Genomic DNA, 88,765 nt, shown 5'->3' with positions numbered 1-88,765 from the left:
CGGCACCACGAAATCCACATGATCCAACGCCACAAAATCGCCATAACGCTTATAAGCGTCCCGCACGATGATCGCGTGTTCGCGGCGCTCGGTCGGGTTGTCTGTCATCTGCGAGTCTCCTTGTCCGGCTTACTTGGTCGCTCGTGCCCGGCGGACGTCGAGCACCAGCTGGAAGATCAGGACCAGCACGGCCACACCCATCAGCAGCGTCGACAGCGCATAGGCGCCGTATTCGGCCCCCCGGTTGTACCGGTCCGCGACCAGCAACGTCAGTGTTTGTGACTTGCCCGGCAGGTTGGACGACACGATGATCACCGCGCCGAATTCGCCAAGGGTGCGCGCAACGGTCAGCACGATGCCGTAGGTCAATCCCCACCGGATGGACGGCAACGTGATCCGCCAAAACGTCTGCCACCAACTCGAACCCAGCGTGGCCGCCGCCTCCTCCTGGTCGGTTCCCAACTCGTGCAGCACCGGCTCCACTTCGCGCACCACGAACGGCAGCGTGACGAAGATGCTGGCCAGCACGATCCCCGGCAGCCCGAAAATGATCTTGAGGCCGAGGTTGTTTTCGACGAACCCGAAGGCGCCGCCCGCCCCCCACAGCAGGATCAACGCCACACCGACGATGACGGGCGAGACGGCGAACGGCAGGTCGATCACCGCCTGCAGCACGCCCTTACCGCGAAATCGGTTGCGCGCCAGCACCAGTGCGGTCGGAATTCCGAAAACGACGTTGAGCGGCACCACGATCGCCACCACCAGCAGCGTCAAATTCAGCGCCGATACCGCGGCCGGGGTGCTCACCCAGTCGAAGAACTGACCGATCCCGGGCCGGAAGGTCCGCCACAGGATCAGCGACACCGGAACGACGAGCAACACGAAGACGTAGGCGAGCCCAAGGAATCGGATGACGTAGCGGGAACTCGTCGACGGCGCCGCCATCAGTCCAACTCCTCGCGTTTGGCCGCGCGCCCGCCCACGAGCCGCAGGACGAACAACACGACGAAAGAAATGGCCAGCAGGACAATGGATATCGCCGCGGCGCCGGTGCGGTCGTCGTTCTCGATCAGCGTCCGTATCCACTGGGAGGACACTTCGGTCTTGCCGGGCACCGCGCCGCCGATCAGCACCACCGAACCGAATTCGCCGATCGCCCGCGAAAACGCCAGGCCCGCACCGGATAACAGGGCCGGCGTCAGCGACGGCAACACGACCGAGGTGAAGATCTTCGGACCGCTGGCGCCCAGCGACGCGGCCGCCTCCTCGGTCTCGCGATCGATCTCCAGCAGCACCGGCTGGACGGCGCGGACCACGAAGGGCAGCGTGACGAAGGCCAGCGCCACCGCCACACCCCACGCGGTGTGCTGCAGGTGCAGGCCCACCGGGCTGTTGTTCCCGTACAGGGCCAGCATCACCAGGCTCGCGACGATGGTCGGCAACGCGAACGGCAGGTCGATGATCGCGTCGACCAGCCGCTTGCCGAAGAAGTCGTCGCGCACCAGCATCCAGGCGATCAACAGCCCGAAGACCAGGTTCACCGCCGTCACCCCGGCGGAGATGGTCAGCGTCACCCGGAACGATTCCAGCGCGGCGTTCGACGTGACGGCGAGCCAGAACGCGTGCCATCCGCCGCCGGCGGCCTGCCACGCGATCGCCGCCAGCGGCAGCAACACGATCACCGACAGCCACAACGTCGCGACGCCGACCCGTAGCGATGTGGCGCCCGCTCCGCGCGGGCCCCGGGTGACCCGGGTCGCGTCGGGGACGGGTGTAACGGTGGCCGTCATCCCGTTGCCTTCGTGTAGATCTTGGTGATGCTTCCGGTGTTCTTGTCGAACAGCTGCGGGTCCACCGCGCCCCAGCCGCCGAGCTGGGCGATCGTCCACAGCTTCGCCGGCGCCGGGAACTGGTCCCGGAAATCGGCGGCCACGGCCGGGTCGACCGGCCGGAAGCCGGCCTGGGCCCACACCTTTTGCGCCGCCGCGGTGTATTGGAAGTTCTTGAACGCGACGGCGGCGTCCAGGTGCGCGCTGGTGGTCACCACCGCCAGCGGGTTCTCGATCTTGAAGGTCTGCGGCGGGTTCACGTGCTCGACCGGCTTGCCCGCACGCTCGGTCGCGATGGCCTCGTTCTCGTAGCTGATCAAGACGTCACCGCTGCCCTGGACGAAGACGTCGGTGGCTTCCCGTCCCGAGCCGGGACGCAGTTTGACGTGTTCGCTCACCAATTTGTGGATGAAGTCGATGCCGGCCTGACCGTTGGCGCCGCCTTCGCTCTTGACGGCGTACGGGGCGAGCAGATTCCACTTGGCCGATCCCGAACTCAGCGGGCTGGGCGTGATGACCTCGATGCCGGGGCGCAGCAGGTCATCCCAGTCCTTGATGTTCTTCGGATTGCCCTTGCGCACCACCAGCGTCACCACCGACCCGAAGGGGATTCCCTTGGTGGCGTCGGTGTTCCAGTCCTTGGAGACCTTGCCCGCCTTGACCAACCGGGTGACGTCGGGCTCGACCGAGAAGTTGACGAGATCGGCCGGCTTGCCCTCGGCTACGCCGCGCGACTGGTCGCCGGAGGCGCCGTACGAGGTGATCACCTGGATGCCCTTGCCCACGTCGGAGGCGTTGAACGCGGGAATCACCTTGCTCCACCCGGGTTCTGGCGCGGAATAGGCGACAAGGGTGAGACTCGTATGCGCGTTGCTGGGGCCGCTCCCGCCGACGACATCGCTGGGGCCGCCCTGACACGCGGCGACCACACCGACGATCAGGGCGAGGATGACGACAGGCCGCCAGCGCACATTGCTGCCGATGTCGGTGAGCATTCGGAGCCTTTCATTGCTGTTTCAAGCGGGAAACTATCTGGATCCCGTTGTAGCGGAAAGGCGATATGACGTCAGGAGAGTCGACGACTCCTACCAAACCGCGCACGGGTGGAAGTCAGCGACAACAGTGCACACGGACAGCGCAATCCACAACGCCGATTGCCATGTGCATGTCGCGAAGCCTAACAGGAATTCGCCGGGCCGCCACCGGACGCCCGCTCGCGCGTCAGTGCGTCGCTAGCCATGTGACGATCACCAGCACCACGAGCGTGACCAGAATCAACGTCACGTGCGACCGAGGCATGCGCGCTACCCGGGCGCCCCATCGGCGTGCCGAATGCGGCGCATCAATTTGATGCCCCTGCCGAGCAGGCGATCCAGCAGGCCCGCCGTGACGTAGGCCACCGCCAAAACGACGGGCATCACGATCATGGCTTGCAGCACGAACGCGAGGCCCGAGAGCCACAGCTCGTTGCCGTCCCACCAATTCAGGAACCCGCTCACCCGGCTCACCCTATTCGCCCCGGCACCCGAAACCAATTGCCCGGGCACGCCACGCGCGCCGCACTGACCCCGACACCTAATGGAAACATTGGACGCCGGGCAGGTTGACAGTCGATGATGTCGGGATGGTCCTGCACGCCCAACCCGCCGACCAGCCGGCCGACGGTGCTCCCGCGGAGGCACCCCTGGAAGCGTTCGAAGCGCCTCCCGAAACGGCGCTGGCTTCGCCCATCGATTTCAGCGCGCCCGCGCCGCTCGCGCCCAGCGCGTCGCTGCGGAACCCGTTCCCGCCGATCGCCGACTACGCCTTCCTCTCCGACTGGGAAACGACGTGCCTGATCTCCCCCGCCGGGTCGGTGGAATGGCTGTGCGTGCCCCGACCCGACTCCCCGAGCGTCTTCGGCGCGATCCTGGACCGTAGCGCCGGCCACTTCCGGCTCGGCCCCTACGGCGTCTCGGTGCCGTCGGCGCGCCGCTACCTGCCGGGCAGCCTGATCATGGAGACCACCTGGCAGACCCACACCGGGTGGCTGATCGTGCGTGACGCGCTGGTGATGGGCCCATGGCACGACATCGAACGCCGCTCGCGGACCCACCGCCGCACCCCGATGGACTGGGACGCCGAGCACATCCTGCTGCGCACGGTGCGCTGTGTCAGCGGCACGGTCGAGCTGATGATGAGCTGCGAGCCCGCCTTCGACTACCACCGCATCGGCGTCACCTGGGAGTACTCGGCGAATGCCTACGGCGAGGCCATCGCGCGCGCCAGCAAACAGCCCGACGCGCACCCGACGCTGCGGCTGACCACCAACCTGCGCATCGGGCTCGAGGGCCGGGAAGCGCGGGCGCGCACCCGGATGAAGGAGGGCGACGACGTGTTCGTCGCCCTGAGCTGGACGAAGCACCCGGCGCCGCAGACCTACGAAGAGGCCGCCGACAAGATGTGGCAGACCACCGAGTGCTGGCGGCAGTGGATCAACATCGGCAACTTCCCCGACCACCCGTGGCGCGCCTACCTGCAGCGCAGCGCGCTCACGCTGAAGGGTCTGACGTATTCGCCGACGGGCGCGCTGCTGGCCGCCAGCACCACATCGCTGCCCGAGACGCCGCACGGCGAGCGCAACTGGGACTACCGGTATGCCTGGGTCCGCGACTCGACGTTCGCGCTGTGGGGCCTCTACACCCTGGGGCTCGACCGCGAGGCCGACGACTTCTTCGCCTTCATCGCCGACGTTTCCGGCGCCAACAGCAACGAGCGCCACCCGCTGCAGGTGATGTACGGCGTCGGCGGCGAGCGCAGCCTGGTCGAAGACGAGCTGCACCACCTCTCCGGCTATGACCACGCCCGGCCGGTGCGGATCGGCAACGGCGCCTACGACCAGGTTCAGCACGACATCTGGGGCTCGATCCTGGACTCGTTCTACCTGCACGCCAAGTCGCGCGAGCAGATCCCGGAGACCCTGTGGCCGGTGCTGAAGAAGCAGGTGGAAGAGGCCATTAAGCATTGGCGCGAGCCCGACCGCGGAATCTGGGAGGTGCGCGGGGAGCCGCAGCATTTCACGTCGTCGAAGGTGATGTGCTGGGTGGCGCTAGACCGCGGCTCCAAGCTCGCCGAGCGGCAGGGCGAGAAGAGCTACGCCCAGCAGTGGCGGGCCATCGCCGAGGAGATCAAGAACGACATCCTCGAGCACGGGGTGGACTCGCGCGGCGTGTTCACCCAGCGCTACGGCAGCGACGCGCTGGACGCCTCGCTGCTGCTGGTGGTGCTGACCCGGTTCTTGCCGCCGGACGACCCGCGGGTGCGCAACACCGTCCTGGCGATCGCCAACGAACTCACCGAGGAAGGCCTGGTGCTTCGCTACCGGGTCGAGGAGACCGACGACGGGCTGTCCGGCGAGGAGGGCACGTTCACGATCTGCTCGTTCTGGCTGGTGTCCGCGCTGGTCGAGATCGGCGAGGTGAGCCGCGCCAAGCGGCTGTGCGAGCGGCTGCTGTCCTACGCCAGCCCGCTGCACCTCTACGCCGAGGAGATCGAGCCGCGCACCGGACGGCACCTGGGCAACTTCCCGCAGGCGTTCACCCACCTGGCCCTGATCAACGCCGTGGTCCACGTCATCCGGGCCGAGGAGGAGGCCGACGGTTCGGGGACGTTCCAGCCGGCCAACGCGCCGGTGTAGGACGCGTCAGGTCAGCGCGCCGACGTTATCCAAGATGGCGTGCGCGATGTCGACGGCACTGGCCCGGGGATCGGCGCCGCGCTCCGACGGCTGCGTGTTCCCGAAGAAGGAGACCTCGACCTCGACCAGGCAGTTGCCGCGGACGCCAAGGGCGCGCCCCGACGGGAGCGACGCCGAATCCGTGCTACGCGAGGCAAACCCCATCGAAATGTCCGCCGCGGCAACCGAATCCGCGACCTGAACGTTAGCGATCGTGGCCTTGAGCCGGAACACCGTGCCGGACAAGGGCATGGTCGTGCCATCGCACTGCTGCCACTGCCGGGAGAACTTGTCGAACAGGGCCTGGGCCTCCGCGGGGCTCGGCAGGCTGACCACGCCCTCCTGAACGCTGGTCACCTCGACGGACTGCGGCGCATGCCGCCACGTTTGGAGCGCGACGTGGCGCACCTTGCTGGATTGATAGACGACTCGCTGCAGCATCGAGGCCACGCCCAGGCAGTCCCCCGGCGAGAGCCACCCGTCGTCCAGCAACGCGTCGGGGCCGCCGAACCGCGGCCGAAACCGAGGGTCGATCTTGAAGGACTGGTTGAGGATTCGCGACAACGCCCGGTGACCGAGCAGTACCTGCTTGATGGTCTGCCCTGTCAGCGATCGCGGCGCCATGCCCGTCGCCGGCCGCGCCGTGCCGTCGACAACGACGGCGCAGCCGGCGGTCGACATCACGAGCAGCAGCGCGGCCACGATGCACCAGCGGCGCCCCAGGCGCGCGCGACATCGCGGCCGTGATTTACCACTCATACGCACGCGATTCATCTATTGGCTCCTTTTCGTTCATCGAAAGTTTACTTTCGAGGGAGCCGGCTCGCAGTAAGACACACCGAAGACGTGGTGTCAGCTCAGGGCGCTGATCTTGTCCATCATCGCGTGGGCGATATCGACCGCGCTGGTGTTGATGTCGGCGGACCCCTGGTCCGACGGATAGCTGTTACCGAAGAAGACGACGTCGACCTCGACCAAGCAGTTCCCCTGGATGCCGACCGCCCGCGCTTTCGGGGCCGACAGCAGGATCGATCCCGCCCCCGGCGCCTGCGAAACGGTCGCCGCGAGGACCGAATTCGTGACACGCACGTCCGTGATGCCGTATCGCCCATACACGTCCGAGGGAACGGTCAGGGTCGTGCCGTCACATCGCTTCCACTGCTCGGAGAACCGCGCGAACAGGGCGGCCGCCCCCGCCGCGGTGCGCAACGAGACGACGCCCTGGACGACGAGGTCCACCTTCACGGAATGGCCGTCGTGCGCCCACGCCTCGGTCGCGACGTTGCCGACGTCGGCGGATCGGTAGGCGCCCGCCGACGTCATGAACGCAACGCCCGCGCAATCGGCGGGCGATCCGGACCTGTCCCCCAGTTGTTCGCTGCCACCGAAATGCGCCGGAAACGGCGGGACGGTCTTGAACGGCTGGTCGAGAAGCTGGGAGAGCGCCGCGCTGTCCAACAGCGCCTGCTTGATGGTCGGACCCGTCAGGGGCCGGGCCACCGTGCTGGGCGCCGGACGTGCCGCACCGCCCGTCGTCGCCGTGCACCCGCTGGCCACCAAGGCGGCCAACAGTGCGGCCACGAAGCGCTGGCGACGTCTCACCTTGATCCCCTCGCCTCCACACCAGATCGCGCCGGCGTCAGCCCAGGGCGCTGACCCTGTCCATCATGGCGCGGGCGACGTCGATGCCGCTGGTGTCCAGGTTGCCCGATCCCGGGTCCGAAGGGCGGCGGTCGCCGAAAAAGACCACCTCCACCTCGACGAGGCAGTTCAACCGCACCCCGATGGCCCGCGCCTGCGGCGTGGGTCGAAGCGGTGGCATGTTGGGCAGCACCGACGTCGCGGTATTGGTCGCCGCGACAATGGTTTTGGAGGCATCCGGCACGCGGACGTCGCTGATGACGTTCGTGGTGCTGATCGGGCCGTTTTGCTCCGTCGTCGAGGCGCCGTTGCACTGCTGCCACTGCTGCGAGAATTGCGCGAACAGGGCCTCGGCCTGCGCGGCCGAGGGTAGGGCGACCACACCCTCGATAACGCTGATCACTTGCGCCGGATCGCCGTTGTTCCACCACGACTGCGACGCAACGTCTTTGACGTCCGCGGATTGGTAGACGCTTTTCTGCAGCATCGCCGTCACGCCCAGGCAATTGGCCGGCGACACCGTTTCGTCCTTTTGGCTGAGGACGTCGGGACCGCCGAACTCGGCCGGCTTGCGGGTGGCGAAGGGCTGGCCGAGCATCCGGGACAGGGCGTCACCGTCGAGCAGCACGCGCCTGACGGTGTCGCCGGAAAGCGGTCGCGGCTTCAGATTCGGCGCCGGCTTCGCCGTGCCGTCCACCACTCCACCACAGCCCGCCGCCAACGCGGCGACCAACATCAAGGCCGTCACCGGCCCAACGATTCGCACGGCTACTTCTTACCCTTGTCGCCGGCCGCGTCGGTGGACAGCGCGGCGACGAACGCCTCCTGCGGCACCTCGACCCGGCCGATCGTCTTCATCCGCTTCTTGCCTTCCTTCTGCTTTTCCAGAAGTTTGCGTTTGCGGGTGATGTCACCGCCGTAGCACTTGGACAGCACGTCCTTGCGGATCGCCCGAATGTTCTCGCGGGCAATGATTTTCGATCCGATTGCCGCCTGCACCGGCACCTCGAACTGCTGGCGCGGGATCAGCTCCTTGAGCTTGGTGGTCATCTTGTTGCCGTAGGCGTACGCCGAATCCTTGTGCACGATCGCGCTGAACGCGTCGACGGCCTCGCCCTGCAGCAGGATGTCGACCTTGACCAGCTCGGCCTCCTGCTCGCCCGCCTCCTCGTAGTCGAGGCTGGCATAGCCGCGGGTGCGCGACTTCAGGGAATCGAAGAAGTCGAAGATGATCTCGCCGAGCGGCATGGTGTAGCGCAATTCCACGCGCTCGGGCGACAGATAGTCCATGCCGCCCAGCTCGCCGCGCCGCGACTGGCACAGCTCCATGATGGTGCCGATGAACTCGCTGGGCGCGATGATGGTGGTCTTCACCACGGGTTCGTAGACGATGCGGATCTTGCCCTCCGGCCAGTCCGACGGGTTGGTCACCACGATCTCGGTGTCATCCTCTTTGACGACCCGGTAGACGACGTTCGGCGATGTCGAAATCAGGTCCAGGTCGAATTCGCGCTCCAGGCGCTCGCGGGTGATCTCCATGTGCAGCAGGCCCAGGAAGCCGCAGCGGAAACCGAATCCCAGCGCCACCGACGTCTCCGGCTCGTAGGTCAGGGCGGCGTCGTTGAGCTGCAGCCTGTCCAGGGCGTCGCGCAGGTCCGGGTAGTCCGACCCGTCGACGGGATACAGCCCCGAGTACACCATCGGCTTGGGTTCGCGGTAGCCCGTCAGCGCCTCGGTGGCGCCGTGCCGCGCCGTCGTCACCGTGTCGCCGACTTTGGACTGGCGCACGTCCTTCACCCCGGTGATCAGGTAGCCCACCTCCCCCACGCCCAGGCCCTCGCTGGCCTTCGGTTCGGGCGAGACGATGCCGACCTCGAGCAGTTCGTGGGTGGCGCCGGTGGACATCATCGCGATGCGCTCACGCGGGGTGATCTTGCCGTCCACCACGCGCACGTAGGTCACCACGCCGCGATAGATGTCGTAGACGGAGTCGAAGATCATCGCGCGGGTGGGCGCGTTGGCGTCGCCCCGCGGCGGCGGCACCTCACGCACCACGTGGTCGAGCAGGTCGGCGACTCCCTCCCCGGTCTTGCCGGACACCCGCAACACATCCTCGGGCTCGCAGCCGATGATGTGGGCGATCTCGCCGGCGTAGCGTTCGGGGTCGGCGGCCGGCAGGTCGATCTTGTTGAGCACCGGGATGATGTGCAGGTCGCGGTCCAGCGCCAGGTACAGGTTGGCCAGCGTCTGGGCCTCGATGCCCTGGGCGGCGTCCACCAGCAGGACCGCGCCCTCGCAGGCCTCCAGCGCGCGCGACACCTCGTAGGTGAAGTCGACGTGTCCCGGGGTGTCGATGAGGTGCAGGACGTAGTCTTCGTCCCCGACCTTCCAGGGCAGCCGCACGTTCTGCGCCTTGATGGTGATGCCGCGCTCCCGCTCGATGTCCATCCGGTCGAGGTACTGGGCGCGCATCGACCGCTCATCGACGACGCCGGTGAGCTGAAGCATCCGGTCCGCCAGCGTCGACTTGCCGTGGTCGATGTGAGCGATGATGCAGAAATTCCTGATCTGCGCCGGCGGGGTGAAGGTCTTGTCGGCGAAACTGCTGATGGGAATCTCCTGGTCTGGGCCCGCTGGAGGCCGCTTGAGCGGTGTGTCCAGGGTATCTGTGCGGGGCCGCCGGGACCTACTTGGACACATTCGCACCCGGCCGCGCGCGGTTATGCTGCGAATATGGCGTCTCCCCGGAAATCCCAGTGGAAGACGTTCCAGCGGTTCGCCCGCAACGCGGTGATCTACGCACAGACCGCCCAGGTCGTCGCGCGGGAGCTTCAGCAGGCCGTGAAGATCACCGCGAACGTCATCGCCGCGGCCGCGCCCCAACAATCGGCCGCGATCACCGCGGGCCGGCCGGTGACCAGCGCCAGCTTTCCCACCGCGCAGCGGGCGCGAAAACTGGTCTACGCCCCGAACCTCGACGGCCGGGCCGATCCCGGCGAGATCGTGTGGACGTGGGTGGCCTACGAGGACGACCCCACCCGCGGCAAGGACCGGCCGGTCCTGGTCGTCGGCCGCGACCGCCGCGTGCTGCTGGGGCTGATGGTGTCCAGTCAGGAGCGCCACTCCGGTGATCGCGACTGGGTCGGGATCGGCGCCGGCGCTTGGGATTACGAGGGCCGGGAAAGCTGGGTCCGCCTGGACCGGGTGCTCGACGTGCCCGAGGAGGGCATTCGCCGGGAGGGCGCGATCCTCGATCGCGAAATCTTCGACGTCATCGCCGCCCGGCTACGGGCGGACTACGCCTGGAGCTAGTCCTCGCCGAACGTGTAACCAGGGCGAAAAAACGGCCAAATCTTCGCCGTGAGTGCACGTTCGGCGAGACGAGGGGGTCAGCCCTGCGTGATGTAGGACTGCAGCTGCTGCTGCTCGGCCTCGAGCTCCTCCATGCGGGTCTTCACGACGTCACCGATGCTGACGATGCCGATCAGCTTCTTGCCGTCCAGCACCGGCACGTGGCGCACCCGGTTCTTGGTCATCAGCACGCTCAACGAGTCCACCGTGTCGGATTTCGTGCAGCTGGCGATGTTGGCGGTCATGATTTTCGACACCGGCCGCGACAGCACGCTCGCGCCGTGGGTGTGCAGCTGGCGCACGACGTCGCGCTCCGAGACTATGCCGACGACGCCCTCGTCGCCGACCACGACCATGGCGCCGATGTTTTGGTCGGCGAGGCCGGCGAGCAGCTCCTTGACGGTCGCATCGGGGTTGATCGTCACCACCGCCGCGCCCTTGTTCCGCAAGACGTCCGCAATCCGCATCAAGGCCTCCAGCCGGTTGTGATCCGCTTCACATCAGGCTACGGCTAACTCGCCCGGCGGGAAAGCCAACACGATTAGCGGCAACCGCGGCCTCCCATACCCTCGGATTCGCGGCCCAAACTCGGATCGGCAAATGCCCCTGCGGGCCCCGGGCGGCTTGCGAGGATAGGGCCCATGATCGAGATCACCCTGCTGGGCACCGGAAGCCCCATCCCCGACCCCAACCGCGCCGGGCCGTCGACCCTGGTGCGTGCGGGCGGCCAGGTGTTCTTGGTGGATTGTGGGCGTGGGGTGCTGCAGCGCGCGGCGGCGGTCGGCGTCGGCGCCGCCGGGCTGTCGGCACTGCTGCTCACCCACCTGCACAGTGACCACATCGGCGACCTCGGCGACCTCCTGATCACCCGCTGGATCACCACCTTTGCGCCCGAGCCCGCGCCGCTGCCGATCATCGGGCCGCCCGGCACCGCCGAGACCGTGGAGGCGACGCTGAAGGCGTTCGGCCACGACATCGGTTACCGCATCGCCCATCACGCCGACCTGAACGCGCCGCCGGCGGTCGAGGTTCACGAGTGCACCGAGGGCCCGGTGTGGGACCGCGACGGGGTGTCGATCCGGGTCGCGCCGACGGACCACCGGCCGGTGACACCGACCATCGGCTTCCGCATCGAATCCGGGGCCACGTCGGTGGTGCTGGCGGGAGACACGGTCCCATGCGCGAGCCTGGACGAACTGGCCAGCGGCGCAGACGCATTGGTGCACACCGTGATCCGCAAGGACATCGTCGTCAACATCCCGCAGCAGCGGCTGCAAGACATCTGCGATTACCACTCCTCGGTGGAGGAGGCGGCGACGACCGCGGACCGCGCGGGAGTCGGCACCCTGGTGATGACGCATTACGTGCCGGCGCTGGTGCCCGGGCAGGAGGAACAGTGGCGCGCGCTGGCCGCCACCAAATTCGGCGGGCGGATCGAGCTGGGCGACGACCTACTTCGCGTCGAGGTCACCGCGCGGCAGTAGCGCGCCAACGACCACCAGCCAGACCAGGGCCGAGACCCGCGCGATCGGCAGGATCGGCCCGCACTGCGGCCACACCAGCACCAACGCCGCCGATTCGGCGAGGGCCGCGATCGCCAGGCCGGCCCAGGCCACCGGCCGCGGTGTCAGGCCCATCGCGAGGCTGGGCACCGCCATGCCCGCAACCAGCAGCCCCAGCGCCACGATGTGGCCCGGCCCGCCGACCAGGAACACCAGGAAGTAGATGGCGCGGACCAACGCGGCGTCGGCGCTGACGTCCGGCCTCGACAGCGTCCAGGCCAGCAACCCGGTCAGGCCCAGGGCACCCGCGGCCAGGGTGCCGCCCGCAAGCGCGATCGTGGCCCCCGGCGCGGTGACGCCGAGTTGCCGCAACCGGGAGCCGGCCGTCGCCGCGTAGATCGCCAGCGGCACCGACGACGCGAACACCGCGGTGGCGATCACTTGAATGGCGACCGGCTGGGCGCGGACGTAGGCGACAACCGCGGTGGGCGGTCCGTACGGCAACGGCATCACGCCGCCCAGCGCGACTCCGATCGCAATCCCGCCGAAGAGCAGTCCCACACAAACGGCGGATAGCAGCACCAACGGCGGCCCGCCCGGCCGGCGGCGACCGGCAACCCGCTGTGCATCGTTCATGAGTGAACGATATGCCGCCGTTTTGCCCGATTGCGGCCGCACCCGGCGACCACCTGGGAAAAACGGAGTCAGATTGCCCGGGATGGTTTGCTGCCCCCCCGGATAGCGATAGGATCCGCTTCGGCGGTGCGCCCACGACGGTGTGAGGTGGCGGATGTCGTTTGTAGTTGCGGGGCCACAAGCAGTGCTGGCGAGCGCGGCCGATGCGGCCGGCGTCGGTTCGGCGATCAGGGAAGCCAACGCGCTCGCGGCGGCGCAGACGACCGCGGTGGAGGCCGCCGCCGCCGACCAGGTATCGGCGGCCGTCGCGGCCCTGTTGGGATCGCACGGCCAGAGCTACCAGACGGTGAGCGCGCAGCTGGCGGCGTTTCACGACCAGTTCGTAGAAAACCTGACCGCGGCCGGCGGGGCCTACACCAGCGCCGAGGCCGCAAACGTGCAGCAAACCCTGCTGGGCCTGATCAATGCGCCCACCGAAGCATTGCTGGGCCAGCCGCTGATCGGCAACGGCGCCGACGGGGGAACGGTCGGCGGGATCGGGCAACCCGGCGGGGCCGGCGGCGCGGGCGGCAAGCTGTTGGGTCTGCCGGGCGCGCACGGCTAGTAGCACCCGACTCGGGCTTAGGCCAGCCGGGTGACCTCCACGATCACGTCGAGATCGGTCGCCCCTTCCCCGGAATAGATGCCCTTGAGCGGGGAGACGTCCGTGTAGTCGCGCCCGGCGCCGACGCTGACGTACTGCTCGGTGATCTCACTGTCATTCGTCGGGTCGAAGTTCCACCAGCCACCGGTCCAGGCCTGAATCCACGCGTGGCTTCGCCCGTCGACGGTGTCACCCACGACGGCGTGGCGCTTGGGGTGCAGATAGCCGGACACGTAGCGTCCGGGAATTCCCATGGCGCGCAACAACATCAGCGTCAGGTGCACGAAGTCCTGGCAGACGCCCTTGCCCTCGTTCAGGGCGTCCAGCCCGGAAGAGTGCACGCTGGTGGTCCCCGGCAGGTAGTCCAGCTCGCCGCGCACCCACTTGCCCGCGGCGACGACGGCCTCGGCGGGGTCGCAGGACTTGGCTATCTTCTTGGCCACCGACGCGACGCGCTTGCCTATCGGGGTGTGCGCTGTGGGCCGCAGCAGCTCGTCGAAACGATCGATCACGGCCTCGGAGCGCAAATCGCTCCAGCTGACCTCCGCCACCGCCGGGTCCCCCCGTTCCGTCTCGACGACCGAGGACGAGGTCACCGTGAGATCGGTGTGCGGCGCGTGCAGGTCGAACGCGGTGACGGCGGTGCCCCAATAGTCGATGTAGCGATGCGACCTCGTCGCCGGGATGGTTTCGACGCGATTGAGGATGACGTTTTGCCTGGTGTCCGACCGCGGGGTCAGGCGGGCCTCGTTGTAGGACGCGGTCACCGGCGACTGGTAGGCGTAACCGGTGGTGTGGACCACGCGCAGGCGCCACATCAGTTTTCGCCCTGCCTGCCGACGAATCGCGCGCCCTGGCCCGCGTCCGACCAGGCCACCCACGGCGTCACGTGGAAGTACTGCAGCGACAACGCTTCTCCGACGTCACGACAGGTTCGCTGCAGGCCCGCCAAGCGGCTCTCCAGCGACTCGAGCAACACGCCGGGCTGCACGAACTCCAGTTCGCTGCGGGCCTTGCCGAGCAGGCGCTGCGCCTCGGCGGTGGACCCGATCCGGCTCTGCGGATTGTGCAGCAGCTCTTCGAGATTGTGCTCGGCCAGCCTCAGCGAGTAGAACACCGAGCGGGGAAACAGGCGGTCCAGCAACATGAATTGGACCACCCGGCTCGCGTCCAACACCCCGCGGTAGGTCCGCAGGTAGGTGTCGTGCGCGCCGGCCGAACGCAGCAGGGTCACCCACGCCGGCGACGACGCGCTGTCCCCGACCCGCGACAGCAGCAGCCGCACCGTCATGTCGACCCGCTCGATCGCGCGGCCCAGCAACATGAACCGATAGCCGTCGTCGCGCGACAGCGTCGAGTCGGCCAAGCCGGCGAACATCGCCGCACGGCCCTCGATGAACGCCAGAAACTCATGCGGCCCAAGGCGTTTCGCGGCACGCTCGCGTTCGGCCAGGGCGTGGTAGGTGGTGTTGAGGCACTCCCAGATCTCGCTGGACGTCACCTCGCGGGCCGACTTCGCGTTTTCCCGCGCCGCGGTGATGGCATCGACGATCGAACAGCCGCCCGACGCGTTGGTGCTGAAGGCCACCAGGTCGGTCAACGACCAGACGTCCAGGTCGTGATCCGGTGGGTCGATGCCGAGGACCCGCAGCAGCAACCGGGATGCCTGGTCGGGGTCGACGCTGGAATCCTCGAGCAGCTGGTGCAGCGCGACGTCCAGGATTCGTGCGGTGTCGTCGGCGCGCTCGACGTAGCGACCGATCCAGTAGAGCGCCTCGGCGTTGCGGGCCAGCATCAGCGCATCCTCTGCTGTTGCTGTTGCTGTTGCTGTTGCTGCTGCTGCGGCTGCTCGTCGGGCACCCCGGTCGGCTGCGCTTGCTGCTGCGAGAGCCGCGGCGCACCGTCGAGCGCCGGATCGGGGATGGACTTCGGCAGCGACCGCACCACCTCCGCGGCGCCCAGCTCGCGGGCGCCGGCCGCGGCGCGCGGCGCCAGCACCCAGGTGTCCTTCGAGCCGCCGCCCTGGCTGGAGTTGACCACCCGCGAGCCCTCGACCAGGGCCACCCGCGTCAATCCGCCGGGCAACACCCACACGTCGTCGCCGTCGTTGACCGCGAACGGCCGCAGATCGACGTAGCGGGGGGCCAGCGCGCTGCCGATCTGCGTCGGCACGGTCGACAGCTCCATCATCGGCTGCGCGATCCAGCTGCGCGGATCGTCGCGGATCTTCTTCGCGACGGCGGCCAGCTCCTTGTCGGACGCCTCCGGGCCGAACACGATCCCGTAGCCGCCGGACCCTTCGACCGGCTTGAGCACCAATTCGTCGATGCGGTCCAGGACCTCTTCGCGCTCGTCGTCCAGCCAGCATCGGTACGTCTCGACGTTGGCCAGCAGGGGTTTCTCGCCCAGGTAGTACTCGATCATGGTCGGCACATAGGTGTAGACCAGCTTGTCGTCGCCCACGCCGTTGCCGATCGCGCTGGAGATGACGACGTTGCCGGCGCGGGCGGCGTTGACCAGGCCGGCCACCCCGAGCACCGAGTCGGCGCGGAACTGCAGCGGGTCGAGGAAGGCGTCGTCGATGCGCCGGTAGATGACGTCGACCTGGCGCTCGCCCTCGGTGGTGCGCATGTACACCTGGTTGTCGCGGCAGAACAGGTCCCGGCCTTCGACGAGCTCGACGCCCATCTGCCGGGCCAGCAGCGAATGCTCGAAATAGGCCGAGTTCGCCACGCCGGGAGTCAGGACGACGACCGTGGGATCGGCCTCGTTGGTGGCCGCGGAATTGCGCAGCGCCCGCAGCAGGTGCGACGAGTAGTCGTCGACGGCGCGCACCCGGTGGGTCGCGAACAGGTTGGGGAAGACCCGCGCCATGGTGCGCCGGTTCTCCATCACGTACGACACCCCCGAGGGCGAGCGCAGGTTGTCCTCCAGGACGCGGAAGTTGCCTTTTTCGTCGCGGATCAGGTCGATGCCGGCCACGTGGATCCGCACCCCGTTCGGCGGGACGATGCCGAAGGCCTCGCGGTGAAAGTGCTCGCAGGAGGTGATCAGGCGGCGCGGGATGATGTCGTCGTTCAGGATTTCCTGGTCGCCGTAGATGTCGTCGAGGTACATCTCGAGCGCCTTGACCCGCTGGGTGATGCCGCGCTCCAACCGGCTCCACTCGGCGGCCGAGATGACGCGCGGCACCAGGTCGAGCGGGAACGGCCGCTCCTGGCCCGACAACGAGAACGTGATGCCCTGGTCGATGAACGCGCGGCCCAGCGCCTCGGCGCGGGCCTTCAGCTCGGACGCGTCGGACGGCGCCAGCTCGGCGTAGATGCCCTTGTACGGGCCGCGGACGGTGCCCTGGGCGTCGAACATCTCGTCGAAGGCCTTGGAGTAAACGCCGGCGTAGGAGTCCGACGCGGTGTACCCGCCGAAGATGCGCTCGGAGCGCGCGTCCGGACGCGCCACGGCGCCGCGCGATCCCCGCCTGGTGTCCTCAAGCTGGCTCGGAAGGCTCACTTTAGAGATGCTGCCTCACATCGGCGTTCTAGCAGGCCACGGGTTCCCGTTTTGGGAGAAAACGTAACCGACTGATAACCTGGGCAGTCGCTATTGGGTGTGGGGCGCCCCCCGAAAAGCACCGCAAACAACCAATTCGAAGAAGGAACTCACGCGTGGCCAACATCAAGTCGCAGCAGAAGCGCATCAAGACCAACGAGCGCGCCCGGCTTCGCAACAAGTCGGTGAAGTCCTCGCTGCGTACCGCCGTCCGCGCGTTCCGGGAGGCCGCCGACGGCGGCGACAAAGAGAAGGCCGCCGAGCTGCTGGTCTCGACCAACCGCAAGCTGGACAAGGCGGCCAGCAAGGGCGTGATCCACAAGAACCAGGCCGCGAACAAGAAGTCGGCGCTGGCGCGGGCCCTCAACAAGATCTGAGCACCCGGCGCCTTACCGGCGCCGGTCGGCCACCAATTCGGCCACCTGCCTGACCGCCGATTCCAGCGCGTAGTCCGCGTCGGCGACGGCCCCCTTCACGTTGGCGTTGAGTTCCGCCACCACCTTCATCGCGACCGCAACCGTCTCGCGCGTCCAGCGCCGGGCCTGCTTCTGGGCTTTCTGCACGCGCCAGGGCGGCATGCCCAGCTGCGACGCCAGGCGGTACGGGTCGCCGGACAGCGGCCCCACGCGGCCGATGGTGTGCACGGCCTCGGCCAGCGCGTCGGCCAGCACCACCAGCGGCTCGCCGCGCATCATCGCCCACCGCAGGGCCTCGGTGGCTCCCGCGACGTCTCCGGCGACCGCCTTGTCGGCGATGTCGAAGCCCTTCACCTCCGCCTTTCCGCTGTGGTAGCGGCGCACCGCGGCGGCATCGACGGCACCGGCGGTGTCGGCGACCAGCTGCGAACAGGCGGCGGCCAGTTCGCGCACGTCCGAGCCCACGGCGTCCAGCAGCGCCGTCACAGTCTCCTCGTCGACCTTGACCCGCAGCGCGCGGAACTCCTTGCGGATGAAGTCGACGCGCTCGCTCAGCTTGGCGATCCGGGCGCACGGATGCACCTCGGCGCCCAGCGACTGCAGTTCGGTGGCCAGCGCCTTGGCCCGCCCGCCGCCCGAGTGCACCACCACCAGCACCGTGCCCGCCGGCACGTCGGCGGCGGCCGCGGCGATGACCGAGGCCGCGTCCTTGCCCGCTTCGGCGGCCGCCTCCAGCACGACGATGCGCTCGTCGGCGAACAGCGACGGGCTCAGCAGCTCGGCGAGCTCGTAGGTGCCGACGTCGCCGGCGCGCATCCGGCTCACCGGGACGTCATCGGTGCCGGCGCGCTCGCGGGCCGACCGCAGCACGTCGGCCACGGCCCGCTCGACCAGTAGCTCCTCGTCCCCCAACACCAGGTGCAGGTGCGCAACCTCGCTCACCCCACGATGGTGTCACGCGGCCCCGACGACCCCCGACAGCGACCACGCCAGCGCGCAGATGGCGACCGCTCCCCCGGTCCACCCGAGGGCCCGGCGACACCGGCGCCACCGCCACAGCAGCCGGGCCACCAGAAGCAGCGATACCGTGCCCGCGGCGACCAGCACCACACCGGGCACACCGGCCGGCACGGGCAGGGTCGCCGCGGGCAGGCCGGCCGACCACCTCGCCACGTGCAGGACCCACCACAGTTCGGGGCCGGTGAAACGGATCAGCAGCTGCGCGCCGGCGTGCCACGCGACGCCCAGCAGGGCCGCCGCGCTGCCGAGCACGGTGATCGGCGCGATCATGGGCGCGACCGCGAGGTTGGCCGCGACGGCGACCAGGCTGACCCGGCCCGAGATGCCGGCGACCAGCGGGGCGGTCACCACGTGCGCGGCGCACGCGACGGCCAGCGCATCCGCCAGCGGCTTGGGCCAGCCCCTGCCGACCAGGCGCAGCGACCACGCCGGCGCGATGACGATCAGCGCGGCCGTCGCCAGCACGGACAACCCGAAGCCCACGTCGACGGCGAGGTGCGGGGCGAACGCCAGCAATATCAGCACCGCGGCCGACAGGGCCGGAATCGCCTGCCGCCGACGCGACGACAGCACACCCGTCAGCGCGATGGCCGCCATCACGGCGGCCCGCAGCACGCTTGCCGTCGGCTGCACGACGATGACGAAAGCCACCAGCGCCACCGCGGCGAGGACGACGGCGGCGCGCGGGCCGATCAACCGCGCCGAGAACAGCACCGCCCCGCACACGATCGTGACGTTGGCCCCCGACACCGCGGTCAGGTGCGTCATGCCGGCCGCCCGAAAGTCGCGGCCGGTCGCGCCGGTGACGGCCGAGGTGTCGCCGAGAACCAGGGCGGGCAACATCGCGGCCTGATCGGCGGTCAGGGTCTCGCGGGCGGCGGCGGCGAACCGGGTGCGCACGGCGTGGGCGGCGCGCTGCGCCATGCCGGCGGTGCCCATCGTCGGACGGCCCGACGCGTTGAGCACGGCGACCGTCACGTCACGGCGGCCCGGGCGGCTGATCCGCGCGGTGAACCGCACCGGCCGGCCCACCGTGAGGTCGCCGAAGTCCGATGCCCGGGCGAAGACGACCACGCGGCCCGACATCCTGTCGTCGCGCAGGCGCTGCAGGGTGGCGCGAAACATCAGCCGGCCCGGGCTCAGGGGCAGCGCGCTCTCGGTCGGGCTGACCGTCACCGGGGCGGCCGTGCCGAACGCCGCGGCGATCGGGTGGCGAGCGACCGCGTCGGTGCGCAGCGCGATCGCCAGCCCGAACCCCGCGCCCACCACGCCGACCGCCACCAGGCCGGCGCCGACCGTCCGCAGCGGCCGGGCCAGGGCCGGCCTGCGCGCCGCGTAGCAGGCCAGCGCGGCCGCCACGCCGAGCAGCACGACACAGCACGACGCGACCGCCCGCCCGAGCGGCCACCAGATCCCGGCGGCGGTGACCGCCCAGGCGGTGAGCGCGGCCGGGACGAGGCGCACATCGAGGCGCGCCGGGGCCGGGTCGGCGTGGGCCGCGTCGCGCACCGCCGTCAGACACGGACCAGCGGGCGCAGTTTTTCCAGCCGCGCCGGGCCGATGCCGTCGACGTCGGCGAGCTGGTCGACGCTGGTGAACTTCCCGTTGGCCTGCCGCCATGCCACGATCGCGGCGGCGGTGACCGGACCCACCCCGGGCAGCGCGTCCAGCTGCTCCTGCGTCGCGGTGTTGAGGTCGAGCACCTCGCCGGCCTTCGGCTTCACCGTGCCCGAAACCGGCCCCGGCGCCCCCGGCGCCGGGGACGTCCCCGCGGACACCGAGCTGCCGAGCGCCGTCCGCTGCCCCGCAACAGGGGCGAGCCCGACCACGATCTGCTCGCCGTCGCCGACCGGGCGGGCCATGTTCAATCCGATGGTGTCGGCGCCGTTCACCGGTCCCCCGGCGGCCTGCAGCGCGTCGGCGATGCGGGCCCCGGGCGCCAGCGTGACCAGCCCGGGGGTGTGCACCAGCCCGACCACGCTGACCACCACCGGCCGGTCGGGACCGGCGGGCTGGCCGGCACCCGGGCTGGCCGACGACCTGGGGCTTGCGGTGGCGGCCTTCTGCACCGGTGGCAGCTTGGCCGACGTCACCGGCGCGGGCCGGTCGCGCAGCAGGGTGAACACCGTCACCAGCACCGCGAGGGCGGCCACCACCGCCAAGGCGATGGCGCCGGCGCGGCCCGGGTCGGCCCGCATCTTCGCCACCCAGCCCCGGTGATCGGCGGCGTCGGGAAGCCAGCGCGGCAGCAGCGAATTCGGGTCGTCGTCCGGGGCTTCCTGGCCCGAGTCCGATTCGTCGGCGGGCTCGGCCGCCGGATCGGTGTCCGGGTCGGCGCCCAGGCGCCGCTGCAGTCGCTCGGCGGGCAGTTCTGTTCGCATGCGCCGACCGTAGGCGCGCGGGCTGCCGGAACGGCGCCCCACGGCGGCGTCGCGATGCCGGGGTGTGGACCAATTCGAGGCTGTGCACAAGCACCGGACGGGATGGGTAAAGATGGGAAGGGTCGCGACGTTCACCTCAACCAAAGGAGGCTGCCATGCAACTGGCGCTCACACCGGAGGAAGCCGCGTTCCGCGACGAGCTTCGCACCTTCTACACCACCCAGATACCCGAAGAGCTGAGGGACCGGGTGCGCCAGGGCTCGGCGTCGGTGCGCCGCGACGACATCGTCACCAGCCACAAGATCCTGCACGAGCACGGTCTGGCGGTACCGAGTTGGCCCGTCGAATGGGGCGGCAAGGACTGGACGCCCACCCAGCACCAGATCTGGGCCGACGAAATGCAGCTGGCGTGCGTGCCCGAGCCGCTGAACTTCAACACCAAGATGGTCGGCCCGGTGATCGCCGAATTCGGTTCCGAGGAGATCAAACAACGCTTCCTGCCGCCGACGGCCAGCCTGGACATCTGGTGGTGCCAGGGCTTCTCCGAGCCCGAGGCCGGCTCCGACCTGGCGTCGCTGCGCACCACCGCGGTCCGCGACGGCGACCACTACATCGTCAACGGCCAGAAGACCTGGACCACCCTCGGCCAGTACGCGGACTGGATCTTCTGCCTGGTGCGCACCGACCCGCAGGCGCCCAAGCGCCAGGCCGGAATCTCGTTTCTGCTCTTCGACATGAAGACGCCGGGCATCACGCTGCGCCCGATCAAGACGATCGACGGCGGCCAGGAAATCAACGAGTTGTTCTTCTCCGACGTCCGGGTGCCCGCCGATCAGCTTGTGGGACAAGAGAATCAGGGCTGGTCGTACGCGAAATTCCTGCTCGGCAACGAACGCACCGGCATCGCCGGCGTGGGGCGCACCAAGGTGCGCCTCGCCGAGGTGAAAAAACACGCCGCGCAAACCGGGGTGCTCGACGATCCCCTGTTCGCGGCGCGACTCGCCGAGGCCGAAAACGAGGTCCTGGCATTGGAACTCACGCAGTCGCGGGTGGTTTCGGACTCCGCGGACGGCCAGCCCAACCCGGCGTCGTCGGTGCTCAAGCTGCGCGGAAGTCAGTTGCAGCAGATCGCGACCGAGCTGCTGGTCGAGGTCGCCGGCCCGGACGCGCTGCCCGCCGACGGGGAAGACATCTCCTCGCCCTCCTGGGCGCAACACAGCGCGCCGCACTACCTCAACTACCGCAAGACGTCGATCTACGGCGGCAGCAGCGAGGTGCAGCGCAACATCATCGCGTCCACCATTCTCGGATTGTGAGGCAGCAATGGACTTTCAGTTGACCGACGAGCAGGCCCTGCTTCGCGACACCACCCGCGACCTGCTGTCCCGCACCTACGACCCGGAGAGCCGCAACAAGGTCATCGGATCCGACCTCGGCTGGAGCCGGGATGTCTGGAGTCAGCTCGCCGACACCGGGATCCTTGGCCTTGGGTTCGAGCCGGAGGAGGCCGGCCAGATCGAGATCATGGTGGTGCTCACCGAGGTCGGGCGCCGGTTGGCCCCCGAACCCATCCTGCACGCCGCTCTCGCACCGGGCGCGCTGATCGCCGAGCTGGGCAGCGACGCCCAGAAGCAACAGCTCGACGAGGTCGCGGCCGGCCAACGCCTGCTGGCCTTCGCCCACCTGGAGCCGGGTCACCGCACCCCGACCCCCACGGCCACCACTGCCGCTGTGCGGCAAGGTGATTCATGGACATTGAGCGGACGCAAGAACCCGGTGCTCGCCGGTGACTGCGCCGACGCGTTGGTGGTCAGCGCCGCATTACCCGACGGCGGCACCGGCCTGTTCCTGGTCGACGCCGGGGCAACTTCCCGGCAGTCCTACCGGACCTTCGACGGGCAGCGCGGCGCGCAGGTCGATCTCGACGGCGTCGCCGCCGAACCGCTTGGCGAAGGCGGGGACGCCTCGCTCGCCATTCGCGACGCCATCATCCGCATCCAGTCGGCGTTGTGCTCCGAAGCCGTCGGCGCAATGGAGGAAGCGCTGCGCCTGACCACCGACTACCTCAAGACGCGCAAGCAGTTCGGCGTCACGCTGAACAAGTTCCAGGCGCTCACCCAGCGGGCCGCCGACATGTACGTGTCGCTGGAAGTGGCGCGCAGCATGAGCTTCTATGCGGCGATGTCGATCGCCGACGGCACCCTCGACCCGCTGATCGCGTCGCGCGCCAAGGTGCAGATCGGCCGGTCGGGGCGACACATCGCGCAGGAGTCGATCCAGATGCACGGCGGAATCGGCGTGACCGCGGAATACCCCGTCAGCCACTACGCGGCCCGGCTCACCGCGATCGAGCACACGCTGGGCACCTCGAACGATCACCTGCACAACCTGATCGACCACCTCGGCGACTACGACCTGGCCCGGCTCTAACGCATGGCTGAACTTTCCGCTCGGGTCGTCGAGTTCCTGTCCGCCGGCACCCGCACCGGGATGCTCGGGTACGTCGCCGCCGACGGGCGGCCGCTGGTCGCACCGGTCTGGTTTGTCGTCGACGACGGCCAGCTGGTGTTCACCACCGGCCGCGACACCTCGAAAGGCCGTGCGCTGGTCAGGGATTCGCGCGTGGTGGTCTGCGCCGACGATCCGCACCCGCCGTACTCGTTCGTCCAGGTGCAGGGCGTGGCCTCGGTGAGCGACGACCCGGACGACGTGCTGGACGTCGCGACGCGGACCGGCGCCCGCTACATGGGCGCCGAGCGCGCCGACGAGTTCGGCCGCCGCAACGCCGTGCCCGGCGAACTCGTGGTGCGGGTGCGCCCGACCAAGGTCATCGCCGGATTCGATATCGCCGACTGACGCGCCCGGGCATCACTCCGGTTCCGGCGCCGCAGCCGATTCCGGGCTCGGCTCCGCGGCAGGCGATTCCGCCACGGGCGCCTCCGCGGCCGGTCTCGGCTCCGGCTCCGCATCCGGCAGCTGACCGGCGAGGTACTCGGCGAGCCCCCCGATCGTCGGATAGTCGAACACCGCGGTGGCGTTGATGGTGAACGCCCCACCGAACTGGCTGTACAGCCGGTTGCGCAGCTCGACCGCCATCAGTGAGTCCGTGCCGAGGTCCAGGAACCGGCTGGTCGCGGCCGGCGGTTGCGCGAGCCTCAGGAAGCCCTGCACCTCGCGCTGCAGGAACTCGGTGATGAAGCCGGCACGCTGGGCCACCGGTATTTCCTGTAATTGCCGGAGCAATTCGCTGTCGCCGGCCGCCTCCGTGACGGCGCTCGGCAACACCAGGTCGAGAATCGGCGGACGAGAATTGCCCAGCAACTTGGCGGCGCGCTGCCAGTTGGCCTTGATCACCGTTGCCTGCCCGGTCCCGCTGGCGACGGCCTCGGCGAGGGCGTTGAGGGCGGTGGCGGGTTCCAACGGAATCAGGCCTTGCGCACCGAGATTGGCGCGCGCGGCCTCCGAAGACGCCATACCCCCCTTGCCCCAGGGACCGAGGTTTACGCCGGTCGCCGGCAGGCCGTGCGCCTTTCGATCCGCGACCAGCCCGTCGAGCAGCGCGTTGGCGGTGGAGTAATTGGCCTGCCCCGGTGAGCCGAGCAGGCTGGCCACCGACGAGGACACGATGAAGAAGTCGAGGTCGTCGGCTCTGGTCAACCTGTCCAAGTAGCGGGCGCCGAAAGCCTTGGGCGCCAACGTCGTCCGGAAACGTTCCAGGTTCTGCTGGGACAGCAGCGCGTCGTCGAGGACGCCCGCCAGATGCGCCACCCCCGCCAGCGGCGGCAACTCCGCCCGGATCCGCTCCAGCAGGCTTTCGACCCCTGACTCCTCGCCGACGTCGGCCGCGAAGACGTGGATGCGGCTCCGGTAGCGCTCGGTGATGTCGTCGATCGCCCGTTGCGCGTCCGCGTCGGGTGGGCGCCGGCTGGTCAACACGATGTCACCGGCGCCGAGCTGGGCCAGATAACCCGCCATGTGCAATCCGATCGCGCCGAGCCCACCGGTGATCAGGTAGCTCCGATCGTCGCGCGGCTGAAGCGGTTTGGGCATCTGCAGCACGATCTTGCCGATGTGCCGCGCCTGCTGCATGCGGCGAAACGCCGTCTTCGCCTCCGTCAGCGGGTAGATCTCGGCGGGCAGCGGTGTCCACTCGCCGCGGGCCAACCCCTGGGACACCTCGCCCAGCAGGCCGCGGATGCGTTCGGGCTCCTGGAAGGTGACCGTGTCCAGCGCGACGATCTCGTAGGCGATGTCGGGTCGGGCCGCCGCCATCTGCTCCGGGGTCCAGATGTCGCGCTTGGCGATTTCGGCGAACCGGCCATTCTGTGCGGTGGCCCGCACGGTCGCTTCGACGAACCCCTCGTTGGTCAGGCTGTTGAGCACCACGTCGACCCCGGCGCCGTCGGTGTCGGCGAGGATCTGGTCGGCGAAATCCGTGCTGCGCGAGTCGTAGACGTGTTCCACACCCAGCTTGCGCAGCGTCGCGCGCTTGTAGGTGCTGGCGGTGGCGAACACGGTCGCGCCGTGCTGCTGCGCCATCTGGATGGCGGCCAATCCGACACCGCCGCTGGCGGCGTGGATGAGCACACGGTCGCCGGGCTTCAGCTGCGCCCAGTCGAACGCGAGCCGGGCCGTCAGCGCCGCGGCGGGAATGGTCGCCGCATCAACCGCGCTCAGGCCGTCGGGAATCGGCGCCAGCAGCTGGGCCGGCACGTTGAACCGGCTGGCGAACGCGCCCTGCATGAACCCGAAGACGCGTTGGCCGACCTCGAGTCCGGTGACGCCGCCGCCCAATTGGGTGACGACGCCGGCGAAGTCGCCGCCGATCGGGCCGGGATCGCCCGGGTAGAGGCCGAGCACGTTGAGCACGTCCCGGAAGTTCAACCCGGCGGCCTCCACGCGGACCTGCACGTAGCCGTCGTCCGGCGCCAGCACTTCCGCCTCGGTCAGGCGCAGGTTGTCGATGGCGCCGCGTTCGGTGGGTGCCAGGACGTAATCGGCCGCCCGCGGCACCGCGAGATGACCGCTGCGCGACCATTGCAGCAACCGAGACGCCAAGAACTTGCCCTGCCGCACGGCGAGTTCGGGCTCCTCGATCGGTGTGCCGAGAAGACCGGCCAGCGCGTGCACGGCCTGCGCCGACCCGTCGCAATCGACCAGCCTGCAGCGCAGGGCCGGTTCCTCGTTGACGATGGTGCGCCCGAGGCCCCACAGCGCGGCCTGCACCGGGTCGACCGGCTCGCCGGATTCGGTCGCCACGCCGCGTTCGGTGATGATCCACAGCCCGTTGGGAAGTTTGACCGCCCCGTCGGCCTGCGCGGCGTGCACGACGCTGAGCAGCTGGGCGATCTGGGCCTCCAGGCGCGCGGCGGACTGCGCTGCCGACTCGTCCGCGCCCGGACCCGCGCTGCGCCAGACGATCCCGGAGAACGGCAGACCGCGCTCCTTGGCCTGGGCCAACAGCTGGCCCACCGGCTCCGGATCCGTGCTCGGGTCGAATGCGATGCAGCCCGGCAGTTCGGCCGCCAGTTCGTCGAAGCCGGCGACCAGCCAGGTGCCGGTCACGTTTCCGGCGCCCTCGGTGTCACCGTTCGACGGCGGGGCCGGCACCTCGTGCCAGCCCAGGGTGTACAGCAGCCGGGTGGCGTCGCCGCCGAGCCCGCGCAACAGCGCCTCCCGGGGCGCGCGCTTGACCGTGAACTCGCGAATCCCGCCGAGGCGGCGGCCGTCCCGATCGACGAAGTCGAGATCGAAGACCTGGGTTTCGCTGTCGAGGCCACTGGTGTGCCATTTCGCTCGGCAGTAGAACCGCCGAGGCATCTTCTCCCGCAGCTCCACCGCGCCGTATCGCAGCGGCAGGAACAGATCGCTCACGCCCTGTTCGGCCGCGAGGAGCGCCGGGAACGCCGGGAAGGCGACGCCGGTGCACAGGTCCATCAGCACCGGATGCATCGGCTCGGTTCCGAGGTGTTCGGTGAGTTCTTCGCCGACGCTGATATCGCCGATCGCCTCGCCCTCACCGAGCCACAGCGACTTCAGCGAACCGGACCAGTTGGGCCCCCAGGCCAGCTCCATGTCGGCGAACGTCTCGAACAGCTGCTGCGGACGCATCCGGCTCATCCGCTCGATCGCCGCCTCGACGGATTCCGCCGCGGGCTCCGCCGAGTCCGCGGGCTCCGCCTCGACGTCGGCGACACCGCTGACGACGGTTCCGTCGGCGTTCAGCGACCATTCGGCGTCGCTGACACCGTAGGGGCGGCTGTGCACGCGGAAGCTCCAGCCGCCTGCGTCCAGCGGATGCAGGGTCAGCTGCACCTCGCGAGAAGCTTTCTCGGGCAGGATGATCGGCTCATAGAAGAAGACGTCCTGTACCCGCGCCGGCGGCCCGACGGCGGTGAGGGCCATCGCCGCGTACGTCGCGCCGGGAACGACGACGGTGCCGTAGATGACGTGGTCGGAAAGCCATGGCTGCGACTTGACCGACAGCCGACTCGTGTAGACCGAGTCACCGGAGGCGAGATCCTTTGCGCTACCGAGGATTCCGGACGCGCCGGCGCCCGTGCCGTCGAGGCCGGCGATCCCGGAGGTCTTGGGCCAGAAGTGACGGCGCTGGAACGGATAGGTGGGCAGTTCGAGCCTGCGGCGGGGTTGACGGTGCAGCGCGGCGAACCTGGGCCGGTGGCCGCTGACGTAGGCCGCGGCCACCGCTTCGGCGATCTGGCGCCGGTCGCCGATGCCCTTGCGCAGCGAGACGATCGCGCGCGGCGCGGCCAGATGTTCCGGCCAAACCTGCACCGCGGCCCCGGTCAGCACCGGCTGCGGGCCGATCTCCATCAACACCAAGCAGCCCAGCGCCGCGACGGTGCGCACGCTTTCGGCGAACTGCACCGGCTGTCGGGAGTGCCGCCGCCAATATTGCGCGTCCAGCGGGGTTTCCGCCGTGAGCACGGCTCCGGTGCGGTTGCACACGAGCGGCAACGTCGGCACGCCGAACTCCAACCGCGCCGCGTACGACTCGAATTCGTCGAGCACCGGCTCCAGCAGCTCCGAGTGGAACGCGTGGCTGGTTTCCAGCCAGCTGCACCGGATCCCGTCACCGCCGCACCGGTCGAAGATCTGTTCCAGGTCCTCGCCGGGTCCGGAGAGCACCGTGTTCGGGCCGTTGTAGGCGGCGACCGACACTCGGGCGAAGTCGTTGGCGATCTCCTCGACGTACTTGGCGTCGGCGAACACCGCCACCATCCGGCCACCGTCGGGCAGGCTGCCGAACAGCCGGCCGCGCTCGGCGATCAGCCGGGCCCCGTCCTCAAGGCTGAAAACGCCGGCCACACACGCCGCCGCGTACTGGCCCACACTGTGCCCCAGCACCACGTCGGGCTCGACGCCCCACGACTGCCACAGCCGGGCCAGGCCCATCTCGACGGCGAAAAGCGCGGGCTGCGCAAAAGAGGTGTGCCGCAGCATCTTTCCGGCCTCACCGCCGGTTTCCCGGTCCGTGGCGAAAAGCACCTCGAGCAGCGGGCGCGGCAGCATCCCGTCGACCGCGTCCGCGCAGCGGGTCACCGTCTCCGCGAAAACCGGCTCCGCGTCGAACAACTCGCGCGCCATCCCCGGGTACTGGCTGCCCTGCCCGGTGAACAACCACGCCGTCGTCGGCCGGTCGGTGCACTCGCCTCGCGCCACTCCGGGTCGCATCCGGTTCTCGGCCAACTCGGCCAGCACCTCGCGGGCGCCCTGGACCGAGTCCACGACCAGCGCGGCCCGGTGCTCGAAATGCGAACGCCCGGCCCCGGCCGTGAAGCACACGTCGGCGATGTCGACCTTCGGGTGGGCGTTGAGCCATTCCCCGTACCGCTGCACCAACGCCACCAGCGCCTCCGGTGACCGCGCGGACAGCGGCAACACCTCGACCGGCTCCTCCTCGGCCTCCGACTCCGGTGCCCCTGTGTCGTCGTGAAAGACGTCGCTTGTCGAGTATTCGTCGGCGGTCGCCGAGAGCGGTGGCGCCTCCTCGATCAGCACGTGCGCGTTGGTGCCGGTGAACCCGAAGGAGCTGACGCCGGCGCGTCGCGGTTTTCCGTTGGCCTGCCACGGAATTGCCCGGTCCACGACCCGCACCGGCAGCGAATCCCATGGGATGTGCGGCGACGGCGTCTCGAAGTGCAGGCTCTGCGGCAGCATCTCGTGCTGCAGCGACAGCACGACCTTGATCAGGCCGGCGACCCCGGACGCCGACTCGAGGTGGCCGATGTTGGTCTTGACCGATCCCATCAGCAATGGCCGGTCGGCGTCGCGGGCCGCCCCGAAGACGGCCCCCGCCGCCTGTACCTCGATCGGATCACCCAGCGCGGTGCCCGTCCCATGCGCCTCCAGGTAGTCGACGTCCCCGCCGCTGAGGCCGGCGCGGGCCAGCGCCGAACTGATAAGCCGTTGCTGCGCACCACCATTGGGCACCGTCAAGCCGCTGGACGCGCCGTCCTGATTGACCGCGCTGCTCGGGATGACCGCGCAAACACGATCGCCGTCGCGCACCGCGTCGCTCAGCCTCTTTAGCACCAGGATCCCGCAGCCTTCGCTGCGCACATAGCCGTCGGCGGAGGCGTCGAAGGTCTTGCACCGCCCGACGGGGGAAAGCATCCGGGCGCGTGACGCGGCGATGATGGTCACCGGGCTCAGCAACACGTTCACCCCGCCGGCCAACGCCAGGTCGCAGTCACCGGAGTGCAGCGCCTGGCAGGCCTGATGGACGGCCACCAGCGACGAGCTGCACGCGGTGTCGACCGCGACCGCCGGCCCCTCCAGTCCGAGCGCGAACGCGACCCGGCCCGAAATGGCGTTCAGCGCGTTGCCGGTGATGAAGTGGGGCTCGATCTTCTCGACCGACTCCGCGGACAGCAGATGCGAATACTCGTTGGCGCCCACGCCAACGAAGATGCCGCTTCGGCTGCCGCGCAAGGAGGACGGCGCGTACCCCGCCCGTTCGAGGCCCTCCCAGACCGTTTCCAGCATCAGCCGCTGCTGCGGATCGATCCACACGGCCTCGCGCGGGGAAATGCCGAAGAATTCCGGATCGAATCCATCGATTTCGTCGAGGAATCCGCCGAAGCGGCTGTAGATCTTCCCCGGGGTCTCCGGGTCGGGGTCGTAGAACTCGTCGATGTCGAATCGGTCCTCCGGAATTTCCCGGATCGCATCGACACCGCCGGACAACAGCTCCCAGAACGCTTCGGGATTCTGCGCGCCGGGGAAATGGCACGCCACCGCGACGATCGCGATCGGCTCGTCCGTGCGCGTCGTCACCGCCGCCGCCGGCCGGGGCTTGCTCTCCGTCTGCTCGCCGATCCCGAGCACGTCGGCGAGCAGATAGTCCGCCACGTCCACCAGGCGTGGGTGGTCCATCGCCAGGGTCGCCGGTATCTCCTTGCCCACTCCGTGCTCGAGACGCTGCCGCAATTCGATGGCCATCAGCGAATCCATGCCGAGATCGAAGAATCCGGCGTCTTCGCGGATCTCCGACGCGTCGACCCGCGTCACCTCCGCCACCGCCTCACGCAGGTAGTCGACGAGAAGCTTCTTGCGCTGTTGCGCCGGCGCGTTGGTGAGCTGCTCGACCAGTCGAGTCGGCCCGGACGGCCGGGACAAGAGCGGCGCGGCAACGGAATCCGGCACCTCGCGCTCCAGCTCGGCGAGCAATGAACGCCGTCCCGCCTGCTGGTAGAGCGGCAGGAAGCGGGCCCAGTCGACCCGGGCCACCACCCCGTTGGCTGCGCCCTGCGCGGAGGAAGCCGCCATGAGCTCGGCCATCCCCGCCAGCGCGTCCGAGGGCGCCAGCGTGCGGACCCCGCGCCGATCCAGTTGGGCACGGGCCTCGGCGTCGGCCATGCCCGCCGACCACGGCCCGAAGTTGACGCTGATCGCGGGGACGCCGTGCTCGCGCAGTCGCCAGGCCTGCCCGTCGAGGAAGGCGTTGGCCGCGCCATAGGCGGTCTGACCGAACCCGCCCCACACCGAGGCGATCGAGGAGGTGCTCACGAAGAAGTCCAGCTGCATGCCGAAGGTGTCCAGGGCGGCCTCGCTCAAATTCCAAGCGCCCCAAACCTTCCCGGCGAACACCCGATCGACCTCGGCGTCGTCCAGGGTGCGCAGCGGGGTGGTGCCGATCTCGCCCGCGGCGTGCACGATGCCCGCCACCGGCGGTAGCTCGGCCTGCACGGTGGCCAACAGGCGCGCGACGTCGTGCGCGTCGGCGACGTCGGCCGCGATGACCCGGACTTCGCAGCCGTGCTGTTCGCCGATGGCGTCGACGCGGTGTTGGGCGGCCTCGCTGGGCGCGCGCCGGCCGGTCAGCACCAGGTGCCGGGCGCCGTGCGCGGCCAGATATCCGGCGATTTCCAGTCCGACCGAACCGAGTCCGCCGGTCACCAGATAGGTTGCGTCGTCGCGCAGCGCCAGCGGTGCGGCGGCCGGCCGGCCCGCCCGCCGAACCAGGCGGGGAACGTAGACCGCGCGGTCACGCAGCGCGACTTGGTCTTCCCGGAGGGCCGCGTCGCGCGGTGCCGCCGTCAGCCGGTCGATCAGCCGCGACCACTCGTCGGCCTCGTTTTCCCCGCCAAGCGGCAAGTCCGCGAGCCCGCCCCACACCTGCGGGTGCTCCAGCGCGGCGGCCCGACCGAATCCCCATAGGCAGCTCTGATCCGGCGACACGGTGTCCGCGTCGGTGACTCGTTGGCCGCCGCGGGTCACCACCCAGATGGGCGTGCGCAGTTCGGCGGAAACCGCGGCGCGGAAGAGCCGCCGTGTCCCGGCCAGGATTCGGTGTTGCATCCGCAACAGCGACCGCGCAGACGGCGCGGTGTCGGAGTCCAGCGCCGCGACGTGCAGGATGCGCAGCGTCGATTCGTCCGCCTCGGCGGCGCGCAACGCGGCCTCGAGCTGTTCCTCGTCGGCGTCGGACACCGGCAACCCGAGAATCCGGTGCTGATGCCCACGCGCGGTCAGCACGTCGACCAACGGGCGAACCGCCTCGGCATCGTTGCAGATGAGCAGCCACGCCGATCGCGCGCCGCCTTCCGCGTCCGAGGCCCGTGCGACCTCGGCGGCTAACGTCTCCCAGCGGATCTCGTAGCGGTCGTCCGCGATGGACCGGGTGTCCCGCTGCTGGTTGTGTTGTGCGGCAAGCTTTGTCAGCACATTCACCGTCTGCCGGTCGCCGTTCGCACCGTCGAGCAGCGCGGCGAGTTCCTCGATCCGGCCGTCCTCGAGCAGCCGGATGGTTTCGGTGCTCGCGGCGGTGTTCTGTTGTTGGTTGGGACGCTCCCGGTTGTCGCGATACCAGTACTCGCGATGCTGGAACGGGTACGGCGGCAGGTCGACCTTGCGCGCCGGCCCGATGACGGCGCCGAAGTCGGGTAGGTGTCCCAGGACGTACGCGCCCGCGAGGGCTTCGCCGATCTGGCGGTGGTCCGCGGCGTTTCGGCGCAACGAGGCGATCGCCCGCGGCGCCGTGCCCGGGTCGGGCCACGCCCGCAGGGCCGCGGCGGTGAGCACCGGCTGCGGGCCGATCTCCAGCAACACCTTGCAATTCAGCTCGGCGAGGGTGCGCACGCTCTTGGCGAATTCCACCGGTTGGCGCGCGTGACGACGCCAATAGGCGCCATCGAGTTTCACGCTCCGGCCGAGAGCGGCGCCGGTGCGGTTGCACACCAACATCCGTTGCGGCGGGCCGAAATCGAACCGGTTCGCGTACGCCTCGAAGTCGTCGAGGATCGGATCCAGCAGCGCCGAGTGGAAGGCGTGGCTGGTGTCCAGCCAGTCGCAGCGGACCCCGTCGGCCGTCAGCCCGGCCACCGCCTGGTCCAGATCTTGCGCGGGTCCAGAAAGCACGGTGTTGGCGCCGTTGTAGGCGGCCACCGACAGGCTGGGGAACTCGTCGGTGAGGCCCTCCACCCGCTCGGCGGCGGCGAACACCGCGACCATGCGACCGCCCGCGGGCAGACTGCCGAACAGGCGGCCGCGCTCGGCCATCAGCAGCATTCCGTCCTCGAGGCTGAACACGCCCGCGACGCAGGCCGCCGCGTACTGGCCCACGCTGTGGCCCAGCACCACATCGGGTTCGAAGCCCCACGACTGCCAGAGGCGGGCCAGGCCCATCTCGACCGCGAACAAGGCCGGCTGCGCGTAGGAGGTCTGCCGCAGCGTCTCTTCGCTGTCGGGGCCATCCACATCGAAAATCACGTCCAGCAACGGTTTTTCGAGGACGTCGGCGACCACCGCCGCGCAGCGGGTCAGCGTCTCGGCGAACACCGGCTCGGTGTCGAACAGCTCGCGGGCCATGCCCGGGTACTGGCTGCCTTGGCCGGTGAACAGCCACGCGGTCTTCGGCGTGTCGTCGGATATCCCGCGCAGCAGGCCGGGTGCGGGGCGGTCGTCCGCGAGCGCACCGAGCAGCTCGGTGGCGGATTCCTTCGAGTCGACCACCAACGCGGCCCGGTGCTCGAAGTGCGCGCGACCCACCCCGGCGGTGAAGCACACGTCGGTCAGCGAGGCTTCCGGGTGCGCGCTCAACCAGGTGCGGTATTGATCGGCGGTCTGTACCAGCGCGGCGGGCGTGCGCGCCGAGAGCGCAAGCACGCTGAACCGCCGATCGCCCGGAACCGGCGTCGCCGTGACGTCAGCGGGCGCCACCGGAGCCTCTTCGATGACGACGTGCGCGTTGGTCCCGGCGAAGCCGAACGAGCTGACTCCCGCGATGCGGGGCCGGCCGTCGCGCTCCCAGGCGGTGGCCTCCTGCACGACCTGCACCGCAAGCCGTTCCCACGGAATGTGCGGCGACGGAGTGCGAAAGTGCAGGTGCTGCGGCAGCAACTCGTGCTCGAGCGACAGGATGACCTTGATCACGCCCGCGATCCCCGCGGCGGCCTCCAGATGGCCGATATTCGTTTTGACCGAACCGATCAACAGCGGCCGGCTGGGGTCGCGTCCCTCGCCGAACACCGCGCCCGCGGCCTGCGCCTCGATCGGATCGCCCAGCGACGTCCCCGTCCCGTGCGCCTCCAGGTAGCCGACGTCGCCCGGGGCGATGCCGGCGCGCTTCAGCGCCTCGGCAATAACCCTTTGCTGCGCAATGCCGTTCGGCACGGTCAGGCCACCCGACGCGCCGTCCTGGTTGATCGCGCTGCCCCGAATCACGGCCCTGATGCGGTCACCGTCGCGGATCGCGTCCTCGAGCCGCTTGACGACGATGACACCGCAACCCTCGCCGCGCACGTAGCCGTCGGCGGCCGCGTCGAAGGTCTTGCACCTGCCGTCGGGCGCGAGCATGTGCGCGTGGGAGAAGGTGATCATGGTCGCCGGGGTGAGCATGACGTTCGCGCCGCCGGCCAGCGCGAGATCGCATTCCCCCAAGCGCAGCGCCTGGCACGCCTGATGGATCGCCACCAACGACGAACTGCAGGCCGTGTCGACGGCGACCGAGGGGCCCTGCAGCCCCATCCGATAGCTGATCCGGCCCGCTGCCGCGGCGTTCGACGTCCCGATTGCCATATAGGCTTCGATCTCGGGGTAAGCCAGCTCGCCGGAAGCCATCCCAAGGTAGTCATGGGTGGCCAAACCGACGAACACGCCGGTGTTGGAGTTCGCCAAAGCCGTTGGCGCGGTGCCCGAATGCTCAACCGCCCGCCACGCCGTCTCCAGCAGCAGCCGATGCTGCGGGTCCATCAACCTGACCTCGCGCGCCGACATGCCGAAGAACGGCGCGTCGAATCCCGTGACGTCATCGACGAAGCCCGCCCGACGGGTCACGACCTTCCCGGGCACATCGGGATCCGGATCGAAGAATTCGTCGGCATCCCACCGGTCCTGGGGCACGTCCGATATCGCATCCCGGCCTTCGGCCAGCACCCGCCAGAATTCGTCCGCATCCGCCGCACCCGGAAAACGCGCCGCGTAACCGACGATCGCGAAACCCGAGGAAGCCAACGCCCGCTCCATCGGGTCTTCGACGGATTTCATGCGGTTGTCCTCCCCGTTTCGACCGGAAAATTTGATGCCCGCGGGCCCTCGCGGCGCCGGAGCCGTGGTTTCTTCGAACCACGTCCTAGGCCGCTCACTGCACACACCCAGGACCAGAGCTGGCAGAACCCCCCCGGGTACTGCCTTACAGCGACCGTCATCGCGAATCTACACATCCAGGCCGGGTTGCCGCAGCCGAATCACCGCCGCAGACCAGTATTACAAGCACCGGTGGATTCGCGGCGCCGCGACGCGCACGTGTTGTCGCGGCGGGGGCCGGCCGCGCCCGGATCGACGGTCCCGAAAAGGCGTTCGGTCACACCGCCGCGGGCCGGGCCGGCGAGCTGTTGCGCCCGGATCTGCGCATGTGGGGGACGGTCGCTGCGCGAGGGGCTATCTTGGGTCTCGCTACCGGCGGGGCCCGAAGTGCCGCCGTGAAACTGGGGAGAACAGATTGCGCATCGGGAAAATCAGGATCGGCTCACTCGGGGATTGGACGCCAACCGCGGGACAGGTCATCTCCTGGCATCCGACCGCCGCGGCCCTGGAGAAGGCCCGCCAAGCGCCGGTCAGTTCGGTGCCGGTCAGCTACATGCAGGGCCAGCATCTGCGCAACTATCACGAAAGGACCGCCGCCGGACTCGACTTCTCGCGGCAGATCATCGCGACCTGCGAAGTTCCCGGCCAGTGCGACATTTCGGCCATGGATCAGGCGCTCAACGCCTACCTGCGCCGCCATGACACGTTCCGCAGCTGGTTCGAACCCACCGAGGATGGACAGTTCGTCAGGCACACCCTCACCGACCCCGCCGATATCGAATTCACGCCGATCGATCACGGCCCGATGACGGTTGAAGAAATACGCGCCCATCTCGTGGCCATTCCCAATCCGCTGGAGTGGGGCTGCTTCACCTTCGGAATCGTCCGAAACGACGGTCACTTTACTTTCTTTGTCGCCATGGACCATGTCCACGGCGACGCCACGTTGATTGGCACCACGATGCTCGAGGCCAACGGGATGTATGCGGCGTTGAGCGGCGGCGGTGAACCCCTTGCGCTTCCCGAGGCCGGCAGCTTCAACGATTTCTGCTCGCGCGAGCGCCAGTACACGTCGGCGTTGACCCTGGATTCGCCGCAGGTGCGCGCCTGGATCGACTTCGCCGAGAACAACAACGGCGGCTTTCCCGAATTTCCGCTCCCGCTGGGTGATCCGACGGAGCCGAGCAACAGCGAGTTGCTCTCCGAATTCCTGATGGACCCGGGACAGACCGAGCGCTTTGAATCGGCCTGCACGGCGGTCGGCGCGCGCTTCATCGGCGGCCTGTTCGCCTGCTTTGCCCTGGTAGAGCACGAGTTCACGGGGGCCCTCACGTACTACGGCCTGACCCCCAGGGACACCCGCCGGACCACGGATAACTTCATGACGCAGGGTTGGTTCACCGGCCTGGTCCCGATCACCGTGCCGATCGCCGCGGCCTCGTTCGCCGATGCCGCGTGGGCGGCGCAGGCCTCTTTCGATTCGGGTCTGGACCTGGCGAGGGTGCCGTATTACCGCGTGCTGGAATTGGCGCCGTGGCTGAACTGGCCGGAGCCGAATTTTCCGGTCTCGAACTTCTTGCATGGCGGGGCCGCACCGCTCAACGCCGTCCTCGCCGCGGCCGACCTGGGTTATGCGAACAATTTGGGAATCTATTCCGACGGCCGCTTTTCGTATCAACTGACCATCTATGTGTTCCGGTACGGGGAGGGCACCGCGATGGCGATCATGTACCCCGACAATCCGGTCGCCCAGAAATCGGTCACCCGCTACATGGAAGCAATGAAGTCGGTATGCGCGCGGGTCGCCGACAGCGGGCATTGGGGACGGGTTGCCTAGTTCCGAGTGCGAAATTGTGGTTTGAGGTGAGGCCAATATGCGTCGGCTAGCCGATTTTGTGGTGCGGTGGCCCTGGGCGGTGATCGGGCTGTGGGTCGCGATTGCGGTCGCCCTGCCGCTGACCCTCCCCTCCCTCAACGAAATGGCCCAGAAGCATCCGCTGGCGATCCTGCCCAGCGATGCGCCGTCGAGCGTCACCGCGCGGAAGATGACCGAGGCGTTTCACGAGTCGGCCTCGGAAGACCTCCTGTTGGTGGTCCTGACCGACGACAAAGGGCTCGGCCCCGCCGACGAGGCCGGGTACCGCAAGCTGGTCGACGCTTTGCGCGCGGACCCGCGCGACGTCGTGATGCTGCAGGATTTCGTCAGCACGCCGCCCCTGCGTTCGGTCGTGACCAGCCAGGATCACAAGGCGTGGGTGCTGCCGGTCGGCGTCGCGGGCGAGTTGGGCACTCCGCAGTCCTACGCGGCCTTCAACCGGATCGGCGACATCGTCAAACGCTCCTTGGAGCAGGCCCCGACCGGGGCGCACCTCACCGCGAACATCACCGGCCCCGCGGCTACCGTCGCCGACCTCACGGTGGCGGGCAATCGGGATCGGCTGCCGATCGAGCTGGCGATCTCCGTGCTGGTGCTGATCGTTCTGCTGGTGGTGTACCGCAGCGCGGTCACCATGCTGCTGCCGTTGATCACGATCGGGCTGTCGCTGGTGATCGCCCAGGCGCTGGTGGCGGGCTACTCCCAGCTGACCGGCTCGGGTGTCTCGAACCAGTCCATCGTGTTTCTCAGCGCGATCATGGCCGGCGCTGGAACGGATTACGCGGTCTTTCTCACCAGCCGCTATCACGACTATCTGCGGACCGGCGCGGATTACGACCAGGCGGTCAAGAGGGCGATGATCTCGATCGGGAAAGTGATCACCGCATCCGCCACCACCGTGGGACTCACCTTCCTGCTGATCAGCTTCGCCCGGATGGGCGTGTTCGAAACGGTGGGCGTGTCGTCGGCGATCGGGATCGGCGTGGCATTCCTCGCAGCGATGACGCTGCTGCCGGCGATCCTGGTGCTCGCCGGGCCGCGCGGCTGGGTCAAGCCGCGGCGCGAACTGACCGCCCGGTTCTGGCGGCGTTCGGGCATCCGCATCGTGCGCCGGCCGAAGGCCCACCTGGTTGCCAGCGTGTTGGTGCTGATCATCCTGGCCAGTTGCGCAGGCCTGGTGCGCTACAACTACGACGACCGCAAAGCCCTGCGGCCTTCGGCCCCGAGCTCCATCGGGTATGCCGCGCTGGATCGTCACTTCCCCGTGAACCAATCGATTCCGGAGTACATCCTCGTCCAATCGCCGCATGACCTTCGCACGCCGCAGGCCCTCGCCGACCTGGAACAGATGGCAGACCGCGTCAGCCAACTGCCGAATATCGCCGCGATCAGCGGCATCACCCGCCCGACCGGAAACGTGCCGGAACAATTCCGAGCCACCTATCAGGCGGGCGCCATCGGCAGCTTTCTGGCGGGCGGGTCCACCCTGATCAACGAGCACACAAACGACCTCAACCGGCTGGTCGAAGGCGCCGGCACGCTGGCCGACAGCCTCGGCGACGTCCGCGGCCAGGTCAGCCAGCTCGCCGCCAGCGTGCAGGAACTGGAAAACGCGTTTTCCTCGACGAAGAACCAATACAGCGGCGACACGCTGGTCAAAGAGGTCGACATCGCGGCCCAGCTCGTCGACCACGTCAACTCGTTGACCAATGCCATGGGCTGGAACTTCTCGGCCGCCAAGAACATGTTCGCCTGGATCGGCCCGGTGCTGGCGGCGCTGCAGGGCAACCCCGTCTGCGACGCCGATCCGTCGTGCAGCGCCACCCGCGGGACGTTTGAGCAGCTGGTCGGCTCGCGTGACCAGGCGGACCTCGACGCGATCAACGACCTGTCCCACCAACTGCAGGCTTATCCGGACAAACAGACCCTGAAGGCGTCGACGGACCGCCTGCGGAGTGCGGTCGGCAAGCTCACCAACGTGCTGCGCACCATGGGGATGGACCAGCCCGGCGGCCTGCAGTCGAACCTCAACACCCTGCAAAACGGCGCCGACCGGTTCGCGGGCGGGAGCCGGCAGGTGGCCGACGCGGTGGCCCAACTCGTCGAACAGGTCAAGAAGCTGGGTGCCGGGCTCAGTGAGTCAGCCGCGTTTTTGCTGTCGCTCAAACACGACGCGGCACAACCGGCGATGGCCGGGTTCAATATCCCGTCCCAACTGCTGCATCTCAAGGAGTTCCAGGAGGCCGCCAAGGTCTTCATCTCGCCGGACGGCCACTCGGTGCGGTATTTGGTTCAGACCAAGCTCAACCCGTTCAGCACCGAGGCCATGGATCAGGTCAACGCGATCACCGCGACCGCTCGGGGAGCCCAACCCAACACCACCCTGTCGGACGCCAAGGTTTCGATGGCGGGATACACCGTCGGGCTGAAGGACACCCGCGACTACTACCAGCACGACATCCGCTTCATCATCGCCGTGACCCTGCTCGTCGTGCTCCTGACCCTGATCGCGCTGCTACGCGCGATCGTCGCGCCGCTCTATCTGGTTGCGTCCGTGGTCGTTTCGTATCTGTCGGCCGTGGGCATCGGCGTGGTGTTCTTCCAGTTCGTGCTGGGCCAGCACTTGCATTGGAGCGTGCCCCCACTGGCATTCGTGGTGCTCGTCGCCGTCGGCGCGGACTACAACATGCTGCTCGTCTCGCGAATGCGTGACGAGTCCCCGAACAGCGTGCGTTACGGCATCATCCGCACTCTGAGTTCGACGGGCGGCGTGATCACCGCGGCGGGTCTGATCTTCGCGGCCTCGATGGCCGGTCTGTTGTTCTCCAGCATCGGCACCGTGGTGCAGGGCGGTTTCGTGATCGGGGTGGGAATTTTGCTGGACACCTTCCTGGTGCGCACCATCACGGTGCCGGCCATCGCGGCGCTGTTCGGGCGGGCGAACTGGTGGCCGTCGCGGGTGCCGGCGCGGCGATCGGCGGTCGCGCGCGCGGAGCCCCAAATCGGTTAGCAGGCGCACGTGATGTATGTGAAACTAGACAAGCAGAGCGGTCGGGGGCAGGGATGAACAAAACACTCGCAAGGGCTACCGCGCTGGTAACTGTCGGCGCCACAGTGTATTTCGGCGTCGGGGCGGCGTCGGCCGACGACACGCCCATCGGCGGACCGCCGACGCCGGGGGCGCCGGGCGACCAGACGGCGTACGCCCTCGGCGGCGCCCACGTTCTCGGCATCCCTTACGACGAGTACATCCGCCAGGAAGGCGCCCAATGGTTCCCCGGCCAGCAGCGCAAGATCGTCGACTACCCGGCGGGGCAGGTGCAGGGCCACGTGCTCGGGCGGCTCTTCCCGGGAATCGGCAAGGCCGGCGACGAGATCATCCCGGGTCTGGGTCTGGACGGCCCCAGCGTCGGCGAGTCGGTCGACGCGGGAGTGGACAACCTTGTCGCCGCGATCAAAAGCGGTCGCCCGGGGACGGCGATCGGCCTGTCCGAGGGCGGGTTCGTGGTCGACGGCGCGCAGGCGCGGCTGGCGACTGACCCGACCGCTCCCCCGCCGGACACGCTGAACTTCGCCACGTTCGGCGACCCGATCGGACATCACGCCTTCGGCCAGAGTTTCCTGACCGCCGTGTTCCCGGTCGGCAGCACCGTTCCCGCGCTCGACTACACCATGCCGCCGCCCTACGAGAGCCAGTACGACACCAACAGGTTCGTGGCCGCGTACGACTCGATCGCGGACTTCCCCGACCGGCCGGACAACCTGTTCGCCTTCGCCAACACGCTGATGGGCCTGGCCACCGGCCACACCGCGGTGGCCTTCACGAACCGGAGCATGGTGCCACCGCAGAACATCAGGACGACGATCAACTCCCGGGGCGCTAAAGACACCACGATCATGGTGCCGGAGAAGCACCTGCCGCTGGTCATGCCGCTGAAATACATCGGGATCCCGGAGGACACGCTGAACAAACTCGACGCGATCCTCATCCCCAGGGTGAACGCGGGCTATTCGCGAAACGACGACCCGTCGACCGCTCCGGTTCAGGTGGACCCGGTGCACGGCTTCGATCCGGCGGAGGTCACCGCGCCGGCCAACCAGGCGACGTTCGGCGGCGGCGCGGACCCGTTCTCGCAGATCCTCGCCGGAGCCATGTCCGTGTTGTCGCACAGCGCATTACAGGCCGATCACTGACTCCATCGGAGTCGACGAACTAGTACGGACGTGATGTAACCCCCATGTCTCAATCAACGATCCTGTCGATGTTGCACGGACGCGCCAGCCTGCGCCCCCACGATGTGGCGTACACGTTTACCGATTACGCCGACGATTGGGCCGGAGTTCCCCAGAGCCTGACGTGGTCGCAGCTGTCCCGCCGAACGCTCAATGCGGCACGCGAGCTCAGCCTGCACGGGTCGGTCGGAGACAGGGCGGTGATCCTGGCTCCCCAATCCCTCGACTACGTCGAGGCATTCCTGGGATCCATGCAGGCCGGGCTGATCGCCGTCCCGCTGCTCTTGCCGCACAGGGGCTCGAGCCATGAGCGGGTGAGCGCGGTCCTTTCCGATACGGCGCCCTCGGTGGTTCTCACGACGTCCGCGGTGGCGGAAGACATCGTCAAATACGTCGACGAAGCGCGCCTGGACACCATTCCCAAAATCATCGAAATGGATTCCATCAACCTCGACGCGGATCGCGGAACGAGCGTTCGGACAGCCGACTTGCCCAGCATCGCGTATCTGCAGTACAGCTCGGGTTCGACCCGGGCGCCGACCGGAGTCATCGTCTCGCATCGCAATCTCCAGGTGAATTTCGAGCAGCTGATGCGCAGCTTCTTCGCGGATTCCAACGTCAAAGCACCCTCGGATACCACGATCGTGTCGTGGTTGCCCTTCTACCACGACATGGGCTTGGTGCTGGGAATTTGCGCGCCGATCCTGGGCGGCTATCGCGGCGAGCTGACAAGTCCGGTTTCGTTCCTGGAGCGGCCGGCGCGGTGGGTGCGATCTCTGGCAGAGAATCCTCATGCCTGGTCGGCGGCGCCCAACTTCGCCTTCGATCTGGCCGCCCGCAAGACAACCGACGCCGACCTGGCCGGGCTCGACCTCGGCGAGGTGCTGGGCATCATCAGCGGTGCCGAACGCGTCGAGCCGGCCACACTGCACCGTTTCGTTGACCGGTTCGCCCACTTCAACTTTCGCGACCATATGATGCGTCCCTCGTATGGTTTGGCCGAGGCGACCGTCTTTGTGACGGCGGGCACCTGGAATGAGTCATCGAGCGCGGTTGCATTCGACATTGACGAGCTGTCCGCCGGCCGCGCGCGGCGATGCGCGGAAGGGACCGGCACCGCGCTGGTCAAATACAAAGCGCCGCAATCGCCCACGCTGCGGATCGTCGACTCCGACACCAACCGCGAATGCGCGCAGGGCCTGGTGGGCGAGATCTGGGTGCATGGCCCCAATGTCGCCGACGGCTACTGGGGCAAACCGCCGGAGGAGCAGCGCTGCTTCGGCGCCACGCTCGCCGACCCGTCGCCGGGCACGCCCGAAGGACCTTGGCTGAAGACCGGCGACCTGGGTTTCATCTTCGAGGGTGACCTGTTCATCGTCGGCCGCATCAAGGATCTGCTGATCATCCGTGGACGCAACCACTACCCCGAGGACATCGAGGCGACCGTCCAAGAGATCACGGGCGGTCGGGTCGCCGCGTTATCGGTTCCGGTCAGCAGCACCGAGGAGCTGGTCGCCGTCGTCGAGCTCAAGAAGCGAGGCCATTCCCAAGAGGACGCCCAGGACATTAGGCACTGGCTCACCTGCATCAAACGCGACGTCACCTCCGCGATCTCCAACGCGCACGGCGTGAATGTCGGGGACCTCGTCCTGGTGCCGCCCGGGTCGATTCCCACCACGACGAGCGGCAAGATCCGGCGCGCGGCCTGTGCCGAGCAGTACCGGCGGGACCAATTCACCCGGTTGGACGCCTACACCGAATCCGCGTGAGAACCGGGCCGGCCTCCCGTCGACCGGGACGCCCGGCCGCCGTGCGCGTGGGCCTGGTTGAACATAATGAGTCCACTCGCACCGGCAAAGGAGCCCCTCGATGAGCACGACCAGCGCAGACCGTCCCTTCCGGGTGATCCAGTGGACGACCGGCAACATCGGGCGGCGGTCGCTGCACGCCATCATCGGCCGGCCGGACATGGAACTGGTCGGGGTGTACGCGCACGGCGCCGAAAAGGTCGGCGTGGACGCCGCCGAGCTGTCCGGGTGGCCCGAGCCGACCGGGATCAAGGCCACCAATGACGTCGATGCGTTGCTGGCGCTTCGACCCGACGCCTGTTGCTACAACCCGTTGTGGCCGAACGTCGACGAACTGGTGCGCCTCCTGGAGTCGGGCGTCAACGTGTGCACCAGCGCCGCGTGGATCACGGGCGGCAAGCAGACTCAGGAGGATCGCAAGCGCATCCAGGACGCCTGCGAACGCGGCGGTTCGACGATCTTCGGCAGCGGAGCGCACCCCGGGATGACGAACATGGTCGGGATGGTGCTGTCCGCGTCGTGCGAGCGCGTCGACGAGATCCGCATCACCGAGTCGGTGGACTGCTCGACCTACGAGTCGGCGGAAACGCAAACGGCGATGGGGTTCTCGCAAGACCCCGCTACCCCGGGACTGGCGGACAGCGTGCGCCGGGAAAGCGAGGTCTTCGCGGAATCGGCCGCGATGATGGCCGACGCGATCGGCGCCCAACTGGACAAGATGACGTTCGACGTTACGTTCACCGCCGCCACCGCCGACTCGGATCTGGGCTTCATGAAGATCCCCGAGGGAACGGTCGGCAGCGTCTACGGCTACCACCGCGGCTGGGAAGGCGAGCGCAACGTCGTCAGCGTCGGGTTCAACTGGACCATGGGCAGCCACGTGGTCCCGCCCAAACCGCTCGAGCACGGCCACGTCATCCAGGTTTTCGGCTTACCCAACATGCGCACCGTCCTGCACTGCCTGCCGCCGAAGGATTGGACGGAGCCCGGGTTCATGGGACTGGGGATGATCTACACCGCCATGCCGGTGACCAATGCGGTCCCGGCCGTCGTCGCCGCCAGGCCGGGGATAGTCACGCTCGCCGATCTGCCGCCGGTCACGGGACGGGTGGCGCACTGACGCCGTGCTGGCCGCCCCAAGGGCACATACCCGGAGGAACGGTTCCGTGCACTAGGTCTACGATGCTTAGCTGAGCAATGTATCGGCAACCGGCGTTGTCGGCGGCGGTGGTCCGCGGGGGCGAGCGGAAGGCGGTCAAGGTATGAAGGCCCTAGCCCGGACGCTCAGGCGAGCGTGGATTCCTGTGGTGTTGGTGGTCGTGCTCGGCGTCTCGGCCTTGGTGGTGTCGCGGCTGCACAAAATTTTCGGGTCCGAGGACCTCAACGCGAACGCGGGCAAGGGAATCGAGATCGTGCAGTTCAATCCGAAGGTCGTCGTCTACGACATCTCCGGCCCGCCCGGGTCCACCGCGAACATCAACTACTGGGACGAGAACGCCAACACCCACCAGATCAACAACGCCCCGCTGCCCTGGTCGACGACCATCTCCACCACGCTTCCCTCGGTGAGCGCCAACGTCATGGCGCAAAGCGACGGCAGCCGAATCAGCTGCAAGATCACCGTGGACGGCGTCGTCCGCGATAGCCAGAATTCCGACGGCCACAACGCCCAGACCTTCTGCCTGGTGAAGTCCGCATGACCGACATCGACAAGGCCGACCGCGACGCGAGCGCGGCGGACACAGGCCCGATCACGACCAAGCCCAGCATGGCGGATCGCGGCCACCGGCCCTATCTCTCCCACGCGATCCGCATCTTCGCGATACCGATCATTTTGGGCTGGGTGGCCGTCACCGTGTTGGTGAACGTCATCGTTCCCACGCTGGAAAAGGTCGGCGAGGCGCACTCGGCGCCGATGGCACCGCTGGACGCGCCGTCGATGAAGGCGATGATGCGGATGGGCCACAACTTCCGCGAATTCGATTCCAACAGCACGGTGATGATCGTGCTGGAGGGCCAGCAACCCCTCGGCCCCGATGCACACCACTACTACGACAACCTGATTCGACAGCTCCGCCAAGACCCCAAGCACATCGAGCACATCCAGGACTTCTGGGGTGACCGGCTGACGGCGGCCGGCGCTCAGAGCGCCGACGCCAAGTCCGCCTATGTGCAGATCAACCTTGCCGGTAATCAGGGCACAACGCAGGCCAACGAGTCCGTGGACGCCGTCCGCAAGGTGATCGACGAGAACAAGGCGCCCCCCGGCGTGAAGGCCTACGTCACCGGACCCGCCGCGCTGTCTGACGACATGCACATCATCGGCAACGCCAGCCTGGCGAAGATCACGCTGTTCACGCTGGGCGCCATCGCGATCATGCTGCTGCTGGTCTACCGGTCCGTCGTCACCACGCTCGTGCAGCTGTTCATGACCCTTGTCGCGCTGGCGTGTTCGCGCGGGGTCGTCGCGGTCCTGGCTTATCACAACGCATTCGGGCTCACGACCTTCGCCGCGAACATCCTCACCATGCTTGCGATCGCCGCCGGGACCGACTACGGCATCTTCCTCGTCGGGCGCTATCAAGAGGCATTGGCCTCCGGCGAGGACCGGGAAAGCGCGTACTACACCACATTCAAGGGTGTCGCTCCCGTCGTCCTGGGGTCGGGCCTGACGATCGCCGGGGCGACGTATTGCCTGAGTTTTTCGCGGCTGCCCTGGTTCAACACCATGGGCGCACCCGTGGCGATCGGCATGCTGGTGGTGGTCGCGGCCGGGCTCACGCTGGGCCCCGCGGTCGTCTTCGTCGGCAGTCGCTTTCACCTCTTCGAAAGGCAGACCAAGCGCGGTCGGCTGTGGCGGCGGGTGGGCACCGCCGTAGTGCGTTGGCCCGCACCGATTTTGGCCGTGAGCGGCGCGATCGTGCTGGTCGGCATGATCGCCCTGCCGAGCTACCACACGAGCTACAACGACCGGCATTACCTGCCGTTGTCAGCCCCGTCCAACCAAGGCCAAGAGGCGGCGAATCGGCATTTCTCCGAGGCGCGGATGAACCCCGACCTGTTGATGGTCGAGTCCGACCACGACATGCGAAACCCGGCCGACATGCTGGTGTTGGACCGGGTGGCGAAGAACGAGATGCGCACGCAGGGCATCGCCATGGTCCAGGACATCACCCGGCCGCTGGGAATCCCGATTCAGCACAGCTCGATTCCGTTCCAGAACAGCATCCAGAGTCAGACGACGATGCAGAACATGAGTTTCCTCAAGGACCGCATCGCCGACATCCTCAGGATGGCCGACGACCTGCAGACTCAGATCGACACCACGCAACGCCAGTACGAGGTGTCGCTGGACCTGGCCAACGCCGCCGACGACAGCGCGAAGACCACCGAGGTGACCTCACAGATCACCGACAAGTTGCGCGACCACATCGCGGATTTCGACGACACCTTCCGGCCGGTACGTAGCTACTTCTACTGGGAGCGGCACTGCTACGACATCCCGTTGTGCATCGGCATACGGTCCCTCTTCGACACCTTCGACGGCTTCGACCAGCTCGCCGAGCAGTTCCACTACCTCACCGCCGATATCGCACACACCGCCAAGGCCACCCACGACCTGAATGCACTGTTCCCCGTACTGATCTCGACGCTGAAGAACACCAGGGGCATCACGCTGACGCTCTACCAGACGTTCAAGGCGATGATCGACCAGATGGAGGCGATGAGCAACACCGCCATCGTGATGGGGCAAAGCTTCGATCAGTCCAAGAACGACGACTTCTTCTACCTGCCACCGGAGGCCTTCGACAACCCGGATTTCCAGACGGGCCTGCGCATGTTCCTGTCGCCGGACGGCAAGTCGGCCCGGTTCTTCATCACCCATCAGGGCGATCCGATGACGCCGGACGGCATCGCGCGGGTCGACGCCGAACGCACCGCCGCCCAGGAGGCGTTGAAACAGTCCTCGCTGTCGGATGCCCGGGTGTATCTCGGCGGAACCGCCGCGACGTTCAGGGACATGGCCGACGGCGAGAAATACGACCTGATGATCGCCGTGGTGTCGGCCCTGACGCTGATCTTCATGATCATGCTGCTGCTCACCCGCAGCGTGGTCGCCGCGCTGGTGATCGTCGGCACCGCGGCCAGTTCGATCGCCGCCTCGTTCGGGCTGTCGGTGCTGATTTGGCAGGACCTGTTCGGCATCAGGATCCACTGGATCGTGATGGCGCTGTCGGTCATCATCCTGCTGGCCGTCGGGTCGGACTACAACCTGCTGCTGGTCTCACGGTTCAAAGAGGAAATCCATCACGGGCTCAAGACGGGCATCATCCGGTCGATGGCCGGCACCGGCGGGGTGGTGACGGCCGCGGGCCTGGTGTTCGCCTTCACCATGGCGTCGATGCTCGGCAGCGACCTACGGGTGCTGGGGCAGTTCGGGTCCACCGTGTGCATCGGCCTGCTGCTCGACACCCTGATCGTGCGCACCCTGCTGATGCCGTCGATCGCCACCCTGCTCGGACGCTGGTTCTGGTGGCCGCTCGTCGTCCACCCGCGCGGCGACTACGGCCGCCCCGCCGTCGCGGCGCCGGTGGCGTCAGCCGCCAGGAGCTAGGTCCAGGCACACCGCGACGGCCCCCGGGCCGACGTGCAGCCCGAGCACCGGCCCCAGCGGGCTGACGATCGCCGGCTCGCACGCCGGCAGCCGCCGCGCCAGCTCCGCCGCCACGTCGTTCGCGCCCTCCGGGTTGGCCACGTGTTGCACGGCCAGCGCCGCGGAGCCCTCGCCGACGACCTCGCAGACCCGGTCGATCATCGCCGCGGTCGCGTGGGTCACGGTCCGCACCCGTTGGGCGAGAACGAGTTTGCCGTCATCGATGCGCAACAGCGGCTTGAGCGCCAGCGCGGTCCCCAGCCACGCCTTGGCCCCGCCGATCCGGCCGCTGCGGCGCAGGTTGTCCAGCCGGTGCACCACCACGAACGCGTGGCCGCGCGACACCGCCGACGTCGCCGCTCCCGCGACGGCGCCCAGGTCGGCGCCGTCGGCGGCGGCGCGCGCGGCGGCCAGCGCCACGAACCCCGTGCCCATCGCGGCCGACCGCGAGTCGACGACGCGCACGTTCGCGTCGAGGTCGGCCGCGGTCCGTTGGGCGGCACCGTAGGTTCCGGACAGCGCCGAGGAAAGGTGCACCGCCACCACGCCGTCGCCGCCGCTGTCCGCCAGCGCCTGCTGATACGCGTTGGCCAGTTCGGCCGGGGTGGCCGCGGCGGTGGTCGCGTGCTGTTGGTAGATGTCGTCGGGAATGTCGTCGAAGCCGTCGCGCAGGTCGCGGCCGTCGAGCAAGATGTGCAACGGAACCACGCGAATGTCCCACTTTTCGAGCAGATCGGCGGGCAGGCGCGACGACGCATCGGTCACCACCACGACAGGCATTGCCGCTACCCGCGCGGTTTCTCTTGGGGTACGCCGGCTTCGGCCAGGGCCTTGAGCATCAGCTCGGCGACCGCCTGGTGGGCTTCGAAATTCCAGTGGATGCCGTCGGGGTTGCCGCGCCCACTCATGACCTGTTCTGCCACAGCGGCTTTGAGATCCACCAGCGGGACATCGTGTTGCTGCGCCCATTCGGTGATGGCGGCCACCGTTCCCGCGCGGCCGTGGTGAGCCTTGCCGTATGTCTCGGCGATGTGCACCGACGGCAGCGACGCGACGATGGGAATGCCAGGGCGGTTGAAATCGATTGCGCCGCGGGTCTGTTCGAGGTATTCGGCGCTCAGGTGCGGCGGCAGCGCCGACCGGGCCACCGGCGAGAGCCGGGGCTGCAGCCACGCGTAGCCGTCGCGGACCCAGCGCCGCAGCCACGGTGGGCGCACATAGCGGATCAGCTCGCGCACCGCGGTCGGCAGCACCGACGGCAGCGAATCCATCCCACCGGTCGCGAAGATCACCGCGCCCGCCCGGGGCAGCGCCGCCCACGCCCGCGGGTCCTGCGTCGCCGCCCACCAGACGTCGCGACAGGTCCAGCCGATGCGGCCGATCAGCTCGACATCCCAACCTAGTTGCGTGGCAACGATATTGGGCCAGATGCGGGGATCGTCGGCGGGCAAGCCGCCGGTGGGCCCGTAGTAGGAAAGGGAGTCGGCGAACACCAGCAGGGTGGGCCTCGCGCGCGCGTCAGAGGACATCGTTGGCAACCTGCGCGGAAGCGTTCCACACGTCGAGGCGCCACCGGATGCTGCCGAAATCGACATCCGAGTCACCGGCATGCCCACTCAGTTGAGCCCAACTGGCGTTGCCCATGCCGCCCAGAATCGGCCAGTTGTCGACCGGCAGCTTGAGCAACGCCGCGGACAGGGCGGCGATCAGCCCCCCGTGCGCCACCAGCACCACGGGTCGGTCCGGCCCGGCGGGGTCACCCCATTCCGGCTCGCCGGCCACCAGCTCGGCGACCACCGGCACGCTTCGCGCGGCCACATCGACCCTGCTTTCCCCGCCGTGCGGCGCCCACCTGGCGTCGTCGCGCCAGGCCAGTCGCGCGCCGGGGGCCTGCGCGTCGACCTCGGTGTGCGTCAGTCCCTGCCAGTCGCCCAGATGGGTCTCGCGCAACCGCGGGTCCACCCGCACCGTCAACCCGGTCCGCTCCCCCAGCGTGACCGCGGTGTCGTAGGCGCGATGCAGGTCCGACGAAACGATCAGCAACGGCGGCAGCTTGCCCAGCACCTCGGCGGCGGCGACCGCCTGGGCGCGACCGAGTTCGGTGAGCGCGGAGTCCAGCTGTCCCTGCATGCGGCTGCCGGCGTTGAAGTCGGTTTGGCCGTGCCGGAGCATCACCAGGCGGCGGATCCTCATCGCGCGCTCGCCGAGTCTGCGGGACCTTCCGGGTCGTCCAGGTCCACCGAGATCACCGGGCAGTCGCCCCACAGCCGGTCCAGCGCGTAGAAGTTGCGGTCGTCCTGGTGCTGGATGTGCACGACGATGTCGCGGTAGTCGAGCAGCGTCCAGCGCCCTTCGCGGGCGCCCTCGCGCCGCGCCGGGCGGTAGCCCGCCTTGCGCATCTTCTCCTCGACCTCGTCGACGATCGCGTTGACCTGCCGCTCGTTGGACGCCGAGGCGATGACGAAGCAGTCCGTGATCACCAGCTGGCCCGAGACGTCGATGACGAGCACGTCGTCGGCCAGTTTCGAGGCGGCCGCGGCGGCCGCCACGGTGGCCATGTCGATGGCTTCCCTGGTGGCGCTCATGCGTTGTTTCCCGCCGCGAAAGTCGTTGGGCGCCCGGTTCCTTCGGTCGCGCGGTACAGCCGGCGCTTCGAAACGTATTGCACGACACCGTCGGGCATCAGGTACCACAGCGGGCGGCCCTCCTCGGCACGCCGGCGGCAGTCGGTCGACGAGATCGCCAGCGCCGGGACCTCGACGAGGGTCAGCGCGTCCTCGGTCAGCTCGCCCAGCACGCCGGTGACGTGTTCGCGGCGCAGCTCGTATCCGGGCCGGCTGACGCCGATGAAGCGCGCCAACCCGAACAGCTCCTCCCAGCCCTGCCACGACAGGATCGACTCGAGCGCGTCGGCGCCCGTGATGAAGTACAGCTGCGCTTCGGGGTTGAGCGCGTGCAGGTCGGCAAGGGTGTCCCGGGTGTAGGTGGGCCCGGCGCGGTCGATGTCGACGCGGCTCACCGAAAACCGCGGATTGGACGCGGTGGCGATCACCGTCATCAGGTAACGGTCCTCGGCCGCGGAAACGTTGCGGCTCTTCTGCCACGGCTGACCGCTGGGCACGAAGACCACCTGGTCCAAGTCGAACAGGTCGGCGACCTCGCTGGCGGCCACCAGGTGGCCGTAATGGATGGGATCGAACGTCCCGCCCATCACCCCGAGCCGGCGCAGCTGCTTTTGCACGATTTGCCAGCTTACTTGAGGTCAGACCGGGCGCTGATTCCCCAGCTCAGCGGGCCGACGCGCTGTCAGACCGGCAGCAGCTGGTCGATCACCGCCGCCAGCTGCTTGGCCGACCGGCATTCGTGCATCGTGATGACCTCTTGGTAGCGCGGCACGGCCGAGTCGCCGCTGCCCCACAGGTGCTTGGGCTCGGGGTTCAGCCAGTGCGCGTGGCGGCTGGCGGTCACCATGTCCACCAGCACATCGATGGCCGGGTCGCGGTAGTTGGTGCGCCCGTCCCCGAGCACCAGCAGCGAGCTGCGCGGCGACAGCGCGTTCGGGTGGGCCTGCAGGAACGAGACGAACGCATTGCCGTAGTCGGAGTGCCCGTCACGGCTGTACACGCCGGCCTCCCGGGTGATCCGCTGGATCGCCACGGCCAGGTCGGCTTCCGGGCCGAACATGTGGGTGACCTCGTCGGTCGTGTCGATGAACGCGAAGACCCGAACTCGCGAGAACTGCTGCCGCAGGGCGTGCACCAGCAGCAGGGTGAAGTGGCTGAACCCGGCGACCGAGCCCGAAACATCGCACAGCACAACGAGTTCCGGCCGGGCCGGGCGGGGCTTGGCCAGCACCACGTCGATCGGCACCCCGCCGGTGGACATGGACTTGCGCAGCGTCTTGCGCAGGTCGATGGTCCCGGCCCGGGAGCGCCGCCGGCGGGCCGCCAGCCGGGTCGCCAGGGTGCGGGCCAGCGGCGCCACCACCCGTTGCATCTGGCGCAGCTGTTCGCCGGAGGCGCGCAGGAACTCGACGTTCTCCGAAAGCTGTGGGATGCCGTACATCTGGACGTGGTCGCGGCCGAGCTGCTCGGCGGTGCGCCGCTTGGTCTCGGCGTCGACCATCTTGCGCAGCTGCGTGATCCGCTGGGCCGCCAGCGCTTTGGCGATCTGCTCCTGGGTGGGCGTGGGCTCGTCACCGTACGGCGCGAGCAGCCCGGCCAGCAGCTTGCCCTCCAGTTCGTCCAGCGCCATCGCCTTGAGCGCCTGGTACGACGAGAACGACGGCCCCCGGCTGGAACTGTATTTGCCGTAGGCCTCCACGATCCGCGCGATCATCGCGACCAGGCGCTCGTCCATGTCCGCCAGCTCGGGATTTTCGGTGAGCAGGTCCAGCAGCATCTGGCGCATCGCCTCGACGTCGTCGGGCGGAAGCGAGCCGTCTTGCGCCTCGCCGGGCTCCGCGTCGGTGACCACGGCCCGTGCGCCCAGCGCGGCGGGGAACCACAGGTCGAACATGGCGTCGTAGGTCTCGCGGTGATCGGGGCGGCGCAGCACCGCGCACGCGATGCCCTCCCGCAGCACCTCACGATCGGCCAGGCCCAGCGTCGCCATCACCCGGCCGGCGTCCACCGTCTCCGACGGCCCCACCGAAATCCCGCTTGCGCGAAGCGCTTCCACGAAGCCGACCAAATGCCCCGGCAACCCGTGCGGGGCGAGCGGGCGGCTGGGGCGGATGCGGCGGGCGGCCATCGGTGCGTGCCTAGTTCAGCCGGAGCTCGCCGGCGGCGCGCTGCTGATCGGATTGATGCTTGAGCACCACGCCGAGTGTCTGGGCGACCACCGCGTCGTCGATGGTGTCCAGGCCCAGCGCGAGCAGGGTGCGGCCCCAGTCGATGGTCTCGGCGATGGACGGCACCTTCTTCAGCTGCATCCCGCGCAGCACGCCGATGATGCGCACCAGCTCCTCGGCCAGGTGCGCGGGCAGCTCGGGGACCCGGGACAACAGGATGCGGCGCTCCAGATCGGGGGTCGGGAAGTCGATGTGCAGGAACAGGCAACGACGCTTGAGCGCCTCGGACAGTTCCCGGGTCGCGTTGGAGGTCAGCACCACCAGCGGTGTCCGCTCGGCGGTGATGGTGCCCAGTTCCGGGACCGTCACCGCGAAGTCGGACAGCACCTCCAGCAGCAGGCCCTCGATCTCGATGTCGGCCTTGTCGGTCTCGTCGATCAGCAGCACCGTCGGGTCCGTGCGGCGGATGGCCGTCAGCAGCGGGCGCTGCAGCAGGAACTCCTCGCTGAACACGTCGTCCTTGGTCTGGTCCCAGTCGCCCGAGCCGGCCTGGATGCGCAGGATCTGCTTGGCGTGGTTCCACTCGTACAGCGCGCGGGCCTCGTCGACGCCCTCGTAGCACTGCAGGCGCACCAGTCCCGAGCCGGTGGCCTGGGCGATGGCGCGGGCCAGCTCGGTCTTGCCGACGCCGGCCGGTCCCTCCACCAGCAGCGGCTTGCCGAGCCGGTCGGCCAGGAACACCGCCGTCGCGGTGGCGGTGTCGGGCAGGTAGCCGGTCTCGGCCAACCGCCGCGAGACGTCGTCGATGTCGGCGAACAGCGGCGCCGGCCGGGCGGGCACACTCACGATCTCGGTTCTCCTAAGGCGTTGGGCGGGGCGTCAGGCCGGGCGGGTCTGCCCGTCTCCCCACGCGATCCACTTGGTCGAGGTCAGTTCGGGCAACCCCATCGGGCCGCGGGCATGCAACTTCTGCGTGGAAATGCCGATCTCGGCGCCAAAACCGAACTGCTCGCCGTCGGTGAAGGCCGTGGACGCGTTCACCATCACCGCGGCCGCGTCGACTCCGTCGCTGAACCGTTGAGCCGCAGCCATATTCGTCGTCACGATGGCCTCGGTGTGCCCGGTGCCGTACTCGTTGATGTGGGCGATCGCCGCGTCGACGCCGTCGACGACGGCCACCGCGATGTCCATCGACAGGTACTCGCGGCGCAGGTCGGCCTCGTCCGCGTCGAGATGAACCGTCACCCCGGCGTCCTCCAAGGCGGCCACCAGCCTGGGCATGGCCGTCCCCGCGATCGCGGCATCGACCAGCAGTGTCTCGGCGGCGTTACAGACGCTGGGCCGACGGGTCTTGGAGTTCAGCAGGATCCGTTGCGCCACGTCCAGGTCGGCGGACTCGTGCACGTACACGTGGCAGTTGCCGACACCGGTCTCGATGGTGGGCACCCGCGCGTCGCGCACCACCGCGTCGATCAGGCTGGCACCGCCGCGCGGGATGACCACGTCGACCAGGCCGCGCGCCTGGATTAGGTGGGTCACCGTGGACCGATCGGCGGCCGAGAGGAGCTGAACCGCGTCGGCGGGCAAGTCCTCGCTGATCAGCGACCCGCGCAAGACGTCGACGAGCGTCTGATTGGACTTCGCCGCCGACGAGCTGCCGCGCAGCAGCACCGCGTTGCCGGACTTGAGCGCCAACCCGAACGCGTCGACGGTGACGTTGGGCCGGCCCTCGTAGATCATGCCGACCACCCCGAGCGGAACCCGCTGCTGGCGCAGGTGCAGCCCGTTGGGCAGGGTGTAGCCCCGCAGCACCTCGCCGACCGGGTCCGGCAGCCCCGCGACCTGACGCAGGCCGGCGGCGATTCCGTCGACGCGCTTGTGGTCCAGCGCCAACCGGTCGAGCATCGCGGTCGGTGTGCCGGCGGCCCGGGCGGCGTCGAGGTCTTCGGCGTTGGCCGCCAGGATCCGCTCGGTGTGGGCGCCTATCGCGTCGGCCGCCGACTGCAGCGCCGCGTCCTTGGCGACGGTCGGCAACAACGCCAGCGCGCGGGCGGCGACCCGGGCGCGGCGCGCGGCGTCGTGGACCTCCCGGCGCAAGTCAGGGCGCGTTGGAGCTTGCAGACTCATTTATCCAGGGTAACGGTACTTAGCGGGCCAGTTCAGAGCGGGCGGCTCACGCGACCCGCTCGCCGCGCCGCGCCTGCCGCACTTTGCTCTGCCGCTCTTCGAGGATGTGGCCGAAGTTCTGCAGCAGCAACGGTTCACGCGTCACCAGGTGCTCGATGTGTTCGCGATCGATCTCCAGCGCGGTCACCTCATCGAGCGCGTACGCGCTCGCCATGTTCGGCTGGCGGGTCAGCGCGGTCAGCCCCAGGAACGAGCCCTCGAGCAGCGTGCTGATCGGCACGATCGACCCGTCGTCGGCCGTGGCGGTCAGCTGCACGCGGCCCTCGACCAGAAACGTCATTCCGCTCGGAATCTGACCGGCGTACTCCACGGTTTCGTCGGCGCCGTATCGCACGAGTTTCGCGCACGAATGCAGCGACCGCTGTTCGTCGGCGTTCAGCCGCAACGCCGGCGCCACCACCGTGCGCAGCGCCTTCTCCACCCGTTCGGGGCTCGAGTAGTCGTCGTCGCTGTTGTCCAGGTGCAGGTCTTCCCGCCGCGCGGCGTACCAGACCCAGCGCAGGAAGGTGGCTTTGGCGGCACCATCGTCGGCGGGTGAGGCCAGCCCGATGGAGGTGCGGTATTCGCCGCCGCCGAGGGGCACCGAACGCGGCACCGCGTCGGCCTTGAGCTGGGGCAGACCGAGGGCGACGCGCGACAGCATGGCGCACACCCGGTCGGGCGGGTCGGCGGGCGAAAACGTGGTCGTCATCGCCAGTTTGTGGGAGCCCGCCGGACGGCTCAGGTTGGTGAAGGCCGTCGTGGCCAGCACCGAGTTCGGTGTGACCCGCATTCCGCTGCCGGTGTCGATGTGCACGGCGCGCCAGTTCACCTCGATGACGCGCCCCCGCGCCGTGCCGGTGTCCAGCCAATCGTTGATCCGGAACGGCTGCTCGAAAAGCATGAACAAGCCCGACACGATCTGGCCGACGGAGTTCTGCAGCATCAGGCCGATGACGACCGACGTGACGCCCAGCGCGGTGAACAGGCCGCCGACCCGGACCCCCCAGATATACGACAGGATCAGAACCAGCCCGACGCCGATCAGCGCGAACCGCGCGACGTCGAGGAAGATGGCCGGCATGCGCGCCCGCCAACTCTCTTCGGGCGCGCCTTCGAACACGGTGGCGTTGAGCCCGGACAGCATCAGCACCAGCACCAAAAAGCCGAACACCGTGGTGAGGAGCCGCACCGGCACCTCTCCGGCCGGAATCTGTGACGCCTTGACGAGCAGCAGCAAGAGCGCGACGAGGGGCAGCAGGTAGTTGCGCAGCAGGCCGACCTGCCTGGCCACGCGGCTGTTCCGGCGGACCAGCGTGTGGTGCAGCTCAGTCAGAAATATCAGCCCGACCGGGAAGCCGATCGCGATGCCGATCGCCCAGTAGAACCACGAGGAGTTCCAGGCGTTCATCATCGCTCCGACAACCGGTACATGGCCTGCTCGGTTCCGCCCACCGAGATGGTGCCCGCGGGCGTGAACTGCCGCACATCGCGCATCGCTTCGTACACCGGTGTGCTGACGTAGATGCCGGGTTGCGGTGCGCCCCTGTGCATCTGGGAGGCCAGGCTCACCGCGGCGCCCCACATGTCGTAGACGAGGCTCGATCGGCCCACCAGCCCGCTGATGACGTTGCCGGTGTTGATGCCGACCCGAAGGCCCAACTCGTGGCCGGTCTGGCTGTTGAACCGCTCGATGATGCGGCGCATCTCGACGGCGAAATCAACGGTTCGGTGAATGCTGTCCAACCGCGGCGTGATCACCCCGCAGGTGGCGAGGTAACCGTTGTGGAATGTCCGGATCCGTTCGACGCCAAGGGTTTCCGCGGCCGAATCGAATTGCCTGAACAGCTCGTCGACGATCCCTACCAGTTCGTCGCCGGAAAGATCGTTGGAAAGCTCGTCCAGCCCAGCGATGTCGGCAAAGATGATCGCGACGTCCTGGTGCTTCTGGGCGATGGTCGCCTCGCCCTCGCGATACCGCTGGACGATCGACTCCGGCATCAACGCCAGCAGGAGGCGGTTGTTTTCGTTGCGCTGCTCGTTGAGCAGCTCTTCCTTGATCGCGAGGTTACGGCTCATCTCGTTGAAAGCCGCGGTGAGATCGCCGATTTCGTCGCGGGCCAGCACCGGAATGTTGACGTCGTAGTCGCCGGAGCTGATCTTGCGGGTGCCCTCCTCCAGCCGCCGGACCGGCCGCATCGCCGTCCCCGCGATCAGCATCGAGGCGACGCTGATCACGAACACCAGCGCGGTGACCGCGATCACGAGTGTCTTGCTGAACCTGCCCAGCCGCGCAAATGCGTCCGAGTCGTCCCGCGTGGCCAGGATCGACCAGTGCAGGTCGGAATTGGGAATGTCCAGGGGGGCATAGGCTTCCAATTCCTTGTTGCCGGTGTAATCGACGGAGCTCACGGTGCCGGACTCCCCGCGCTTGGCGGCGCGAAGACCCGCGGTGTCGACGGGCTGCACCAGCGTCGTGCCGCCCAGCCGGATCGCCTTTTCCACGACGTCGGGTGCCGTGCCGGCGGCGATGGCGTCCCGCTTGTATTCCTGTGGGTTCTCCAGGAATTCCCGTGAGTCCGAACGCATCAGGCCGTCGGCGCCGGCGAGATAGGTCTCGGTCGCGGTGCCCATGCCGGCGGCTTGCCAGTGCTTGTTGGCGGTCATGATGTCGTTGATCTTGCCGATCGGTACCGGAAGGGCCATGACCCCGTCCATCTTGCCGTTCATGCCGACCGGCGAGACCACCCACGCCGTGGGCGCGTCGAGCGCCGGCTGATACGGCTGAAAGTCGGTGATCCAGACGAAATCCACGTCGTTGGAGCGCAGCGCCTTGTCGTACGCGTCGTGCAGCTTCGATTCGCGGTAGGGCCCGGTGAGGATGTTGGTCCCGAGGTCGGGGCCCTTCCGGACCGAGTAGACGACGTTGCCCTGCATGTCGAGCAGCAGCGCGTCGCGATAATCGAAGCGGGTGACGATGGAGCGCATGTAGAAATCGAAGCGCGCGTTGGCCGCCGACCATGCGCTGCCGTCGCCGGCGTCCTCGACGGGCAACGAGTCGGCGGTCGGCCTCGGGGGCGCGGTGTAATACGCCTGCACGTATTTCTGCGACGGGGACGTCGGCAGCACCGCGTTGAGGTCGATGTCGTTGCCGTTGATCCGTTTGATCGGCGCGATCATCTGATTCTGGTAGTAGTTGACCAGCTCCTGCTGCTGGGCGGGGGTGATCGTGGAACTTCCCAATTGGTTGAAGCCCGCCGTCAACGCCGCGGTGGCCTCGTTGATGCTGAATCCGCTGCTGTAGACGATCAGGGAATTCGTCACCTCCCGGAACAGCGCTTGGACCTGCCTCTTCTGCGACTCGCGCAACTCGATCAGCCGCTCGGACTCGACCTGTCGCAGCGCGTTGCGGCCGGATATGGCTCCGATGAGCCCGATCACCGACACGCCGAGGATGCCCGACAGGAGCATCGCGATGAGGATCTTGGACTGGATGCCGAAGCGGAAGCGGTGCCACACCAGCGGCCGGCGCGCACCCCGGCGCGGCCTTTCGGGCGACCCGGATTCAGGGGCGGTTTCCGGCGTGTTTTCCGACGCCGGTTCGGCCATTTTCGGCTCGGTCAACGTCATTCGCCTTTCCCCCTCCTTCCGACCGGATTAAGCACCGATCACGCAGCAGACTAACGCGCGGAGATCACGATATTGGCGAATGCCGCGAAGGATCAGCGGCAAAATGCCCAACCCGGCTTGGGGTTCGGCCAGAAATGGTCGTATTGCGGTTCCCGGCGGGCGTCGCCCGTCCGAATTGCGGCCCGACTAACGTCGGCATCATGGCGCGGGTCTGTGTTGTCGGCAGCGTGAACATGGACCTGACGTTCGACGTCGACGCCCTGCCGCGGCCGGGTCAGACGGTGTTGGCCTCGTCGCTGACCTCCTCGCCCGGCGGCAAGGGCGCCAACCAGGCCGTGGCGGCGGCGCGCGCGGGCGCGCGCGTGCAGTTCGTGGGCGCGCTCGGCGACGACGCGGCCGCGGCGGCGTTGCGGGCCCACCTGCGGGCCAACGGCGTTGGGCTGGACGGGGCGATCGAGGTTACGGGGCCGAGCGGCACGGCCGTCATCGTGGTCGACTCCCGCGCCGAGAACACCATCGTCGTCGCGCCGGGCGCCAACGGGCGGTTGACCCCGGCCGCCGTCCACGCGTGCCGGGCGATCGCCACCTGCGACGTGCTTTTGACGCAGTTGGAGATTCCGGTGCCGACGGCGGTGGCGGCGGCGCGCGAAGCCCGCTCGGCGGGGGCGGCGGTCATCGTCAACGCCTCACCCGCGGGCCGGGACCCAAGCCGATTGGCCGAGCTCGCGGCTACTGCGGACGTGGTGATCGCCAACGAAGCCGAGGCCCAATCCTGGCCGTGGCGGGCGGCCCACTTGGCGATCACCCTGGGTGCGCGCGGCGCGCGCTATGTCGGGGAAGACGGCGATTTCGTCGTACCGGCGCCGGCGGTCGAAGCCGTTGACACCACCGGCGCGGGCGACGTGTTCGCCGGGGTGCTGGCCGCGAGCTGGCCGCGCGGCGACGGTGCCAACCCGGCTTCCGGGGCCGAGCGGCTGGCCGCGCTGCGGCGTGCCTGCGCCGCGGGCGCGCTGGCGACCGTGGTTGCCGGCGCCGGCGACTGCGCCCCGGGCGCGGACGCGATCGACACCGCGGTGCGGGACGCTTTTCCCGACCAAAGCGATTGAGGTACCCTCGCTGCGATGCCTGCGGTCATGGGAGCCTGCATGCCGGCGACAGCCGCCGCCGACATGGCCTTGGTGCTCTTCGCGATATTCGGACTGCTCGGATTCGGCTGGCGCAGTTGGCTGCAGTATCGGCGGACCGGCTCGACCGGCTTTCGCGGCATCCGTACCGGTGGCGCACTGGAACGCCTGGCCGGGGTCGGCTTCGTGGTCGCGCTCGCGGTGGCGCTCTGCGCCCCAATCCTGCAGGAGGCCAGGGTCGTTGAGCCCGTCGGCGTGCTGGACGAGGCGTGGATCCAGGCCGTGGGCATCGTGGTGGCAACGGCCGGCATCGCCGCGACGGTGTACGCGCAACTCGAGATGGGTGATTCCTGGCGGATCGGGGTGGACCCGAGGGAGACCACGACGCTGGTGCACACCGGCGTGTTCGGCCGCATCCGCAACCCGATCTATACCGCGATGTTCACCTTCGGCTTCGGAATCGCGCTGGTGACGCCCAATGTCGTTGCGTTGGCGGGTCTTATCCTGCTGATCGCCACGATCGAGGTCCAGGTCCGGCGCGTCGAGGAGCCGTACCTGCTGCGGACGCACGGCGACGCCTATCGCGCCTACGCCGCCAGGGTGGGTCGATTCGTGCCGGGGGTCGGGCTCGTTCGTTAACGCGGCGCGGAGCAGGGCGGCGCCGATCGGGGTGTCCAGCAGCTGCGCGTTACGACTTTGTCGGCACATCCCACCCGGCGCTGACCTGCGGTTGGCAGTAGCTGGCAGCGCGTGACGTCGATTTGGCAGTGGTTTCCGAGCAGCCTGACCGGTGTCAACCTTCGAGAAAGGAAACCAATGTCCGCCACCACCATTGACCGCACAGCAACTCGCGACGGGTTGCTTCGCTTCACCATGCGTGCCGACGCCGCCATCAGCGGACTGGTCGGCGTGGCCGGCATCCCGGTGGCCGGCTGGCTCGCCGAACTCTCGGGCACCACGAAGGCGTTCGAGTACGGCATGGCCGCGTTCTTGATCGCCTACGGGGTGGTCGTGTTCGGGCTGGCCGCCTTGCCGGCGGTACGCCGCGCCGGCATGGGAGTCATCATCGCCAATCTGTTGTACACGGTGGCCGCCGTCGTACTCGTGCTCGCGGATGTCTTCCCGTTGACCTCGGCCGGCATCGTGTTGAACCTGGCGGCCGGCGCCTACACGCTGCTGTTCGCGGAACTGCAATACCAAGGCTGGCGCCGCGCGAAGGCGTAACCGCGTCCGGCCCTGCCTAGTCCTCCGGCACCTCGCGCTCGATCTCGTCGAGCCAGATCCGCGCCGACATGTCCGAGGGGGCGCGCCAGTCGCCGCGCGGCGACAGCGCGCCGCCATGTGACACCTTGGGGCCGTTGGGCAGGGCCGAGCGCTTGAACTGGCTGAACGAGTAGAACCGCTGCACGAACACTCCCAGCCAGTGCCGGATCTCCTTGAGCGAGTACGACGGTCGCTTGTCCTCGGGGAATCCCGTCGGCCAGTTGCCCTGCTCGGGGTCGCTCCACGCGTGCCACGCCAGGAACGCGATCTTCGACGGCCGGAACCCGAACCGCAGCACATGGAACAGCGAGAAGTCCTGCAGGGCAAAGGGGCCGACCTTGGCCTCGCTGCTCTGCAGCTCTTCCTCCTCGCCGCTCGGAACGAGCTCCGGCGTGATCTCGGTGTCCAACACCGACTGCAGCACCTCGCACACGTCGGATTCGAACTGGCCCGACGAAATCACCCACCGGATCAGGTGCTGGATCAGCGTCTTGGGGACCCCGCCGTTGACGTTGTAGTGCGACATCTGGTCGCCGACCCCGTACGTCGACCAGCCCAACCCCAGCTCCGAGAGGTCACCGGTGCCCAGCACGATCCCGCCGCGCTGGTTGGCCAGCCGGAACAGGTAATCGGTGCGCAGTCCGGCCTGGACGTTCTCGAAGGTGACGTCGTAGACCTTCTCGCCGCGCGAGAACGGGTGGTCGATCTCCTTGAGCATCAGCTGCGCGGTCTCGGTGATGTCGATCTCGGAGAAGGTGACACCCAGCGCGCGGCACAGCTCGATCGCGTTGCGCTTGGTGCGATCTCCGGTCGCGAAGCCGGGCAGCGTGAACGCCAGGATGTCGCTGCGCGGCCGTTCCTCGCGGTCCATCGCGCGGGCGGCCACGATCAGCGCGTGGGTCGAATCCAGTCCACCGGAAATCCCGATGACCACCTTCGGATAGTCCAGCGCGCGCAGCCGCTGCTCGAGCCCCGAGACCTGAATGTTGTAGGCCTCGTAGCAATCCTGTTCCAGCCGTTGCGGATCGGCCGGCACGAACGGGAAGCGCTCGATCTCGCGGCGCAGTCCGATGTCACCCGCGGGAGGATCGAGCCGGAACTCGATGCGCCGGAACGACTCCGCCGTCGTCCGGTGGTGGCGCCGGTTGTCGTCGAAGGTGCCCATCCGCAGCCGTTCCGAGCGGAGCAGCTCGAGGTCGACGTCGGCGACGCTGCGGCGCTCCCCCTTGGGGAAGCGCTCGGAGGAGGCGAGCAGCACGCCGTTCTCCCAGACCATGGTCTGGCCGTCCCAGGCCAGGTCGGTCGTCGATTCGCCCTCCCCCGCGGCGGCGTACACGTAGGCGGCCAGGCACCGCGACGACGCCGAGCGCGCCAGCAGGCACCGGTCCTCGGCGCGCCCGATCGTGATCGGGCTCCCGGAGAGATTGGCCAGCACCGTCGCCCCCGCCAGCGCCGCCTCGGCGCTGGGTGGGATCGGGACGAACATGTCCTCGCAGATTTCGACGTGCAACACCAAGCCCGGCAGATCGGACGCGGCGAACAGCAGATCGGGACCGAACGGGGCATCGAGGTCGCCGATGCGGATGGTGCCGCGCTCGTCGTTGCCGGGCGCGATCTGGCGGCGCTCGTAGAACTCGCGATAGGTGGGCAGGTACGACTTGGGCGCGACGCCGAGCACCTCGCCGCGGTGGATGACCACCGCGGTGTTGTAGATGCGATGCCGGTAGCGCAGCGGGGCGCCGACGACCAACACGGGCAGCAGGTCGGCCGACCCGGTGACGACGTCCTTGACGGCGGCTTCGACGTCGTCGAGCAGGAGGTCCTGCAGGACGATGTCCTCGATGGAGTACCCCGACAGGGTCAGCTCCGGGAAGACGGCCACGGCGACGCCGTCGTCATGGCATTGGCCGGCCAACCGCAGCACCGACTCGGCGTTGGCCGCCGGATCGCCGAGCTCGGTGTGCTGCGTGCAGGCCGCGACGCGGACAAAGCCCTGATGGTAGGCGTTGTAAAAGTCCATGACCCTCCCATTGTCCTCCGACGGTTGTCGACTCGTCGCCGCCGGGTATCCCCAACGGCATGAGCGATACCGCTGTCGTAGTGGTCGACATGATGAACACGTATCAGCATCCCGACGCTGAGGATCTGATACCCAATGTCGAGAAAATCATGGACCCGCTCGCCGACCTGATCCGCCGCGCGCGGAAGGCCGACGGCGTTGACGTGGTGTACGTCAACGACAACTACGGCGATTTCACCGCGCAGTTCTCCGACATCGTCGGATCCGCGCTGGATGGGGCGCGGCCCGACCTGATCAAGCCGATCGTGCCGGGCGAAGGCTGCCGGGTGATGACGAAGGTCCGGCACAGCGCCTTCTACGCGACGGCGCTGGCCTATCTGCTCGGTCGTCTGGAGACCAAGCGGTTGATCCTCACCGGCCAGGTCACCGAGCAGTGCATCCTCTACACCGCGCTCGACGCCTACGTGCGCCACTTCCCCGTCGTGATCCCGACCGACGCCATCGCCCACATCGACGCCGATCTGGGCAAGGCGGCCCTGAAGATGATGCAGCAGAACATGTCCGCCGAGCTCACGACGGCGGCCGACTGCCTGGGTTAGCTCGGTACCCTCGAACGGGTGACCCCCAGCCGCGCGGAATCGCCGGAACTCGTCGTGCTGCTCGCCGGCCGCCGGGTCGCGGTCCTGACCGGTGCCGGGATGTCCACCGACTCGGGCATCCCCGACTACCGCGGCCCCGATTCGCCGCCGAGCAACCCCATGACCATCGGCCAGTTCACCTCGGATCCGCTGTTCCGGCAGCGGTACTGGGCGCGCAACCACGTCGGGTGGCGGCACATGGACGACACCGCACCCAACGCCGGGCACCGCGCGCTGGCCGCGCTCGAGCGCGCCGCGGTGGTGACCGGGGTGATCACCCAGAACGTCGACCTGCTGCACACCAAGGCCGGCAGCCGAAACGTCGTCAACCTGCACGGCACCTACGCGCGGGTGGTCTGCCTGAGTTGCCGGTACGGGATGAGCCGCGCCGCGCTCGCCGAACAACTCGAGGCGCTCAACCCGGGGTTCGTCGAGCGCGCCGAGGCGGTGGGCGGGCTGGCGGTGGCCCCCGACGCCGACGCCGTCGTCGCCGACACCGCGTCGTTCCGCTACCTCGACTGCCCGCGCTGCGGCGGCATGCTCAAGCCCGACATCGTCTACTTCGGCGAGAGCGTCCCCAAAGACGTTGTCACTAAGGCATATTCGTTGATCGACGAGGCGGACGCGCTACTGGTCGCCGGCTCGTCGCTGACGGTGTTCTCCGGCTACCGGTTCGTGCGCCACGCCGCCGCGCTGGGCATCCCGATCGCCATCGTCAACCGCGGCCCAACCCGCGGCGACGACCTGGCCACCGTGAAGGTCGACGGCGGGTGCTCCGAGCTGTTGACGTTGCTAGTCGACGAGTTGTCCCCGACGGCGGCGCGCTAGAACGTGCACGGCATGCTGCGGACGGCGTGGACAAAGTTGCCCGCCACGTAGGTCGGCTCGCCCGCCTGGATGTCCGGCAACTGGCGCAGCAACTCACCGAACACTGCCCGCAGTTGCGCCCGGGCCACGTGGGCACCGAGGCAGAAGTGCAGCCCGCCCCCGCCAAAGCCGACGTGAGGGTTGGGGTTCCGGCTCAGATCGAAACGCTCCGGATGGTCGAACGCCTCTTCGTCCCGGTTGCCGGACGCGTAAAACATCACCACCTTCTCCCCCGCCGCGATCTTCTGGCCGCCGAGTTCGAAATCCGTTGCCGCCGTGCGGCGGAACGTCATGACCGGAGTGGCCCACCGGACGAACTCCTCGACGGCGGTGCCGATGCGGTTGTCGAAGTCCTCGCGCAGCCAGGCCCGCTGCTCGGGAAAGTCGGTGAGGGCCTTCATCGCGTGGCTGATGGTCTGGCGGGTGGTGTCGTTGCCCGCCACCGAGAGCAACACGAAGAACGCCGCCACGTCGGCGTCGGTCAGCCGGTCCCCGTCCACCTCGGCATTCACCAGGCTGCTGAACAGGTCGTCGCCGGGATGCTCGCGGCGCTCGGCGGCCAGCGTGCCGGCGACCTGATGCACATACGTCTGGTTCTCGAACAGCACCCCCATGGGGTGCCGACCCTCGAGGTAGGCGGGGTCGGCCCAGGACACCATGGCGTCGGTGGCGTGTGCCATGCGCTGCCGCTCGGATTCCGGGATCCCGACCATGTCCGACAGCGTGCGGATGGGCAGCTCCTTGGCGCAGAGGTCGACGAAATCGGCGCCGCTGCCCGCGGCCCGGAGCTCTTCGACGATGGTTTTTGCGTTCGCCTGGATCGATTCCTCGATGCGGCGGACCTGCCTGGGGGTGAAGGCGGCGTGGGCGAGCTTGCGCAGCTTGGTGTGCCGCGGCGGATCCATCGCCAGGAAGGACTGCGACGCCTCGAGCAACTCCACCGGGATGTTCTCGAACATCACGCCGTTGCCGGACAGGAACACCTCGTTGCTGCGGCTCACCGTGACGATGTCCGCGCGACGGGTGACCGCCCAGTAGCCCGGATCCGCCGGATCGGGCATGAGCGCGTCCTCGACCGGGGGATGCCAGCTCACCGGGCGCTCGGCCCGCAGCACCGCGAAGGAGCGCTCCCGGTCCGCCGCGGTGGTGGACCAGAACGCGCGCGACGACAGGTCGATCGGGTCGTACGCACGGCTGCTAGAGACCCCGCTCGCCACTGTCATCGTCGGCCCTCCGTCGCCTATGACCCCCATCACACGTTGGGAACGACAATATGCCTAGACACTATGTCTAGTCAACCTGTTGAGCCCCGGGTTATGCTGGGCGAATGCCGTCGGTCACCCGAAAACCGCAGGCCAACCGCGAGCGCGGGCGGCAGCAGCGACGCGAGGACATGGAACGCCGGTTGCTGGACGCCACCGAGCGGCTGATGCGCGACGGCGCCAGTTTCACCGAGCTCAGCGTGGACCGGCTGTCGAGCGAGGCCGGCATCTCGCGCGCGAGCTTCTACATCTACTTCGAGGACAAGGGCCACCTGCTGCGCCGGCTGGCCGGCCAGGTGTTCGCCGACCTCGCCGACAGCGCGGACCGCTGGTGGAGCATGGCCTGGCGGCACGACCCCGACGACGTCCGCGCGGCCATGGCCGGAATCATCGGAAACTACCGGCGCCACCAACCGGTGCTCGTCGCGCTGAACGAAATGGCCGGCTACGACGCCGTGGTCGGGGCGACCTACCGAAATCTGCTGACCGCGATCACCGGCCGGGTGACCCGCGTCATCGAGGACGGCCAGGCCGACGGCTCGATCCGCCCCGAGCTGCCCCCCACCGCCACGGCCAGCGCATTGACCTGGATGGTCGAGCGCGCCTGCCAGCAGAACCTTCCGACGGCTCCCGGGAGCTTCGACGCCGAACTGGCCGGGTCCCTGGCTCAAATCATCTGGGGCGCGCTGTATCTCGAGCCGATACCGCCGCGCTGACCCGCGACTGTGACGAAAGCAATATCGTTAGTGGCCGCATCCCGAATCGGCCGCATGGCAGGACAACAGCAGCCCGCTCAGTTAGCCCGCTACACCGCGACCAGGTCGTCGGCGTGCACCGCCGGCCGGCGCAGCTCACCGGGCAACTCGGAGGTCGACCGGCCCATCATGGTGGCCAGTTCCGTCGCGTCGTAGGCGACCACGCCACGCGCCACCATGGTCGCGTCCGGCCCGCGCAGTTCGACGACGTCCCCGGCATAGAACCGGCCCGAGACCATGGTGATGCCGGCGGCCAGCAGCGAGCGGCGTTGCCCCACCACCGCGCGCACCGCGCCCTCGTCCAGCGTCAGCGAACCGGCCGCCTCGGCGGCGTAACGCACCCAGAAGCGGCGGGCCGACATCCGAATCGGCCGGGGCGCGAACACCGTTCCGCCCGACGCGTCGCTGAGCGCGGTCGCGGCGTCGGTCGCCGCGGCCAGCAGCACCGGGACGCCGGCGTCGGCCGCCAGCAGCGCCGATGACATCTTCGACGCCATCCCGCCGGTGCCCAGGTCGCTGCCCGGCCCGGCGACCACGCCGTCCAGGTCCGCCGCGCCGGACACCTCGGGGATGAACCTGGCGCCCTTGGTCTTCCGCGGATCCGAGTCGTAGAGTCCGTCGATGTCGGAGAGCAGCACCAGCGCCTCGGCGCCGACCAGGTGGGCCACCAGCGCCGAGAGCCGGTCGTTGTCGCCGAACCGGATCTCGTTGGTGGCCACCGTGTCGTTTTCGTTGACGATCGCCACGGCATGCAGCGCGCGCAGCCGATCCAGCGTGCGCTGGGCGTTGGTGTGTGAGGCGCGCACCGAAATGTCGTGCGCCGTCAGCAGCACCTGCCCGACCGTGCGGCCATAGCGGGCGAACGCCGCGCTCCACGAGTTGACCAGCGCGACCTGGCCGACGCTGGCCGCGGCCTGCTTGGTCGCCAAATCCTTTGGGCGACGGGACAGTCCGAGCGGCTCGATGCCCGCGGCGATGGCGCCCGACGACACGATGACGACGTCGGTGCCGGCCTTCATCCGCGCCTCGATGGCGTCGGCCAGTCCGGCCAGCCGGCCGGCGTCGAACACCCCGGACGGCGTGGTCAGCGCGTTGGTCCCGACCTTGACCACGAGACTGCGCGCGGTTCGGATGGTTTCGCGAGGCCTAGTCAATGGCGCCGCTCCTCCTCATCGCTTCGCTCTGCATCGTCGCCGGCGCTCATTCTTCGTCACCGTGTTGGCGGCGCTGGCGCCGGGCGGCCTTGCGCTCGGCGGCCCCGATTCGTTCGGTGCGTTCCAGCCGCGCGTCGGTGCCGCGGCCGGACAACGCAACATGTTCTCCCGCAGGCGTTTGCGGCTCCCAGTCGAACGTCATCTCCCCGATGGTCACGGCGCAGCCCGGTTTCGCGCCGAGCTTCAGCAGCTCCTCCTCGACACCGAGGCGCGCGAGGCGGTCGGCGAGATAACCCACCGCTTCGTCGTTGTCGAAGTTGGTCTGGCCGACCCACCGCTCGGGCCGCGCGCCGGTGACGACGAACCCACCCTGCCCGTCCGGCTCGACCGTGAAGCCGCTGTCGTCGACGGGCAGCGGACGGATCACCGGGCGGCGCGGCACGATCTGGGGCCGCGCGGCGTTGTACTCCGAGATCATCTGCCAGAGCCCAAAGACCAAGGGCTGCAGCCCAACATGGCTCACCGTCGACACCAGGAACACCGGCCAGCCACGCTCGGCGATCTCGTCGCGGACGAACTCGGCAAGCTCGCGCGCCTCGGGCACGTCGATCTTGTTGAGCACCACCGCCCGTGGCCGCTCAGCCAGATCGCCCAGTGCCGCGTCGCCCTGCAGCGTCGGGGTGTACGCGGCGAGTTCCGCTTCCAGCGCGTCGATGTCCGAGATCGGGTCGCGACCCGGTTCCGCGGTGGCGCAGTCCACCACGTGTACCAGCACCGCGCATCGCTCGATGTGGCGGAGGAATTCCAGGCCCAGGCCGCGCCCCTCGGACGCGCCGGGGATCAGCCCGGGAACGTCGGCGACGGTGAAGGTGTGCTCGCCCGCCGAGACGACACCGAGGTTGGGCACCAGCGTGGTGAACGGGTAGTCGGCGATCTTCGGTTTGGCCGCGGAAATCGCGGACACCAGCGAGGATTTCCCCGCCGAGGGAAACCCGATCAGGCCGACGTCGGCGACCGTCTTGAGCTCCAGCGTCAGGTCGCGGGCCTGGCCCGGCTCGCCGAGCAGGGCAAAGCCGGGGGCCTTGCGGGCGCGCGATGCCAAGGCGGCGTTGCCGAGGCCGCCGCGGCCACCGGCGGCTGCCTCGAAGCGGGTGCCGGCTCCCACCAGGTCGGCGAGCAGGCGGCCGCGTTCGTCCAGGACGACGGTGCCGTCGGGGACCTTGACTTCCAGGTCCGCGCCGGCGGCGCCGTCGCGGTTGTTGCCCATGCCCTGTTTGCCCGAGGGCGCGGTGACGTGCGGATGAAAGTGGAAGTCCAGCAGGGTGTGCACCTGCGGATCGACGACCAGGACGATGCTGCCGCCGCGGCCCCCGTTGCCACCGTCGGGCCCGCCGAGCGGCTTGAACTTTTCGCGGTGGACCGACGCGCAGCCGTTACCGCCGGAACCCGCGCGCGCGTGGATGACGACGCGATCGACAAACCGGGGCATCGAGGGTCCTCTCAACTACCGCGGGCGCCGATGCGGGCCGGAGCCCGGGCGTAGCCGCCTAGTCGGCGGTCTGCCCGGCCGCGACGATGCTGACGGTCTTGCGTCCGCGCTTGGTCCCGAACTCGACGGCCCCGGATTCCTTGGCGAACAACGTGTCGTCGCCGCCGCGCCCGACGTTGACGCCGGGATGAAATTTGGTGCCGCGCTGGCGGACGATGATCTCGCCGGCCTTGACGACCTGGCCGCCGAACCGCTTCACGCCCAGCCGCTGCGCGGCGGAGTCGCGGCCGTTGCGCGAGCTGGAAGCGCCCTTCTTGTGTGCCATGTGGTCCTCGCTACTTGATCCCGGTGACCTTCAGGACCGTCAGCTGCTGACGGTGGCCCTGACGCTTGTGGTAGCCGGTCTTGTTCTTGAACTTGTGGATGCGGATCTTGGGGCCCTTGGTGTGCTCGAGCACCTCGCCGGTCACCGCGACCTTGGCCAGCGCGGCGGCGTCGCTGGTGACCTTGGCGCCGTCGACCACCAGGGCGACGGGCAGCGTCACGTTCGAACCCGGCTCGGAGTCGAGCTTCTCGACCTTGACGACGTCTCCGACGGCGACTTTGTACTGCTTGCCGCCGGTCTTGACGATTGCGTACGTCGCCATCGTTGCTCCTGCCTCTTTCTCGCTTCGCGCGCGTAGCCACCTGCGGTGCGCGTGGTGGGTGCTTGGCGCGGGCCCATATGTCCCGCTCGCCGGCCGAACCCTCGTCGCTCGGCCTGACGACAACTGTCCAAGGGTACGTGACCAGCGGCTACAGGGTCAAACCGGCCCGCGTAACCGCTCGCGGTGGCCCAGGTCAGTCCACGTGGATCGGCGGGCCGGCCGGCCTGCCAGCCGCGCGGCGACGGCGCGGACGGCCGAACGCCGGTCCGGCGTCGCCGGCCGTCCGGGCGTCCTCGCCGTCCTCGGAGTCGTCGTCGAGGTCGTCGTCGTCCTCGTCATCCTCGTCGTCATCGTCGTCGTCCAGGTCGAGGTCCTCGTCATCGAGGTCGTCGTCATCGTCGTCGAGGTCGTCCTCGTCCTCGTCGTCGCTGTCGTCCCCGTTGTCCTCGAAGTCCTCCGGCTCGGTGTCCGCCGGGACCGCGGTAGCGGGCTCCTCGGTTTCGGTTTCGACCTGGGCGGTGAGTTCCTCGCCGGACTCTTCGGGTTCCTCGTCACCCTGGCCGGCCGATTCCGACGGCCCGGACGCGCCCGCCGCCATCGCCTTGAACATGGGGTGTTCCCCGGGGGCGTGGGCCGGCAGCACCTTGGCCACGGTGGGCTCCTCGGTCCCCTTCTTCTTCGACCGCCTGCCCCGACGGCCACCGGATTCGGACTTGCGCCCGTTCGACGGGGCGGAATCCACGGGATCGCTGTGCAGCAGCAGGCCGCGCCCGCCGCAGTTGGGGCACGACGACGAGAAGGCCTCGATGAGCCCGGTTCCCAGCCGCTTGCGGGTCAGCTGGACCAGGCCCAGGGACGTCACCTCGGAAACCTGGTGGCGCGTGCGGTCGCGGGCGAGCGACTCGGTCAGCCGGCGCAACACCAGGTCTCGGTTGGACTCCAGCACCATGTCGATGAAGTCGATGACCACGATGCCGCCGATGTCGCGCAGCCGCAGCTGGCGCACGATCTCCTCGGCGGCCTCCAGGTTGTTCTTGGTGACGGTCTGCTCGAGGTTGCCCCCGGATCCGGTGAACTTGCCGGTGTTGACGTCGACGACCGTCATCGCCTCGGTCCGGTCGATCACCAGCGTGCCGCCCGACGGCAGCCACACCTTGCGTTCCATCGCCTTGGCGAGCTGCTCGTCGATGCGGTGCACCGCGAACACGTCCGGCCCGCTCCCGTCGTCCGGCCCGGTGGCCGGCTCGTACTTGGTGAGCTTCGAAACCAGTTCCGGCGCAACGGAATTCACGTACTCGTTGATTGTGTTCCAGGCCTCGTCGCCGGAGACGATCAGGCCGGCGAAGTCCTCGTTGAACAGGTCGCGGATGACCTTGACCAACACGTCGGGCTCTTCGTAGAGCGACACCGCCGCGCCGGCCGCCTTCTGTTTGGTCTCGACGGCCTTGGCCTCGATCTGTTCCCAACGTTCCTGTAGGCGGGTGACGTCCTTGCGGATGTCCTCCTCTTTGACGCCCTCGGACGCGGTGCGGATGATCACCCCGGCATCGGACGGCACCACCTCGCGCAGGATCTCCTTGAGCCGCTGGCGTTCGGTGTCGGGCAGCTTGCGGCTGATCCCGGTCGACGACGCGCCCGGCACGTAGACCAGGTAGCGGCCGGCCAGTGAGACCTGGGTGGTCAGCCGGGCGCCCTTGTGGCCGACCGGGTCCTTGCTGACCTGCACGACGACGTAATCGCCGGGTTTGAGGGCCTGTTCGATCTTGCGGTCGGACCCGCCCAGCCCCGCGGCCTCCCAGTTGACCTCCCCGGCGTAGAGCACGCCGTTGCGGCCGCGGCCGATGTCGACGAAGGCCGCCTCCATCGAAGGCAGCACGTTCTGCACGATCCCGAGGTAGATGTTGCCGACCAACGAGGCGGAGGCGGCGGAGGTCACGAAGTGCTCGACGACGATGCCGTCTTCCAGCACCGCGATCTGGGTGTAGCGCGCGCCGGGGTGCGGCGGCTCGGTGCGGACCCGGTCGCGCACCACCATCATCCGTTCGACGGCCTCGCGGCGCGCCAGGAACTCGGCCTCGCTCAGCACCGGCGGGCGGCGCCGGCCGGCGTCCCGCCCGTCGCGGCGGCGTTGCCGCTTGGCCTCCAGCCGGGTGGAGCCGTCGATGCCCTTGATCTCGGCGTTCGAGCTGCCGTTGTCGCTGCCGTTCTTGCCGCTGCGCGGCGGGCGCTCGTGCACCACGGTGTTCGGCGGGTCGTCGGGCGACGGACCCTCGTCGCCGTCGTCACCGGCCCCCGACTTACGCCGCCGCCGCCTGCGGCGGCGCCGGCTGGCGGCCTCCGCGGACTCGTTCTCGTCGTCGCCGGCGTCGGAGTCGTCCTCGTCGGTGTCGTCGGAGTCGTCCTCGTCGGCGTCCTGGCCGTCGGGGCCGCCCTGTTCGCCGCGGCCGCGGCCACGCCCCCGGCGGCCGCGCCGCCGCCGTCGGTTGGCGGGCCGGTCGGCCTGATCGTCGTCATCGGTGTCGGAGTCGTCGGAGTCGGCGGCCGAATCATCCGCGTCGGTGTCGCGGTCGCCGCCGGTCTCGACCGGCTGCGGCGCCACGAACAGCGGCATGTAATCCCTTCCCGCGCTTGCGGTTCCGAGCAGCAGCGGTTGTTGCGCGGCGGGCGCGCTGCTGAACCCCGGGATGTTCGGCAGGGGTTGGGCGAAGAGCAGTTCACGCACTTTGAGTGCATCCTCACGGTCCACGCCGGAGTGCACGTTGCGGTCCCGCCCGTCGATCGCGTTGAGCGCCGCCAGCACTTCTTTGTTGGTGCTGCCCAGCGCGCGTGCCAGCTGGTGGACTCTCAGGCGGTCCGGCAGGTCCTCATTCGGGGCCGGCTCTCGTGACGAGTCTGTGGGTGGTGCGCTGTCTACCACGTATTCTCCTTTAGCCCCCGGGCGCGTCGTTTCGACGCGGCCACGCGAGGGCTTCGCTATAGGCCCGGGTCGCTTCTCCCAGGCTTGTGATGGTCTCGCCCCGAGCGGCTCAGGGAGAACTCACTCGGCGCCGTACTGAATGTAGGCCTGACATGCGGCGCAACATCGCGGGATCGCGATGGTCGCGCTTGTCTAAGTCTTCATTCGGGTGTCCGACACCGGTCCGGCGACGTTCACCCGCTGTCAGTATCCCACATCACTTCCAGTGCCCCGTCGCGCCTGATCCGCGCGGGTCAGCAAACGCTAGATTCCGGGAAACCAGAGCGCGATCTCGCGCTTGGCCGAATCGGCCGAATCGGACCCGTGCACCAGGTTGAACTGCGTCTCCAGCCCGAAATCCCCCCGAATCGTGCCGGGCGTGGCCTTGCCCACCGGGTCGGTACCGCCCGCGACCTGCCGAAACGCCGCAATCGCGCGCGGCCCCTCCACGATCGCCGCCACCACCGGACCCGAGGTGATGAACTCCAGCAACGATCCGAAGAACGGCTTGCCTTCGTGCTCGGCGTAATGCTGGCCGGCCAGCTCCTCGCTGACGTGCCGGAGCTCCAGCGCCGCGATGGCGAGGCCTTTCCGCTCGATGCGGCCGATGATCTCGCCGATCAGATGCCGCTCGACGGCGTCCGGCTTGATCAGTACCAGGGTCCGTTCGGTCACGGCGGACAGCGTACAGAACGGATTGCCGGTTAGCTTCGCGGCGACTGACGGCGCCGGACCTCGGCCCGGAAGTATGCGATCAACGCCCACAACCCGGTGAACAGCACGCCGATGAATCCCACCCCCGGATAGACCGCGAAACCGGCGAGCAGAACCACCTGCACGCCCAGGTTCACCCAGATCGCCCAGGGCCTGCGCTGCAGCCCGGCGAGCAGGATCAGCACCACGGCCAGGCCGATCAGATAGGCCAGCGACGCGGCGTTCAGGCCGCCGCCGACGGCGCCCACCACCGGGATCGCCAGCAGCACCACGATCGCCTCCAGGATCAGCGTCGCGGCCATCACGCCGCCGAAGCTCTTCCAGGGGTCCGGGCTCGGCGCGGTCATGCGGGATCACGACCGAACAGGGTCCGCGCGGCCCCGGCGGTGACGACCGAGCCGGTGACGACGATTCCGGTGCCGGCGGCCTCCCCGTCGACCGCCGCCTCGTCGACCAGGGCGGTCGCGACGTCGATCGCATCGCGCAGGTTGTCGGCGGTCACCACGCGTTCGGGTCCGAACCGCTCGCGCGCGGCCAGCTCCAGCGACTCGACGTCCAGCGCCCGCGGCGAGCCGTTGTGGGTGACCACAACGGAGTCGAACGCCGGCTCTAGCGCGGCGAGGATTCCGTCGACGTCCTTGTCGGCCATGATGCTGAGCACCCCGACCAGGAATCGGAAGTCGAACTCGCCGGCCAGCGTGTCGGCGAGCGCCGCCGCGCCCGCGGGATTGTGGGCGGCGTCGATGAATACCGTTGGCGCGCTGCGCATCCGCTCGAGCCGGCCGGGACTGGTGACGGCTGCGAAACCGGCCCGGACGGCGTCGACATCGAGCTGTCGCTGCGCGCCCGCCCCGAAGAAGGCCTCGACCGCCGCGAGCGCCACCACCGCGTTGTGGGCCTGGTGTTCGCCGTGCAGCGGCAGGTAGACGTCCGAGTACACCCCGCCCAGGCCCTGCAGCTGCAACACCTGCCCGCCGATCGCGACCTGGCGGCCCAACACCGCGAACTCCGAGTCCTCGCGGGCCACCGCGGCGTCGGCGCGCACCGTTTGTGCCAGCAGCGCCTCCATGGCCTCCGGCGCCTGGCGCGCGATGACGGCGACGGTGTCCGGGGCGCCGTCGGGCGCCCGGTGGATGATCCCGGCCTTCTCGCCGGCGATCCCGGCGAGGTCGCCGCCGAGGTATTCCACGTGGTCGATGCCGATGGGGGTGACCACGGCGACCGGCGCGTTGATCACGTTGGTCGCGTCCCAACGGCCGCCCATGCCCACCTCGACCACCGCCACGTCGACCGGCGCGTCGGCGAACGCGGCGAACGCCATCGCGGTGAGCACCTCGAACTTGCTCATCGCCGGACCGCCGTCCGCCTGCGACTGCGCGTCGACCAGCTGGACGAACGGCTCGATCTCGCGGTACGTCTCCACGTACCGGGCCGGGGTGATCGGCAGGCCGTCGATCGCGATGCGCTCGACCGCCGATTGCAGGTGGGGGCTGGTGGTCCGGCCGGTGCGCCGCTGCAGCGCGGTCACCAGTGCGTCGACCATGCGCGCCACCGAGGTCTTGCCGTTGGTGCCCGCGATGTGGATCGACGGGTACCCGAGCTGCGGTGACCCCAGCAGGTCCATCAGGGCGGTGATCCGGGTCAGGCTGGGCTCGATCTTGGTTTCCGGCCAGCGTTGATCCAGCAGATGCTCGACCTGCAGTAGCGACGCGATCTCATCCGGTGTGGGAGCAGCGCTCAGGGCCCGCTCGGGCGGCTCACTCATTGCAGCGCGGCCAGCCTCGCGTTGATCCGGTCGCTTTCCTCCTGGGCGACGCGCTGGCGGTCGCGGATCTTGGCGACGACTTGTTCGGGCGCCTTGGCCAGGAAGTCCGCGTTGCCCAGTTTGGCGGCCGTGGACGCCAGCTCCTTTTGCGCCGCGGCCAGATCCTTTTCCAGGCGCCGGCGCTCGGCGGCGACGTCGATGGTGCCCGACGTGTCGAGTTCGACGACGACGGTGCCGCCGGACAGGCGCACCTCCACGGACGCCGACGGCTGAAAAGCCTGATCCGGCGCGGTGAGCCAGGCCAGCGACGTCACCGCCGCCACCTGCCCGCTCAGGTCGGAGGCTTCCACGCCGGCCAGCCGCGCGGGCACCTTCTGCCGGTCGGCCAGGCCCTGGTCGCTGCGAAACCGGCGGACCTCGGTGACGAGTCGCTGCATGTCGGCGATCCGTTGCGCGGCAACGGGATCCAGGGTGATGCCCGACGTTTTGGGCCACTCGGCGATCACCAGCGACTCCTCGCCGGTCAGGGCCTGCCACAGGGCCTCGGTCAGGAAGGGAATCACCGGATGCAGCAACCGCAGCAACGTGTCGAGCACCGCGGCCAGCACCGCGGTGGTGTGGGCGAGCCCCTCGGCGAGCTGGGTCTTGGCCAGTTCGACGTACCAGTCGCAGAATTCGTCCCACGCGAAGTGGTACAGCGATTCGCAGGCGCGGCTGAACTCGTACCCGTCGAAGGCCGAATCGACCTCGGCGCGAACCTCTTCCAGCCGCCCGAGGATCCAGCGGTCGGCGTCGGTCAGCGCGGCCTGGGCCGGCAGCGGGGCCAGCGCCGCGCCGTTCAGCAGCGCGAAGCGGGTGGCGTTGAACAGCTTGGTGCCGAAGTTGCGCGAGGCCCGGACCGCATCCTCGCCGACGGACAGGTCACCGCCGGGGCTGGCGCCGCGGGCCAGCGCGAACCGCAGCGCGTCGGCCCCGAACGCCTCCATCCAGTCCAGCGGGTCGACGACGTTACCCTTGGACTTGCTCATCTTGCGGCCGAACTCGTCGCGGATCAGCCCGTGCAGGAAAATGTCGGTGAACGGCACCTGCGGGCCGCGCCGGCCGCCGAGCGTGATCGCGTCGTCGCCGCCGACGAAGGTGCCGAACATCATCATCCGCGCGACCCAGAAGAACAGGATGTCGTAGCCGGTGACCAGAACGCTGGTGGGATAGAACTTTTCCAGCTCGGGCGTCTCCGCCGGCCAACCCAGCGTGGAGAACGGCCACAGCGCGGACGAGAACCAGGTGTCCAGCACGTCGGGATCCTGCTCCCAGCCCTCCGGCGCCGCCTCGTCGGGACCGACGCACACCTGCTCGCCGTCGGGCCCGTACCAGATCGGGATGCGGTGACCCCACCACAGCTGCCGCGAGATGCACCAGTCGTGCATGTCGTCGACCCAGGCGAACCAGCGCGGCTCCAGGCTGGCCGGGTGAATCACGGTGTCCCCGTTGCGAACCGCGTCGCCCGCGGCCTTGGCCAGCGACTCCACCCGCACCCACCACTGCAGCGACAGCCGCGGCTCGATCGGCTCGCCGCTGCGCTCCGAATGCCCGACGCTGTGCAGGTAGGGCCGTTTCTCCTCGACGACCCGGCCCTGCGCCGCCAGCGCTTCGCGCACCGCGACCCGCGCCACAAAGCGGTCCATCCCGTCGAATTGCGTTCCGGTGTCGGTGATCCGGCCCTTGGTGTCCATGATCGAGATCATCGGCAGCTCGTGCCGGAGCCCGATCTCGAAGTCGTTGGGGTCGTGCGCGGGCGTGACTTTGACCGCGCCCGTGCCGAATTCGGGGTCGACGTGCTCGTCGGCGACGATGAGCAGCGGACGGTCCACGAAGGGATGCGGCAGGCTGGTGCCGACCAGGTGGCGGTAGCGCTCGTCGTCGGGATGGACCGCGATCGCGGTATCGCCCAGCATCGTCTCCACGCGTGTGGTGGCGACCACGATGTGCGGTTGCGCGTCGTCGAGCGAGCCGTACCGGAACGACACCAGCTCGCCCTCGACGTCGACGTAGTTCACCTCCAGGTCCGAGATCGCCGTCTCGAGCACCGGCGACCAGTTCACCAGCCGCTCGGCCCGGTAGATGAGCCCCGCGTCGTAGAGCCGCTTGAAGATGGTGCGCACCGCGCGGGACAGGCCCTCGTCCATGGTGAAGCGGTCGCGGCTCCAGTCCACGCCGTCGCCGAGCCGGCGCATCTGGCCGCCGATGGCGCCGCCGGACTCCCGCTTCCAGTCCCACACCTTGTCGACGAACAGCTCCCGGCCGAAGTCCTCCTTGGTCTTGCCGTCGACCGCGAGCTGCTTTTCCACCACGCTCTGCGTCGCGATGCCCGCGTGGTCCATGCCCGGCTGCCACAGCACCTCATAGCCCTGCATGCGCTTGCGCCGGGTCAGGGCGTCCATCATGGTGTGTTCCAGCGCGTGGCCCATGTGCAGGCTGCCGGTCACGTTGGGCGGCGGCAGCACGATCGAGTAGGCGGGCTTGGTGCTGCTCGCGTCAGCCGTGAAGTAGCCCGCGTCCAGCCACTTCTGGTAGATCGCGTCCTCCATCGCGGCCGGATCCCACGACTTGGGGAGCTGGTCGGCGGCGGGGTGGGGGGTGGCGGTCACCGGTCAATTCTAGGGATCCGCGGAGGCCCGCAAGTAAGCGGTCGAATCCGGCTTGGCGGCGCCCAGACTGCAGCTACGCACACCCTCGTCGGCGCGTCGTGTGCGTGGTTGCAGTGTCGCGAGCCGATGTGGCCGGCGTCACCCGGCCAGCCGGTCGACCCGCAGCGACACGTCGGCAGCCGGGAAACGCGCCAGCAGCGCATCCCCCATCGCGGCCGCGGGCGTCAACACGCCGAGCAGATCGGTGAGTTTGTCGCGGTCCAGCGCGAGCGCCAGGCCGCACTCCCCCAGCAGCACCGAGGTCGCCTTGTAGCCCGGGTCTCCCCGCTGCTCCATGCGCGCCACGTAACGGGCGCCGGTGGTCGTGGTGGTGTAGGTCTCGATCCGGTAATACCCGCGCTCGCGGGCCGCCTCGCTCGGACCGGTGCCTGGCTTGGGGACGACGCGCTCCACCAAGCGCCGCGGCAGGAAGCGGAAGTAGCGGCTGCCCAGCCCGAAGGTGGCGTTGCCGACGCCGGTGACGACGGCCGAAGCCACCGGCGCGAGGGCCGACGACCCGACACTCATGTTCTCGTCGTAGCGGAACCGCCGGCCGTACGCCCAGTCCAGCAGCGCGTTGCTGCGCCGCACGATGCGGGTGTTGTAGGGCGCCATCATGAATCCCGCGGTCCACAGGCCGGACAGTTCCGGCGCGAGGTCGCGACCGCGATGCAACGGCAGGTCGGGCTGGCGGCCGAGTTCGGGTTCCGCGCCACGATCGGAGCTCAGCGTGTAGGGGTCGTTCAGCTGGCGGCGCGCCTCGGGGTCGCTGGAGGCGGTGTCCAGGACTTCCAGCAGCGACGCGATGGTGCCGCCGGACAGGCCGCCGGCGAAGGAGCGCACCACCAGGTGGGTATCGCCCAGCTCCCCGGCGCCGTCGCGCTGCGCCGCCCGGTACAGCGCGTACACGCTCAAATCCGAGGGGACCGAGTCGAAGCCGCAGGCGTGCACGATGCGGGCACCGGTGTCGGCGGCCTGCTTGTGGTGCAGATCGATGCTTTCGCGCACGAACATTGCCTCACCCGTCAGGTCGGCGTAGTCGGTGCCCGCCGCCGCGCACGCGGCCACCAGCGGCAGCCCGTAGCGGGTGTAGGGCCCGACCGTCGTGACGACGACCCGCGCCCGGGCGGCCATCTCGTCCAGCGTCGACGGCGACGCAGCATCGGCGGTCAGAACGGGCCAGTCCCGGGCCGATTCGCTCAGGGTGTCGCGGACGGCGCGTAGCCGGTCCGGCGACCTGCCGGCCAGCGCGATCCGGGCGCCTGCTCCGGCGCGCGCCAGGTAGTCGGCGGTGAGCTTGCCCACGAAGCCGGTCGCCCCGTACAGGACGACGTCGAATTCGCGCGGCGTTGCGGTCACCGGGCCGACGCTACCCGACCAAACCCCCTAAACAAGTAGTGCCGGACCCGAGGGCCCGGCACTACTTGTACCTCTACTAAGGCGAAGGTCAGCCGCGGCGACCGCAGACCGGCCAGGCGCCGATGCCCTGCGAATGCAGCACGTTCTCGGCCACCCGGATCTGCTCCTCACGGCTGGCGTTGGCCGGTGACCCCGAGCCGCCGTTGGCGTGCCAGGTGCTCGAGGTGAACTGCAGACCACCGGAGAAGCCGTTACCCGTGCTGATGCCCCAGTTGCCACCCGACTCGCACTGGGCGATCGCGTCCCAGTTCACGCTGTACGCCCTGTGAACCGGCGGAGGGGGCGGGGCGTCCGGCGCGGGCGGCGGCGGAACGTTCGGGTCGAAGCCGACCGGAGCCGGCGGCGGGGCGTCCGGCGCCGGGGGCGGCGGCGGAACGTTCGGGTCGAAGGCCGCCGGGGCCGGCGCGGGAGGCATGTCAACGGGCGCCAGGGCGTCCGGGACCGCCGCGGGCGGCGGAACGTTGGGGTCGAAGGCCGCCGGCGCCGCGGCGTCCGGGGCCGGGGGCGGAGGTGCGTCGGGGGCCCCGATGGGGGGAACGTTCGGGTCAAAGCCCATCGGTTCCGCGGTGGCGGTGGCGGAGGGCACCGTCACCAGGGTGCCGGAGATCGCGGCGAGGATGAGCGTCTTGCGGACGTTCTTCAAATTTCTTCCTTTCGCGGTGCGCGCGCGCCAAAGCAGACCCACCGCGGTGGGTCGAGGTGCTTGGTTGGTGCCGAAAAGGTGCTCTGGGACGTGCCGTCTCGTTCAGGCACGACAGCGGCGGGCGCTCGATTGCCCGGCGGGGTACAACCCCGGGCCGCGGCGCTTCCATGTCGGCCGCAGCCCCGCTCACACGCGGGTCCGTGATTCAATTTTTCGATTACTTTTCGTTTGACCCGTTTCGGGCTACCAGGGACCGTACGAAACCCGGCCGCATTCGTCATCTCGGGAAAAGAGATATCTCGGTTGGGTAACGGACCGATCACACCGCGATCGCGGAATCATTTCTGCAGGTCAGTCGCGCGTTTCCGCAACGTGCCCATCCGTCGGAATCGCAATCGAACCGTGAGCCGAATCACGCCGTTTTTGTGAGCTGGCCCACGTGTTTGCCGGTGCCGCGGGCGAGCCGGGGGCGCGCACTGGCGCCAGGGCGGGTGGCGTTGAACTGGCGGAGGATACAACAAGATACGCGACTTCGCTTCCGACACGCCGATGCAGACGAGCGAGACAGTCGCCTTACGAAAGCTTGAGTGCTACAACGTATTTGGTAATCTAAGACCAATTCGCAACCGTCCCAGCCTCTTTCGATCGACCTTGCGTTCGGCCGACGCGCCGTGCAGCTCCGGGCGCAATTTGCCGGCCTGCCCGCGAATTTCCGGAGCGACCGCGTGCATCGTTGATCGGTAGGGTGACCGAAAACCACTCTGCGCCAAGACAGTTCGAAGGTCCGGCGAGGTACGCCATCCGCAGATAACGATGAACGAGCCGATAATAAACCGCAATTTTTTTCAAACAATGGCGGATTCGCGCCAAAAATAAATGAAATAGCGCTTCGGTCACCAATTAAATGGCGGCAGCGCTTTCCGTCAGACGCGCGTCTGCGTCGCCGCGCGCAGCTCGGCGTCGGTGTTGACATTCGTCAGCGGACGCGAATCCGGCAGCACGATCTGCTGGGCATCCGAGGCGTCGATCAGGGCGCTCATTCTGCGCTCGCCGGCGGCGACCAGCGCGTCGATCCGATCGGCGAGGTCGGTGCGGTACACCGCGGCCAGATAGTGGCTGCGGCCGTCCCACGGCAATACCACCTCGGCGTCGGTCTCGGTGGCGAGGTGCATCAGGTCGTCGATGAGTTCGGCGCTCAGCAGCGGCATGTCGACGGCGCAGACGAATGCGTGCCGGGCGCCGGACTCGGCGGCCGCGCGCAGTCCGCGCCCGGTCGCCGGCAGCGGTCCCAGCCCCCGCACCTCGTCGCGCACGACGCGAGCCTGCAGCGACGGCAACGGCTGCCCCGGGGCGGCCATCACGAACACCGGCTCGCAGCGCTGCGAGACGACGCCGACGACGTACTCGGCGAGCGTGCCGGTTCCGCCGGGCCCGGGCAGGGTGGCCTTGTCGCGGCCCATGCGCCGCGACTCACCTCCAGCGACTATCACCCCGGCCAGTGACACTGTGTCGGGCATCTGGTCGGCCACGTCAGTCGACGGTCCAGGTGTCGCGCCCGCGCAGCAGCGATTGCAGCGCGGCGGAGTCGAACGGCTTGGACGCCTGGGCGGCCTGGACCTGAGAGCGCGCCGCGTCGTCGTAGGTGGGCCGGCTGATGTTGCGGAAGATGCCCAGCACCGTGTGGTCGAGGTTCTGGTCCGAAAGCCGGGACAGCGCGAACGCGTAGGTCGAGTCGTCGGTGTGCGCGTCGTGCACGACGATCTCGTCGGCGCGCACGTCGGCGGTCTTGGCCACCTCCAGGCTGAAGCCCGACTTCACCACGCAGTATTCGCCGTTGGCGCCGAACACGATCGGGTCGCCGTGGTGGACGTTGATCACCCGCTCTTCGGCGCCCTCCTTGCGCAGCGCGTCGAAGGAGCCGTCGTTGAAAATCGGGCAGTCCTGCAGGATTTCGACGACGGCGGCGCCCCGGTGCTCGGCGGCCGCGCGCAGCACCTCGGTCAGCCCGGCGCGGTCGGAGTCCAGCGCGCGCCCGACGAACGTCGCCTCGGCGCCCAACGCCAGCGACACCGGGTTGAACGGCTGATCGAGCGAACCCATCGGCGTCGACTTGGTGACCTTGCCGACCTCCGACGTCGGCGAGTACTGGCCCTTGGTCAGCCCGTAGATCCGGTTGTTGAACAGCAGGATGGTGATGTTGACGTTGCGGCGCAGCGCGTGAATCAGGTGGTTGCCGCCGATCGACAGCGCGTCGCCGTCGCCGGTGACCACCCACACGGAGAGGTCCTCGCGGGCCAGCGCCAGACCGGTCGCGATGGCCGGCGCGCGGCCGTGGATCGAGTGGAACCCATAGGTCTCGAGGTAGTACGGAAAGCGGCTGGAGCAGCCGATGCCGCTGATGAAGACGATGTTCTCGCGGCGCAACCCCAGGTCGGGCAGGAAGTTGCGGATCGTGTTGAGGATGACGTAGTCACCGCAACCCGGGCACCAGCGCACCTCCTGGTCGCTGGTGAAGTCCTTGGCCTTCTGCGGCTGGTCCTCGGCGGACACCCGGGGGACCCCGTCGTTCTTGGTCAACCTGGGGCTTACCCCGAGGTCCGTGCCAATCAGGTCGGTCATTCGCTAGCTCCCGCTCCAACCGTTGCTGCCGCCAGTCTGGCGACCATCTTCTTGTCCTGCTCGATTTCGGCCAGCGTGCCGCCCAGCGCGGCGCGGATCAGGCGCCCGATCTCGTCGGCGAGGAAGGCGACGCCCTGAACCTTGGTGACGGACAGCACGTCGACCAGGTATTTGCCGCGCAGGATCAGCGCCAGCTGGCCCAGGTTCATCTCCGGGCACACCACCATCGGGTAGCGCCGCAGCACGTCGCCCAGGTTCGCCGGGAAGGGGCTGAGGTGGCGCAGGTGGGCGTGTGCGACCTTGATGCCCTTGCGCCGCGCGCGGCGGCAGGCCTCGCCGATCGGCCCGTACGAGCTGCCCCACCCGATCAGCAGCAGCTCGGCGTCCCCGCTCGGATCGTCGACTTCCAGGTCGGGCACGGCGATGCCGTCGATCTTGGCCTGGCGAATCCGGACCATGAGGTCGTGGTTGACCGGCTCATAGGAGATGTTGCCGGAGCCGTTCGCCGCTTCCAGTCCACCGATGCGGTGCTCGAGCCCGGGGGTCCCGGGGACGGCGAACTGACGCGCGAGCGTCTCCGGGTCGCGGTTGTACGGCTGGAAGGGCTCGTCGGGTTTGGCGAAGGCGTGCGTGATCGGCTCCAGCGAGCCGACGTCCGGGATCCGCCACGGTTCCGAGCCGTTGGCGATCGCGCCGTCGGACAACACGATCACCGGGGTGTGGTAGGACACCGCGATGCGCACCGCCTCGATGGCGGTGTCGAAGCAGTCGGACGGCGAACGCGGCGCGACCACCGCCACCGGGGACTCCCCGTTGCGGCCGTACAGCGCCTGCAGCAGGTCGGCCTGCTCGGTCTTGGTGGGCAGCCCGGTCGACGGTCCGCCGCGCTGAACGTCGATGACCAGCAGCGGCAGCTCGGTCATCACGCCGAGGCCCAGCGCCTCGGACTTGAGCGAGATGCCCGGCCCGGACGTGCTGGTGACGCCGAGGGCGCCGCCGTAGGAGGCGCCGATCGCCGCGCAGATGCCGCCGATCTCGTCCTCGGCCTGGAACGTGATCACGTTGAAGTTCTTGTGCTTGGACAGCTCGTGCAGGATGTCCGACGCCGGCGTGATCGGGTAGCTGCCGAGCACCACCTGGATGCCGGCCAGCTGACCTGCCGTCACGATGCCGTAGGCCAGCGCGGTGTTGCCGGAGATCTGGCGGTATTCGCCCGACGGCAGCGACGCCCGGGAGACCTCGTAGGTGGTGCCGAACGCCTCGGTGGTTTCGCCGTAGTTCCAGCCCGCCTTGAGCGCGAGCACGTTGGCCTCCGCGATGTCCGGCTTGCGGGCGAACTTCTCGCGGATGAATTTCTCGCTGGCCTCGATCGGCCGCCCGTACATCCACGACAACAGGCCGAGCGCGAACATGTTCTTGGCGCGCTGGCCGTCCTTCTTCGACGCGCCGATCGATTCGACGGCCCCCAGCGTCAGCGTCGTCATCGCGACCGAGTGCACGACGTACTCTTCCAGCTCGTCGGTCTCCAGCGGGTTCGTGACGTAGCCGACTTTGGTCAGGTTGCGCTTGGTGAACTCGTCGGAGTTCGCGATCACCATGCCGCCGCGCGGCAGGTCGCCGATGTTGGCCTTGAGCGCCGCCGGGTTCATCGCGACCAGGACGTCGGGGCGGTCGCCGGCGGTCAGGATGTCGTAATCGGCGATCTGAATCTGGAAGGACGAAACCCCGGGCAATGTGCCTGCGGGGGCGCGGATCTCGGCGGGATAGTTCGGCTGGGTCGCGAGGTCGTTCCCGAAGAGGGCCGCCTCGGAGGTGAACCGGTCGCCGGTCAGCTGCATGCCATCGCCGGAGTCGCCGGCGAATCGAATGACAACTTGTTCTATGCGCTTGCGATCCGACGACCCATTCCCAGAGGAGCCACTGTGAGAATCAGACGCGGCTCCGTTGCCGTTCGGATCCACGTATCCGCCTTCCAATCGTTATCCGGATAGGCACTGCGCCGGAGCTTTAGGTTACGCGCCGTTGAGGCGCTCCCTGGCCCTTGAGCTTGTGTGTCACTGGTAGTACCAATTATGGCACTTCTTTAAGGGGTGTATGAGCGTCTCGAAAGCATTGCATGCGGCGGATTTACGGCTAAACACCGAAGTCAGCGTGGGCTACTGGTGCGTAGACATCAAAACTGTGGTATTGGTCACGTCCGCCGCACGGACGCGCGGAGGTGCTAGGCGCTCTTGTCGCGGCGTTCGCTGCGCGACGGCTTGCGCGGCACGATCGTCGGCAGCACGTTGTCCTGCACCGTCTCCTTGGTCACCACGACCTTGGCGACGTCGTCGCGGCTCGGGATGTCGTACATCACCGGCAGCAGGACCTCTTCCATGATCGCCCGCAGGCCGCGGGCGCCGGTGCCGCGGTGGATCGCCTGGTCGGCGATCGCCTCCAGCGCGTCGTCGGTGAACTCCAGTTCCACGCCGTCCATTTCGAACAGGCGCGTGTACTGCTTGACCAACGCGTTCTTCGGCTCGGACAGGATCTTGACCAACGACTCCATGTCCAGGTTGGTGACCGAGGCGACCACCGGGAGCCGCCCGATGAACTCGGGGATCAAGCCGAACTTGATCAGGTCCTCGGGCATGACGTCGGCGAAGTGATCGGTGGTGTCGATCTCGGCCTTCGAGCGCACCTCGGCGCCGAAGCCCAACCCGCGCTTGCCGACCCGCTCGTAGATGATCTTCTCCAGGCCGGCAAACGCACCCGCGACGATGAACAGCACGTTGGTGGTGTCGATCTGGATGAACTCCTGGTGCGGGTGCTTGCGGCCGCCCTGCGGGGGAACCGACGCCTGGGTGCCCTCCAGGATCTTCAGCAGCGCCTGCTGCACGCCCTCGCCGGAGACGTCGCGCGTGATCGACGGGTTCTCGCTCTTGCGGGCGATCTTGTCGACCTCGTCGATGTAGATGATGCCGGTCTCGGCGCGCTTGACGTCGTAGTCGGCGGCCTGGATGAGCTTGAGCAAGATGTTCTCGACGTCCTCGCCGACGTAACCGGCCTCGGTGAGCGCCGTGGCATCGGCGATGGCGAACGGGACGTTGAGCATCTTGGCCAGCGTCTGGGCCAGGTAGGTCTTGCCGCAGCCGGTGGGGCCGAGCATCAAGATGTTGGACTTGGTCAGCTCCACGGGCTCCGCGCGCGAGTCGCGGCCCTTCTCCCCCGCCTGAATCCGCTTGTAGTGGTTGTAGACGGCGACGGCCAGGGTCCGCTTCGCGGTGTCCTGCCCGATGACGTATCCCTCCAGGAATTCCCGGATCTCGGCGGGCTTGGGCAGTTCGTCGAGCTTGACGTCGTCGGCGTCGGCGAGTTCCTCTTCGATGATCTCGTTGCAGAGGTCTATGCACTCATCGCAGATGTACACACCGGGGCCAGCAATGAGTTTCTTGACCTGTTTTTGGCTCTTCCCGCAGAACGAGCACTTAAGCAGGTCACCGCCGTCTCCGATGCGCGCCATGGTGCTGAGGGCCTACTTCCTGTTCGCCGTCGTCGTGCTATGCCGCATGTATTCCCCGACGCTACCCGCTTGCTCGGGCCCCTCGCGACCATTACCGCCGAATCGCGTCGTTGGTATTCATGTCGTATGTCTGCATGAAACATATAGGCAGACGGTGCCCCCCACTCGCCGAGACGCGCAATCCGTGTTTTTGGCGTGTCGCGCTCGTTACCCGATCGAGTCCAGTGGGCTGGCACCACCCTACAGTTAGCGAGTGGGATTGGCTTTCGGTTTTGGAGGGCCAACCGAGTCCGTACTGATCAGCGACGGCGGCCTGGCCACCGAGCTGGAGGCGCGCGGGCACGACCTGTCGGACCCGCTGTGGTCGGCCCGGCTGCTCGCGGACGCCCCGCAGGAGATCGCCGCCGTGCACGCCGCGTTCTTCCGCGCCGGCGCCGCGATCGCGACGACGGCCAGCTATCAGGCGTCGTTCGACGGGTTCGCCGCCCGCGGAATCGACCGGACCGAAGCCGCCGGCCTGCTGCGCCGCAGCGTCGAGCTGGCGAAGGCCGCGCGCGACGAAGCCGGCGCGGCCGGGCTGATCGTCGCCGCCTCCGTCGGCCCCTACGGCGCGGCGCTGGCCGACGGCTCCGAATATCGCGGGCGCTACGGCCTATCCGTCGCCGACCTGAGGCGGTGGCATCGGCCCCGCCTGGAGATCCTGGCCGCCGCTGGAGCCGACGTGTTGGCGTGCGAGACGGTGCCCGATGTCGACGAGGCCGAGGCGCTGGTCGATCTGGTCCGCACGGTCGGTGTACCGGCATGGCTCAGCTACACCATCGACGGGACGACGACCCGCGCCGGGCAACCGCTGGCCGAGGCGTTCGCGGTGGCCGCCGGGGTGCCGGAGATCGTGGCGGTCGGCGTCAACTGCTGCGCGCCCGACGACGTGCTGCCCGCGATCGGGCTGGCCCGCGCCGCCGGCAAGCCGGTGGTCGTCTACCCCAATAGCGGCGAGCACTGGGATGGCCGCGCGTGGACGGGACCCGTTCGGTTCTCGCCGGAATCGGCCGCCCAGTGGGTCGCGGCCGGCGCGCGCATCGTCGGCGGCTGCTGCCGGGTGCGGCCGTCGCACATCGCCGAGGTTCGCCGAGCGTGTCGTCAGGGCGAAAAATCTGCCGAAAACTCGCCCTGAGAGCACGCTCGGCGAAACGTCAGGCCGTCTGCGCGGAAAGCTTCCGGTACTCCAGGACGGTGTCGATGATCCCGTAGTCCTTGGCCTCTTCGGCGGTCAGGATCTTGTCCCGGTCGGTGTCCTTGCGGATGACCGACGCGTCCTTGCCGGTGTGGCGGGCCAGCGTGGTCTCCATCAGCGTGCGCATCCGCTCGATCTCGGCGGCCTGGATCTCCAGGTCGGAGAACTGGCCCTGGATCACGCCGGACAGCGACGGCTGGTGGATCAGCACGCGCGCGTTGGGCAGCGCCATGCGCTTGCCCGGCGTCCCGGCGGCCAGCAGCACCGCTGCCGCCGACGCGGCCTGGCCCAGGCACACGGTCTGGATGTCGGCGCGCACGTACTGCATCGTGTCGTAAATCGCCATCAGCGAGGTGAACCCGCCGCCGGGCGAGTTGATGTACATGGTGATGTCGCGGTCCGGGTCCAGCGACTCCAGCACCAGCAGCTGCGCCATGATGTCGTTCGCCGAGGCGTCGTCGACCTGGACGCCGAGAAAGATGATGCGCTCCTCGAACAGCTTGTTGTACGGGTTCGACTCCTTGACGCCGAAGCTGGAGTGCTCGATGAACGACGGCAGGATGTACCGCGCCTGGGGCTGGGTTTCAGGATTCACTGGGCTTCTCCGTTGGTGATGTGAGCGGCGCGGGTGATGATGTGGTCGACGAAGCCGTATTCGAGGGCTTCCTGGGCGGTGAACCAGCGGTCGCGGTCGGAGTCGGCCTCGATGCGCTCGATCGGCTGGCCGGTGAACTCCGCGTTGAGCCGGAACATCTCCTTCTTGATGACGGCGAACTGCTCGGCCTGGATGGCGATGTCGGCCGCGCTGCCGGTGACCCCGCCGAGCGGCTGGTGCATCAGGATGCGCGCGTGCGGGAGCGCGTAGCGCTTGCCCTTGGTGCCCGCCGCCAACAGGAACTCCCCCATCGATGCGGCCATGCCCATCGCGTAGGTGGCGATGTCGCAGGGCGCGAGGACCATGGTGTCGTAGATCGCCATCCCGGCGCTGATCGATCCACCCGGCGAGTTGATGTAGAGGGAGATGTCCTTGGTGGCGTCCTCGGCGGCGAGCAACAGGATCTGCGCGCACAGCCGATTGGCGATTTCGTCGCTCACCTCTGAGCCAAGGAAGATGATGCGCTCGGAGAGCAAGCGCTCATAGACCGAGTCCGTGAGGTTGAGACCCTGCGAGTTCGAACGCATGTCAGTCACGACTGGGTTACCTGCTTTCTCGAGTTCTTCTCTGTTCCGACCCTAACCAACCAAGCCCACCGTGTGCCGGTCACGCGCCCCCTGAAATGGGCGCGTTCGCTCACAGCGTCATCGCGGGTCACTTCGCCTCGTCGTCGGCCTCATCGGTTTCGTCGGAGTCCTCATCCGGCTCGTCCGCCTCGGCCTCGTCGGTCTCGTCGGCCTCGTCGGCATCCGCGCGCTTGCCGAAGAACTCGCTCGTGTCGACGGCGTTGCCGTCGGTGTCGGTGATCGTCGCCGCCTCCACCGCGGCCGCGACGGCCAGCCCGCGGCGGACGTCGGCAAACATGGCCGGCAACTGGTTGTTCTCCTGCAGATAGGCGAACAGCTGCTGCGGTTCGATGCCGTACTGCCGGGAGGTCATCACGAGCCGCTCGGTCAGGTCCTCCTGCCCGACCTGGATTTCCAGCTCGTCGGCCAGCGCGTCCAACAACAGCTGCCTCTTGAGGTCCGACTCGGCGGCGTTCTGCGCGTCGACCTCGAACTGCTGGCGCGACTTGCCCTGCTCGCGCAGCGCCTCGGCGAACTTGGCCTCGTCGTGCTCGAAGCTGTGCAGCGCGTTGTGCACGGCGCTGTCGACCTGGGACCGCACGATCGCCTCGGGCAGCGGCACCTCGACCTGCTCGAGGATCGCGTCGATCGTGGCGTCGCGGATCTGCTCCGCCTGCTGGGCGCGCTTGACCCGGGCCACCTGGTCGCGCAGGTTGGACCGCAGCTCGTCGATGGTGTCGAACTCGCTGGCCAATTGGGCGAACTCGTCGTCGGGCTCGGGCAGTTCGCGTTCCTTGATCGACCTGACGGTGACGGTGACCTGCGCGTCCTTGCCGGCGTGCTCCCCGGTCGCCAGTTGGGCGGTGAATTCCTTGGACTCGTCGACGGACAGGCC

General features: G+C 68.6%; 66 protein-coding genes and 4 pseudogenes. 22 read left to right on the top strand and 48 right to left on the bottom strand.

All coding sequences use genetic code 11. From position 1 onward, the window contains the following. The 5 genes and pseudogenes from A5655_RS27810 to A5655_RS08435 all read right to left on the bottom strand — a co-directional run. Positions 1–108 (bottom strand): annotated as a pseudogene (locus tag A5655_RS27810) (sulfate ABC transporter ATP-binding protein); the annotation flags it as partial. A 21-nt stretch (positions 109–129) separates the two neighbouring features. After that, positions 130–945, bottom strand: a complete 816-nt coding sequence (gene cysW / locus A5655_RS08450) for a sulfate ABC transporter permease subunit CysW (protein WP_067008105.1) — start codon at positions 943–945, stop codon at positions 130–132. Beyond that, complete coding sequence (gene cysT, locus A5655_RS08445; RefSeq protein WP_067008103.1) at positions 945–1,790, bottom strand: sulfate ABC transporter permease subunit CysT; 846 nt, start codon at positions 1,788–1,790, stop codon at positions 945–947. Before cysT ends, cysW begins: the two co-directional genes overlap by 1 nt. Beyond that, entirely contained in the window at positions 1,787–2,824 is a 1,038-nt protein-coding gene (locus tag A5655_RS08440) for a sulfate ABC transporter substrate-binding protein (RefSeq protein ID WP_067008101.1), read from the bottom strand. Before A5655_RS08440 ends, cysT begins: the two co-directional genes overlap by 4 nt. A 309-nt stretch (positions 2,825–3,133) precedes the next feature. After that, on the bottom strand, positions 3,134–3,328 hold the full coding sequence (locus tag A5655_RS08435; RefSeq protein WP_067008099.1) for a hypothetical protein: 195 nt from the start codon (positions 3,326–3,328) through the stop codon (positions 3,134–3,136). Between the two features lie 125 nt (positions 3,329–3,453). Here A5655_RS08435 and A5655_RS08430 point away from each other — a divergent pair, with 125 nt between their 5' ends. Beyond that, entirely contained in the window at positions 3,454–5,505 is a 2,052-nt protein-coding gene (locus A5655_RS08430) for a glycoside hydrolase family 15 protein (protein WP_067008097.1), read from the top strand. 6 nt (positions 5,506–5,511) lie between these two features. Here the strand turns inward: A5655_RS08430 and A5655_RS08425 are convergent, their stop codons facing one another. The 4 genes and pseudogenes from A5655_RS08425 to lepA form a co-directional block, all read right to left on the bottom strand. After that, positions 5,512–6,318, bottom strand: coding sequence for a sensor domain-containing protein (locus tag A5655_RS08425; RefSeq protein WP_197508631.1), 807 nt, complete (start codon positions 6,316–6,318; stop codon positions 5,512–5,514). A 78-nt stretch (positions 6,319–6,396) separates the two neighbouring features. Beyond that, on the bottom strand, positions 6,397–7,146 hold the full coding sequence (locus tag A5655_RS08420; RefSeq protein WP_067008092.1) for a sensor domain-containing protein: 750 nt from the start codon (positions 7,144–7,146) through the stop codon (positions 6,397–6,399). A 37-nt stretch (positions 7,147–7,183) separates the two neighbouring features. After that, entirely contained in the window at positions 7,184–7,921 is a 738-nt protein-coding gene (locus tag A5655_RS08415) for a sensor domain-containing protein (RefSeq protein ID WP_156764773.1), read from the bottom strand. Between the two features lie 32 nt (positions 7,922–7,953). Next, positions 7,954–9,937: pseudogene (gene lepA, locus A5655_RS08410) on the bottom strand (translation elongation factor 4). Between lepA and A5655_RS08405 the strand changes: the two are divergent. Continuing rightward, positions 9,919–10,497: a type II toxin-antitoxin system PemK/MazF family toxin gene (locus A5655_RS08405; RefSeq protein WP_067008083.1), complete on the top strand. Its 579-nt coding sequence runs from the start codon at positions 9,919–9,921 to the stop codon at positions 10,495–10,497. The pseudogene lepA and the gene A5655_RS08405 sit on opposite strands and share 19 nt — an antisense overlap. A gap of 77 nt (positions 10,498–10,574) precedes the next feature. Here A5655_RS08405 and A5655_RS08400 read toward each other — a convergent pair whose 3' ends face one another. Further along, the gene (locus tag A5655_RS08400) at positions 10,575–11,003 is read right to left on the bottom strand and encodes a CBS domain-containing protein (RefSeq protein WP_067008080.1); all 429 of its coding nucleotides are present in this window, start codon (positions 11,001–11,003) and stop codon (positions 10,575–10,577) included. Positions 11,004–11,177: 174 nt separating this feature from the next. Here A5655_RS08400 and A5655_RS08395 point away from each other — a divergent pair, with 174 nt between their 5' ends. Beyond that, a complete protein-coding gene (locus A5655_RS08395; RefSeq protein ID WP_067008078.1) occupies positions 11,178–12,020 on the top strand; it encodes a ribonuclease Z in 843 nt (280 codons plus the stop codon). Here A5655_RS08395 and A5655_RS08390 read toward each other — a convergent pair. Further along, positions 11,988–12,674, bottom strand: coding sequence for a hypothetical protein (locus A5655_RS08390; protein WP_197508630.1), 687 nt, complete (start codon positions 12,672–12,674; stop codon positions 11,988–11,990). The genes A5655_RS08395 and A5655_RS08390 overlap by 33 nt on opposite strands. Before the next feature lie 154 nt (positions 12,675–12,828). Between A5655_RS08390 and A5655_RS08385 the strand changes: the two are divergent. Further along, positions 12,829–13,275: pseudogene (locus tag A5655_RS08385) on the top strand (PE family protein); the annotation flags it as partial. Between the two features lie 20 nt (positions 13,276–13,295). Here A5655_RS08385 and A5655_RS08380 read toward each other — a convergent pair. The 3 genes from A5655_RS08380 to A5655_RS08370 are packed head-to-tail and all read right to left on the bottom strand — an operon-like array spanning position 13,296 to position 16,836. Then, positions 13,296–14,135: a transglutaminase family protein gene (locus A5655_RS08380; RefSeq protein WP_067008072.1), complete on the bottom strand. Its 840-nt coding sequence runs from the start codon at positions 14,133–14,135 to the stop codon at positions 13,296–13,298. After that, positions 14,135–15,112 (bottom strand): alpha-E domain-containing protein, encoded by a 978-nt coding sequence (locus tag A5655_RS08375; RefSeq protein ID WP_067008069.1) that lies wholly within the window; start codon positions 15,110–15,112, stop codon positions 14,135–14,137. The genes A5655_RS08380 and A5655_RS08375 overlap by 1 nt, the downstream gene beginning before the upstream one ends. After that, positions 15,112–16,836, bottom strand: a complete 1,725-nt coding sequence (locus tag A5655_RS08370) for a circularly permuted type 2 ATP-grasp protein (protein ID WP_067008066.1) — start codon at positions 16,834–16,836, stop codon at positions 15,112–15,114. Before A5655_RS08370 ends, A5655_RS08375 begins: the two co-directional genes overlap by 1 nt. A 146-nt stretch (positions 16,837–16,982) precedes the next feature. Between A5655_RS08370 and rpsT the strand changes: the two genes are divergently transcribed. Continuing rightward, positions 16,983–17,243 carry a 30S ribosomal protein S20 gene (gene rpsT / locus A5655_RS08365; protein ID WP_066930353.1) on the top strand — a complete coding sequence of 87 codons (261 nt, stop codon included), beginning with the start codon at positions 16,983–16,985 and terminating at the stop codon, positions 17,241–17,243. A gap of 12 nt (positions 17,244–17,255) precedes the next feature. Here rpsT and holA read toward each other — a convergent pair whose 3' ends face one another. From holA to A5655_RS08350, 3 genes are read right to left on the bottom strand one after another with little or no spacing between them, the layout of a single operon-like run. Beyond that, entirely contained in the window at positions 17,256–18,206 is a 951-nt protein-coding gene (gene holA, locus A5655_RS08360; RefSeq protein WP_156764772.1) for a DNA polymerase III subunit delta, read from the bottom strand. Between the two features lie 30 nt (positions 18,207–18,236). Beyond that, positions 18,237–19,766: a ComEC/Rec2 family competence protein gene (locus tag A5655_RS08355; protein ID WP_067008132.1), complete on the bottom strand. Its 1,530-nt coding sequence runs from the start codon at positions 19,764–19,766 to the stop codon at positions 18,237–18,239. 50 nt (positions 19,767–19,816) lie between these two features. Continuing rightward, positions 19,817–20,683, bottom strand: coding sequence for a ComEA family DNA-binding protein (locus A5655_RS08350; RefSeq protein WP_067008130.1), 867 nt, complete (start codon positions 20,681–20,683; stop codon positions 19,817–19,819). Positions 20,684–20,838: 155 nt separating this feature from the next. Here A5655_RS08350 and A5655_RS08345 point away from each other — a divergent pair, with 155 nt between their 5' ends. The 3 genes from A5655_RS08345 to A5655_RS08335 are packed head-to-tail and all read left to right on the top strand — an operon-like array spanning position 20,839 to position 23,539. After that, complete coding sequence (locus A5655_RS08345; protein WP_067008062.1) at positions 20,839–21,999, top strand: acyl-CoA dehydrogenase family protein; 1,161 nt, start codon at positions 20,839–20,841, stop codon at positions 21,997–21,999. Positions 22,000–22,006: 7 nt separating this feature from the next. After that, the gene (locus tag A5655_RS08340; protein ID WP_067008060.1) at positions 22,007–23,113 is read left to right on the top strand and encodes an acyl-CoA dehydrogenase family protein; all 1,107 of its coding nucleotides are present in this window, start codon (positions 22,007–22,009) and stop codon (positions 23,111–23,113) included. Between the two features lie 3 nt (positions 23,114–23,116). Further along, entirely contained in the window at positions 23,117–23,539 is a 423-nt protein-coding gene (locus A5655_RS08335; protein WP_067008059.1) for a PPOX class F420-dependent oxidoreductase, read from the top strand. Positions 23,540–23,551: 12 nt separating this feature from the next. On the opposite strand, the gene A5655_RS08330 is transcribed toward A5655_RS08335, so the two are convergent. Beyond that, on the bottom strand, positions 23,552–34,693 hold the full coding sequence (locus A5655_RS08330) for a type I polyketide synthase (RefSeq protein WP_067008056.1): 11,142 nt from the start codon (positions 34,691–34,693) through the stop codon (positions 23,552–23,554). Positions 34,694–35,147: 454 nt separating this feature from the next. On the opposite strand from A5655_RS08330, the gene A5655_RS08325 reads away from it, so the two are divergent. The 7 genes from A5655_RS08325 (at position 35,148) to A5655_RS08295 (ending at position 47,264) form a co-directional block, all read left to right on the top strand. After that, complete coding sequence (locus A5655_RS08325; protein ID WP_067008053.1) at positions 35,148–36,569, top strand: condensation domain-containing protein; 1,422 nt, start codon at positions 35,148–35,150, stop codon at positions 36,567–36,569. A gap of 37 nt (positions 36,570–36,606) precedes the next feature. Further along, complete coding sequence (locus A5655_RS08320) at positions 36,607–39,618, top strand: RND family transporter (protein WP_067008050.1); 3,012 nt, start codon at positions 36,607–36,609, stop codon at positions 39,616–39,618. A gap of 53 nt (positions 39,619–39,671) precedes the next feature. Continuing rightward, a complete protein-coding gene (gene pe / locus A5655_RS08315; protein WP_067008047.1) occupies positions 39,672–40,802 on the top strand; it encodes an acyltransferase PE in 1,131 nt (376 codons plus the stop codon). A 44-nt stretch (positions 40,803–40,846) separates the two neighbouring features. Then, entirely contained in the window at positions 40,847–42,610 is a 1,764-nt protein-coding gene (locus tag A5655_RS08310; protein ID WP_067008045.1) for an AMP-binding protein, read from the top strand. Positions 42,611–42,710: 100 nt separating this feature from the next. Next, a complete protein-coding gene (locus A5655_RS08305; RefSeq protein WP_067008042.1) occupies positions 42,711–43,769 on the top strand; it encodes a dihydrodipicolinate reductase in 1,059 nt (352 codons plus the stop codon). Positions 43,770–43,911: 142 nt separating this feature from the next. Then, complete coding sequence (locus A5655_RS08300; RefSeq protein ID WP_067008039.1) at positions 43,912–44,349, top strand: MmpS family transport accessory protein; 438 nt, start codon at positions 43,912–43,914, stop codon at positions 44,347–44,349. Beyond that, on the top strand, positions 44,346–47,264 hold the full coding sequence (locus A5655_RS08295) for an RND family transporter (RefSeq protein ID WP_067008036.1): 2,919 nt from the start codon (positions 44,346–44,348) through the stop codon (positions 47,262–47,264). Before A5655_RS08300 ends, A5655_RS08295 begins: the two co-directional genes overlap by 4 nt. Here A5655_RS08295 and A5655_RS08290 read toward each other — a convergent pair. The 10 genes from A5655_RS08290 to A5655_RS08245 form a co-directional block, all read right to left on the bottom strand. Further along, the gene (locus A5655_RS08290; protein ID WP_067008033.1) at positions 47,247–48,083 is read right to left on the bottom strand and encodes a DegV family protein; all 837 of its coding nucleotides are present in this window, start codon (positions 48,081–48,083) and stop codon (positions 47,247–47,249) included. The two genes, A5655_RS08295 and A5655_RS08290, sit on opposite strands and share 18 nt — an antisense overlap. 5 nt (positions 48,084–48,088) lie before the next feature. Further along, complete coding sequence (gene octT, locus A5655_RS08285; protein WP_067008030.1) at positions 48,089–48,832, bottom strand: diglucosylglycerate octanoyltransferase; 744 nt, start codon at positions 48,830–48,832, stop codon at positions 48,089–48,091. After that, complete coding sequence (gpgP, locus tag A5655_RS08280; RefSeq protein WP_067008028.1) at positions 48,822–49,496, bottom strand: glucosyl-3-phosphoglycerate phosphatase; 675 nt, start codon at positions 49,494–49,496, stop codon at positions 48,822–48,824. Before gpgP ends, octT begins: the two co-directional genes overlap by 11 nt. Beyond that, positions 49,493–49,888 (bottom strand): ribosome silencing factor, encoded by a 396-nt coding sequence (rsfS, locus tag A5655_RS08275; RefSeq protein WP_067008026.1) that lies wholly within the window; start codon positions 49,886–49,888, stop codon positions 49,493–49,495. Before rsfS ends, gpgP begins: the two co-directional genes overlap by 4 nt. Then, positions 49,885–50,532 carry a nicotinate-nucleotide adenylyltransferase gene (gene nadD, locus A5655_RS08270; RefSeq protein WP_255361994.1) on the bottom strand — a complete coding sequence of 216 codons (648 nt, stop codon included), beginning with the start codon at positions 50,530–50,532 and terminating at the stop codon, positions 49,885–49,887. Before nadD ends, rsfS begins: the two co-directional genes overlap by 4 nt. 77 nt (positions 50,533–50,609) lie before the next feature. Continuing rightward, positions 50,610–52,055: a VWA domain-containing protein gene (locus tag A5655_RS08265; protein WP_067008023.1), complete on the bottom strand. Its 1,446-nt coding sequence runs from the start codon at positions 52,053–52,055 to the stop codon at positions 50,610–50,612. 10 nt (positions 52,056–52,065) lie between these two features. Further along, positions 52,066–52,941, bottom strand: coding sequence for a MoxR family ATPase (locus A5655_RS08260; protein ID WP_067008020.1), 876 nt, complete (start codon positions 52,939–52,941; stop codon positions 52,066–52,068). A 33-nt stretch (positions 52,942–52,974) separates the two neighbouring features. Then, the gene (locus tag A5655_RS08255) at positions 52,975–54,222 is read right to left on the bottom strand and encodes a glutamate-5-semialdehyde dehydrogenase (protein ID WP_067008017.1); all 1,248 of its coding nucleotides are present in this window, start codon (positions 54,220–54,222) and stop codon (positions 52,975–52,977) included. Positions 54,223–54,268: 46 nt separating this feature from the next. After that, positions 54,269–55,672: a mechanosensitive ion channel domain-containing protein gene (locus tag A5655_RS08250; protein WP_067008014.1), complete on the bottom strand. Its 1,404-nt coding sequence runs from the start codon at positions 55,670–55,672 to the stop codon at positions 54,269–54,271. Further along, positions 55,672–57,891, bottom strand: coding sequence for an adenylate/guanylate cyclase domain-containing protein (locus tag A5655_RS08245; RefSeq protein WP_082978554.1), 2,220 nt, complete (start codon positions 57,889–57,891; stop codon positions 55,672–55,674). The genes A5655_RS08250 and A5655_RS08245 overlap by 1 nt, the downstream gene beginning before the upstream one ends. Positions 57,892–58,091: 200 nt before the next feature. On the opposite strand from A5655_RS08245, the gene A5655_RS08240 reads away from it, so the two are divergent. From A5655_RS08240 to A5655_RS08230, 3 genes are all read left to right on the top strand, one after another. Further along, a complete protein-coding gene (locus A5655_RS08240; RefSeq protein WP_067008119.1) occupies positions 58,092–58,997 on the top strand; it encodes a PfkB family carbohydrate kinase in 906 nt (301 codons plus the stop codon). A 39-nt stretch (positions 58,998–59,036) separates the two neighbouring features. Further along, positions 59,037–59,654 (top strand): isoprenylcysteine carboxylmethyltransferase family protein, encoded by a 618-nt coding sequence (locus A5655_RS08235; protein WP_067008122.1) that lies wholly within the window; start codon positions 59,037–59,039, stop codon positions 59,652–59,654. A 177-nt stretch (positions 59,655–59,831) separates the two neighbouring features. Beyond that, positions 59,832–60,239, top strand: coding sequence for a hypothetical protein (locus A5655_RS08230; RefSeq protein ID WP_067008011.1), 408 nt, complete (start codon positions 59,832–59,834; stop codon positions 60,237–60,239). A gap of 16 nt (positions 60,240–60,255) precedes the next feature. On the opposite strand, the gene A5655_RS08225 is transcribed toward A5655_RS08230, so the two are convergent. Then, a complete protein-coding gene (locus A5655_RS08225) occupies positions 60,256–62,298 on the bottom strand; it encodes an NAD(+) synthase (protein WP_067008000.1) in 2,043 nt (680 codons plus the stop codon). A 59-nt stretch (positions 62,299–62,357) separates the two neighbouring features. Here A5655_RS08225 and A5655_RS08220 point away from each other — a divergent pair, with 59 nt between their 5' ends. Then, entirely contained in the window at positions 62,358–62,897 is a 540-nt protein-coding gene (locus tag A5655_RS08220) for a cysteine hydrolase family protein (protein ID WP_067007992.1), read from the top strand. 18 nt (positions 62,898–62,915) lie between these two features. After that, positions 62,916–63,764 (top strand): Sir2 family NAD-dependent protein deacetylase, encoded by an 849-nt coding sequence (locus tag A5655_RS08215; protein WP_067007990.1) that lies wholly within the window; start codon positions 62,916–62,918, stop codon positions 63,762–63,764. On the opposite strand, the gene A5655_RS08210 is transcribed toward A5655_RS08215, so the two are convergent. Further along, a complete protein-coding gene (locus tag A5655_RS08210) occupies positions 63,761–65,026 on the bottom strand; it encodes a cytochrome P450 (protein ID WP_067008117.1) in 1,266 nt (421 codons plus the stop codon). The two genes, A5655_RS08215 and A5655_RS08210, sit on opposite strands and share 4 nt — an antisense overlap. Before the next feature lie 104 nt (positions 65,027–65,130). On the opposite strand from A5655_RS08210, the gene A5655_RS08205 reads away from it, so the two are divergent. Then, on the top strand, positions 65,131–65,781 hold the full coding sequence (locus tag A5655_RS08205; RefSeq protein ID WP_067007988.1) for a TetR/AcrR family transcriptional regulator: 651 nt from the start codon (positions 65,131–65,133) through the stop codon (positions 65,779–65,781). 89 nt (positions 65,782–65,870) lie between these two features. Here A5655_RS08205 and proB read toward each other — a convergent pair whose 3' ends face one another. The 15 genes from proB to clpX form a co-directional block, all read right to left on the bottom strand. Then, positions 65,871–66,974 (bottom strand): glutamate 5-kinase, encoded by a 1,104-nt coding sequence (proB, locus tag A5655_RS08200; protein WP_067007985.1) that lies wholly within the window; start codon positions 66,972–66,974, stop codon positions 65,871–65,873. A gap of 46 nt (positions 66,975–67,020) precedes the next feature. After that, entirely contained in the window at positions 67,021–68,463 is a 1,443-nt protein-coding gene (gene obgE, locus A5655_RS08195) for a GTPase ObgE (RefSeq protein ID WP_067007982.1), read from the bottom strand. Positions 68,464–68,521: 58 nt separating this feature from the next. Further along, positions 68,522–68,788, bottom strand: coding sequence for a 50S ribosomal protein L27 (rpmA, locus tag A5655_RS08190; protein WP_067007979.1), 267 nt, complete (start codon positions 68,786–68,788; stop codon positions 68,522–68,524). Positions 68,789–68,798: 10 nt separating this feature from the next. Beyond that, a complete protein-coding gene (gene rplU / locus A5655_RS08185) occupies positions 68,799–69,110 on the bottom strand; it encodes a 50S ribosomal protein L21 (RefSeq protein ID WP_067007977.1) in 312 nt (103 codons plus the stop codon). Positions 69,111–69,303: 193 nt separating this feature from the next. Next, a complete protein-coding gene (locus A5655_RS08180) occupies positions 69,304–72,027 on the bottom strand; it encodes an Rne/Rng family ribonuclease (protein WP_067007970.1) in 2,724 nt (907 codons plus the stop codon). Positions 72,028–72,330: 303 nt separating this feature from the next. Further along, positions 72,331–72,741, bottom strand: coding sequence for a nucleoside-diphosphate kinase (gene ndk / locus A5655_RS08175; protein ID WP_067007967.1), 411 nt, complete (start codon positions 72,739–72,741; stop codon positions 72,331–72,333). Positions 72,742–72,770: 29 nt separating this feature from the next. Next, positions 72,771–73,127, bottom strand: a complete 357-nt coding sequence (locus A5655_RS08170; protein ID WP_067007965.1) for a DUF4233 domain-containing protein — start codon at positions 73,125–73,127, stop codon at positions 72,771–72,773. Further along, positions 73,124–74,545 carry a folylpolyglutamate synthase/dihydrofolate synthase family protein gene (locus A5655_RS08165; RefSeq protein ID WP_067007962.1) on the bottom strand — a complete coding sequence of 474 codons (1,422 nt, stop codon included), beginning with the start codon at positions 74,543–74,545 and terminating at the stop codon, positions 73,124–73,126. Before A5655_RS08165 ends, A5655_RS08170 begins: the two co-directional genes overlap by 4 nt. Continuing rightward, the gene (locus A5655_RS08160) at positions 74,542–77,193 is read right to left on the bottom strand and encodes a valine--tRNA ligase (protein WP_067007960.1); all 2,652 of its coding nucleotides are present in this window, start codon (positions 77,191–77,193) and stop codon (positions 74,542–74,544) included. Before A5655_RS08160 ends, A5655_RS08165 begins: the two co-directional genes overlap by 4 nt. A 138-nt stretch (positions 77,194–77,331) precedes the next feature. Then, complete coding sequence (locus A5655_RS08155) at positions 77,332–78,591, bottom strand: trans-acting enoyl reductase family protein (protein WP_067007958.1); 1,260 nt, start codon at positions 78,589–78,591, stop codon at positions 77,332–77,334. An 88-nt stretch (positions 78,592–78,679) separates the two neighbouring features. Beyond that, positions 78,680–79,294, bottom strand: a complete 615-nt coding sequence (locus tag A5655_RS08150; RefSeq protein WP_067007956.1) for a transglycosylase family protein — start codon at positions 79,292–79,294, stop codon at positions 78,680–78,682. Between the two features lie 923 nt (positions 79,295–80,217). Beyond that, entirely contained in the window at positions 80,218–80,811 is a 594-nt protein-coding gene (gene mobA, locus A5655_RS08145; protein WP_067008114.1) for a molybdenum cofactor guanylyltransferase, read from the bottom strand. Positions 80,812–80,824: 13 nt separating this feature from the next. Next, complete coding sequence (locus A5655_RS08140) at positions 80,825–81,913, bottom strand: 2-oxoacid:ferredoxin oxidoreductase subunit beta (RefSeq protein WP_067007953.1); 1,089 nt, start codon at positions 81,911–81,913, stop codon at positions 80,825–80,827. Beyond that, positions 81,910–83,874 carry a 2-oxoacid:acceptor oxidoreductase subunit alpha gene (locus tag A5655_RS08135; RefSeq protein WP_156764767.1) on the bottom strand — a complete coding sequence of 655 codons (1,965 nt, stop codon included), beginning with the start codon at positions 83,872–83,874 and terminating at the stop codon, positions 81,910–81,912. Before A5655_RS08135 ends, A5655_RS08140 begins: the two co-directional genes overlap by 4 nt. Before the next feature lie 260 nt (positions 83,875–84,134). After that, positions 84,135–85,415: an ATP-dependent Clp protease ATP-binding subunit ClpX gene (gene clpX, locus A5655_RS08130; protein WP_067007949.1), complete on the bottom strand. Its 1,281-nt coding sequence runs from the start codon at positions 85,413–85,415 to the stop codon at positions 84,135–84,137. A 253-nt stretch (positions 85,416–85,668) separates the two neighbouring features. On the opposite strand from clpX, the gene mmuM reads away from it, so the two are divergent. Then, the gene (gene mmuM, locus A5655_RS08125) at positions 85,669–86,589 is read left to right on the top strand and encodes a homocysteine S-methyltransferase (RefSeq protein WP_197508628.1); all 921 of its coding nucleotides are present in this window, start codon (positions 85,669–85,671) and stop codon (positions 86,587–86,589) included. A 19-nt stretch (positions 86,590–86,608) separates the two neighbouring features. On the opposite strand, the gene clpP2 is transcribed toward mmuM, so the two are convergent. The 3 genes and pseudogenes from clpP2 to A5655_RS08110 all read right to left on the bottom strand — a co-directional run. Continuing rightward, positions 86,609–87,244, bottom strand: a complete 636-nt coding sequence (clpP2, locus tag A5655_RS08120; protein WP_067007947.1) for an ATP-dependent CLP protease proteolytic subunit ClpP2 — start codon at positions 87,242–87,244, stop codon at positions 86,609–86,611. Further along, positions 87,241–87,831 carry an ATP-dependent CLP protease proteolytic subunit ClpP1 gene (gene clpP1, locus A5655_RS08115; protein ID WP_066941837.1) on the bottom strand — a complete coding sequence of 197 codons (591 nt, stop codon included), beginning with the start codon at positions 87,829–87,831 and terminating at the stop codon, positions 87,241–87,243. Before clpP1 ends, clpP2 begins: the two co-directional genes overlap by 4 nt. Positions 87,832–87,958: 127 nt before the next feature. Continuing rightward, positions 87,959–88,765: pseudogene (locus tag A5655_RS08110) on the bottom strand (trigger factor); the annotation flags it as partial.

The organism is Mycobacterium sp. 1081908.1, from assembly GCF_001673535.1.
GTDB lineage: Bacteria > Actinomycetota > Actinomycetes > Mycobacteriales > Mycobacteriaceae > Mycobacterium.
The sequence above is the reverse complement of the archived record's forward strand: the minus strand, read 5'-3'. Positions and strand labels throughout refer to the sequence as shown.

Excerpts from the sequence above, each read along its gene's own strand:
- octT (WP_067008030.1), bottom strand. The coding sequence starts at position 48,832 with ATGTCCTCTGACGCGCGCGCGAGGCCCACCCTGCTGGTGTTCGCCGAC.
- A5655_RS08395 (WP_067008078.1), top strand. The coding sequence starts at position 11,178 with ATGATCGAGATCACCCTGCTGGGCACCGGAAGCCCCATCCCCGACCCC.
- A5655_RS08240 (WP_067008119.1), top strand. The coding sequence starts at position 58,092 with ATGGCGCGGGTCTGTGTTGTCGGCAGCGTGAACATGGACCTGACGTTC.
- A5655_RS08340 (WP_067008060.1), top strand. The coding sequence starts at position 22,007 with ATGGACTTTCAGTTGACCGACGAGCAGGCCCTGCTTCGCGACACCACC.
- A5655_RS08305 (WP_067008042.1), top strand. The coding sequence starts at position 42,711 with ATGAGCACGACCAGCGCAGACCGTCCCTTCCGGGTGATCCAGTGGACG.
- cysW (WP_067008105.1), bottom strand. The coding sequence starts at position 945 with ATGGCGGCGCCGTCGACGAGTTCCCGCTACGTCATCCGATTCCTTGGG.
- A5655_RS08140 (WP_067007953.1), bottom strand. The coding sequence starts at position 81,913 with ATGACCGACCTGATTGGCACGGACCTCGGGGTAAGCCCCAGGTTGACC.
- cysT (WP_067008103.1), bottom strand. The coding sequence starts at position 1,790 with ATGACGGCCACCGTTACACCCGTCCCCGACGCGACCCGGGTCACCCGG.
- A5655_RS08310 (WP_067008045.1), top strand. The coding sequence starts at position 40,847 with ATGTCTCAATCAACGATCCTGTCGATGTTGCACGGACGCGCCAGCCTG.
- gpgP (WP_067008028.1), bottom strand. The coding sequence starts at position 49,496 with ATGAGGATCCGCCGCCTGGTGATGCTCCGGCACGGCCAAACCGACTTC.
- A5655_RS08330 (WP_067008056.1), bottom strand. The coding sequence starts at position 34,693 with ATGAAATCCGTCGAAGACCCGATGGAGCGGGCGTTGGCTTCCTCGGGT.
- A5655_RS08350 (WP_067008130.1), bottom strand. The coding sequence starts at position 20,683 with ATGCGAACAGAACTGCCCGCCGAGCGACTGCAGCGGCGCCTGGGCGCC.
- A5655_RS08170 (WP_067007965.1), bottom strand. The coding sequence starts at position 73,127 with ATGACCGCGCCGAGCCCGGACCCCTGGAAGAGCTTCGGCGGCGTGATG.
- mobA (WP_067008114.1), bottom strand. The coding sequence starts at position 80,811 with ATGCCCGACACAGTGTCACTGGCCGGGGTGATAGTCGCTGGAGGTGAG.
- A5655_RS08295 (WP_067008036.1), top strand. The coding sequence starts at position 44,346 with ATGACCGACATCGACAAGGCCGACCGCGACGCGAGCGCGGCGGACACA.
- A5655_RS08255 (WP_067008017.1), bottom strand. The coding sequence starts at position 54,222 with ATGAGTCTGCAAGCTCCAACGCGCCCTGACTTGCGCCGGGAGGTCCAC.
- pe (WP_067008047.1), top strand. The coding sequence starts at position 39,672 with ATGAACAAAACACTCGCAAGGGCTACCGCGCTGGTAACTGTCGGCGCC.
- A5655_RS08290 (WP_067008033.1), bottom strand. The coding sequence starts at position 48,083 with ATGCCTGTCGTGGTGGTGACCGATGCGTCGTCGCGCCTGCCCGCCGAT.
- clpX (WP_067007949.1), bottom strand. The coding sequence starts at position 85,415 with ATGGCGCGCATCGGAGACGGCGGTGACCTGCTTAAGTGCTCGTTCTGC.
- A5655_RS08390 (WP_197508630.1), bottom strand. The coding sequence starts at position 12,674 with ATGAACGATGCACAGCGGGTTGCCGGTCGCCGCCGGCCGGGCGGGCCG.
- A5655_RS08205 (WP_067007988.1), top strand. The coding sequence starts at position 65,131 with ATGCCGTCGGTCACCCGAAAACCGCAGGCCAACCGCGAGCGCGGGCGG.
- A5655_RS08245 (WP_082978554.1), bottom strand. The coding sequence starts at position 57,891 with ATGACGTTGACCGAGCCGAAAATGGCCGAACCGGCGTCGGAAAACACG.
- A5655_RS08425 (WP_197508631.1), bottom strand. The coding sequence starts at position 6,318 with ATGAATCGCGTGCGTATGAGTGGTAAATCACGGCCGCGATGTCGCGCG.
- rsfS (WP_067008026.1), bottom strand. The coding sequence starts at position 49,888 with ATGAGCGCCACCAGGGAAGCCATCGACATGGCCACCGTGGCGGCCGCC.
- A5655_RS08345 (WP_067008062.1), top strand. The coding sequence starts at position 20,839 with ATGCAACTGGCGCTCACACCGGAGGAAGCCGCGTTCCGCGACGAGCTT.
- A5655_RS08335 (WP_067008059.1), top strand. The coding sequence starts at position 23,117 with ATGGCTGAACTTTCCGCTCGGGTCGTCGAGTTCCTGTCCGCCGGCACC.
- A5655_RS08230 (WP_067008011.1), top strand. The coding sequence starts at position 59,832 with ATGTCCGCCACCACCATTGACCGCACAGCAACTCGCGACGGGTTGCTT.
- A5655_RS08265 (WP_067008023.1), bottom strand. The coding sequence starts at position 52,055 with ATGGCCGCCCGCCGCATCCGCCCCAGCCGCCCGCTCGCCCCGCACGGG.
- A5655_RS08440 (WP_067008101.1), bottom strand. The coding sequence starts at position 2,824 with ATGCTCACCGACATCGGCAGCAATGTGCGCTGGCGGCCTGTCGTCATC.
- A5655_RS08320 (WP_067008050.1), top strand. The coding sequence starts at position 36,607 with ATGCGTCGGCTAGCCGATTTTGTGGTGCGGTGGCCCTGGGCGGTGATC.
- A5655_RS08405 (WP_067008083.1), top strand. The coding sequence starts at position 9,919 with ATGGCGTCTCCCCGGAAATCCCAGTGGAAGACGTTCCAGCGGTTCGCC.
- obgE (WP_067007982.1), bottom strand. The coding sequence starts at position 68,463 with ATGCCCCGGTTTGTCGATCGCGTCGTCATCCACGCGCGCGCGGGTTCC.
- A5655_RS08415 (WP_156764773.1), bottom strand. The coding sequence starts at position 7,921 with ATGTTGGTCGCCGCGTTGGCGGCGGGCTGTGGTGGAGTGGTGGACGGC.
- A5655_RS08300 (WP_067008039.1), top strand. The coding sequence starts at position 43,912 with ATGAAGGCCCTAGCCCGGACGCTCAGGCGAGCGTGGATTCCTGTGGTG.
- A5655_RS08235 (WP_067008122.1), top strand. The coding sequence starts at position 59,037 with ATGCCGGCGACAGCCGCCGCCGACATGGCCTTGGTGCTCTTCGCGATA.
- A5655_RS08165 (WP_067007962.1), bottom strand. The coding sequence starts at position 74,545 with ATGAGTGAGCCGCCCGAGCGGGCCCTGAGCGCTGCTCCCACACCGGAT.
- A5655_RS08400 (WP_067008080.1), bottom strand. The coding sequence starts at position 11,003 with ATGCGGATTGCGGACGTCTTGCGGAACAAGGGCGCGGCGGTGGTGACG.
- A5655_RS08375 (WP_067008069.1), bottom strand. The coding sequence starts at position 15,112 with ATGCTGGCCCGCAACGCCGAGGCGCTCTACTGGATCGGTCGCTACGTC.
- A5655_RS08210 (WP_067008117.1), bottom strand. The coding sequence starts at position 65,026 with ATGACAGTGGCGAGCGGGGTCTCTAGCAGCCGTGCGTACGACCCGATC.
- A5655_RS08380 (WP_067008072.1), bottom strand. The coding sequence starts at position 14,135 with ATGTGGCGCCTGCGCGTGGTCCACACCACCGGTTACGCCTACCAGTCG.
- A5655_RS08220 (WP_067007992.1), top strand. The coding sequence starts at position 62,358 with ATGAGCGATACCGCTGTCGTAGTGGTCGACATGATGAACACGTATCAG.
- A5655_RS08250 (WP_067008014.1), bottom strand. The coding sequence starts at position 55,672 with ATGAACGCCTGGAACTCCTCGTGGTTCTACTGGGCGATCGGCATCGCG.
- rpmA (WP_067007979.1), bottom strand. The coding sequence starts at position 68,788 with ATGGCACACAAGAAGGGCGCTTCCAGCTCGCGCAACGGCCGCGACTCC.
- clpP1 (WP_066941837.1), bottom strand. The coding sequence starts at position 87,831 with ATGCGTTCGAACTCGCAGGGTCTCAACCTCACGGACTCGGTCTATGAG.
- rplU (WP_067007977.1), bottom strand. The coding sequence starts at position 69,110 with ATGGCGACGTACGCAATCGTCAAGACCGGCGGCAAGCAGTACAAAGTC.
- A5655_RS08225 (WP_067008000.1), bottom strand. The coding sequence starts at position 62,298 with ATGGACTTTTACAACGCCTACCATCAGGGCTTTGTCCGCGTCGCGGCC.
- A5655_RS08430 (WP_067008097.1), top strand. The coding sequence starts at position 3,454 with ATGGTCCTGCACGCCCAACCCGCCGACCAGCCGGCCGACGGTGCTCCC.